The 115,343-nt window shown below is 43.0% G+C and carries 113 protein-coding genes, 1 other RNA gene, 3 pseudogenes and 1 riboswitch (2 of these 118 cut by a window edge); of the genes and pseudogenes, 68 read left to right on the plus strand and 49 right to left on the minus strand.

Features of this window, described 5'->3' with window-relative positions; all coding sequences use genetic code 11:
• Positions 1 to 194: the start of a murein DD-endopeptidase MepM gene (gene mepM, locus CVP04_RS04185; protein ID WP_100296267.1), read on the minus strand. It extends 1,429 nt beyond the left edge of the window; only the first 194 of its 1,623 coding nucleotides appear in the window; it begins with the start codon at positions 192 to 194; its stop codon lies off the left edge, out of view.
• Between the two features lie 194 nt (positions 195 to 388).
• Here mepM and znuC point away from each other — a divergent pair, with 194 nt between their 5' ends.
• Both znuC and znuB read left to right on the plus strand, forming a co-directional pair.
• Positions 389 to 1,207, plus strand: a complete 819-nt coding sequence (znuC, locus tag CVP04_RS04190) for a zinc ABC transporter ATP-binding protein ZnuC (protein WP_100296268.1) — start codon at positions 389 to 391, stop codon at positions 1,205 to 1,207.
• Entirely contained in the window at positions 1,200 to 1,982 is a 783-nt protein-coding gene (gene znuB, locus CVP04_RS04195; protein WP_100296269.1) for a zinc ABC transporter permease subunit ZnuB, read from the plus strand. Before znuC ends, znuB begins: the two co-directional genes overlap by 8 nt.
• A gap of 56 nt (positions 1,983 to 2,038) precedes the next feature.
• Here znuB and CVP04_RS04200 read toward each other — a convergent pair whose 3' ends face one another.
• Positions 2,039 to 3,337: an ammonium transporter gene (locus CVP04_RS04200; RefSeq protein WP_100296270.1), complete on the minus strand. Its 1,299-nt coding sequence runs from the start codon at positions 3,335 to 3,337 to the stop codon at positions 2,039 to 2,041.
• A gap of 26 nt (positions 3,338 to 3,363) precedes the next feature.
• On the minus strand, positions 3,364 to 3,702 hold the full coding sequence (glnK, locus tag CVP04_RS04205; protein ID WP_100296271.1) for a P-II family nitrogen regulator: 339 nt from the start codon (positions 3,700 to 3,702) through the stop codon (positions 3,364 to 3,366).
• A 211-nt stretch (positions 3,703 to 3,913) separates the two neighbouring features.
• Here glnK and asnC point away from each other — a divergent pair, with 211 nt between their 5' ends.
• Positions 3,914 to 4,366, plus strand: a complete 453-nt coding sequence (gene asnC / locus CVP04_RS04210) for a transcriptional regulator AsnC (RefSeq protein ID WP_100296272.1) — start codon at positions 3,914 to 3,916, stop codon at positions 4,364 to 4,366.
• 43 nt (positions 4,367 to 4,409) lie between these two features.
• Here the strand turns inward: asnC and CVP04_RS04215 are convergent, their stop codons facing one another.
• The 3 genes from CVP04_RS04215 to CVP04_RS04225 all read right to left on the minus strand — a co-directional run bounded on the left by CVP04_RS04215 (position 4,410) and on the right by CVP04_RS04225 (position 5,953).
• Positions 4,410 to 4,910 carry a GNAT family N-acetyltransferase gene (locus CVP04_RS04215; protein WP_100296273.1) on the minus strand — a complete coding sequence of 167 codons (501 nt, stop codon included), beginning with the start codon at positions 4,908 to 4,910 and terminating at the stop codon, positions 4,410 to 4,412.
• Entirely contained in the window at positions 4,897 to 5,193 is a 297-nt protein-coding gene (locus CVP04_RS04220; RefSeq protein WP_100296274.1) for an AbrB/MazE/SpoVT family DNA-binding domain-containing protein, read from the minus strand. The genes CVP04_RS04215 and CVP04_RS04220 overlap by 14 nt, the downstream gene beginning before the upstream one ends.
• A 100-nt stretch (positions 5,194 to 5,293) precedes the next feature.
• The gene (locus tag CVP04_RS04225; protein WP_100296275.1) at positions 5,294 to 5,953 is read right to left on the minus strand and encodes a HEPN domain-containing protein; all 660 of its coding nucleotides are present in this window, start codon (positions 5,951 to 5,953) and stop codon (positions 5,294 to 5,296) included.
• 182 nt (positions 5,954 to 6,135) lie between these two features.
• Here CVP04_RS04225 and CVP04_RS04230 point away from each other — a divergent pair, with 182 nt between their 5' ends.
• Both CVP04_RS04230 and CVP04_RS04235 read left to right on the plus strand, forming a co-directional pair.
• Entirely contained in the window at positions 6,136 to 6,405 is a 270-nt protein-coding gene (locus CVP04_RS04230) for a type II toxin-antitoxin system TacA family antitoxin (RefSeq protein ID WP_100296276.1), read from the plus strand.
• A 2-nt stretch (positions 6,406 to 6,407) separates the two neighbouring features.
• Positions 6,408 to 6,911 (plus strand): GNAT family N-acetyltransferase, encoded by a 504-nt coding sequence (locus tag CVP04_RS04235; protein WP_100296277.1) that lies wholly within the window; start codon positions 6,408 to 6,410, stop codon positions 6,909 to 6,911.
• A gap of 130 nt (positions 6,912 to 7,041) precedes the next feature.
• On the opposite strand, the gene CVP04_RS04240 is transcribed toward CVP04_RS04235, so the two are convergent.
• From CVP04_RS04240 to CVP04_RS04270, 7 genes are read right to left on the minus strand one after another with little or no spacing between them, the layout of a single operon-like run.
• A complete protein-coding gene (locus CVP04_RS04240) occupies positions 7,042 to 7,227 on the minus strand; it encodes a hypothetical protein (protein WP_100296278.1) in 186 nt (61 codons plus the stop codon).
• Between the two features lie 3 nt (positions 7,228 to 7,230).
• On the minus strand, positions 7,231 to 7,482 hold the full coding sequence (locus tag CVP04_RS04245) for a YkgJ family cysteine cluster protein (protein WP_100296279.1): 252 nt from the start codon (positions 7,480 to 7,482) through the stop codon (positions 7,231 to 7,233).
• Positions 7,475 to 8,974, minus strand: coding sequence for a GTPase (locus CVP04_RS04250; RefSeq protein ID WP_100296280.1), 1,500 nt, complete (start codon positions 8,972 to 8,974; stop codon positions 7,475 to 7,477). The genes CVP04_RS04245 and CVP04_RS04250 overlap by 8 nt, the downstream gene beginning before the upstream one ends.
• A gap of 9 nt (positions 8,975 to 8,983) precedes the next feature.
• The gene (locus CVP04_RS04255) at positions 8,984 to 10,705 is read right to left on the minus strand and encodes a GTPase (RefSeq protein WP_100296281.1); all 1,722 of its coding nucleotides are present in this window, start codon (positions 10,703 to 10,705) and stop codon (positions 8,984 to 8,986) included.
• Entirely contained in the window at positions 10,692 to 11,153 is a 462-nt protein-coding gene (locus tag CVP04_RS04260) for a hypothetical protein (protein WP_100296282.1), read from the minus strand. The genes CVP04_RS04255 and CVP04_RS04260 overlap by 14 nt, the downstream gene beginning before the upstream one ends.
• Before the next feature lie 20 nt (positions 11,154 to 11,173).
• A complete protein-coding gene (locus CVP04_RS04265; protein WP_100296283.1) occupies positions 11,174 to 12,082 on the minus strand; it encodes a GTPase in 909 nt (302 codons plus the stop codon).
• 28 nt (positions 12,083 to 12,110) lie between these two features.
• On the minus strand, positions 12,111 to 13,001 hold the full coding sequence (locus CVP04_RS04270; RefSeq protein WP_100296284.1) for a helix-turn-helix transcriptional regulator: 891 nt from the start codon (positions 12,999 to 13,001) through the stop codon (positions 12,111 to 12,113).
• Positions 13,002 to 13,237: 236 nt separating this feature from the next.
• Here CVP04_RS04270 and CVP04_RS04275 point away from each other — a divergent pair, with 236 nt between their 5' ends.
• Positions 13,238 to 13,582 (plus strand): helix-turn-helix domain-containing protein, encoded by a 345-nt coding sequence (locus CVP04_RS04275; protein WP_100296285.1) that lies wholly within the window; start codon positions 13,238 to 13,240, stop codon positions 13,580 to 13,582.
• Between the two features lie 42 nt (positions 13,583 to 13,624).
• Here CVP04_RS04275 and minC read toward each other — a convergent pair whose 3' ends face one another.
• Positions 13,625 to 14,296, minus strand: coding sequence for a septum site-determining protein MinC (minC, locus tag CVP04_RS04280; protein ID WP_100296286.1), 672 nt, complete (start codon positions 14,294 to 14,296; stop codon positions 13,625 to 13,627).
• 106 nt (positions 14,297 to 14,402) lie between these two features.
• On the opposite strand from minC, the gene CVP04_RS04285 reads away from it, so the two are divergent.
• The 19 genes and pseudogenes from CVP04_RS04285 (at position 14,403) to CVP04_RS04375 (ending at position 33,875) form a co-directional block, all read left to right on the plus strand.
• Positions 14,403 to 14,684, plus strand: a complete 282-nt coding sequence (locus tag CVP04_RS04285; RefSeq protein WP_100296287.1) for a YcgL domain-containing protein — start codon at positions 14,403 to 14,405, stop codon at positions 14,682 to 14,684.
• Positions 14,685 to 14,797: 113 nt separating this feature from the next.
• Positions 14,798 to 15,601, plus strand: coding sequence for an exodeoxyribonuclease III (gene xthA, locus CVP04_RS04290; protein WP_100296288.1), 804 nt, complete (start codon positions 14,798 to 14,800; stop codon positions 15,599 to 15,601).
• A 10-nt stretch (positions 15,602 to 15,611) separates the two neighbouring features.
• On the plus strand, positions 15,612 to 16,388 hold the full coding sequence (locus CVP04_RS04295) for a TIGR01619 family protein (RefSeq protein WP_100296289.1): 777 nt from the start codon (positions 15,612 to 15,614) through the stop codon (positions 16,386 to 16,388).
• A gap of 587 nt (positions 16,389 to 16,975) precedes the next feature.
• Complete coding sequence (gene purR, locus CVP04_RS04300) at positions 16,976 to 17,977, plus strand: HTH-type transcriptional repressor PurR (protein WP_100296290.1); 1,002 nt, start codon at positions 16,976 to 16,978, stop codon at positions 17,975 to 17,977.
• Positions 17,978 to 18,817: 840 nt separating this feature from the next.
• On the plus strand, positions 18,818 to 19,042 hold the full coding sequence (locus tag CVP04_RS04305) for a Flp family type IVb pilin (RefSeq protein ID WP_100296291.1): 225 nt from the start codon (positions 18,818 to 18,820) through the stop codon (positions 19,040 to 19,042).
• Positions 19,043 to 19,159: 117 nt separating this feature from the next.
• A complete protein-coding gene (locus tag CVP04_RS04310) occupies positions 19,160 to 19,597 on the plus strand; it encodes an A24 family peptidase (RefSeq protein ID WP_100296292.1) in 438 nt (145 codons plus the stop codon).
• 47 nt (positions 19,598 to 19,644) lie between these two features.
• Complete coding sequence (locus CVP04_RS04315; RefSeq protein WP_100296293.1) at positions 19,645 to 20,421, plus strand: CpaB family protein; 777 nt, start codon at positions 19,645 to 19,647, stop codon at positions 20,419 to 20,421.
• Between the two features lie 6 nt (positions 20,422 to 20,427).
• A complete protein-coding gene (locus CVP04_RS04320) occupies positions 20,428 to 21,831 on the plus strand; it encodes a type II and III secretion system protein family protein (RefSeq protein ID WP_100296294.1) in 1,404 nt (467 codons plus the stop codon).
• On the plus strand, positions 21,828 to 22,325 hold the full coding sequence (locus CVP04_RS04325; RefSeq protein WP_100296295.1) for a hypothetical protein: 498 nt from the start codon (positions 21,828 to 21,830) through the stop codon (positions 22,323 to 22,325). Before CVP04_RS04320 ends, CVP04_RS04325 begins: the two co-directional genes overlap by 4 nt.
• Positions 22,326 to 22,340: 15 nt before the next feature.
• The gene (locus tag CVP04_RS04330; RefSeq protein ID WP_100296296.1) at positions 22,341 to 23,450 is read left to right on the plus strand and encodes a CpaE/TadZ family protein; all 1,110 of its coding nucleotides are present in this window, start codon (positions 22,341 to 22,343) and stop codon (positions 23,448 to 23,450) included.
• Between the two features lie 11 nt (positions 23,451 to 23,461).
• Positions 23,462 to 24,739 (plus strand): TadA family conjugal transfer-associated ATPase, encoded by a 1,278-nt coding sequence (locus tag CVP04_RS04335; protein WP_100296297.1) that lies wholly within the window; start codon positions 23,462 to 23,464, stop codon positions 24,737 to 24,739.
• Positions 24,739 to 25,620: pseudogene (locus CVP04_RS04340) on the plus strand (type II secretion system F family protein). The gene CVP04_RS04335 and the pseudogene CVP04_RS04340 overlap by 1 nt, the downstream one beginning before the upstream one ends.
• The gene (locus CVP04_RS04345) at positions 25,620 to 26,477 is read left to right on the plus strand and encodes a type II secretion system F family protein (protein ID WP_100296298.1); all 858 of its coding nucleotides are present in this window, start codon (positions 25,620 to 25,622) and stop codon (positions 26,475 to 26,477) included. The pseudogene CVP04_RS04340 and the gene CVP04_RS04345 overlap by 1 nt, the downstream one beginning before the upstream one ends.
• A complete protein-coding gene (locus tag CVP04_RS04350) occupies positions 26,470 to 27,246 on the plus strand; it encodes a tetratricopeptide repeat protein (RefSeq protein WP_100296299.1) in 777 nt (258 codons plus the stop codon). Before CVP04_RS04345 ends, CVP04_RS04350 begins: the two co-directional genes overlap by 8 nt.
• Positions 27,247 to 27,263: 17 nt before the next feature.
• A complete protein-coding gene (locus tag CVP04_RS04355) occupies positions 27,264 to 27,803 on the plus strand; it encodes a TadE/TadG family type IV pilus assembly protein (RefSeq protein ID WP_133118472.1) in 540 nt (179 codons plus the stop codon).
• Positions 27,778 to 28,401 carry a tight adherence pilus pseudopilin TadF gene (gene tadF / locus CVP04_RS04360; RefSeq protein ID WP_100296301.1) on the plus strand — a complete coding sequence of 208 codons (624 nt, stop codon included), beginning with the start codon at positions 27,778 to 27,780 and terminating at the stop codon, positions 28,399 to 28,401. The genes CVP04_RS04355 and tadF overlap by 26 nt, the downstream gene beginning before the upstream one ends.
• Before the next feature lie 373 nt (positions 28,402 to 28,774).
• Entirely contained in the window at positions 28,775 to 30,541 is a 1,767-nt protein-coding gene (locus CVP04_RS04365) for a TadE/TadG family type IV pilus assembly protein (RefSeq protein ID WP_100296302.1), read from the plus strand.
• A 270-nt stretch (positions 30,542 to 30,811) separates the two neighbouring features.
• The gene (gene ppc, locus CVP04_RS04370; protein WP_100296303.1) at positions 30,812 to 33,451 is read left to right on the plus strand and encodes a phosphoenolpyruvate carboxylase; all 2,640 of its coding nucleotides are present in this window, start codon (positions 30,812 to 30,814) and stop codon (positions 33,449 to 33,451) included.
• 100 nt (positions 33,452 to 33,551) lie between these two features.
• On the plus strand, positions 33,552 to 33,875 hold the full coding sequence (locus CVP04_RS04375) for an HI1450 family dsDNA-mimic protein (RefSeq protein ID WP_100296304.1): 324 nt from the start codon (positions 33,552 to 33,554) through the stop codon (positions 33,873 to 33,875).
• Positions 33,876 to 34,189: 314 nt separating this feature from the next.
• On the opposite strand, the gene pgi is transcribed toward CVP04_RS04375, so the two are convergent.
• The 15 genes from pgi to CVP04_RS04450 form a co-directional block, all read right to left on the minus strand.
• Positions 34,190 to 35,836, minus strand: coding sequence for a glucose-6-phosphate isomerase (gene pgi / locus CVP04_RS04380; RefSeq protein ID WP_100296305.1), 1,647 nt, complete (start codon positions 35,834 to 35,836; stop codon positions 34,190 to 34,192).
• 127 nt (positions 35,837 to 35,963) lie between these two features.
• Positions 35,964 to 37,040, minus strand: a complete 1,077-nt coding sequence (gene alr / locus CVP04_RS04385; protein ID WP_165772772.1) for an alanine racemase — start codon at positions 37,038 to 37,040, stop codon at positions 35,964 to 35,966.
• An 11-nt stretch (positions 37,041 to 37,051) separates the two neighbouring features.
• Positions 37,052 to 38,464 (minus strand): replicative DNA helicase, encoded by a 1,413-nt coding sequence (locus tag CVP04_RS04390; RefSeq protein ID WP_100296306.1) that lies wholly within the window; start codon positions 38,462 to 38,464, stop codon positions 37,052 to 37,054.
• Between the two features lie 234 nt (positions 38,465 to 38,698).
• Positions 38,699 to 39,784, minus strand: a complete 1,086-nt coding sequence (gene aroG / locus CVP04_RS04395) for a 3-deoxy-7-phosphoheptulonate synthase AroG (protein ID WP_100296307.1) — start codon at positions 39,782 to 39,784, stop codon at positions 38,699 to 38,701.
• Between the two features lie 141 nt (positions 39,785 to 39,925).
• Positions 39,926 to 41,179 (minus strand): lipoprotein-releasing ABC transporter permease subunit LolE, encoded by a 1,254-nt coding sequence (lolE, locus tag CVP04_RS04400; protein WP_100296308.1) that lies wholly within the window; start codon positions 41,177 to 41,179, stop codon positions 39,926 to 39,928.
• The gene (gene lolD, locus CVP04_RS04405) at positions 41,180 to 41,866 is read right to left on the minus strand and encodes a lipoprotein-releasing ABC transporter ATP-binding protein LolD (RefSeq protein WP_100296309.1); all 687 of its coding nucleotides are present in this window, start codon (positions 41,864 to 41,866) and stop codon (positions 41,180 to 41,182) included. It lies immediately after the preceding gene.
• Between the two features lie 52 nt (positions 41,867 to 41,918).
• Positions 41,919 to 43,109 (minus strand): lipoprotein-releasing ABC transporter permease subunit, encoded by a 1,191-nt coding sequence (locus tag CVP04_RS04410; protein ID WP_100296310.1) that lies wholly within the window; start codon positions 43,107 to 43,109, stop codon positions 41,919 to 41,921.
• A 113-nt stretch (positions 43,110 to 43,222) separates the two neighbouring features.
• Positions 43,223 to 44,167 (minus strand): 2-hydroxyacid dehydrogenase, encoded by a 945-nt coding sequence (locus CVP04_RS04415; protein ID WP_207761614.1) that lies wholly within the window; start codon positions 44,165 to 44,167, stop codon positions 43,223 to 43,225.
• A 114-nt stretch (positions 44,168 to 44,281) separates the two neighbouring features.
• Entirely contained in the window at positions 44,282 to 45,136 is an 855-nt protein-coding gene (gene kdsA, locus CVP04_RS04420; RefSeq protein ID WP_100296312.1) for a 3-deoxy-8-phosphooctulonate synthase, read from the minus strand.
• Between the two features lie 13 nt (positions 45,137 to 45,149).
• Entirely contained in the window at positions 45,150 to 45,944 is a 795-nt protein-coding gene (locus tag CVP04_RS04425; protein WP_100296313.1) for a SirB1 family protein, read from the minus strand.
• Between the two features lie 3 nt (positions 45,945 to 45,947).
• Positions 45,948 to 46,898: a peptide chain release factor N(5)-glutamine methyltransferase gene (prmC, locus tag CVP04_RS04430; protein ID WP_279324763.1), complete on the minus strand. Its 951-nt coding sequence runs from the start codon at positions 46,896 to 46,898 to the stop codon at positions 45,948 to 45,950.
• Positions 46,899 to 46,986: 88 nt separating this feature from the next.
• On the minus strand, positions 46,987 to 48,069 hold the full coding sequence (gene prfA / locus CVP04_RS04435; protein WP_100296314.1) for a peptide chain release factor 1: 1,083 nt from the start codon (positions 48,067 to 48,069) through the stop codon (positions 46,987 to 46,989).
• A 152-nt stretch (positions 48,070 to 48,221) separates the two neighbouring features.
• Positions 48,222 to 48,683, minus strand: a complete 462-nt coding sequence (locus CVP04_RS04440; RefSeq protein WP_100296315.1) for an outer membrane lipoprotein — start codon at positions 48,681 to 48,683, stop codon at positions 48,222 to 48,224.
• 20 nt (positions 48,684 to 48,703) lie between these two features.
• Positions 48,704 to 49,024, minus strand: a complete 321-nt coding sequence (locus CVP04_RS04445; RefSeq protein WP_100296316.1) for a hypothetical protein — start codon at positions 49,022 to 49,024, stop codon at positions 48,704 to 48,706.
• 5 nt (positions 49,025 to 49,029) lie between these two features.
• A complete protein-coding gene (locus CVP04_RS04450) occupies positions 49,030 to 49,617 on the minus strand; it encodes a VOC family protein (RefSeq protein ID WP_100296317.1) in 588 nt (195 codons plus the stop codon).
• Between the two features lie 85 nt (positions 49,618 to 49,702).
• Between CVP04_RS04450 and argS the strand changes: the two genes are divergently transcribed.
• A complete protein-coding gene (gene argS, locus CVP04_RS04455; RefSeq protein ID WP_100296318.1) occupies positions 49,703 to 51,436 on the plus strand; it encodes an arginine--tRNA ligase in 1,734 nt (577 codons plus the stop codon).
• A gap of 183 nt (positions 51,437 to 51,619) precedes the next feature.
• Positions 51,620 to 52,468 carry a DUF3298 and DUF4163 domain-containing protein gene (locus CVP04_RS04460; protein WP_100296319.1) on the plus strand — a complete coding sequence of 283 codons (849 nt, stop codon included), beginning with the start codon at positions 51,620 to 51,622 and terminating at the stop codon, positions 52,466 to 52,468.
• 245 nt (positions 52,469 to 52,713) lie between these two features.
• Here the strand turns inward: CVP04_RS04460 and mdh are convergent, their stop codons facing one another.
• Positions 52,714 to 53,646: a malate dehydrogenase gene (gene mdh, locus CVP04_RS04465; RefSeq protein ID WP_100296320.1), complete on the minus strand. Its 933-nt coding sequence runs from the start codon at positions 53,644 to 53,646 to the stop codon at positions 52,714 to 52,716.
• 225 nt (positions 53,647 to 53,871) lie between these two features.
• Here mdh and argR point away from each other — a divergent pair, with 225 nt between their 5' ends.
• The 10 genes and pseudogenes from argR (at position 53,872) to CVP04_RS04515 (ending at position 63,146) form a co-directional block, all read left to right on the plus strand.
• Entirely contained in the window at positions 53,872 to 54,339 is a 468-nt protein-coding gene (gene argR / locus CVP04_RS04470) for a transcriptional regulator ArgR (protein ID WP_100296321.1), read from the plus strand.
• Positions 54,340 to 54,354: 15 nt separating this feature from the next.
• Positions 54,355 to 55,242, plus strand: a complete 888-nt coding sequence (locus CVP04_RS04475) for a TIGR01777 family oxidoreductase (protein ID WP_100296322.1) — start codon at positions 54,355 to 54,357, stop codon at positions 55,240 to 55,242.
• Positions 55,243 to 55,383: 141 nt separating this feature from the next.
• Positions 55,384 to 55,965: an electron transport complex subunit RsxA gene (gene rsxA, locus CVP04_RS04480; protein WP_100296323.1), complete on the plus strand. Its 582-nt coding sequence runs from the start codon at positions 55,384 to 55,386 to the stop codon at positions 55,963 to 55,965.
• Positions 55,966 to 55,967: 2 nt separating this feature from the next.
• The gene (rsxB, locus tag CVP04_RS04485) at positions 55,968 to 56,561 is read left to right on the plus strand and encodes an electron transport complex subunit RsxB (protein WP_100296324.1); all 594 of its coding nucleotides are present in this window, start codon (positions 55,968 to 55,970) and stop codon (positions 56,559 to 56,561) included.
• Positions 56,558 to 58,549, plus strand: a pseudogene (gene rsxC / locus CVP04_RS04490) (electron transport complex subunit RsxC); the annotation flags it as partial. The gene rsxB and the pseudogene rsxC, both read left to right, overlap by 4 nt.
• Before the next feature lie 117 nt (positions 58,550 to 58,666).
• A complete protein-coding gene (rsxD, locus tag CVP04_RS04495; protein ID WP_423738289.1) occupies positions 58,667 to 59,686 on the plus strand; it encodes an electron transport complex subunit RsxD in 1,020 nt (339 codons plus the stop codon).
• Positions 59,686 to 60,309, plus strand: a complete 624-nt coding sequence (gene rsxG, locus CVP04_RS04500; RefSeq protein WP_100296327.1) for an electron transport complex subunit RsxG — start codon at positions 59,686 to 59,688, stop codon at positions 60,307 to 60,309. Before rsxD ends, rsxG begins: the two co-directional genes overlap by 1 nt.
• A 12-nt stretch (positions 60,310 to 60,321) precedes the next feature.
• Positions 60,322 to 61,035 (plus strand): electron transport complex subunit E, encoded by a 714-nt coding sequence (locus CVP04_RS04505; protein WP_100296328.1) that lies wholly within the window; start codon positions 60,322 to 60,324, stop codon positions 61,033 to 61,035.
• Positions 61,032 to 61,667, plus strand: a complete 636-nt coding sequence (nth, locus tag CVP04_RS04510; protein WP_100296329.1) for an endonuclease III — start codon at positions 61,032 to 61,034, stop codon at positions 61,665 to 61,667. The genes CVP04_RS04505 and nth overlap by 4 nt, the downstream gene beginning before the upstream one ends.
• 114 nt (positions 61,668 to 61,781) lie before the next feature.
• Positions 61,782 to 63,146, plus strand: a complete 1,365-nt coding sequence (locus CVP04_RS04515) for a sodium-dependent transporter (RefSeq protein ID WP_100296330.1) — start codon at positions 61,782 to 61,784, stop codon at positions 63,144 to 63,146.
• Between the two features lie 68 nt (positions 63,147 to 63,214).
• On the opposite strand, the gene CVP04_RS04520 is transcribed toward CVP04_RS04515, so the two are convergent.
• Positions 63,215 to 65,146 (minus strand): ABC transporter ATP-binding protein, encoded by a 1,932-nt coding sequence (locus CVP04_RS04520; RefSeq protein ID WP_100296331.1) that lies wholly within the window; start codon positions 65,144 to 65,146, stop codon positions 63,215 to 63,217.
• 191 nt (positions 65,147 to 65,337) lie between these two features.
• Here CVP04_RS04520 and CVP04_RS04525 point away from each other — a divergent pair, with 191 nt between their 5' ends.
• From CVP04_RS04525 to cydC, 4 genes are all read left to right on the plus strand, one after another.
• A complete protein-coding gene (locus CVP04_RS04525; RefSeq protein ID WP_100296332.1) occupies positions 65,338 to 66,189 on the plus strand; it encodes a co-chaperone YbbN in 852 nt (283 codons plus the stop codon).
• A 77-nt stretch (positions 66,190 to 66,266) separates the two neighbouring features.
• Positions 66,267 to 67,220 carry a thioredoxin-disulfide reductase gene (trxB, locus tag CVP04_RS04530; protein WP_100296333.1) on the plus strand — a complete coding sequence of 318 codons (954 nt, stop codon included), beginning with the start codon at positions 66,267 to 66,269 and terminating at the stop codon, positions 67,218 to 67,220.
• Between the two features lie 103 nt (positions 67,221 to 67,323).
• Positions 67,324 to 69,087 (plus strand): heme ABC transporter permease/ATP-binding protein CydD, encoded by a 1,764-nt coding sequence (cydD, locus tag CVP04_RS04535; RefSeq protein WP_100296334.1) that lies wholly within the window; start codon positions 67,324 to 67,326, stop codon positions 69,085 to 69,087.
• Entirely contained in the window at positions 69,087 to 70,835 is a 1,749-nt protein-coding gene (gene cydC / locus CVP04_RS04540) for a heme ABC transporter ATP-binding protein/permease CydC (RefSeq protein ID WP_100296335.1), read from the plus strand. The genes cydD and cydC overlap by 1 nt, the downstream gene beginning before the upstream one ends.
• A 23-nt stretch (positions 70,836 to 70,858) precedes the next feature.
• Here the strand turns inward: cydC and ffs are convergent.
• Positions 70,859 to 70,957, minus strand: an RNA gene (gene ffs / locus CVP04_RS04545) — signal recognition particle sRNA small type.
• A 128-nt stretch (positions 70,958 to 71,085) separates the two neighbouring features.
• Between ffs and tesB the strand changes: the two genes are divergently transcribed.
• Both tesB and CVP04_RS04555 read left to right on the plus strand, forming a co-directional pair.
• Entirely contained in the window at positions 71,086 to 71,955 is an 870-nt protein-coding gene (gene tesB, locus CVP04_RS04550) for an acyl-CoA thioesterase II (protein WP_100296336.1), read from the plus strand.
• 8 nt (positions 71,956 to 71,963) lie between these two features.
• Positions 71,964 to 72,833, plus strand: a complete 870-nt coding sequence (locus CVP04_RS04555) for a ferritin-like domain-containing protein (RefSeq protein ID WP_100296337.1) — start codon at positions 71,964 to 71,966, stop codon at positions 72,831 to 72,833.
• Positions 72,834 to 72,880: 47 nt separating this feature from the next.
• On the opposite strand, the gene ycfP is transcribed toward CVP04_RS04555, so the two are convergent.
• The 3 genes from ycfP to nfsA all read right to left on the minus strand — a co-directional run bounded on the left by ycfP (position 72,881) and on the right by nfsA (position 75,208).
• On the minus strand, positions 72,881 to 73,420 hold the full coding sequence (ycfP, locus tag CVP04_RS04560) for an alpha/beta hydrolase YcfP (protein ID WP_100296338.1): 540 nt from the start codon (positions 73,418 to 73,420) through the stop codon (positions 72,881 to 72,883).
• A 123-nt stretch (positions 73,421 to 73,543) separates the two neighbouring features.
• Positions 73,544 to 74,467: an ATP-grasp domain-containing protein gene (locus CVP04_RS04565; protein ID WP_100296339.1), complete on the minus strand. Its 924-nt coding sequence runs from the start codon at positions 74,465 to 74,467 to the stop codon at positions 73,544 to 73,546.
• Between the two features lie 6 nt (positions 74,468 to 74,473).
• Positions 74,474 to 75,208, minus strand: a complete 735-nt coding sequence (gene nfsA / locus CVP04_RS04570) for an oxygen-insensitive NADPH nitroreductase (protein WP_100296340.1) — start codon at positions 75,206 to 75,208, stop codon at positions 74,474 to 74,476.
• A gap of 137 nt (positions 75,209 to 75,345) precedes the next feature.
• On the opposite strand from nfsA, the gene CVP04_RS04575 reads away from it, so the two are divergent.
• Both CVP04_RS04575 and argA read left to right on the plus strand, forming a co-directional pair.
• Positions 75,346 to 75,609 (plus strand): GrxA family glutaredoxin, encoded by a 264-nt coding sequence (locus CVP04_RS04575; RefSeq protein ID WP_100296341.1) that lies wholly within the window; start codon positions 75,346 to 75,348, stop codon positions 75,607 to 75,609.
• Positions 75,610 to 75,754: 145 nt separating this feature from the next.
• Positions 75,755 to 77,074, plus strand: coding sequence for an amino-acid N-acetyltransferase (gene argA / locus CVP04_RS04580; protein WP_100296342.1), 1,320 nt, complete (start codon positions 75,755 to 75,757; stop codon positions 77,072 to 77,074).
• Positions 77,075 to 77,171: 97 nt separating this feature from the next.
• Here argA and CVP04_RS04585 read toward each other — a convergent pair whose 3' ends face one another.
• A complete protein-coding gene (locus tag CVP04_RS04585; RefSeq protein ID WP_100296343.1) occupies positions 77,172 to 77,831 on the minus strand; it encodes an OmpW/AlkL family protein in 660 nt (219 codons plus the stop codon).
• Between the two features lie 293 nt (positions 77,832 to 78,124).
• Here CVP04_RS04585 and CVP04_RS04590 point away from each other — a divergent pair, with 293 nt between their 5' ends.
• From CVP04_RS04590 to CVP04_RS04620, 7 genes and pseudogenes are all read left to right on the plus strand, one after another.
• Entirely contained in the window at positions 78,125 to 78,895 is a 771-nt protein-coding gene (locus tag CVP04_RS04590) for a hypothetical protein (RefSeq protein WP_100296344.1), read from the plus strand.
• Between the two features lies 1 nt (position 78,896).
• Positions 78,897 to 79,433, plus strand: coding sequence for a septation protein A (locus CVP04_RS04595; protein WP_100296345.1), 537 nt, complete (start codon positions 78,897 to 78,899; stop codon positions 79,431 to 79,433).
• Between the two features lie 13 nt (positions 79,434 to 79,446).
• Positions 79,447 to 79,905 carry an acyl-CoA thioester hydrolase YciA gene (yciA, locus tag CVP04_RS04600; RefSeq protein ID WP_100296346.1) on the plus strand — a complete coding sequence of 153 codons (459 nt, stop codon included), beginning with the start codon at positions 79,447 to 79,449 and terminating at the stop codon, positions 79,903 to 79,905.
• A gap of 21 nt (positions 79,906 to 79,926) precedes the next feature.
• Entirely contained in the window at positions 79,927 to 80,223 is a 297-nt protein-coding gene (locus tag CVP04_RS04605) for a YciI family protein (RefSeq protein WP_100296347.1), read from the plus strand.
• Between the two features lie 111 nt (positions 80,224 to 80,334).
• Positions 80,335 to 82,941, plus strand: coding sequence for a bifunctional aconitate hydratase 2/2-methylisocitrate dehydratase (gene acnB / locus CVP04_RS04610; RefSeq protein WP_100296348.1), 2,607 nt, complete (start codon positions 80,335 to 80,337; stop codon positions 82,939 to 82,941).
• A 105-nt stretch (positions 82,942 to 83,046) separates the two neighbouring features.
• Positions 83,047 to 84,144, plus strand: coding sequence for a metallophosphoesterase (locus CVP04_RS04615; RefSeq protein ID WP_100296349.1), 1,098 nt, complete (start codon positions 83,047 to 83,049; stop codon positions 84,142 to 84,144).
• Positions 84,145 to 84,189: 45 nt separating this feature from the next.
• Positions 84,190 to 84,918: pseudogene (locus CVP04_RS04620) on the plus strand (extracellular solute-binding protein); the annotation flags it as partial.
• A gap of 45 nt (positions 84,919 to 84,963) precedes the next feature.
• Here the strand turns inward: CVP04_RS04620 and metC are convergent.
• Positions 84,964 to 86,154 carry a cystathionine beta-lyase gene (metC, locus tag CVP04_RS04625; RefSeq protein WP_100296351.1) on the minus strand — a complete coding sequence of 397 codons (1,191 nt, stop codon included), beginning with the start codon at positions 86,152 to 86,154 and terminating at the stop codon, positions 84,964 to 84,966.
• 167 nt (positions 86,155 to 86,321) lie between these two features.
• Between metC and CVP04_RS04630 the strand changes: the two genes are divergently transcribed.
• A complete protein-coding gene (locus CVP04_RS04630; protein ID WP_100296352.1) occupies positions 86,322 to 86,924 on the plus strand; it encodes a peroxiredoxin C in 603 nt (200 codons plus the stop codon).
• Positions 86,925 to 87,113: 189 nt separating this feature from the next.
• Here CVP04_RS04630 and bioB read toward each other — a convergent pair whose 3' ends face one another.
• The 6 genes from bioB to thiM are packed head-to-tail and all read right to left on the minus strand — an operon-like array spanning position 87,114 to position 93,006.
• Entirely contained in the window at positions 87,114 to 88,124 is a 1,011-nt protein-coding gene (bioB, locus tag CVP04_RS04635) for a biotin synthase BioB (protein ID WP_100296353.1), read from the minus strand.
• A gap of 38 nt (positions 88,125 to 88,162) precedes the next feature.
• Positions 88,163 to 88,816 (minus strand): thiamine ABC transporter ATP-binding protein, encoded by a 654-nt coding sequence (thiQ, locus tag CVP04_RS04640; RefSeq protein WP_100296354.1) that lies wholly within the window; start codon positions 88,814 to 88,816, stop codon positions 88,163 to 88,165.
• A complete protein-coding gene (gene thiP, locus CVP04_RS04645) occupies positions 88,803 to 90,398 on the minus strand; it encodes a thiamine/thiamine pyrophosphate ABC transporter permease ThiP (protein WP_100296355.1) in 1,596 nt (531 codons plus the stop codon). The genes thiQ and thiP overlap by 14 nt, the downstream gene beginning before the upstream one ends.
• Positions 90,398 to 91,396, minus strand: a complete 999-nt coding sequence (thiB, locus tag CVP04_RS04650) for a thiamine ABC transporter substrate binding subunit (RefSeq protein WP_100296356.1) — start codon at positions 91,394 to 91,396, stop codon at positions 90,398 to 90,400. The genes thiP and thiB overlap by 1 nt, the downstream gene beginning before the upstream one ends.
• A 10-nt stretch (positions 91,397 to 91,406) precedes the next feature.
• Entirely contained in the window at positions 91,407 to 92,213 is an 807-nt protein-coding gene (gene thiD, locus CVP04_RS04655) for a bifunctional hydroxymethylpyrimidine kinase/phosphomethylpyrimidine kinase (protein WP_100296357.1), read from the minus strand.
• Positions 92,206 to 93,006 carry a hydroxyethylthiazole kinase gene (thiM, locus tag CVP04_RS04660; protein ID WP_100296358.1) on the minus strand — a complete coding sequence of 267 codons (801 nt, stop codon included), beginning with the start codon at positions 93,004 to 93,006 and terminating at the stop codon, positions 92,206 to 92,208. Before thiM ends, thiD begins: the two co-directional genes overlap by 8 nt.
• 52 nt (positions 93,007 to 93,058) lie before the next feature.
• A riboswitch (TPP riboswitch) is annotated at positions 93,059 to 93,148 on the minus strand.
• Positions 93,149 to 93,275: 127 nt separating this feature from the next.
• Here thiM and glnE point away from each other — a divergent pair.
• Complete coding sequence (gene glnE, locus CVP04_RS04665) at positions 93,276 to 96,218, plus strand: bifunctional [glutamate--ammonia ligase]-adenylyl-L-tyrosine phosphorylase/[glutamate--ammonia-ligase] adenylyltransferase (protein WP_100296359.1); 2,943 nt, start codon at positions 93,276 to 93,278, stop codon at positions 96,216 to 96,218.
• 169 nt (positions 96,219 to 96,387) lie between these two features.
• On the opposite strand, the gene pepT is transcribed toward glnE, so the two are convergent.
• Positions 96,388 to 97,635 carry a peptidase T gene (gene pepT / locus CVP04_RS04670; RefSeq protein ID WP_207761613.1) on the minus strand — a complete coding sequence of 416 codons (1,248 nt, stop codon included), beginning with the start codon at positions 97,633 to 97,635 and terminating at the stop codon, positions 96,388 to 96,390.
• 281 nt (positions 97,636 to 97,916) lie between these two features.
• Here pepT and potA point away from each other — a divergent pair, with 281 nt between their 5' ends.
• The 5 genes from potA to CVP04_RS04695 all read left to right on the plus strand — a co-directional run bounded on the left by potA (position 97,917) and on the right by CVP04_RS04695 (position 103,165).
• Positions 97,917 to 99,035, plus strand: coding sequence for a spermidine/putrescine ABC transporter ATP-binding protein PotA (gene potA / locus CVP04_RS04675; RefSeq protein WP_100296361.1), 1,119 nt, complete (start codon positions 97,917 to 97,919; stop codon positions 99,033 to 99,035).
• Positions 99,019 to 99,879 carry a spermidine/putrescine ABC transporter permease PotB gene (gene potB / locus CVP04_RS04680; RefSeq protein WP_100296362.1) on the plus strand — a complete coding sequence of 287 codons (861 nt, stop codon included), beginning with the start codon at positions 99,019 to 99,021 and terminating at the stop codon, positions 99,877 to 99,879. The genes potA and potB overlap by 17 nt, the downstream gene beginning before the upstream one ends.
• Positions 99,879 to 100,649 (plus strand): spermidine/putrescine ABC transporter permease PotC, encoded by a 771-nt coding sequence (potC, locus tag CVP04_RS04685; protein ID WP_100296363.1) that lies wholly within the window; start codon positions 99,879 to 99,881, stop codon positions 100,647 to 100,649. Before potB ends, potC begins: the two co-directional genes overlap by 1 nt.
• 155 nt (positions 100,650 to 100,804) lie before the next feature.
• Positions 100,805 to 101,902 (plus strand): extracellular solute-binding protein, encoded by a 1,098-nt coding sequence (locus CVP04_RS04690; protein ID WP_100296364.1) that lies wholly within the window; start codon positions 100,805 to 100,807, stop codon positions 101,900 to 101,902.
• 216 nt (positions 101,903 to 102,118) lie between these two features.
• Complete coding sequence (locus tag CVP04_RS04695; RefSeq protein ID WP_100296365.1) at positions 102,119 to 103,165, plus strand: extracellular solute-binding protein; 1,047 nt, start codon at positions 102,119 to 102,121, stop codon at positions 103,163 to 103,165.
• 24 nt (positions 103,166 to 103,189) lie between these two features.
• On the opposite strand, the gene CVP04_RS04700 is transcribed toward CVP04_RS04695, so the two are convergent.
• Positions 103,190 to 103,783: a DNA glycosylase gene (locus tag CVP04_RS04700; RefSeq protein WP_100296366.1), complete on the minus strand. Its 594-nt coding sequence runs from the start codon at positions 103,781 to 103,783 to the stop codon at positions 103,190 to 103,192.
• A 435-nt stretch (positions 103,784 to 104,218) separates the two neighbouring features.
• Between CVP04_RS04700 and CVP04_RS04710 the strand changes: the two genes are divergently transcribed.
• The 6 genes from CVP04_RS04710 (at position 104,219) to CVP04_RS04735 (ending at position 109,380) form a co-directional block, all read left to right on the plus strand.
• A complete protein-coding gene (locus CVP04_RS04710; protein WP_100296368.1) occupies positions 104,219 to 105,187 on the plus strand; it encodes a helix-turn-helix transcriptional regulator in 969 nt (322 codons plus the stop codon).
• Between the two features lie 102 nt (positions 105,188 to 105,289).
• Complete coding sequence (locus CVP04_RS04715; protein WP_100296369.1) at positions 105,290 to 105,790, plus strand: opioid growth factor receptor-related protein; 501 nt, start codon at positions 105,290 to 105,292, stop codon at positions 105,788 to 105,790.
• Positions 105,791 to 105,816: 26 nt separating this feature from the next.
• Entirely contained in the window at positions 105,817 to 107,034 is a 1,218-nt protein-coding gene (locus CVP04_RS04720; protein ID WP_100296370.1) for a PD-(D/E)XK nuclease family protein, read from the plus strand.
• A 99-nt stretch (positions 107,035 to 107,133) separates the two neighbouring features.
• A complete protein-coding gene (gene cobB / locus CVP04_RS04725; RefSeq protein ID WP_100296371.1) occupies positions 107,134 to 107,853 on the plus strand; it encodes a Sir2 family NAD+-dependent deacetylase in 720 nt (239 codons plus the stop codon).
• A gap of 268 nt (positions 107,854 to 108,121) precedes the next feature.
• Positions 108,122 to 108,922, plus strand: a complete 801-nt coding sequence (locus CVP04_RS04730) for a hypothetical protein (protein WP_100296372.1) — start codon at positions 108,122 to 108,124, stop codon at positions 108,920 to 108,922.
• 101 nt (positions 108,923 to 109,023) lie between these two features.
• On the plus strand, positions 109,024 to 109,380 hold the full coding sequence (locus CVP04_RS04735) for an FtsZ/tubulin family protein (RefSeq protein WP_100296373.1): 357 nt from the start codon (positions 109,024 to 109,026) through the stop codon (positions 109,378 to 109,380).
• Here CVP04_RS04735 and CVP04_RS04740 read toward each other — a convergent pair.
• Positions 109,377 to 109,688 carry a helix-turn-helix domain-containing protein gene (locus tag CVP04_RS04740; RefSeq protein ID WP_100296374.1) on the minus strand — a complete coding sequence of 104 codons (312 nt, stop codon included), beginning with the start codon at positions 109,686 to 109,688 and terminating at the stop codon, positions 109,377 to 109,379. The two genes, CVP04_RS04735 and CVP04_RS04740, sit on opposite strands and share 4 nt — an antisense overlap.
• Complete coding sequence (locus tag CVP04_RS04745) at positions 109,678 to 110,055, minus strand: type II toxin-antitoxin system RelE/ParE family toxin (protein ID WP_100296375.1); 378 nt, start codon at positions 110,053 to 110,055, stop codon at positions 109,678 to 109,680. Before CVP04_RS04745 ends, CVP04_RS04740 begins: the two co-directional genes overlap by 11 nt.
• Positions 110,056 to 110,325: 270 nt before the next feature.
• On the opposite strand from CVP04_RS04745, the gene CVP04_RS04750 reads away from it, so the two are divergent.
• The 3 genes from CVP04_RS04750 to CVP04_RS04760 all read left to right on the plus strand — a co-directional run bounded on the left by CVP04_RS04750 (position 110,326) and on the right by CVP04_RS04760 (position 113,663).
• Positions 110,326 to 112,386 carry an ATP-binding protein gene (locus CVP04_RS04750; protein WP_100296376.1) on the plus strand — a complete coding sequence of 687 codons (2,061 nt, stop codon included), beginning with the start codon at positions 110,326 to 110,328 and terminating at the stop codon, positions 112,384 to 112,386.
• A 99-nt stretch (positions 112,387 to 112,485) separates the two neighbouring features.
• On the plus strand, positions 112,486 to 112,845 hold the full coding sequence (locus CVP04_RS04755) for a helix-turn-helix domain-containing protein (RefSeq protein ID WP_100296377.1): 360 nt from the start codon (positions 112,486 to 112,488) through the stop codon (positions 112,843 to 112,845).
• The gene (locus CVP04_RS04760; protein WP_243385096.1) at positions 112,830 to 113,663 is read left to right on the plus strand and encodes an IS3 family transposase; all 834 of its coding nucleotides are present in this window, start codon (positions 112,830 to 112,832) and stop codon (positions 113,661 to 113,663) included. Before CVP04_RS04755 ends, CVP04_RS04760 begins: the two co-directional genes overlap by 16 nt.
• Positions 113,664 to 113,740: 77 nt before the next feature.
• On the opposite strand, the gene CVP04_RS04765 is transcribed toward CVP04_RS04760, so the two are convergent.
• Both CVP04_RS04765 and pntB read right to left on the minus strand, forming a co-directional pair.
• Positions 113,741 to 115,030, minus strand: coding sequence for an ATP-binding protein (locus CVP04_RS04765; RefSeq protein WP_100296379.1), 1,290 nt, complete (start codon positions 115,028 to 115,030; stop codon positions 113,741 to 113,743).
• Between the two features lie 201 nt (positions 115,031 to 115,231).
• Positions 115,232 to 115,343, minus strand: partial view of a Re/Si-specific NAD(P)(+) transhydrogenase subunit beta gene (gene pntB / locus CVP04_RS04770; RefSeq protein WP_100296380.1) — the 3' portion only. Its footprint extends 1,349 nt past the window's final position; the window shows 112 of its 1,461 coding nt (coding positions 1,350-1,461); its start codon lies beyond the right edge, outside the window; it ends in the stop codon at positions 115,232 to 115,234.

The raw sequence follows: 115,343 nt of genomic DNA on the forward strand, positions 1-115,343 counted from the left end.
TTTTTTCCGGCTTCATTTAAGGATTGATATTGTGCGGCGCTGTCGGCGCTCATCGGCGAGGTATTTTCGGCGGATTCTTTTAAACTCAATAAGATACCGGTTAAAATGGACGCTAACGCCAAAAAGAAAATCAGCGCTTTAATCCGCGATTTTCTTCTACGTCGGTCTCTTGCCAATTTAACGTGTTGCGCCATTTATTGTGTTCTCTTACTGCCTAATACATTCTCTGCATTGTTCTATGACCAACGATAATTCAAAAAATTCCTCAAAAGATCGAAAAAAACCGCCGACCGAATAAATTATAAACATAATTACATTCCGAACTTGTTAAAGCGGAAAAAATAAGCTATGTTAAGCCAATTTTTTTCGCAGTCGAAACACATCCATAATGCAAATCCGTTCTATTAAAACGCCCTTGGTCGAATTAAAAAACATTACCGTCCGATTCGAACAAAAAAATGCGTTACAAAATATTAATTTAACCGTTTATCCCGATTCGATCATTACGATCGTCGGCCCGAACGGTGGCGGGAAATCGACCTTATTAAAGGTGTTATTAAAATTACTTACGCCCACAAAAGGCGAAGTGATTTATCATAAAAATCTCCGTATCGGTTATGTGCCGCAAAAAATTCATTTGGATCACAGTTTGCCGATTACGGTGGAGAAATTTTTATCGCTAAAAAAAGGTATTTCGGCAGAAGATATTACGCACGTTCTCACGCGTTTATCCGTGTTGCACCTGTTGAAAAACAGTATGCAAAAGCTTTCCGGCGGCGAAATGCAGCGGATTTTATTGGCGCGGGCGATTTTAAATAAACCGACATTATTGGTGTTGGACGAACCGACCCAAGGCGTGGATATAAACGGTCAGGTGGAACTATATCAACTAATTCATCAAACCCAAAAAGAACTGAACTGCGCTATTTTAATGGTGTCGCACGATTTGCATATCGTAATGGCGGATACGAATGAAGTGTTATGCGTAAATCAGCATATTTGCTGCGCCGGCACGCCGGAAAGCGTGTCCAACGATCCGACTTTTATCCACTTTTTCGGCGATCAACTGTCGAAAAATATTGCGTTTTATACGCATCATCACAATCACAAACACGATATTCACGGCGATGTATGTTGCAACCGATATTCCCATTCGCAGCAATGTACCCACCAAGTCAGCGCAGAGGACGCAACGAAAAATGTTTGATATTTTATTTCCGGCTTGGTTAAGCGGCATTTTACTTTCGCTCATCACCGCCCCGCTCGGCGCCTTTGTCGTGTGGCGCAAAATGGCTTATTTCGGCGACACGCTTTCTCACTCGGCGCTGCTCGGCGTCGCCTTGGGCATTTTCTTACAGGTTAATCCCTATGTTGCAATTTTAATTTTAACCTTGTTGCTCGCCGTGTTAATGGTTTGGTTGGAAAACAACACGCAGTTTTCCGTGGACACCCTACTCGGCATTATCGCACACAGTTGCCTTTCTCTCGGCGTCGTGACCGTGGGATTGCTACAAAACGTGCGCGTCGATTTAATGGCATATTTATTCGGCGATTTGCTTGCGATTAATTACACGGATCTTTATTTAATCGCAGCCGGCGTCGCCGTGGTAATGATCACTTTGTTGTATTTTTGGAAACCTCTACTTTCCACCACAATCAGCCCCGAGCTTGCCCAAGTAGAAGGCATTAATATTCAAAAAATGCGCTTTATTTTAATGATTTTAACCGCACTTACCATTGCCTTAAGTATGAAATTCGTCGGCGCCTTAATTATCACCTCGCTATTGATTATTCCCGCGGCAACTGCGCGACGTTTTGCCCGCACGCCGGAAGCAATGGCGTTTATCGCCGTGATCATCAGTATGCTATCGGTTTCTCTCGGCTTAACCCTCTCCGCCTTTTACGATACGGCGGCTGGCCCCTCCGTGGTGATTTGTTCCACCTTTTTATTTTTATTGTCTTTATTAAAGAAAGAAACCTAAAAACTTGCAAAAAATAACCGCACTTTTAAAAGTGCGGTCGAAAAATGTTGTGTTTTTTATTCTACGCGTTCGCCGTGTAATACCAAGTCCAAACCTTGACGTTCTTCGTCGTAATCCACGCGTAAACCGATGGTTTTATCGATAATTTTCAAGATGATAAAGCTACCGATACCGCTGAACGCAATGGTGATTAACACGCTTTCGATTTGAATCCAAAGGGTGGTATCCGTGCCGGAAATATCGGTTGAAACGAACACACCGGTTAATACTGCGCCGACAATGCCGCCGATCCCGTGGATCCCGAACGCATCGAGCGTATCATCATATTTAAACCAATATTTTAATTTTGTTGCGCCGACAAAACACACCGCACTGGTCACTACGCCGATAATTAACGCGCTTTGCACCGAAACGAAACCCGCCGCCGGCGTAATACCGACCAACCCTGCGACCGCACCGGAAGCCAGACCCAACGCGGAAGGTTTATGCTTGCACAAGACTTCGATTAATACCCAAGTTAAGGCTGCGGAAGTTGCTGCGATTTGTGTTGTCGCCAACGCCATCCCCGCTCTGCCGTCCGCCGCTAATGCGGAACCGGCGTTGAAGCCGAACCAACCGATCCACAACATTGCCGTACCGATGAGGGTTAACACCAAGTTGTGCGGCGTAATCACTTCACGTCCGTAACCGACGCGTTTGCCGATCATTAACGCAGCCACCAAGCCCGCCACACCGGCATTGATATGAATAACCGTACCGCCTGCGTAGTCTAATACGCCGTCACTGGCAAGCCAGCCGTCCATACCCCACACCCAGTGCGCCGTCGGCACATAAATAAACACCGACCATAATCCGACGAACCATAATAATGCGGAGAATTTCATCCGTTCGGCAAAAGCACCGGTAATAATCGCGCCGGCGATAATCGCGAACGCCATTTGGAAGATTACGAATACGCTTTCCGGAATCGTGCCGGCGCCCGGATAAACCGTTAATTCGCTACGCTCGGTAAAGACGTTCAAACCGCTGAGGAAGAAACGTTCCGTCCCGCCGAGAAAACCGTTATTCGGCGTAAAGGCAAGGCTATAACCGAAGCACATCCATAAAATCGCGATCAAACAACATACCGCAAAACTTTGCATCATTGTGGCAAGCACGTTCTTTTTACGCACCATTCCCGCATAAAATAACGCCAAACCGGGAATGGTCATAAATAACACTAAAATCGCCGATACGATTACCCACGTCGTATCGCCGCCTTGTAACACTGACATCGGTTGAACCCAATCCGCCAAATCTGCGAACGCCATCGGCGATAAACCGCCTAACAATCCGAGTAAAATTAACTTTTTCATAAATCACCTACACTAATCGATCAAATTTAAACCGCTTCGTCGTCCGTTTCGCCGGTACGAATTCGCACCACGCGTTCCAACGGTTTCACAAAGATTTTTCCGTCGCCGATATGCCCCGTTCTTGCCACGCGACAAATTGCGTCGATAACGTCATCCACGCGATCATCGCTTAACGCAATATCAATTTTGACTTTAGGCAGAAAATCCACCATATATTCCGCCCCGCGATACAACTCGGTGTGCCCTTTTTGTCTGCCGAAACCTTTTACTTCGGTAACGGTAATCCCTTGAATACCGATATCCGACAGCGCATCGCGCACATCATCCAGACGAAAAGGTTTAATAATTGCCGTGACTAATTTCATTACGAACTCCTCTTATTGCCCAACTCGATTTCTCCGATTATCGATTCGATAATCTTTTCCCGAAAATTGACTATCATCCGATGTCGAAATAACAATATCACTAAATATTTTCTAAGTAAATAGAAAATTTGTTTGATTTTTTATATTTTTTTAATATAAAATCAAAACATATTCTAAACAAAGGCAATTTTTATTAAATAAAGGATTGATTATGCAAAATATTGACGTCTTAGACCGACAAATTCTTGAAGTCCTGAGCAGCGATGTAAAAAAATCCTATGCGGAAATGGCGAAAATGTTTAACGTCAGTACGGGAACCATTCATATTCGCATTGAAAAACTACGCCAAGCCGGCGTTATTCAAGAAATGACGATTAAATTAGACGAGCGTAAATTAGGTTTCGACGTGTGCAGTTTTATCGGCATCACCTTAAAACGTGCCAAAGATTACGGCGGTGTAATTAAACAATTAGAAAGTATCGATGAAGTGATTGAAGCCTATTACACGACGGGAACTTACGGTATTTTCATTAAAGTGATGACCCACAGTATGGAAGAATTACACCAAGTGTTAACCCGAAAAATTCAAGCGATCGACGAAATCCAATCCACCGAAACCTTAGTCTCAATGCAAAATCCGATTCGTCGTAATATAAAAATATAAAAAAACATACCGCACTTAAGCAAAAGTGCGGTGGTTTTTCGGGTTATTTTAAAACCGCGTTTAATGACGAAAAAGGCAAAATTAACGCGCAAGGTTCATCAATTAACGGCACCCCGCCGAATAATCGATACCAATTTGCGCCGTCTTGATTTTTCGCTTCAATAAATAATCCTATTCCGCCGACCTGTGCCGAAACGGCAAAACAACGTTTCGCAGCTTTCAGTAATAATTGCCCGCCCAATCCTTTTCCTTGATATTTCTTATCCACCGCAAGACGAGCAAGGGTAAATAAAGGCAATGAATGTCCGCCAAAACGACGAGAAAATTCTATCGGAGCGGATTTCGGCGAAACCGAACCTAATGTAATAGTATAAAAACCGATAATACCATCGGTTTGATCATCAATCGCAACATAGGTCTTAGACGTATTTTTACTGTGCGACTGCCGCGCATAATGTCGCAAAAAATGGTTAAGATCATCATTTCCACAATCAAATGATGTTCGATTATGCCCTTTATTTAAAGGTTCTTCACGCCAATTCATTATCGTTTTCCCGCAAAGCTTGAGCGGCTTTTAATAAGCGTTCCGTCGGTTTAGGCGGATTATCTAATAAATCTAAAATTAATTGCCAATCTCTTGGTGTAAGAATTTTTTCTTCACCAAGCATCGTTTCTCTAATCGGCTCTAAAATCAGTTTGGAATTATCAGGCGAAGAAACAATTTGCAAACGATCTCCTTCGGCAAGATTAAATTTCGCCAAAATAGATTTTGGAAAACGTACTGCCATACTATTTCCCCATTTACTCAAAATTAAAGTTTCTAACATATAAACCTCGTATATCTTTTTGTAGATACATTATTATAGAAACTCATTTAGAAAATGCAAATAAAAAGACCGCACTTCGGCAAAAGTGCGGTATTTTTTCTTAATCTTTCACCACCGGATAAAACGGCTTGCCCCAGTCGATTTCGTTGTGGTTTTTCAGCATAATTTCCACCATCGCCGGTACAAGCAAAGCAAGAATATTGCACCCGTCGCGCAACTGCTCACGATTAACCGAGCTATCAAAGGTTGCACCGCCGTGTAAAATTTGATTACGCAACGTATATAAACGAGAAAACATCACCTCTAAAATCCATTCGGTTTTTTGCTTTTCCAACGCGGACAAACAACGCTCGCGATTGCGCATTTCCGCCAGTTTATAGGCTTTTTCCGAAATCTTGCCGTTATGAAAATCCCAAAAATCTTGGAACACGAATTGATTACCCAACAACAAACGGATTGATTGAGGAAACTGTTTCCAAATTAAATCATAGATCCGCTTATCTTCATCCAAAGCACAAATTCGTAATAAAAATTCATTAAATACCGCCCGATCTTTTACCTGATCCAACTCACGAGCATAAGCCGCATTAAACGCAATCCAAAGGGCGATAAATTTCGTATCTAAATCTTCCGCCTTTTCCGCTTTCTTTAACCAACTTAAAGTGCGGTGTATTCTTAAACAGAAATTCTCGGAAAAGCCTTCAATATCACGATGTTGTTTAAAGTAGGTTTGGAGAGATTGGGCGGTTAGGGTCGTCATAGTTTGTTCCGTAAAATAGTTTGCTCAATAGGTTTATTTTGTCAGATTCTTTCTTGAGATACAAGAAAGCCTAAAAGATATGTCGTTATAACGTGAAAAATAGACAAAACAAAGATCGCCTTGAAATTAACGGCAAATTGCCGTAAATTATGTAATAAATTACATATAAGAAGGAAATCCCAATGAGCGTAGCAAGATTAGAAACCCGACTAAAACCGGAAATTTACGAAATGGTTAAACAAGCCGCACAAATTACCGGCAGAACAATTACCGATTTTGTTGCCGCATCTTTATATGCGGAAGCCAAAAAAACCATTGAAGAATATTCGATGATTAAACTTTCCTTAGCCGATCAGGAACGTTTTTTACAAGCATTAAATCAACCTAACGAGCCGAATAAGGCGATGAAAAAAGCGGAAGAACGCCATAAGCTACTGATTAAGGCAAATTAATAATGCAATATCTTATTGATGAATTATCCGCTGAATTTAATAAAAAAAGCTTTAAAAGCACATCAGCGGAACTCACAAATTATTTTGCTCGCTTAGTTTCCCAAGACATCAAACGCAATCTTGCCAAATGTTATGTTCTCGCTACAGAAGACAAAAATGTTATTGGCTATTACACCTTATCTTCTTCCGCCATTCCAATTAATGTCCTACCGGCGAAAATTTATCAAAAATTACGCTATAACCTTTTTCCTGTCGCATTAATCGGCAGATTAGCCATTGATGAAAATCATCAAGGTAAAGGGTTAGGTTCCGTGTTACTTTTTGATGCCATAGAACGCGTGAAAAAGAATAGTTTAGGTACAGCAGCTATCGTTGTTACAGCCAAAGATGACAACGCGCAACAATTTTATGAGCATTTCGGCTTTCGAGCATTTGAAGAAAAAATAAACGGAAGAACAATGTTATTTTATCCGTTATCGACAGTATTTAATGTGTTAAATCAATAAAAAAACACCGCACTTCAATAAAAGTGCGGTGTATTCTTAAACAGAAATTCTCGGAAAATCTTCAATATCACAATGTTGTTTGAAAGAGATATTGGGTGATTAGAGATTTCTGTTGTGTCATCATTTTTCCTTACCAATTTTTAAGTTTTAATTGCAGTTGTTCTAATAATGAAAAATCAGATAATGCTTTCATCTGTGTTTTTTCACCGCACTTCGGACAAATTTTTACTGCCACAATGCAATCGGTTTTGTTAATAAAATCGGCTTTCCAATTACAGTTAGGACAAGTTTCGATAAGTTGTTTTGGAATTGGCATAATTTATAACCTATTACAAATTTGGATATTCATTTCAACAAAATCATCCCAAGAATACAAGTGAGCCAAATGGGCTTTGTAATAATCTTCAACACGGCAAACTAAAGGTCTTGTCTCATAAATCGAACAAAGTTTAGTTTCCATATCAAAATGTTTACAAACCCCATCCCCCCGATCAAGAAAAGCGGTTTGCTCACTGTTATTCACTCGTTGGCAACATTTGCCACAGGCAGTGCAAGGGAAGGTTTTATGCATACCACTTGATTCGTTCAATATTATGCTTACTTTGTTCTAAAGCAATATAATCATTACTTAATTTATTGTCCTCTGCTTGATAAGCCAAAATTTGTTTTTGTAATTCATCAAGTTTTGGATTAAACATCTCATCAATCGCTTTATCAGTTGCTGTAATTGCATTAGTTTGATAATCGTTGCAAATACGTTCAACTGCTTGATGCAGTTCTAACATATATTGGCGTTGCTGATCGTTTAATTCGTCTTGTTCTTTCGCAGAAGAATAAGCATCCCATATTGCAATTCCAGTCTGCAAAAGTATAGCCGCACGTCCTGCCCAACGCCCTAATGTTTTCTCCCATCTTCCTTTTAAAAGTGGAACTTTAAACGAACGTCCAATTTTTAATAGCTCTGTCAGATTATTTTTATCTGAAATGGCTTTTTTAAAAATATCGCCAGCCGTATCCCAAAGTGGACTATTTTCCATTTGTGGTTGTTCAATAGTGTATTTATTTGATAAAGCACTTAATTGAATTTGTAGTTTGTCTTCAATGGCTTTATTCATCGAATAAATAATACGTTCAATATCTGCTTCTAGTTGCCCACTATCATTGACAGTTCTGAATAACTCTAAAAGGGTTCTTTTATTGCTGACAACTTGGTTTCTTATTTCTTGTCCAACCTCTAATTTTAAAAAGTTTTTTTCTTGTTGAAGATTAGCTTTTTCTCGCTCTAACTGTTCAACTTCTTGGCGTTTGCCAGTGGATAGTTGCGCTTTTAAGGTTTGTAATTTAGGATCAAACCAATTTTCATAAAGATAGTGTTTAAATTGATTAAATTTTTCTTGCTCTGAACTTTGTTGAATAATCCAGTTTTTTAGTGATTCAATCAGAATATTGAAGCCAGATATTTCCAATAAAGGGGCTTTATCTTCTAAACGAGCTTTGAGGGATGTTTTTAAGTTAATAGCAATAATTTCTAGCTCTTGTAAATAAGATAACTCAAGGTTAGCCTCTTTTAATGTTTTAGCAAGAAGACTATTAATATGCTCTACAGCAATTTGGCGTTCTTCTTCATTGAGTTTATTATTAAATATAATAAAAACTTTTTTCTTACGCCCAATCAGATCGATTAATCGCTGATAAATATCTTTAGAGTCCATATCGCCATCACGAATGACAAAAAGAACAACTGCCGTTCTTTGCAGTTGCTCCATTGTGACATTTTCGTGAGCAATGGGGGCATTAACCCCCGGTGTATCAAGCAAAATAATATCATTCCATTGATAGCGATCAACGCTGTCTGTAGTTGGAATATCGCCTGTTTTCGCAATCTCCTCTCCCTGCAGTGCATTGATTAAAGTACTTTTCCCTGCATTATAAGCACCATATACCATCACTTGTAATTGTTCTTCCTGCATTCTTTTTTCTACTTCAGAAAGCAATTCAGGATTATTCACAATTTCTTTGGTCTGTTTAAGTTCATCTAAAATCTCAGAATAAGCTTGCTTCATTGTTATTCCTTATCTTTGATAATGAGTTAAAATACGATTTGCTTCTTCTTCAATATTTGAGCAAATTGTTTCTACAGGCTTAAGCTGACTACAGGTTTCTTTGATAGTTTTATCAACAAGGCTATCAACAATAGAACGAAGTTCTCGGCGAATACTTTTTTCTAATTTATCGGTGCTAAAACCGGTTCTTTCTTTAACTGTTTCAGTTTCAACGAGATAATCACCGCCTTTGCTACCTAAGATACCGCCTATAAGACCGCCAAGTGCACCGCCTGCAATCGTACCGATAGGTCCTAGAGCAGAACCGAAAAAAGCACCGCCTGCAGCACCGGCAGCTGCACCGCCAGAAGTGGCAATGCTTTTACCTACGGAGCCTTTTACTTGAGAATAAGTAACAAACTCTGCTTCAAAATCATCGATATGATCTGCTTGTAATGAAGCAGTGATTTCCTTGAATGTCGCACCTAATTTTGCGGTGCGTTTCGCCAATTCTTCAGTGAGTATTTTTTGCAAAATTTGGCTTATTTCGTCAATGATTGCAACTTTGTTAGCACTGTCTTTATGTCTGTTTACAATGGAAAAGATTTGGCTATCAATATCAAGATAAATGGTATTGGCAATCATCTTTTGATTTTCCGCTAAGCGTGCTGTGCTTGCAACAATTTCTTGTTTTAGCTCACGGATTAATGTCATTAAATCATTTTTTTGTTGATCTTTAAAAAATGCCACAACATTATCTTGAATAAAATTATCCAACTGAGCTTGAGCTTTTTTTCCTTTGTATTCGCAAGCTTGAGCGATTAACTCACCCAGTTGAGTAAATAATCTATTTAAACCGGAACGTTCAAGATTTTGATGCTGTTTATAGGTAAAGACAGAAATAGAAACAGGTTGTTTCATATCGTCTTCACTTATTTTTTCTCGCAAGCGATCATATACATTTTGCTCTTGTAATCTGCGATTTTCATCTGTTTTATCAACAAACTGTTCCACTAATGTATTTGTTTCATCATCCCAATCTTCCTCTTTATCATCACTGCGTGTAATAACTGGGAATAAAGGTTTACCTTTTACCAGTTGAGATTTTAATTCTTCAAGCTCTTGTACTTGCCCCGGTGAATCAGAGGAAGTTAACCATAATACAGCATCGGCACTGTCCAAAAAGGTTTGGGTTAAATGTCCATTTTCCTCTGTAACGGAATGTAAACCCGGCGAATCTAATAGTACAAAATGTTTACCTAGCTCAACGCCTTGCATTTGAGCAGTCGTTTCCGTCATACCTTCGGCAAATTTTTCCTCTGTAAAGGGTTGTTTTTCTCCTGCTTTATCTAGATAAAAGCGAGAAACGGTTTCATCTGGAAATAATCGTTGATAAGTTTCAACCACATTATTAATAAATGAGCTTTTACCTGCATTCACCTTACCAAATACCAGAAAAATAATTCTATCTTTATAAGATTCAGAAAGGGCTTTCATAGGCAAACTTTCGTTAATCTTGTGTTCCCATTTTTTAAATGCATCTTCTAGCGAAGTTTTGACCTCATTCATTTTGATCGCAAATAAACTTTCCTTGTTTAACTGATGATCTGCTTTTATTGTTTTGGAAAACACCTCTTGAATTGCTTGAATTTTCTCTTTCAGCAAATTTTCCTCCTCGTTTAACTGAATAAATGTCGCTTGTGTATTTTCCAAACTTTCAAAAAACTGTTGAAGTTGATTATTGCTCATCATCTAATCCTCTAATTAATTCAGAAATAGTGTCGTATTTCTCTTGTAACTCTTTTTGAGTTGGGTTGTTATTTTTCTTTTCCCAGTTTGCGAGTAATTTTGTTCGCACTTTACCAACTTGATTTGTCTCTAAATCAGCTTTCATACTATCAGTTAGCTTTAATTGATGATCTTTTACAAACATTTCGAGTTTTTGCACCGCATTTCGATAGCGCTTTTGCTCAGCTTCTCTTCGTCTTGCTTCTTCTCGTCTTGCTTCTTCTCGTCTTGCTTCTTCTCGTCTTGCTTCTTCACGGCGAGCTTCCTCACGTCTGCGTTCCGCATCTCGCTCAATTTCTCGCTCACGTTCTCTCGCATTTTCTCTTTCACGCTCATTATCATCGCTGATTGATTTTGCAACTGCTGCACCAACCGCTACAACGGCGGCACCGATTAACCAAGGTAATGCCATAATTTTTTCTCCGGTAATAATTAGTTAAATGCTTTTAAATGTTTGTTTAATTGCGTTAAAAACTCTTGACGATTAAAATTAAACTTCGCTTTTTCTTGTTGAATTTCTTCCTCAACTGTCAGCAAGATGTGGTTTAATTTCTCTTTCAGATCTACTTTTAAGTCCGCTCTTAATTGCGGTCTTTCTGAAATTAACTGATTCGCATATTCAACAAGATACTGTTTAAGTTCGTTAATCTGACTTAATTCAACGAATTTAGGCTGATTCTTTTCGGTAGCTTTCCAATAACGGTCAGCAGATACCGTAAACAAATCTAATGGCATTCCTTGAATTTGCTCTTGGATCTTATTAATCACTTCTTCTTGTTGCTGACTTTGTGAGAACTTATCTAATTTTGTTAGAACTAATACTTTTTTTACTGTCGGGGTATTTTTTACTACATCCTCTAAGTATTCTTTCTCTGCATTATCAAGTTCACCTGTTGATAAATTATGTACAAATAAAAGAATATCACTATAGATAAAAGCACCTTGATTTGCTTTTTTATCATCAGAACCAGAAGGATCTGCATTTAATCCGGGAGTATCCAACCAGATAATTTTGTTTTCTTCATCAGTATAGGTCTGATTTTCAGTGGTTTCTCGTTGATCAGAGGTTTTAAAAAAATCTTTTTGATTGATCAAAGCATTTAATAAAGAACTTTTGCCGTGGTTAAAATCCCCCACAGCAGCAATACAGATATCATCTGATTGGCATAATTGCTGATAGCGATCAAAATGAGTTTCCAGTTCAGGAATATAATTCTTAATGAACTGTTTTTTATCTTGTTCAAATGCTTTTAAAGATTCATCAAGTGATGACCCAATAACTGAACCTATAGGTCCAAAAACTGAACCTAGAAAAGCGCCTGTAGAAATAGGTAATGCCATATTTTTCTCCTAGTTTTATTATTTGAGGTTAATTTAAATTCGCCAAATATTGCTGCAACCTCTCCACCATTCTCGTCTGCATTTCCGCCGGGCTGATGATAGTTAAATGCGGGATCCAGTATTGCACGAGCGGGACGATGTCGAGTTCGTTGATGTTGGCGCAAGAGAGGATCAGTTCGCCGTTTTCGGTTTTGTGCACCAATTTTTGATTCGGTAATAAGTTACGGCGTAGGAAATAAGGTGCGGCGTAGGCGGAGACTTTCACCAGCACTTCGCCCACTTGATTGCCGTGGGATAAGCTGTCGTTGCTTTGGATTTCCTTGAGAAGTTTTTCGTTCGGTTGGAAACTTTCGCCGGTTAATGTCAGTTTGCTGATTTGGGTGAAACAAAAGGTTTTTTGTTTGTCGTGATCCGTGCCGATAACATACCAAACGCCGTTTTTGTTAGTGAGGCTGTATGGGGCGATTTGGTAGAATTTATTTTGTTGCGTGCTGTGTTTGTAATAGCTGAAACTGATTTGTTGATGTTCGCCGATGGCTTGTTGAATCAGGGAAAATTCTTTTTCTCTGCCGTCGATTTTTTCTAATTGCACGCCTTTAATTTGTACGCTTTGCAAAAGGCTTTCTTGATAAAAAGTGCGGTCATTTTCGGGAAATAAATCGGAAACGCCGACAAATCGTCCGAAACATTGAATATCTTCGTGGGTTAAAAAGCCGGATTTTTGGCGGTCTAGCTTGTAAAAACGCGAGCCTTCTTCTTCCCAATGTAAAAAGCTTAAACGTTCGTTAAAATCCCGTTGTACCGTTCTTAAGGAAACATCAAATTCACCGGCAAGCTCATTAATATCAAGGCGTAATCCTTGATTTAAGCGGTTTAAAATGGTGCTGATGCGTTTGGCTAATACTTCGCTTTTTTTCATTTTTTGATTTCCGTTAATTGATTTCCTATTACTTTAATCAGATTGTAAACGGATTACACGTCAGGTTATGTCGCGATAAAAAATTTTTTATAAAAATTGTCTTTCGGCAGATTTTATACAAGCGGCGACAAAAAAATCAGTTAAATTAGACTTTTACGGTCTAATATAAGAATAATTAGCCATTTATGGAAAAAAGTCAATGCTTATTATCTTTCTTTCAACGAAGGGGAAAAGCAATGACGGACAAAACGCAACAAATTATGCAAACCATCGGGCGGGCGATTGCGAAATATCGTCAAGCCAGCGGGTTGACCCAAGCGCAATTAGCGGAAATTTTGGATATGAGCAATGATGCGATTTCTCGAATGGAGCGCGGGAAAACCGTGCCGACGGTGTTGCGTTTGGTGGAATTGTCGGAGATTTTTCATTGTGATGTGGCGGATTTGTTGACGGATAGCAGTAATCGTACAATGGATCAAGCCAGAAGTTTGGAGCGTTTATTAGATCGGTTGGAAAGCCACGAGCGCGCGGAGTTTTTAGCCTTGGCGGAAAGATTGATCAAATGGAGAACCGACAATTAAACGCGCATATCGGCGCACCATTCCGTTTTATGGCAATCGCCTCTAATACTCACCTAAAATTCGAAAAGCTAATTTCTCTTTTTCGGCAAAAATTCGCACGGCGCGTTGCATAAATTCTTGCGGGATTTTATCGCGCGATAAAAATCGGCTGCTAACGGCGACAAATTCGGCATCCAAATGTTGCGCATAAATCGAGCCGGAATTGGCATTCACGCCCGCCATTGCGCGTCCGCGCAGTTTGCCGTAAATATGAATATTGCCCTCGGCGGCAACTTCCGCGCCCGCCTCCACATTGCCGTGAATAATCAAATCGCTGTTTTTGGCATAGATTACTTGATTGGCTTCGACGTTGCCTTCGACCACTTGGGTCGGCAAATAACGCGGTTCGGGCAAAATGTCGGAAAAATCACCGCTCTTTCCCAGCACAGGCAAGTCCGCCGCGAGGATCAATTCTTTCTGTAAATTATTTTGCCAATCGCTGACGCCGATGATGTGAATGTTAAATTCCGCCAATAAGGCTTTGAGCGCAGGTAAATTGATTTTTTCGAGCAACGGGTTGAATTGTAAAATGACGGCAATATTTTGAAAAAATGTAGGCGATTTTTTGGCTTTTTTAACTAAAGCGCGTTTGATCACGGTTAAGCTGGCGCTGTTTAATGTGAGGAAAACCGATGAAAATTGTCCGGTTCGAAGTTCAACAATATCTTGTGCCATAAGTGATTCCCGCATAAAAATAGAGTGGTTCGATCATAAAGAATTGCGGTAAAATCATCAAATACTTTTTACAAAAAACGAATAAAAACAAATAGGTGACAAAATTATGCTCTGTGCGATTTATAAAAGTCGGAAAAAAGACGGAATGTATCTTTATGTGGAAAAACGCGATAATTTCGACAAAGTGCCGCAAGCTTTGCGCGAGGCGTTCGGCACGCCGATTTTTGTGATGTTGTTTAATTTAAACGGCGAAAAACCGCTGATTCAGGCAAAAAATCAAGAAGTGGCGGCGCAAATTCAAACCCAAGGATTTTATTTACAAATGCCGAAACAGGAAGAAAATTTATTAGCGCAACACAAAAACGCACAAAAAAACAACCGCACTTGATCGGCAAATCAATCAAGGAAAAGTGCGGTGATTTTTTTCGCATTTTTGAAATAAACGGAATACGGGTATAATACCCGATAATTTTATTACGCTAACGGATTCGATAAATAAATATGAAAATAATGTCTTTTAACATCAATGGATTACGCGCTCGCCCGCATCAACTTGAGGCGATTATCGACACCTATCGTCCGGATATTTTGGGCTTGCAGGAAATTAAAGTGGCGGACGAGGATTTTCCTTACGGGTTGGTGGAACATTTGGGTTATCACGTTTATCATCACGGACAAAAAGGACATTACGGCGTGGCAATGTTGTTAAAGCAAGAACCCAAAACCGTGCGCAAAGGCTTTCCGACCGATGATCAAGATGCGCAAAAACGCATTATTATGACCGAATCGGAAACGCCGTTCGGTACCTTGACCGTCATTAACGGTTATTTTCCGCAAGGCGAAAGTCGCGATCACTCGACGAAATTTCCGGCGAAAGCGAAATTTTATGCGGATTTACAACATTATTTAGAGCACGACCATTCGCCGGACAATCCCATCGTGATTATGGGCGATATGAATATCAGTCCGAGCGATTTGGATATCGGCATCGGCGAAGAAAGCCGTAAACGCTGGTTGCGCACGGGTAAATGTTCTTTTTTACCGGAAGAACGCGAATGGTATCAACGCCTGTATGATTACGGTTTGGTGGATACGTTCCGTCACTTAAATCCGGCGGCGAACGATAAATTTTCGTGGTTCGATTATCGTTCGAAAGGGTTTGATGACAATCGCGGTTTGCGTATCGATCATATTTTAGCGAATCAAGCGCTCGCCGCGCGCTGCATTGACACCGGCATTGCGTTGGATATTCGCGCGATGGAAAAACCCTCCGATCACGCGCCGATTTGGGCGGAATTTAAATAAGGATGAGACGATGGATTTAGATCAACATTGGCAACATTATCGCTCGGTAATCAATGAAAAACCGGCGATTTTTGCGGTGAACTGGGCGTTGTGCGAAAAATATGACGAAGGTGTGACGCAAGACAAAATCGCCCAATTTTCTCTGCCTTATCGCGGCGAAGAAAACGGCTTTCCGTCGGAAAAAACCTATCAACGCATTACCAAAGATTTGGTGAAAATCACCGGATTATTAGCTACCCTGCCCGATTTGCTTTACGCCGGTTATATGGTTTCCGATAATCAGGTAAAATTGCATTTTTATTGCCAAGACAGCAGCGCGTTATTAGAGGTATTGCAGCAATTTCCGCAAGTCGAGCAGATTGATGTGCAAGAGGATCCTCATTGGGAAACTTATTTTGATTTTCTACTGCCTTCGCCGTTGGAAGTTAAAATTAACGCTACAGACGAATTATTAGAAATGTTGCAGCAAAACGGACGCAATCTGGCGGATATTTACGCGCTTGAACACAACTTTCATTTTAGTGATGAAGAATCAATGTACGGCTTTTTAGATTATATTCACTCGACGGATATTCCCGTCAGCGATCTAAAACACAGCGAAGAAGCGTTTCCGATTGATGAAGATGAAGAAATGTTTATCGTGAAACTAGAACAAGAAATCACCTTGGACACGCCGGACATTTTCACTTTCGTCGAACATTTCGAACAAGCGGCGAATCAATTCGAAGGCGAATATATCGGTTGGGAAACCCAAGAATTACAACCGGAAAAACGGCAGATTAATTAAGTATCAAAGCCGTTCGGACTGATGATAACCCTTAATTTGTTGGATTTACAATACGGACACAGCGCCTCCTAGGTTGATGAAAACCTATATAGTCATTTATCATCATTTTCCTTTCTTCCCTTGCGGGAGAAGGGATTGGTTGCACTTTGTCATCAGTTTGGGACGCCCTACGTTCGAATACGCAAATCCCTTTGCCAATAACCGAGCGCTTCCGTTCTTATATAATCGATACCGACCGTAAATCGCTATCGGATGAACATTAAAGAAAAAACGCTTTTACGATCCCTTTCGTAAAAGCGTTTTTGTTTTTATTCGGTTTAAAATCAAACATTAAAAAATTGATGATGCAAGGGTGATGATCACGCCTAAAGCTAAAACGACAACTAACATTGCATAGCCGAAAGTGCCCATACTACTCTCCTAAAATTGACTAAAAAGGTAAGGCATTCTATCAAGAGTTGCAACAAAAAGAAATAATTTTCATTTTTTCGGCAAAATATGTGACCTTCCGCAAATTTTTCGGTCTCGCGTATTAACCTCCGCCCGCCGAATCTTTATAATAGCCGGCAAATTTATTGGAGGACAATATGGCAACGATTAAAGATGTTGCGAAAATGGCGGGCGTTTCGACGACCACCGTCTCACACGTTATCAACAAAACCCGCTTTGTGGCGGAAGAAACGGAAAAATTGGTTTTACAAGCCATTCGCGAATTAAATTATTCGCCGAGTGCGGTGGCACGCAGCTTAAAAGTGAACACGACCAAATCCATCGGGATGATCGTCACCACCAGCGAAGCACCCTATTTCGCCGAAATTATTCACGCCGTGGAAGAACATTGTTATCGCCAAGGTTATTCGCTGTTTTTATGTAACACGCAAAATAATCCGGAAAAAATTAAAAACCACCTCGAAATGCTCGCCAAAAAACGCGTGGACGGCATTTTGGTGATGTGTTCCGAATATGCGCAAGATTCTTTAGATTTACTAGCGAATCTCACCGATCTGCCGATGGTGGTAATGGATTGGGGCCCGAATAACGAACACACCGATATTATTCAAGACAACAGTTTTGAAGGCGGCTATATCGCCACCAAACATTTAATCGAAAACGGCCACACGGATATCGGTATTATTGCCGGCGAATTGGTCAAAACCACGGCGAAAACCCGCTATGAAGGCTTTGTCAAAGCAATGCAAGAAGCGGGACTTTCCATTAATCCCGACTGGGTAATGGAAGGCTTTTTCGAGCCGGAGGACGGTTATGAATGTATGAACAAAATTCTCGCGCAAGAAAAACTGCCGACCGCCGTGTTCTGTTGTAACGACGTAATGGCGCTGGGCGCAATTTCGGCGATCGGCGAAAAAGGTTTGCGCGTGCCGGAGGATATTTCGATTATCGGCTATGATAATATTCACTCCTCCCGTTTCTACTCACCGCCGTTAACCACTGTGCACCAATCCAAATCCCGTTTGGGTGCGCAGGCGGTGAATTTATTATTCGAACGGATTAACGATAATTCGGGTTCGCATCATATTATCGAATTATATCCCGAATTAGTGATCCGCAAATCCGTGAAAAAACGTTAATCAATACCAATTTTCCATATCGGACGCACTCAGTGCGTCCCAGATTGCTGACAAACCTAATTTAAATTGTATTTTATTTGTAGGATGGGCTTTAGCCCCTCAAAAAAAGCCAATAGTTTCAATATGATGGGCTAAAGCCCATCCTACTTAAATATACTTTGTCAATAAAATAAAACGCACAGAACGCCTCTTTTTATATTTTCTTGCGTAAAAACCACCGCACTTTTATTCTTGATTCCTCTTAAAAAAATAAAGCATTACTTTCACATTAAACCAATAAAAATAAAAAACCACTCCGCAACTTATTATTAAAAAAAGCAAAACACCTTTTCACAATAAATATTTATAAAATTAAAATACAGTTTCAATAATTTATTTAAAATTAACCAAATTAAAAATCATAAATAAATTTAAAAATAAATAACCTGAATCGTTAAAGCACAATTAAAATTTATTTTCACTAAACCGTTAAAGCAATAAAAATATATTTCCAGACTTATAAAAATCTCAAAAATAAAAAACAATCACACCTTAAAAATTAAATTTTACTAAAACGAATCAGCTTTATTTTACTATTTAAAAAATTGTGACAAAGATCACAAATGCTTCAAATGAAGTTTATTTTTTAACAAAAACTATTAATTTTTATATGGAATAGTATTTACAAGATTGTTTTTTTATCTATAATGCGCCGCGACTTAGGGAAATAACTGATATTTACATAAGTCAAAAAATGATTACAGTAATTTACATTTTAAATTTAATTGTGTGTTTTGCTCCATATGATCAAATTTAGTAATTACTCTTTAATATTGTCAAACTCAACTATAGGAGATATTTATGCTTAACCAATTAACAACTAAAGCATATATTAATGTAAGTGAAACAATTCGTAATTTTATGCAAGATAGCAAAGGTGTAACTGCTATCGAATACGGTTTGATCGCCGTTGCCGTAGCAGTGTTTATTACCGCTGTATTCGGTAATGACGATGGTACATTCCTCTCTAAATTATCTGCAAAATTCGATACTTTAGTGGAGAGCATCTCACCAAAAGAAGAATAAAGACAATTAAATCTTGCATAAGATTAAGAATTAATATCCCCGGTGGTTCACTTCCCTTCCTTCATCCGAGCCACCGGTTTTTAAAATAAAATTTAAATAATACATTTTAAAACCATAATGATAAAAGAATATGCGACGATCACGGTTTATTGCTTAATCACATTGATTTTGTTAGGAATTTCTTATTCCGATATTAAATCCAGAATCATCAGCAATAAATGCATCGGAATATTATTTCCCTTGGTCATCGCGTTGGCTTGGCTTAATTATGAAACCGTTTTCGTATTGTCGGCCGTTGTTGCATTAGTAATATGCTTTTTATTATTCACATTGAAAGTAATGGGCGGGGGAGACGCCAAAATGATCAGCGTTCTGATGTTGGCGCTCCCCAATGAACAAATAATTTCTTTTGTTTTTTTCACCGCACTTTCCGGTTTGGTTGTCGTTATTATCGGTTTGATCTTTTTTAGAACCGCAATCCGAGAACAAGGTCTTCCTTACGGCGTTGCCATAAGCTGTGGATTTTTAATCAATTTATTACTAATTCATCTTTAATCACCTTAAGACTTGACTCGCCTGTCGGCGTATTACAAGGGTATAAAATGAATTATCGATTTTTATTTACAATCTCGTTTCTAATTTTAGCCGTCGGCTTAAGCGGCTTGTTCTTTATGATCCCCGATGATACTGCGGTGAAAACCGAGCAAACCGTCGAAGAACAACCGGTCGTCGTGGTGAAAAATACCACGATCACACTTGCCTCTTTGAAAAAAGATTTACCGAAAGGTGCGTTAGTGCAAGCGGAAGATTATATTTTGAGCGAAAAAGACGTGCCGGAAAATGATCCGCTCGTGGCAAACGATATTAAGTCGTTGTTGCAAGAACAGCATAATTTTTCCTTACAAGGTTTTTTGGTGAGCGAAAATTTGCAAGCCGGCTCTATGCTTTCCAAAGAAAGATTGGTTGCGCCGGATGATCCGCGTTTCTTGTTATTCAGCTTAGATCCGAAACAAGAAGTGGCGTATCGCCTCAATATCAAACCGAATAACAGTTATATTTTGGATACCTTGCAAATCGGTCAATCCGTTTCTTTATACAGCCAGCAAGACCATCCCTATAACGATCAGTTGGATACCCAAGATTTTGTGAAGTTGATCACTGACGTGCCGCTGTTAGGTCGCCGCGCTTACACTTGGGAAGAACAAGAAAAACACAAAGGTATTGCGGGCTATGTCACGCTGAAACTCAACACCGAGCAAGTGAAAACCCTTTACAGTTTACCAAAAGACGCCGTTGTGATGGTGCTCCCTGAAGACGGAAAATCCAAAAATTCCGCTAACCATAAAGGTTCGTTTATCAGAAAATTAAGAGGTCAATAATTTATTATGTTGATGAACAAAAAAATCTTATGCAAACGCCTGTTGAGCTGTTTTGCAGCCTTAATGCTCGCCTATTCTTCCGGCGCGTTCGCCAAACCGCTTTATTTGGAACAAGGCAAAAGCCAATATTTCGAATTGGATAAAAAAGTCGATACGATTTTTATTTCCTCGCCGAATATCGCCAATTATGAAGTGTTGGATGATTACAGCTTTATGGTTTACGCCAAACAAGAAGGCGTAACGGACGTGATGGCATTTGACGCCCAAGGCAATATTTTGTTGTCCGATACCTTAAACGTGAACGCGTTTATCAACAATATCACCGATACGAACAAGCAAATCAAAGCGCGTTTCCCGAACTCCAATTTGCAAGTGAAAAAAGTCGGTAAGGCTTATGTGATCGAAGGTAAAGCCGCCTCGGATCAAGAAAGTGAAGAAGTAAACCGCATTGTGGGCGAAGCCATCGGTGCGCCGTCAAAAGTGACCGAATACACGGTCAAACACGGTACTTCGGAAGAAAAAGCGCCGTTTTTGGATAAATATCAATATACCGGCGTGATCAATAATTCGAACGTTTCCGAAGCGACGCAAATTAATGTGAAATTAACCGTGGTGGAAGTTAACAAAAATCTTTCCGACGCTTTAGGTATTAACTGGAGCAATCCGGCGGGTAACTTATTAAATAACTTAACCGGCGGTTCCGCAGTGATTGGCGGCGGGTTCGACGCGTCCGGCGGTTCGATTTCGTTGATTAACGCCAATAACCTGAGATTATTCATTAATGCGATCAATAACACGAATAACGGTAAAGTGCTTGCCGAGCCGAATATTTCAATGTTATCCGGTGAAACCGCCGATATTCTCGTCGGTGGCGAAGTGCCTTATGTGCAAAAAGACAGCGACGGCGGTTCAACCGTGACTTATAAAGATTTCGGGGTGAAATTATTAGTGGGCGCCAAGGTGCAAAAAAATGATCGCGTACGTTTAGTCCTCGCGCAAGAAGTCAGCACCCTCGCCGGCAGCTACGCTTATGCGGACGTGGGTAATATTCCGTATTTCCACACGCGTCGCTCGAAATCCACCTTTGAAGTGGGCAACGGCGAGAGTTTCATCATCGGCGGATTACTCAGTTCCACCGATTTGGAAGGCGTGTCAAAAGTGCCGCTATTAGGCGATTTACCGATTTTAGGGGCGTTTTTCCGCAGCGTTTCCACTTCGCGCGATGTGAAAGAATTGGTGGTGGTCGCTACGGTGAATTTGGTTAAACCGATCAATTCAAAAGACATCGTTTATCCGACCTTCGAACAAACCGGCACAATGGAACGATTCTTTAATTTAACACCGTTTAAAAATGTCTATCACAAAACATTGACGTCGAATTTCTTACAAAACGGAGGGTTCATCCAATGATGCTTCTGTGCAAAAAAACTTTATGCTACACCCTATTATTGCTTGGCAGTTTATCGGCAAGCGCCGACTATGCGCTCGATCCGGATAACGTCGCCCAGCCGCAACGCGCCAAACAAACCCGCTATGAATTAATGAAGGATTTGTTTGTGCTGGAAGACTACAGCGACACCGCAATGGCGAATTTAGTGCGCTCGGTCAGCGCCAATGTAGGACGGGATCTCGACAAAAAAGTGGTGATTTTCTGGAACGGTCGTCTCAGCAAAGAAAGAGCGGTCTATTTACGCAAAGAATTGCTCCGCCGTCATATTCAAGCGGACAACGTTCTGTTACAAAAAGACAGCGTAGTGCGCCCGTTGTATCCGCTTTCCGTGGAAGTGCAACGCATTTCCGCCGACAAAATTAATTGCCCGCTAGAAATTGGGGAAAATGTCGCACCCGCTCAATACGATTATTGCGCTAGCAAAAGCAATTCGCGCATTCATTTAAAAAACTAACGGCACGGAGTCATTATGCTATTACTTGATAAAGAAAAACCCGCGATTCACAGCAGCAGAAAAGTTGCCGTTTTGTCCACTTCGACGGAAATTCAAGATAAAGTGTCGCAACGCTTGCGCGTGCAAGGTATGGAATATATCGAAATTTTAAATGCCGATTTATTTACTTCCAATATTGCGTTAAACGCGGAAGATATCGTCGGCATTATTATCGATATTCATAATGAAACCGATATTGTCCGAATTGCCGAATATATTAATACGATCGTTCCGCAAAACATATGGTGTTGTTTAATCGGCAATTCGGACTCCATCACAATGGCGGAAAAATTGTTAAAACGCGGTATTTTATATTTCCATACCGATACGCAATTAGATTTGATGATGGAAAAAATCACCGCCTCCGAAATGCATACGGAACACAACCGACACACCATTAAAATTTGCGTGTTGGGTTGTAAAGGCGGGATCGGCAGCAGTTTTATCAGCTCGCACATCGCCAATCAAATTATTACCCATAAAAAAATTCCCGTCTTATTAGCGCAAGGCCCGAACGGCTCGCAAGATTTGGATTTGTTATTTGATAAAAAATTGCAAGGCGATATCGTTAAATATGACGATTATCTGGATTTATTTAACGGGAAAGCCGAAAAATTAACCAGTGCGCAGACCGAAAAATACAATTTTATTATCTATGACCAACCTATTTTTAATATTAATAAGGATTATTTTCCGAATTTCTTTGAATACGGGAATAATTTTATTCTTGTCGTGGATCGTCATATCGGTTCTTTACGCGTGGCAAAACAATTTTTAGATCAATGCGAAAACAGTAATCAAATCATCCGCACTTTCGTATGTATTTCGGATCATAAGGCGAAAAACGATCAATTAATGTCGAAAGCCGATATCGAAACCTTATTAAATACGAAAGTGGATACGGTGATTCCGTTTATTCCTCATACGGTGAGTAAAAACGTACTCTGGGTTAAATTTAAGAAAATCCACAAAAACGCCTTTTTCTCCTTAGCGATGAAAATTATCGGTATTTTACCGAGAAATAACACATCGACGGACAACAAAGGGTTATTTTCGTCCTTATTACAAAAACTACTGAATAAATAAGAAAAACGATTATGTTAAACAAAGAACAACAAGTATTTTTCAGAAATGCAGTGTTAAGTAATCTGGATATCGAAAAACTCGAACAAATTCAAGAGGAACGCCAAACGCTTCTGAATGAATTAACCCAGATTGTCTATCGTGTCGGCACACAAAACGGGCAATATATCACCGCACTTGACGCCGGCGAGATGGCGGAAATCATCGCCGATGAAATCACCGGCTACGGCCCGTTACGCGAGCTAATGGAAGATGATACGGTGAATGATATTTTGGTTAACGGCCCAAATGATATTTGGGTCGAACATGCCGGTATTTTGGAAAAAACCGCCAAACAATTTATCAACAACGAACAATTAACCGATATCGCCAAACGTTTGGTGGCGCGCGTCGGACGTCGGATCGACGACGGCTCGCCGCTGGTGGACTCGCGTTTACCCGACGGCAGCCGTTTAAACGTGGTGGTTGCGCCGATTGCCTTGGACGGTACGTCCATTTCCATTCGTAAATTCAGCAAAAACAAAAAAACGCTGGAAGAATTGGTCAATTTCGGCTCGATGACCTTGGAAATGGCGAATTTTTTAATTATCGCCGCCCGCTCGCGCGTGAATATCATCGTTTCCGGCGGGACGGGTTCCGGTAAAACTACGCTGTTAAATGCGTTATCGAACTATATTTCCCACACCGAACGCGTGATCACCTTAGAAGATACCGCCGAGTTGCGTTTGGAGCAGCCGCACGTCGTTCGTTTGGAAACCCGTATCGCGGGTATCGAACACACCGGCGCGGTAACAATGCAAGATTTGGTGATCAACGCCCTGCGGATGCGTCCGGAACGGATTATCGTCGGGGAATGTCGTGGTGCGGAAGCTTTCCAAATGCTGCAAGCGATGAATACCGGTCACGACGGTTCAATGTCCACCCTACACGCCAACAGTCCGCGCGATGCCACATCGCGTTTGGAAAGTATGGTGATGATGTCGAATGCGTCGCTTCCGCTGGAAGCCATTCGACGCAATATTGCCTCGGCGATTAACATTATCGTGCAAGCCTCGCGCTTAAACGACGGTACGCGGAAAATTACCAATATTACCGAAATAATGGGAATGGAAAGCGGACAAATCGTGTTGCAAGATATTTTTACTTATCAACCGAGCCAATATCACGATAAAGAAGGAAAAATTATCGGCGAATTTATTTCGCACGGTTTGTTATCCAATTCCGTGGTGTACCAAAATGCGCAGATCTTTAATTTAAGCGACGAACTGCAACAAATATTCGGAGGAATATAATGTTTTTTTATTACACCGTCGTCGCCTTCGGTTGTTTTCTACTTTCTTATGTCGCTGTCAATTTTTTGCGGCTAAAAAAGAAAGTAAACCAAAATGATACATCAACCAGAACGATCGAAGAATTTATCAAAAAAATTAAATTTAAGACCGCACTTTGACGACATTATTTTACCGGCGGAAAAGAATGCAATTTATTAAGAAATATTTTAATCAGCGTGCTGGTGTTATTTTTTATGTTGTATATCAATTCCGCTTATTTAAAAGTTGATAAAAGACTCTTTTTAGCGATTTATTTAATCCTATTCGTGATATTTATCTGGAAATTAGGCGAATATCGCAATCGAAAAGAGTTTGAAGAATTATTTCCGGAAATCATTCAAATTCTTAATTCCGCCACCTCGTCCGGCGCCGGTTTATTACAAGCGTTGGAACGTTGCGGCAGAGACGTCGGCGGACAAATCGGTCGTGAATTTAAATCGATTCATAAACGCTTGTCCATCGGTGAAGATGTGAATGCGGTTTTTGAAGATAGTTATAACCGTTATCCTTATAAAGAATATTACTTCTTTATTACGATTATCCGCGTGAACTTATCCAAAGGCGGGCAAATGCGCGAAGTTGTTAATCGACTCGGACGTGCGATCGCCGATAACAAAAAAATGGAAAAGAAAAAACGTACGATGACTTCGGAAGCCAGAATGTCCGCGCTTATCGTTGCATCTTTTCCCATCGTATTTTTTATCTTTATGAAATTTATGATGCCGGAAAATTTTGATTTTATTATCAATGATCCGCAAGGAAGATTAATTCTTTATTACGTTATCGGCAGCGAAACCTTAGGTATGTCGATTATTTGGTGGTTAATGAGAAAGGTATCCTAATGTACAACGCAATATTTATTTTCTTATTATTAACCGTTTCCGGCTTTCTATTTTTCTTTACTGCGATAATCAGTAAAAATAAATTATCGCGAAATAAAGATATTCTTTCCGGCAAAGTGCCGAAAGAAAAGAAATCGCAGGATAACGAAAAAGAAAAAAATAAACAGCAGCTTGAGCTGGAATCTTTATTGGTTGGCAACAGCAAATATTTATCGTTTATTCATAAAATCGATAAAAATCTTAAATATAAAGTGGCGATCTCATTGGTTATTTTCTTGTTTTATTTCTTATTGTTCGCCGATAACAGTGCGAATAAAAAAGATATGGCAATGGTTTTCGGCGGAATTTTTGTCGCAATGATTATAATTCCGGGGATATTAACCAAAATGTTGCTGAAACGGAAAATCAAAAAAATTATGAGCGATTTGCCCGGTTTCGTCGATTTGGTGGCGATTTGCGTGCAAACGGGGATGACAATCAACGCGTCGTTATTGCGCGTCGCGGAAGATTTCAAAACGTTAAATCCCGATTTAAGCTACATAATGTTGCGTATTATCCGTAAAGCGGAAATCGTCGGATTATTGGCCGCACTTGATTCGTTACCCGCGTCCTTGCCGACAAGAGAAATCCGAATGTTTACCACTGTGTTGCAACAGAGCTTAAATTTCGGTTCGTCAATTTATTCTCATCTTTTGCAATTATCTTCCGATATGCGCGAAATGCAGTTATTAACGCTTGAAGAATATCTCGGTACGCTTTCGGCGAAAATGAGTGTTCCGTTAATTTTATTTATTATGTTCCCCATCGTCATTTTAATTGTGGTGCCGGGTTTTATGAGGGTCTTTCCAAATGTGTAATCGTTTTTTAAAAAATGTTTTAATTTTATCGTTAAGTTTAACCGTTGCCGCCTGTGCGGATTCCCTTTCTTCTTCATTGGTCGAAGACGATAATTTTTCTTCCAAAGAAAAATTATACGAATCCACACAAAATTACAGCGGATTAGTTACCTTATATCGCGAGCAATTAAAATCCTTCGAGGATGATGCCACGCGTTATAAATTAGCGCGCGCTTATTATAACAAAGGCGATTACGAAGCCTCGTTATATCAAGTAAAACCGCTGACCGACGTTACAAATTCTTATTATGAATCCGCTTCATTATTAGAAGTGCGCGATTTAATTCAATTAAAAAACTTTGACAATGCATTAATGAGTGTTAACAGCCTCATCGAACGTTTCCCGAAAAACGCCGAAGCGCATAATTTACGCGGCGTTATTTTCGCCCAACAAGGCAATATGCAGCGCGCACAGCAAGATATTGCCGCCGCCAGAGATTTATTTATCAACGATGTGATCGCGGTGAATAATTTGGCAATGTTGAAAATTATTCACGGTGATTATAAAAACGCCGTGCAATTATTATTGCCGCAATATTTAAAAGGCGTGAAGGAATCCCGTTTGGTGCATAACTTGGTTTTCGCCTTAGTGAAAAGCGGCGATACGGAATATGCGTTGGATATTATTAAAAAAGAGCGGTTAAATTCTTCGCCGAATGATCTGGTGGCGGCATTGAAAAAAAACCAAGGCGCTTTTGATAAACCGAATAAAAAAACGGCTAAACGATAATATCGAGTGATAGCACAATGAAAAAAATCAACGACTTTTTATCCTGTCGGCGAGGCGTTTCCAGCATTGAATTCGGATTGACCATAGGAATTTTCTTTATGGTCTTTCTGATGATTTTGGAACTTTGTCGCCTCTCGGTTTTTACCGCCTATTGGGATTTTTTAATCACCGACAGCGTGCGGTTGGTTAAAAATACTCAGGCGGCGAATGCCGATTATGCCGAATCTTTCAAGAAAATCTTGTTAGCGAGACATCAAGAACAAGGAAATCCGGTTTTAGCGCTTTTTGCGGTGAAAAATGAAAAAATCGACGTCGGCGTGGATTATGCCGAAAGCATTAAAGATTTGGTTAAGGAAAATTTCCGCAAACCGATCACCATCAACGATGTTGTACAAGCGCCGAACGGTGAACTTGGTGCAATCGCGCGCTATCGGTTGAGTTATCATTACAATTACCTAATGCCGCTACCGTGGCTTCCGACGGAATGGGCTAGCCGAATGTTTAATCGAGAAATTATTACGGTGCAGGAATATGAAAGAGACAAGTTCCAATTTTAATTTGTTACGGCGATTTATTCGTCATCAATACGGTGCAGTGACGATCGAATTTGTCTTTGCCATCCTTTTCTTAGGTGTCATTTTGGCATTTATGGGCGATTTGGTGGTATTGCGTTCAACCATAGGTAAATTGGATAACGTAAGCTATTCCTTAACGGGCTTATTACGCGAACGCCTCCAATTACACGAAAGAAGTCCCTATCTTTGGGTGACTCAAGACGATCTGCAAAACTTTGAAACGATCGCCGAGCGAATGATGTTCGGAGAGAATAAGCAACACCCGAAACTTTATGTGTTGGTGGAATCTTTGATCCTGAGTCCACTGAAAGAAAATGAGGAATATCCTATCAAAGATTATAGGGGGCTCGGCACAAAGGGAAGCAATACAAAATGTAACCCTTCTCATCAAACATTAGATCAAAACCCGGATTTCAAAATACTTTCGCCGCTTTCCGAAGCCGATGCGACAAAGAAAATTCCGTTGTATCAAGTCACGGTTTGCGTCGAACAACACAGCTGGTTTAAGACCTTAGTGCTTTCTAAAGAACAAACAGAAAAAGATATCTTGCGTTCTTCTTCCTTTGCAGTAGGTCGTTAATATGAAACCGTTTCAATATGTCTCGACGCACGGCGAAATTCACTCCCTTCTCCCCTTGTGGGAGAAGGACAGATTTTTGTTTCGTTCAGAAACAAAAATCAGGATGAGGGGGATTTTGCGAAGCAAAATAACATTTTGTAATGACGATAAATTATTACCCCTCATCCGCCCTGCGGGCACCTTCTCCCACAAGGGGAGAAGGAAAATGATGATAAATGGCTATAAAGGTTTGTCATCAGTCTAGGACGCACTGCGTGCGTCCGTATTGCAAATACAACAAATTAAACTTTGTCATTAATCCGAAAGAAGTAACACCTCTTTCAATTAACTATCCGCCGTAAACGGCGAGATTTTAATCATAAGGTAGATTTTGATGAAAAAACAATCTCGTTTTATCACCGATTTTTTCGGTGTAATACGTTCGTTTTATCGCAACGAGCAAGGCGTATATTCAATTATGATCGCCGTTTTGTCGTTTGTTATTCTTGCCCTTGTCGCCCTTGCCGTGGACGGTTCCGGTTTATATTTAGACAAAGCACGCTTTTCGCAAGGCATAGAACAAGCGGGTTTGGCGTTGATTGCAGAAAATAACGAATTTAGGGAAAGAGGTAGAAGCCACTTTGATGTGAAACGCCAAAATCCGACGCTGAAAACAAAGGAAGCTAAAGATATCCCTGAGGAGGAATTACGGGAAGCGCAACATAAGCGCAATCAAGAATTAATTGAAGGCATCGCCAGATATTACTACCATCCGGCTACCTATTTTAAAGATCCTAGCAACAAAAAAATTAATGACGAGTATCAATATAGTTGTAAACGTTTACTCAATTCGGAGGGCAAACTAACGCGCAACATTAGTTGTGAAATCAGCGGATCCTTCGAGCGACCTTCTTGGTTATATTTCGGTAAATCTTATGAAGCCAAATTAACCTTCGGCGAATATGTCAATATTCAATCGGATAAAATCTATTTACAAAAAAATATCAGTGACATCGTTCCTATTGATGTGGTATTGGTTACCGACTTTAGCGGTTCGATGCTGCACCAAATAGAGAAAAAGGTGAATGATAATAGAAAGAAAAATCAACAGGCACCTAAGGCCCCTAGCAAAATTGAAATATTACGAGAAGTGGTTCAAACTATTAGTAACGAAGCGCTTGGAGACGATGAAAATGAAAGTGTAAATAAAATCAACCCGTCAATACACAAGCAAAATCGTATTCGCTTTGTTGGTTTTGCCGCCGGAGCTAAACAATTTGATAAATACGATAAAAATCCTGATAAATGTTATTTACCTTATGCGTTTAAACCGATAAACCCCACTGTAGAACAACTCACTACTGAAGTTTTCGGAGGCAAGCTTCATTGGACTGACCCACTTAGTCAGGAGGATGCCGCACTGATAAAAGTGGGTATCGATGCAATTAACGTCGAAAATATTGATATTCCTGAAACTATCAAGCGCATTGAGGGCTTTAGCGGAACAAAACAGGCATATGATTTTACTATCAATCATCAATACTGGCACTGCATCACGGATCTACTTCATAGCAAGGTGATCGCGCCTAGTGCACTGCCAACTACTAGTAATTGGTATGGATACGGGAAAGCAAAACGTTTAACTCGAGACTTTGTGAGAATTACACCGGGAGGCAACACGCTTATCAGTTCGGGAGTAATAATCGGCGCCAATTTACTTATGGATGTTAATGGGGCAAACGAGGCTAAACCAAATGTTGCACAAATGAATACAAGGAGAGTATTGTTAATTCTTTCCGATGGTGTAGATGAATTCGGTCTGGGTTTTGCACTAAACAACAGCCTCCGTAACTTTTATCCTAAATCTGAATATGAAGATAAAAGCCCGGGAATTTCGGAAAAATTAGTTGAAGAAGGAATGTGCGACAAGATCATTGAAAAATTAAATGCATTACAAGATCCGCACTATGAGACAGAACCTCCGCGCATCGGTTTTATCGCCTTCGGTTATATCGGCAAGCACGAGGGCGCTTCCGAATATTGGAAAAAATGCGTCAAGGAGCATTATTATGTGGCAAATAATAAAGAGCAGCTGTTAGATGCGTTTAGACAAATTATCGGTTTAAGCGAAGAAGTCGGTCACGTTGTCGAGAAACAATAATTCTCTCTGCGATCTTTAACCTATCAGGCGATTTTCCCACAAATCGCCTGATTTATTTTCGGTTATCTTCCGGACTAGAATTAAATTTAACATTAAATTAACACCACTAAATAAAATCTAAAATTTTAATTATTTTTCTAAATAAAAATAATAAATTGCGTTTTTTTATTATTTTTTAATTTTTCGAATTAATTCTATTTGACCTTTCTTGCAAATTTTGGTTATATCTATAGCAACACACCCATTTTATTCTTTTCCAGCGAGGTTATTATGATTCAACAATACTCTACTCTGCGTAACAACATTAATATGTTGGGACATTTTTTAGGGGAAACTATCAGCGACGCGCAAGGTAGCGATATTCTTGATTTAATTGAAAATATTCGTGTTCTTTCACGCGATTCCCGCGCAGGCGACGAAAAAGCCCGCAGCCGATTATTAGATACCTTGGCAACTATTTCGAACGATAATATTATTCCCGTTGCCCGTGCGTTCAGTCATTTCTTGAACTTAACCAATATTGCGGAACAATATCAAACCATTTCCCGTCGCCACGTTGACCAAGTATCCTCCTCCCGTTCATTGGAAGCCTTGTTCGCCCGTTTGAAAGAACAAAACGTGCCGAAAGAAAAAGTGGTCGAAACCGTTGAAAAATTATTGGTGGAATTAGTCTTAACCGCACACCCGACGGAAGTCACCCGCCGTTCTTTAGGGCATAAACACGTTGAAATCAACCGTTGCTTAAACCGTTTGGAACACGATGATTTAACCGAAGCGGAAAGTACCAAATTAAAACGTCGTTTAATGCAACTTATCGCGTTAGCTTGGCACACCAATGAAATTCGCACACAACGCCCGACCCCGGTGGACGAAGCGAAAAGCGGTATGGCAGTGATTGAAAACAGTTTATGGAAAGCCGTGCCGGAATTTTGTCGTCAAATTAATTTCCATTTGGAAAAAAACTTCGGCGTGCAACATCCTGTCGGATTAGCGCCGGTGAAATTTTCATCTTGGATGGGCGGCGACCGTGACGGCAACCCATTTGTTACCGCGCAAACCACTCGTCAAGTGTTGGCGATGAACCGTTGGAAAGCAGCGGAATTATTTTTAGAAGATATTAAAGTATTAGCCGACGAGCTTTCCGTTATTCAGTGCACCGATGAATTCCGTGCAAAATACGGCGATCATTTGGAGCCTTACCGCGTCGTAATTAAAGACTTACGCAGCAAATTAGTGAAAACCGTGGCGTATTACGGCGAGTTGATCGAAGGCAAACCGCACACCGTCGGCGAAAGCGATATTCTCACCCGCGACGAACAACTTTGGGAACCGCTTTACGACTGTTACCAATCTTTACAACAATGCGGTATGCGCATTATCGCCAACGGTGCGTTATTAGACTGTTTACGTCGTGTTCGTTGTTTCGGTTTGTCCTTATCCCGCTTGGATATTCGTCAAGAAAGTACGCGCCACAGCGACGCGATCGCCGAAATCACTCGTTATATCGGTTTAGGCGATTATTCTCAATGGACGGAGGACGATAAACAAGCCTTCTTAATTCGTGAGTTAAGTTCACGCCGTCCGCTTGTGCCGCGCGATTGGACGCCTTCCGCAGAAACCAAAGAAGTGTTGGATACCTGCAAAGTAATTGCGGAGCAAGAAGAAGGCGTCATTTCCTGCTATATCATTTCAATGGCGCGCACCGCTTCGGACGTGTTGGCTGTGCATTTATTATTAAAAGAAGCCGGCGTGCCTTATCATTTACCGGTCGTGCCGTTGTTCGAAACTCTTGACGACTTAAATGCCTCCGAAGAAGTAATGACCCAATTATTCAATGTGGGCTGGTATCGCGGTGTGATCAACAACAAACAAATGGTGATGATCGGCTATTCCGACAGTGCGAAAGACGCCGGAATGATGGCGGCGTCTTGGGCGCAATATCGCGCGCAAGAACAATTAGTCAACTTGTGCGAAAAACTCGGTATCGAACTGACTTTATTCCACGGTCGCGGCGGTACAATCGGTCGCGGCGGCGCACCGGCGCACGCGGCATTATTATCTCAACCGCCGCGTTCATTGAAAAACGGTTTACGCGTTACCGAACAAGGCGAAATGATCCGTTTCAAACTCGGTTTACCGGCAGTGGCGGTCGGCAGTTTGGATCTTTACGCCAGCGCTATTTTAGAAGCGAACCTACTTCCACCGCCGGAACCGAAAGATTCTTGGCGTGAAGTGATGAACGAATTATCCGATTCTTCTTGCGAAATTTATCGCGGCGTAGTGCGCGGCGACAAAGATTTCGTGCCATATTTCCGTTCCGCAACGCCTGAACAAGAATTATCCAAATTACCGTTGGGTTCACGTCCGGCAAAACGCAATCCGAACGGCGGCGTCGAAAGTTTACGCGCGATTCCTTGGATCTTCGCGTGGATGCAAAACCGCTTAATGCTACCGGCTTGGTTAGGCGCGGGCGCATCCGTTCGCCAAGCCATTGAAAATGGCAGAGGCGAAACTATCGAAGAAATGTGTAAACAATGGCCGTTTTTCTCTACGCGTATCGGAATGTTAGAAATGGTGTTCAGTAAAACCGATACTTGGTTATCCGAACATTACGATCAACATTTGGTGAAAAAAGAATTATGGTATCTCGGTCAATCCTTGCGCGAACAGCTGCAAGAAGACATTAAAACCATTTTGTCTTTATCCCACGAAGATCAATTAATGTCCGATTTACCTTGGGTTGCCGAATCCATTGCCTTGCGCAACGTTTATACTGACCCGCTCAACTTGTTGCAAGTGGAATTACTCCGCCGCTTACGCGAAAATCCGGAAAATCCGAATCCGGATGTCGAACAAGCGCTGATGATCACCATCACAGGTATCGCAGCAGGTATGCGTAATACGGGCTAGGTTGACAACAAACCATTCGCGCAAAAGTGCGGTCAAAAATGACCGCACTTTTTTCTTTTGTGTTATGATAACCCGACTTTTATTTAGCGAGAATTGATAAATGACTGATATTTATACAAAATTGGATCCCGATGCGGCGATTGATATTGCCTATGATATTTTTTTGGAAATGGCGGGCGAGAATTTAGATCCTGCGGATATTTTATTATTTAATCTGCAATTTGAAGAACGCGGCGCGGTGGAATTCGTTGAAACCGCCGACGATTGGGAACAAGAAATCGGCGTGTTGATTGATCCCGACGAATATGCCGAAGTTTGGATCGGTTTAGTTAACGAACAAGATGAAATGGACGATATTTTCGCCAAATTCCTGATTTCACATCGTGAAGAAGATCGCGAATATCATATTGTGTGGAAAAAATAATTTTTTTCCCTCAGACTTGCCTGACAGCGACCTAGGGTCGCAATCGGTCAATTATAAGTCGGTGGCTTTGCCAACTTTAAAAAGCAGTGGTAAAGCCGTTTTAAATTAATCACAAATCTTAATTTATTGTAATTTATAATACGGACGCACGCAGTGCGTCCCTACGGAAAGAGAATAAAAAAGTTCTTACTTTTCAATAAATTAAAATCCGATGTAGGGACGCACTGCGTGCGTCCGAATATACACGCCTCTTTGTCAACAAACCAAAAGGGCGTATCGCTACGCCCTTTCTGTAATATTTAATTCCGCTATGCTTATCGCCACGCTTTGAATTGATTGATCAATCCGTTTGTGGAGCTGTCGTGTGCGGAGACTTTTTCGTTATCAGCTAATTCCGGCAAAATGCGGTTTGCCAGTTGTTTACCTAATTCTACGCCCCATTGGTCGAAGCTGTAGATATTGAAAATAACGCCTTGCACAAAGATTTTATGTTCGTACATCGCAATTAACGCACCTAAACTGAACGGTGTGATTTTGCGTAATAAAATCGAGTTGGTCGGTCTGTTGCCGGTGAACACTTTAAACGGCACGATGTCTTTTACGTCATCTAAGGATTTACCCGCTTTCACGAATTCCGCTTCCACTTCTTCTTTGGTTTTGCCGAATGCAAGCGCTTCGGTTTGGGCGAAGAAGTTGGATAATAATTTGCTGTGATGATCGCTTAACGGATTGTGGCTTTGCGCCGGTGCGATAAAGTCACAAGGAATCAGAGTTTTACCTTGGTGAATTAATTGATAAAACGCGTGTTGTCCGTTTGTACCCGGTTCGCCCCAAATAATCGGGCCGGTTTGATAGTTCACCACTTTACCGTCGCGACCGACATATTTACCGTTCGATTCCATATTGCCTTGTTGGAAATAAGCGGCAAAGCGATGTAAATATTGATCGTAAGGCAAGATCGCCTCGGTTTGTGCGCCGAGGAAATTCGTGTTCCATAAACCGATTAAGGCAAGCGTCGCCGGAATATTTTGTTCGATCGGCGCGTTGCGGAAGTGTTTATCCATTTCGTGTGCACCGCTTAATAGCGCTTCGAAATTTTCAAAGCCGATAGAAAGGGCGATAGACAAACCGATCGCAGACCATAACGAATAACGTCCGCCGACCCAATCCCAGAATTCAAACATATTTTCGGTATCGATACCGAATTTTGCAACGTCTTTCGCATTGGTGGATAACGCGGCGAAATGTTTCGCGATATGCGCTTCGTCTTTTGCCGCCGCTAAGAACCATTCGCGCGCGGAAAGCGCGTTGGTCATTGTTTCTTGGGTGGTGAAAGTTTTTGACGCGACTAAAACCAATGTAGTTTCAGGATTAACTTTTTTCAAAGTTTCCGCAATATGCGTACCGTCCACGTTAGAGACAAAATGCATCGTTAAATGATTTTTATACGGACGCAATGCTTCGGTCACCATATAAGGCCCCAAATCCGATCCGCCGATACCGATATTAATCACATCGGTAATGGCTTTGCCGGTATAACCTTTCCATTCGCCGGAAATCACGCGATCACAGAAAACTTTCATTTTTGCCAATACGGCGTTCACTTCCGGCATTACGTCTTTGCCGTCCACCAATACCGGCGTATTGGAACGATTACGAAGTGCGGTATGTAATACGGCACGATCTTCCGTGCGGTTGATTTTTTCGCCGTTGAACATTGCTTCGGTAGCTTGGCTTAAAGCACATTCTTGCGCTAAGCGGCGAAGCAAACTCAAGGTTTCTTGATTGATATTATTTTTTGAAAAATCCACCAAAATTTCATCGTTAAACGTCAATGAATAAGCGTCAAAACGATCATTTTCTTGGGCGAAAAGCTGTTGCACCGTGGTTTGACCGAAAGTCGCTTTATGTTGTTCCAAGGCTTTCCAAGCGCTTGTTGTGGTCGGATTGATATTTTGCATTCTCGTTTCCTTCTTAATTTAAATAATATGAAATAGTATAGCCTAATCGCACGGCGTTGCCACTCCTCTATTTTCACTCGAACGGAGGAGGACAAACAAGGAGGAGCCGCCGCGTAATATTCGCCGTTTAATCGATATATTCCGTCAAGACGCGCGGTGTAAGTTTGGTGATTAATTCATAACTTAACACGCCGCCGATTTGTGCGATTTCTTCAATCGGCAATTCTTTGCCCCATAAAATAACTTCGTCGCCCACTTGATCTTGACTGTCGGCGCCTAAATCCACCGTCAGCATATCCATTGACACTTTACCCACAATCGGCACGCGGCGTCCGTTAACATAAACCGGCGTACCGCTCGGCATATCGCGCGGATAACCGTCGCCGTAACCGATGGCGATCACACCGATTTTCGTGTCTTTTTCACTGACCCAACGACCGCCGTATCCCACCGGTTCGCCTTTTTTGTGATCGCGCACCGCAATCAATGATGAGGTTAACGTCATCACCGGAATTAAGCCGTATTCTTTGCTCGGCGTATTGTTCGGCGAAATGCCGTACATAATAATGCCCGGTCGAATCCAATCTAAATGCGATTCCTGCCAGAACAAAATACCGCCGGACGCTGCAATGCTGCGTTCGCCTTGTTTATCTTGCGTTACGCGTAAAAAATCCGCTAATTGTTTTTCCGTATAACCGCAATCCAATTCGTCCGCGCGGCTGAAATGGCTGACGAAACCGATGTTTTTATCTACATTCGGGCAATCTTGCAACAAGCGATAAAATTCGTCCGTTTGTTCCAAGGATACGCCCAAACGGTGCATTCCCGTATCCACTTTCACCCACACTTTAATTTGATTCGGCACTTCCGCCCGCTGAAGTGCGGTTAATTGTTCGCGATTATGCACGATGGTTTGGATATTATTCACCGCAATGATCGGCAAATCTTTTTCGGAGAAAAAACCTTCCAACAGCAAGATCGGTTTGGTGATACCGTTGGATCGTAAACTAAGCGCTTCTTCCAAACGCGCCACACCGAAACAATCCACCATTTGCTCAATCGCGGAGGACACAAACACTACGCCGTGTCCGTATGCATTCGCTTTGACGATTGCGATAATTTTACTGTTCGGCGCTTTGCGCTTAATTTCTCGAATATTGTGTTTCAAAGCAACGGAGCTGATTTTTGCCGTTGCCGGTTTCATATGCATCATAATTAATACTCATCAATATATTCCGGTTGTTCTTTCAAATTGTCAAAGCGCGAGAAATGTCCTTGGAATTTCAACCGCACTTTTCCAATCGGGCCGTTACGTTGTTTACCGATAATAATTTCCGCAATGCCTTTGTCTTCGGAATTTTCGTTGTAAACTTCGTCACGATAAATAAACATAATCAAGTCCGCATCCTGCTCGATGGAGCCGGATTCACGCAAATCCGAGTTCACAGGTCGTCTGTCCGTGCGGTTTTCCAATGTACGATTTAACTGAGAAAGGGCGATCACCGGCACTTCCAATTCTTTCGCCAAGGCTTTTAAAGAACGGGAAATTTCCGCGATTTCCAAGGTACGATTATCGGCGCCCGGCACGCGCATAAGTTGCAAGTAGTCCACCATTATCAGGCTCAAGCCTTGATTTTCACGGTGCACTCGGCGCGCGCGCGAACGTAACTCCGTCGGTGTTAAGCCGGAAGCGTCATCAATAAATAAATTCGGTTTTTGTTTAAACATTCCGAGGGTGCTGCCGATTTGCGCCCAATCTCGTTCGTCCAAACCTTGTCCGGTTCGAATTTTGGTTTGATCCACGCGGGAAAGCGAAGCGATAGTACGCATCATCAGTTGTTCGGCGGGCATTTCCAAACTGAACACCAACACGGGTTTGTCGCTGGCTAACGCAGCGTTTTCGCATAAGTTCATTGCGAAAGTAGTTTTACCCATCGACGGACGCGCGGCAACGATAATTAAATCGGATTGTTGTAAACCGGCGGTTTTTTTGTCCAAATCAATAAATCCGGTAGTTACGCCGGTGACGCCGTTATGATTTTTGTTCTCGGTCAGCTGTTCGATTTTATCGATGGTTAATTCCAGAATATCAACAATGTTTTGCGGCCCTTCGCCGGAAGAGGTGCGTTTTTCGGCAATCGCAAAGACTTCCTTTTCCGCCTCGTCAAGAATTTGTTTGACATCCTGCCCTTTGGTCGCATAACTCATTGAGGCGATACGGTTTCCCGCCGCGATCAACTCGCGCAAAATCGCCTTTTCCCGCACGATGTCCGCATAAGCGATAATATTCGCCGCGCTCGGCGTGTTATTGGACAATTCCGCCAAATAGGCAAACCCGCCCACTTCATCGGCGACTTCACGCTTTTTCAGCGCGTCATCCAAGGTAAGTAAATCGATCGGTTGGTTTTGACGAATTAAATTCGTCATTTCTTGGAAAATCAAACGGTGTTCGAAGGTGTAAAAATCTTCGGCGATAATCCGCTCGGCAACGGCATCCCAATGGCTGTTACTCAACAAAATCCCACCCAAAACGGATTGTTCCGCTTCAATAGAATGCGGCGCGACGTTCATTTGCTCGATTGCTTTCTCTTTTGTTCGCTGAGGTTTTGAGGTGTTTTGTTGTGCCATAACGTTCGATTTATTTTCAATAAAAAGGGTGTTCTATGATATAACAAATCGACGGGAGATTTAAGAAAAGAATAAAAAAAGCCGCGGATTTTTCCCGCGTTTAATCTCAAAAACGAGGATAAAAAAGTGCGGGTGCTTTTCACGACACCCGCAATAAATCTCGCTTAGGCAATAGCCGCAAAAATGTTGAAAAAAATCACCGCACTTTTGCGTTAATGCCGCTGTGTAATCGGCTTAGCCCTTAATTTGGCGACGCGCTTTCACGGCATCGGATAATTCTTGTAGCACGCGTTCGGAATCGTCCCAACCGATACAAGCGTCCGTTACGCTTTGACCGTACACCAATTCTTTGTCGTCAACCAAATCTTGGCGACCTTCCACCAAATGGCTTTCCACCATTACGCCGAAAATATGCTCGGAACCGCCGGCGACTTGGCGGCAAACTTCTTGGCAAACATCCAGTTGTTTTTTGAATTGTTTCGAACTGTTGGCGTGGCTGAAATCCACCATAACGTGCGGAATTCGACCGCTCTTTTCAATGTCCGCGCATACGGTTTTCACATCTTCTTCGCTGTAATTCGGGCCTTTATCGCCGCCGCGTAAAATAATGTGGCAATCGTTATTTCCTTTGGTCGAAACAATCGCCGAATGACCGAATTTCGTTACCGATAAGAAATAATGCGGTGCTTCCGCCGCGCCGATAGCGTCCAATGCGATACGCACGCCGCCGTTGGTTGCATTTTTAAAGCCCACCGCACAAGATAAACCGGACGCAAGTTCACGGTGTACTTGCGATTCCGTAGTTCTCGCGCCGATGGCGCCCCAGCTCATAAAATCGGCGATATATTGCGGCGTGATCATATCTAAAAATTCACCGGCGGTTGGCACTTCAAGATCGTTAATGTCCGACAATAATTTACGCGCGATACGCAAACCGTCGTTTAACGCGTAGCTGTGATCCAAATACGGATCGTTAATCAAGCCTTTCCAGCCTACGGTCGTGCGCGGTTTTTCAAAATAAACGCGCATAATGATTTCTAAGGTGTCTTTGTATTTTTCGCGCATTGCTTTAATGCGGTGCGCATATTCCAATGCGGATTTCGGATCGTGAATGGAACAAGGCCCGATAATCACCAATAAGCGATCATCCTCGCGATGAATAATATTATGCGCGTATTTTCTGGCTTGTTTAACGGTTCTCACCGCAATTTCGCTCGCCGGATATTTTTCCAATAAGGCTATCGGCGGTAAAACTTGTTCCACTTTGGCTATGCGTGTGTCATCGTTTGCAATACGAATGTTATTTTTGTTTTTGGTCATACTTCACTCTCTCTAAATACTAAAAAGGATACGTCGAATCGGGCTCGACGAAAGATTAAAATTGTCATTAATACATTGGTGTTCAATGTAACACGACTTTATGTACTAGTAAACTAGTTTGATAATATATTTATTATTTCGTTAATGCCCGCTCAAAACTTGAGCAGGTTGCAATTTCGCCGCTCGGCTTGCTGGATATAAACTGGCGATTAAGCTTAACACCAACGCCGCCGCCAGCACCAACCCCACATCTTGCCAATGTAATTCGCTGGGTAAAAAATCCACAAAATAAACACCGTCCGATAATAATTTCCGACCGATAAGGGATTCGATACTCCGAATGATAGCGGTGAGATTCAATGCGGATACTATACCCAAAATAATGCCGATTAAGCAACCTTTCATTCCCGCCTGTAAGCCGTACCAAATAAAAATGCGCTTGATAAAGCGGTTGTTGGCGCCCAAGGTGCGCATAATCGCAATATCGCCCTGTTTATCTTTCACCGCCATAATCAAGGTGGAAACAATATTAAAACACGCCACGCCGATCACCAGCACCATTGCGATATACATCACCATTCGAATCAGTTGAATATCACGGTACATATAACCGAATTTCGCAATCCAATTTTGCACATACAGCATTTGCGGATAGGTTTGCAACATCGGATATTGCATTGCTTGCACGCCAAAAGGATCGGCGACTTTCAACTCAACGCCGGTCACTTGTTCTGCGTGATAGCCTAATAAGGATTGCGCCTGTGCCAACGGCATTAAGGCGTAACTATGATCCAACTGCCCGTCTAAGCGCAAAATACCGCTGATTTGAATACGGTGGCGTTCCGGTTGGGATAAATTAGTTTGCCCGTCGGAATGAGAAATCAACAGCGTGACCCAATCCCCTTCCGCCACGGCTAAATCACGAGCAATCCCCGATCCGAGCACTAAACCGCCTTCTTGGGCAAATTTTTGCCAACCGTCGCCGAGAACAAACTTGCCTAAGCTGCTCACTTGATCTTGCGCGGCTTGTTCCACGCCTTTCACTTGCACCACTTTAAGTTTTGCACCGTTTTCCACCAAAGCGGTGAAACTGACGAAGGGCGATACGCCGATAATTTGCGGATCTTGCTTTAAAAGTGCGGTCAATTTTTGCCGATTTTCAATCACGCCGCTTTCACCTTGTCCTTGATAGGCGGACACTTCGCTGTGCGGCACTACGGCTAAAATGCGATTATTGAGTTCCCGTTCGAATCCGTTCATCGCGCTTAAACCGATAATCAACACCGCGACGCCTAACGCGATACCGATGCCGGAAAAGGCGGAAATCAAGGAAACCAAACGATTTTTTTGCTTGCTGCGTTGATAACGCCAACTGATAAAAAACGGCGTGTTCATTTAATCTTCTCCGCGCAATACGCCGTCTTGCATCACCAATCGACGAGACAATTTTTCCGCGAGATTTAAATCGTGCGTCACCAATAAAAAGGCGGTTTTTTGTTCTTCATTCAGCTGTCGAATCAATTCGAAAATGCTTTCGGTGGTATTGCGATCAAGGTTTCCCGTCGGTTCGTCCGCCAGCACCAAAGCCGGCTCGTTCACCAAGGCTCTGGCAATAGCGACTCGTTGCCGCTCGCCGCCGGACAAAGCAGAAGGGCGATGCGAAATACGATGTGACAAGCCCACCGCCGCCAACATTTTTTCCGCACGATCTTGCGCTTCGGCTTTATTATGGCGCCCGATTAACATCGGCATCATCACGTTTTCCAAAGCGGTAAAATCCGCCATTAAATGGTGGAATTGATACACAAAACCCAAATAACGATTGCGCAATCGCGCCAATTCGTCGGCGCCGGCTTTTTGTAAAGATTGTCCTTTAATAAACACTTCGCCTTGCGTCGGTTGATCCAATCCGCCCAAGGTGTGCAACAAGGTACTTTTTCCCGAACCGGAACTACCCACGATCGCGACCAATTCGCCGGTATTCATTGAGAAATTCACGTTTTTCAACACTTGCGTGCGAATCGAGCCTTCTTGATAATCTTTGCTGACATTCTGACAAGTTAATAAAATTTCTGTATTCATATTTTAGGTTTATTCCGTAACACGATAAAATTTTCGCAAAAACCACCGCACTTTATTCATATCTTAAGGCTTCCGCCGGTTCAATTTTTGCCGCTCGATAAGCAGGATAAATTGTTGATAATAAAGATAATAACAATGAAAATCCGATCACCGAAGCAATTTGCATTATGTTAATATCCGTCGGTAGAAAAATCCCTTGCGGATTCAAAACGCCGATGATTTCGTTCAAATTCAGGGTAATCAATACGCCTGCCGACGCGCCGATCAAGGTGCCGACTACACCGACCAAAAAGCCTTGTAAAATAAAAATACGACGGACTTGAGATTTGGTCAGTCCTTGAGTTTGTAAAATCGCGATTTCGCCTTGTTTATCCACCACCATTAAACTCAACGAAGTAATAATGTTGGATACGGCGACAATAATAATCAGACTGATTAACAAACCCATCATATTTTTTTCCATTCTCACCGCTTGGAAAAACTCGCCTTTTTGCGTGCGCCAATCATCGATTGTCCATTTTTCCGCGCTAAAAAATGTCGGTAAATCAGTAATTTGAAACGGATCGGTTAAAAATAAACGATAACCCTGCGCTTGTTCCGGACGAATACGCATTAAGCGCCCGATGTCGGATAAATTGGCAAATGCTTCGTAGCCCGACACTTCCGTGCCGGAAAAATAAATATCGCTCACGGTGAATAAGCGCTGCACGGGTACGCGCCCGAAAGGTGTGTATTGGCTGTTTTCAGTGATCATTAAACGCACTTTATCGCCGATTTGCAGCTGTAATTTTAGTGCTAATTGCGAACCGATAATTAACTTAAACTCGCCGCTCGGCAAAATTTGCGAAAATTTTGCGGGATCAAATTCTTGCAATAATAGATCATCGGAAAAATCACGAATGCCGATCACTTGTCCGGCGCTGACGCCGTTCGGCGTTTGAAAAATCACGCCGGTGATATTCACGGGAACGGCTTTTTGCACGAAATCGGGCAACGAGGGAAGCGGATCGCTCAAGGAAACCGCACCGCTCGTCGGCATAATCACGGAATGCGGAATGGCGGAAAGCACTTGTTGTTTTTGATGTTTTTCCAACCCGTTCATTACCGATAAAACAATAATCAGCGCCGTGACACCGAGCACAATCCCGATACTTGCCAAATTGGTCACTAAACGCCCGAAACGGTCGGTATTTTTTGCTCGCCAATAACGTAAAGCGATAAACAAGGAAATTGGAAGATTCATCGTCGTTCTTTTATTTGATTAAAATGGCGGCGTAAAAATACCGCCGCGATAATAAATTTCCCCTGTAAAACAGGGGAAAGTGTTGATTAAATGTTCAGGATTATAACCTGATTCTATTTTCCTGTCGCCACAAAGTCTTCAATATTTTGTTTCACTTTGTTGACTAAAGTGGTCACTGCGCTGTCCGACGCCCACGCAATGTGCGGCGTGATAATCAAATTCGGTAAGCGCGCGGCGGCTTGAATTAACGGATTATCTTTTTCCGGCGGTTCTTTCACTAATACGTCTAAGGCGGCAGCGGCAATGGTGCGATTTTCCAAGGCTTCGACCAAGGCTTGCTCGTCCACTAACGGCCCGCGTCCGGTGTTAATTAAATACGCCGTCGGTTTCATTAATTTTAATGTTTCCGCGTTAATTAAATTTTGCGTATTTTCCGTCAACGGACAATGCAAAGTGACGATATCCGCTTCTTTAAGCACTTGTTCAAAAGGCAAATAACCTTCACGAATATGTTGCGCGCCTTTGCGTTCGGCATAAATCACTTGCATTCCCAGCGCGGATGCCAAACGACCGATTTCCGTGCCTAAATTACCTTTGCCGATCACGCCCAACACGGAACCGCGCACGTCGGTAATCGGATAATCGAAATAACAAAATTGTTTACAATCCGCCCATTTTTGCGCGAGTTGATCTTTATACCAGCACATTAAGCTATGTTTTAAAGCAAAAATTAAGCCTAAAACGTGCTCCGGCACCGTAACCGATGAATAACCGGTAACGTTTTTCACCGCAATACCCAATTCTTTCGCCGCAACCAAATCGATATTATTCGTGCCGGTCGCCGTTAACGCAATTAATTTTAGCTTCGGTAATTGTTGCATTACTTCGCGGCTGAAAATCACCTTGCTGGTAATCACGATATCCGCGTCTTTGGCGCGTTCTACCGTTTGCGCCGCCGAGGTGTGCTCGTATTCAATCCATTGATGCGCAAAACTCGGACGCGGAATCAGTATATGTTTCGGTACAGCGGTACTGTCTAGAAAAACAATATTCATTATCTGATCTCCTTTATCAAACGGTTGGTTAAAGTCATCACGATTTGACTATACAACAGACAATAAACTTTAACAATCCGTTTACAAAATTTCTGCGAAAATCACCGCACTTTTCATCTAATTTGCGGTATCAATTTCCTCGAAGGATTTGACTAAATCGTCAATCGCTTTCATTTGCGCTACAAAAGCTTCCAACTTAGATAAAGGTAATGCCGAAGGCCCGTCGCATTTGGCATTATTCGGATCCGGATGGGCTTCTAAGAAGAGTCCAGCTAATCCGAGCGCCATTCCCGAACGCGCCAATTCGGTGACTTGATCACGACGACCGCCCGACGCCGCGCCGAACGGATCGCGACATTGCAAGGAATGGGTGACGTCAAAAATCACCGGACAACCTTTGGACACTTTTTTCATCACGCCGAAACCGAGCATATCGACGATTAAATTGTCATAACCGAAATTAGTGCCGCGATCGCACAAAATAACCTTATCATTACCACATTCCGCGATTTTTTCCACAATATTGCCCATTTGTCCGGGACTTAAAAATTGCGGTTTTTTCACGTTAATCACCGCGCCGGTGCGCGCCATTGCTTCCACCAAATCCGTTTGACGAGCTAAAAAAGCCGGCAGCTGGATAATATCCACCACATCGACAACCGGCTGACATTGATAAATTTCGTGCACGTCGGTAATAATTTTTACCCCGAAGGTATCTTTTAATTCTTGGAAAATTTTTAATCCCGCGTCCATTCCCGGCCCGCGATAAGAATGAATCGACGAGCGGTTGGCTTTGTCGAAAGAAGCTTTAAATACATAAGGCACGCCTAATTTTTGCGTCACTTCCACATATTTTTCACACACTTTCATCGCCATATCGCGACTTTCCAGCACGTTCATTCCGCCGAATAACACAAAAGGTTTGTTATTGGCAATTTCAATGTTATCTAAACGAACAATTTTATTTTGCATAATGCATTCCTTATTAATGAACAGGTTCCGATTCCGATTTTAAATTTTCCAGCTGCGGTAATAATAAAAGTGCGGTGGGATCGTCCGGACATTTTTCCAAGAAAAGTTCGAAATCCTCAATCGCCGCATTAATGCAGCCCATTTGGGTCAATACGATGGCGCGATCACGAATTTCATAAGGATCGTCGGGACGCATTGACAATAACGCCGAGATGTAATTATAGGCTTCATAATTACGATAAGCTTGCAGCAACGAGTGTTTTGCCAGTTGTTGAAAACGTATATTGAGGTCTTCCACATCCGCAATCGCCAAACTTTCCGCCGACAATTCTGCACCGAAACCGAGTGCGCCTTCATATAGCTTTTGTAACTGTTCCTGCGAGATATATTTGCCGTTCCAAGGATCAATAAACGCGGTTTCGCCGTCCACATCCGCCCGCAGAATTAGCTGACTCGGAAAATTCACCGGATAAATCGGTAAGTCCAAACTCTCGGCTAAATACAGCAAAATCGCGCCTAATGTCACCGGCATTCCTTTTCGTTGGCTTAATACTTGCTCTAAATAGAAATTTTCTAATTCGTAATATTGATTGGAGTCGCAATGAAATCCCCATTCGCCGTACATCAACTGTAACAAAGCGTGAATTTTTTGCTTCGTTTCCCAATTCGGATCAATGGCTTTCCGTGCTTTGCGCACCAAGCCGCCGATAAGTCCACGGATACGCGGTTCGCTTTCACCTTCATCCTCACCGGTAATCAGGTAAAATCGGTTAATTTCTTCATAAAGCGCTTTGCGAGGATATTTCATTTTCTATTTCAATCTTCCTAATGTAATGCGTTCATTGTCACCGTAATCTTTCAGGGTTTCAACCCCTTGCCATAAATTCTGCGCGAAAAAAGACCGCACTTTTTCGCCCTGTTGCCAACCGTGTTCCAGCAATAAATATCCTTGCGGTTTGAGATAATTCGGCGCTTGTTCGATAATATGGCGCAAATCGCCGAAGCCATTTTCCGCCGCTACCAATGCCGTCAGCGGTTCAAAACGCACGTCACCTTGGGTTAAATGCTCGTCTTGTGCGTCAATATAAGGCGGGTTGGTGACGATCATATCAAAGGATTCGTGAATGTTGTCGAACCAATCGCTTTGCACGAATTCCACGTTATGAATATGATTGCGCCGTGCGTTCGATCTTGCCAATTCAACGGCATCCGGCAAGAAATCCGCGCCCCAAATGCGCAATATGACGCCGAATTTTTCCGCCCAATCCGTTAATTCTGCGCTTAACGCCAAGGCAATGGCGCCGGTTCCCGTGCCGAGATCCAAGATGGAAAAACTTTGTCGGTTAAAGTGCAGTGAATTTATTTTATTTTTTACTAATTCAACCGCTTTTTCTACCAATATTTCCGTATCCGGACGCGGAATTAACGTTGTCGGCGCAACCGCTAAATTCAACGACCAAAAATCCCGTTCGCCGAGAATATAAGCCATAGGTTCGCCTTTTGCGCGGCGGGATAATAATTGTGACAAACGACGCATTTCTTCTTGTGTCAATAAGGTTTCCGGAAATGCCATTATGTACGCCTGACGACGTTGTGTGACGGTCGAAAGCAACAGATAAACGTCCGTTTTCGCATCCAGATAGGGATTATCGCGCGCATTGCTTTGTAAAGATTCGGCAGCAAATTTCAGCCATTCTTCGTAAGTTTGTGCCTCAAACGTCTGCGTTTCGAATTTTTCTTGTGTCGTTATTTCGTCCGTCACGAAAAAGCCCTCTGTTATTTGCGAAAGAATTTATGTGCGTTAAGACAAAAAGTGCGGTGAAAAATACCGCACTTTTATCCGATCGGCGTTAATTTTGTTCCGATAACGCCGCCAACTGATCCGCTTGATATTCGGTAATAATCGGTTGAATCAATTCGTCGATTTTTCCGTTCATCACTTCATCCAAACGATACACGGTTAAATTGATACGGTGATCCGTCACCCGTCCTTGCGGATAGTTATAGGTGCGAATTTTATCCGAACGATCGCCGGAGCCTAATAAGTTACGGCGTGTATCCGCTTGCTCGGCGGCTTGTTTTTCCTGTTCCGCCTGAACGATTCGTGACGCAAGCACCGACATCGCTTTGGCTTTATTTTTATGTTGCGAACGCTCGTCCTGACATTCCACCACAATGCCGGTCGGAATATGGGTAATGCGCACGGCGGAATCCGTGGTATTAACGTGCTGACCGCCCGCGCCTGAAGAACGATAAGTATCGATACGCAAATCCGCCGGATTGATTTCCGGTAATTCGCTTTCCGGCAATTCCGGCATTACGGCGACGGTGCAAGCGGAAGTGTGAATACGCCCTTGGGATTCGGTTTTCGGTACACGTTGCACGCGATGACCGCCGGATTCGAATTTTAATTGTCCGTACACGCCTTCGCCGTTAACTTTCACGATAATTTCTTTATATCCGCCCTGCTCGCTTTCGTTAGCACTAAGCACTTCGATACGCCAGCGTTTGCTTTCCGCATAACGGCTGTACATACGGAATAAGTCGCCGGCAAAAATACCCGCTTCGTCGCCGCCCGTGCCGGCGCGAATTTCCAAATAGGCGTTATATTCGTCGTTCGGATCTTTCGGTAATAACAAAATTTGCAGTTGTTGTTCCGCCGTTTCCATTTCCGCTTTCGATTCTTCGATTTCCAATTCCGCCATTTCTTTCATATCCGGATCGTCGAGCAATAATTCGGCGTCTTCGATATTTTTTTGCAGCTGATTCCAGCGGGCGAAACATTTCACCACATCTTCCAGTTGAGCGTATTCTTTGGAATAAGCACGGAATTTATCTTGATCACTGATAACCGACGGATCACCGAGCAAAGCTTCCAGCTCCTCGTGGCGTTCTTTCAAACTATCTAACTTATTGATAATAGAGGCTTTCATTCATTAACCTTATAGTAAGACATAACTAAAAATCGGGCTATTCTAGCACGGTTTGACCCGAAATTTGTAGCCTAGGGCAAAAATTTCCCGTAAGAAAAAACAAAGGCCTTCGGACAATCCGAAAGCCTTTGATTCGGTAAAAAGTTTAGCTTTTACAGCGCGGAGACGTTTAATGTAGAACCGCCGACAATGCGCACGCGCGCACCCGGTACTAAACTCGCATCGTATTTTTGTACGACAACGATTTCTTTGCCGTCATCTTTTTTGATCACAAGCTCTAAAGAATCCACTTGGCTGGCTTTTTCTTCGATTTTGCTACCGATCACCGCACCGGCAATCGCGCCTACGGTTGTCGCAATCGCTTGACCTGTGCCGCCGCCGATACCGGAACCGGCGATACCGCCCAATACGCCGCCGCCGACCGTACCGATGACGCCTTGATTATCCGCTTGGATTTTCACCGGACGGCTGGACACGATGGTACCGTAGCTGATTGAGCGCGCTTCTTTCGCTTGATCGCCGGAATAGACGTTACCGCTATAAATATCTTGATTCGCACAACCGACCAAGCCTAAGCTTAATAAGATTGCTACTGCTAAACCCGTTTTTTTCATAAAACTATCCTAAATAAAAATTAATGTTTACCCGTTCTGGATAACCAAGATGCAGATTTGGATCTGGAGATGTTTGTGATGCTCACACCATTGTCATCTTTGGATACCAAAACACAAGAACCAACCACTAAATTGGAATCATACGGATGAACCAATTCAACGGTTTCTACTTTACCGTCCGGACGATCGCAATCGTTTTGACGCACGGTTAATTTTAAATTGTTACCTTCATAAGCACTGAAAAGCACTTCGCCTTTGTAAGTGTTTTCGTCTGTGTTCGATGAACACGCAGTTAGTCCTAGGCCTAATAAAACGGTTAATGCTAAAGCTGCTTTTTTCATTGGCGTTAAACCTCAATTATTTTTTTAATGTTATATGGGTGAACCTTAATGCAAGTATGATTTCGTCTTTCGTCGCAAAAACTGACGGCAATCGAAGGATTCGGAAGTCTTTCACCTTCTACTTTCGGTTCGCTGATTTTGACATTCAAATCGGTTAATCGGTTCCATAAAAATAACGAATTAATGCGTTCAACCCATTCATTTGTCGATTCTTTATACAAAAAAGGCATTACAAGCTCAATATGTTCCCAAGAATCGTACAAATATTTCTTATTTTTAGGAAACGGTAACTCGACAATATCGACCGTTTGTCCGGCAAAAATCAACGGTTCATTTAGTTTTATCAAATAAATGTTTCGTCCGTTGACGATATTATCGCTCAAAATTGTACCGCACTTTAGCAAAGCTGTCAGCCGATCTTCGGCATCTTTACGCTGATTTACTCTTATTGCCAAATGATCGATTTCATACTCGCTTAATCGAATCCGCATTTGCGCCGCAAGTTCGTCGATTTTCCGTTCAAATTCAATAAATTCCTGCAAACCCGTCGGATTTGTAGCAAATAAGGGATGGTGTACATTAAAAGTTGTCATTTTTTCTTATATCGTCTTTTCTGAATAGCGAAAGAACGGTATCATAACGGATTATTTTCACAATTCAACATCAGGTATTAAACAAGTGAATATTCAATCCATTTTAGCCGATAAAATTAAGCAAGCAATGATTAAAGCGGGCGCAGAGGAACATTGCGACGCTTTGGTACGTCAATCGGGCAAAGTGCAATTCGGCGATTATCAAGCCAACGGAATTATGGCGGCGGCAAAAAAATTAGGCGTTAACCCGCGCGACTTCGCCGCAAAAGTATTGGAACAGGCGGAACTTAGCGATATTGCGGAAAAAACCGAAATCGCCGGTCCGGGCTTTATTAATATTTTTCTCGATCGACATTGGTTAGCCGATAATCTGCAAAATGCCTTAAAGGATTCTAAATTAGGCATAAGTGCGGTGGAAAAACAAACCGTTGTGGCGGATTATTCTTCGCCGAACGTGGCAAAAGAAATGCACGTCGGGCATTTACGTTCCACCATTATCGGTGATGCCGTCGTGCGTACTTTGGAATTTTTAGGTCATCGAGTCATCCGCGCTAACCACGTCGGCGACTGGGGCACGCAATTCGGAATGTTGATCGCTTATTTGGAAAAAATGGAAAACGAACACGCCTCCGAAATGGAATTAAGCGATTTGGAAGCTTTCTATCGCGCGGCGAAAGAACATTATGACAGCGATGAAGCCTTTGCGGAAAAAGCGCGCGGTTATGTGGTGAAATTGCAAAGCGGCGACGAATATTGCCGCGCAATGTGGAAAAAATTAGTCAATATCACAATGCAGCAAAATCAACATAATTATGATCGCCTCAATGTCACTTTAACGGAAAAAGACGTAATGGGCGAAAGTCTTTACAATCCGATGTTGCCGAGCATTGTCGCCGACTTGAAAGCGCAAGGCTTAGCCGTGGAGGACGAAGGCGCCTTGGTGGTGTATTTGGACGAATTTAAAAATAAAAACGGCGATCCGATGGGTGTTATCGTACAGAAAAAGGACGGCGGTTTCCTTTACACCACAACGGATATTGCCGCGGCAAAATATCGTTATGAAACCTTAAAAGCGGATCGCGCCTTGGTGTTCTCCGACACGCGCCAAAGCCAACATATGCAACAAGCTTGGTTGATCACGCGTAAAGCGGGCTATGTGCCGGACAGTTTCCAACTCGAACACAAAAACTTCGGGATGATGTTGGGCAAAGACGGTAAACCGTTCAAAACGCGTACCGGCGGCACGGTGAAATTGGCGGATTTATTGGACGAAGCCATTGAACGCGCGGACAAATTAATTGCCGAAAAAAGCACCGCACTTTCCACCGAAGAAAAAGCCGCCGTTGTGGAAGCGGTGGGAATCGGTTCGGTGAAATACGCGGATTTATCCAAAAATCGCACTACGGATTATGTGTTCGATTGGGATAATATGTTGAGTTTCGAAGGCAATACCGCGCCTTATATGCAATATGCTTACACACGCATCCGTTCGATTTTTAACAAAGCGCAAATTGATGAAGCGACACTTGCTGCGGCAAATATTCAATTAAGCGATGAAAAAGAACGCTTGCTCGCTATCAAACTATTACAATTTGAAGAAGCCGTCCAAATCGTCGCCAAAGAAGGCACACCGCATATTCTTTGTGCTTATTTATATGAATTGGCAGGGATTTTCTCCGGTTTTTACGAACATTGCCCGATTCTGAACAACGACGATGAACAAGTTAAACTCAGCCGATTAAAACTGGCGTTACTCACCGAGAAAACCTTAAAACAGGGCTTGGATTTGCTGGGCATTAAAACGGTCGAAAAAATGTAATCACAAAATAAAAAAGGGCGTTTCGTTCTTTTTTATTCAGGCTAAAAAGGTCAACTTATGTTTCAACACGCAGGGTCTCACAAGAGCGAGGCCCTGTGTGTTGCTCTGAAGGGGAAGATTACGCCTCTTCCAATTAAATTATCCGCCATAAATAGCGGGTTTCAACCATAAGGTAGATATTTGATGAAAAAAACACTTTCCCTCGTCTTACTCGGCAGCGCTTTTTTATTGTCTGCTTGTAACGAAAAAGAAACAGCCGGTCTTAAATTTTCCCAACCGAAAGAAAGTGCGGTGCAATCTCAGCAAGGATCCACTTTTCCCGCCTTAATGCCGAAAAGAACGGTGTTGTTTGATCAATCCAAGCAACTCAAATTCACTCCGGATAAAAAAGACGAATACGCCATCACCCAAGCCACGGTCGAAACCTTTGCAGATTTGCAAGAAACCGGTTTCGATTGGTTGGATAAACTGTTGTTGCAAGAAACTTACAGCTATTTATTATCGGAAAATACGCCGAAATCGGATAATCCGAGCAAAGAAGATATTGTCAATCTCTTGCAAGAAAGTCATCAAAGCGATATTCAAGAATTGAAAAACGAACCGGGATTGGGAATGGCATTCCGTATCCAATCGGATTATATCGGACAGCGCAAAAATATCGTCACTTTTTCCAACGAGCTTTCCACCTATTCGGGCGGTGCGCACGGAATGCATTACACCTTATATATCAATATCGATACGGATAAAAAAGCCGTGTTGAGACTTGAGGATATTCTTCCGAAAGACAAACAAGAAAAAGCGGCAGAACTGCTTTGGCGTTACTACGAATATGAAATAATGGCACAACAGCAACCTTTCACGCCCAAAACGGATTTTTATATTTCCAAACAATTTTATTTCAATCAAAACGGCATCAACTTCGTTTACCCGCCTTATGCGCTAAATGCCTATGCTTACGGCAATGTCACCTTAGTTTTACCTTGGTATGAAGCGGAAGATATTATAAATCCGACATATCAATGGGAAGATTAGAGTTTTCGACAAATTTTGAGAATAAAAAAAAGTGCCTCAATGAGGCACTACTCGGAAAGCAAAATATGTCGGCTACTTATCGCAGCACTTGTTTTTGATGTGCGTAGAATACGGAATTCACCCCGATTAAGCAAACGGATATTTTTAAATTTGTGACATAACTCACGGTTTTATTTAACTATTTTTTCAAGACAAAAAAAACACCGCGTGCAATACGCGGTGTTTTTCGTAATTCGAATTTTTAATTAGCCGACGAATTTTTCACCTAATTCAATGTCCGCACGCAAGGTCGGTAGCATATCTTCCAAAGCTTTTTGTTCGAATGCGCTTAACGGGCCGATCGGCAGAATTTCTTCCACACCTTCTTTGCCTAAACGAACCGGTTGAGCAAAGAAACGTGCATACTTACCGTCGCCTTCCACATAAGTGCATTCGACCACGGTTTCACCGCTTAATCCTTTAACTAAAGAACGGGCGAAACGTGCCGCTGCTTGCGCCATTGAAAGGGTTGCGGATCCGCCGCCAGCTTTAGCTTCCACCACTTCCGTACCGGCATTTTGAATGCGTTTGGTTAACGGCGCGATTTCTTCCTCTTTCCATTCCGCGTAAGGTACTTGTGATAATAAAGGCAAAATCGTCACGCCGGAGTGACCGCCGATTACCGGTACGGTGGTGCGGGAAACGTTTAGATTTTTCAATTCGGCAACGAAAGTTTCGGAGCGAAGCACATCTAATGTCGTCACACCGAATAATTTACGTTTGTCATACACGCCCGCTTTTTTCAATACTTCCGCCGCAATCGCCACGGTAGTATTCACCGGATTGGTAATAATACCCACGCAAGCTTTCGGACAAGTCGCCGCCACTTTTTCAATTAAGTTACGCACGATACCGGCGTTAATGTTAAATAAATCGGAACGATCCATTCCCGGTTTACGCGCTACACCGGCGGAAATTAACACGATGTCGGCACCTTGCAACGCTGGTGTCGGATCTTCGCCGCTGAATCCTTGCACTTTCACCGCCGTCGGAATATGACTGACATCTGCCGCCACACCCGGTGTTACCGGTGCAATATCATATAAAGACAACTCGGAACCCGCAGGTAATTGCAATTTCAATAATAATGCCAAGGCTTGACCGATACCGCCCGCTGCGCCTAAAACTGCTACTTTCATTTAAAACTCCTTATTTTAATGTAAACCGTAAATATTACTCTGCGAATTTTAAGAAATTCCTTGTTTAAATTCAAACACAGAAAAGTAATTGTGCGATCTAACTCAAATTTTCAAAAAAATTATTTTCCGTTCATAGAAAAAGACTGCATAATACATAAAAATTTATTTACTTATTTTGACTTTTTATGCAAAACTTATGCAAAAGTAAAAATCGGACGACAACGAATGACAAACGAAAAAACAGACAACCTCACCAATGCTTTTAAAGAATTATTGGCGCAAGAACGTTTCGGTTCGCAAAGCGAAATCGTCAGTGCGCTACAACAATTAGGTTTCAATAATATTAACCAATCGAAAGTATCGCGAATGTTGACGAAATTCGGCGCGGTGCGCACGCGCAATACGCGAATGGAAATGGTATATTGCCTGCCGAACGAATTAAGCGTACCGAACACCAGCAGTCCGCTGAAAAATTTGGTGTTGGATATCGATCACAATGATTCTCTCATCGTGATCAAAACCAGTCCCGGTGCAGCGCAACTGATTGCTCGTTTGCTAGATTCTATCGGAAAATCCGAGGGTATTTTAGGCACCATCGCCGGTGACGACACGATTTTCATCACGCCGACATTAGGCACCGGCGTGCATGAATTAATCGATAATATTCAACGACTTTTTGAAAATTCGCTTTAACCGACGGGAGGGAAAATGCGTATCTTGCTTACCGGCGCGACCGGTTTTATCGGCAGCGCATTAATTCCTCTTTTATTGCGCGCCGGTCACCAAATTACCGCGCTCACCCGTTCGCCGAATACGGCGCAAACGCGTTTTCCCGCCGTTAAGTTTATTTCCTCCTTAAAGGATTACACCAATCTCGACGAATTCGATGCGGTAATCAACTTAGCCGGCGAACCGATTTTCGATCATCGTTGGACGGCAAAACAGAAAGCACGCCTTATTCACAGCCGCGTGGATTTAACTCAAAAACTGACCGCACTTATTAATAACGGACAGCGACCGCCGCACACCTTTATTTCCGGTTCGGCAACCGGTTATTATGCGGATCAAGGATCGCAAAGCATAACGGAACACTCACCCGCCGGCGTTTCGTTCGCCGCCGAACTCTGCCGCCAATGGGAACAAGCTACGCAACAAGCGAATTGCCGCGTTTGCATTTTACGCACCGCAATGGTTTTCGATCCGTCGGGCGGCGCACTCAAACGCATTTTACCGCTGTATCGCCGCGGTCTCGGCGGAAAACTCGGCAGCGGCAAACAATATTGGGCGTGGATCAGTTTAACGGATATGCTCAACGCGATTCTTTTTTTATTAACTTCGCCGCAATGCAGCGGTGCGTTTAACCTTTGCGCGCCGAATCCGATCACAAACGCCGATTTTAACCGTTTACTGGGCACGGCGCTTAATCGAGCGCACTTTATGCACGCGCCCGCTTTTCTGCTACATATTTTACTCGGCGAACGTGCTCGCCTTCTGACGGACAGCCAAAAAATTCTGCCGCTTCGCTTACAACAGGCGGGATTTTGTTTTCGTCATTCGACCTTTTCGGATCTGCTCCCTTTACTGCTAAAAAGCTGATTTTCGCTTTTTTCACCGACCAAAGTGCGGTCGAATTTTATGAATTTTCCCTGATTAATTATAAATGGTTAGCAAGTTTGTATTGTTCTCAACCTCAGAAATGAGGATAATAGACGGCTTATATCAATCAATGAAAACACTATGACGGATTATCTCTTACTCATTATCGGCACGGCGCTTATTAATAACTTTGTGCTGGTAAAATTCTTAGGACTTTGCCCGTTTATGGGCGTGTCGAAAAAAATTGAAACGGCGGTAGGAATGGGCTTGGCAACAATGTTCGTTTTAACTGTCGCCTCTTTGTGTTCTTATTTAGTTGATCGCTATTTGCTCACTCCGCTTAACGGCGGCTTTTTGCGCACCCTTGTATTTATTTTAGTGATCGCCGTCGTGGTGCAATTCACCGAAATGGTGATTCACAAAACCAGCCCGACGCTTTATCGCTTACTCGGTATTTTTCTTCCGTTGATCACCACAAACTGCGCGGTGCTGGGTGTGGCATTACTGAATATTAATCTTGCGCACAATTTAACCGAATCGGTGATTTACGGCTTTGGCGCGTCGCTCGGTTTCGCGTTAGTGTTAGTCTTATTCGCCGCATTGCGCGAACGCTTGGCTGCCGCCGATGTACCTGCGCCGTTCCAAGGGGCGTCAATCGCATTAATTACCGCGGGATTAATGTCCCTTGCCTTTATGGGATTCACTGGTTTAGTGAGAGTGTAACAATGACAACGCTTTATTACATTCTGATTGCTATCGCCTTGCTCGCCCTGATTTTCGGCGTCGTGTTGGGCATTGCGTCGGTCAAACTTAAAGTCGAGGCGGATCCTATCGTCGAGAAAATCGACGCCTTGTTGCCGCAAAGCCAATGCGGACAATGCGGTTATCCCGGTTGCAAACCTTATGCCGAAGCCATTGCAAACGGCGATGTGATTACCAAATGCGTTCCCGGCGGGCAACCTTTGGTGGTTAAAATTGCGGATTTACTCGGCGTTGACGTGCCGGCAACGGATTTTACCGAAGATCCGACGCCGAAAGTCGCTTTTATCGACGAAAATATGTGTATCGGCTGCACAAAATGTATTCAAGCTTGTCCGGTGGATGCCATTATCGGCACAAACCGCGCAATGCACACGATTATTCCGGATCTTTGTACCGGTTGCGAGCTTTGCGTCGCACCTTGCCCGACGGACTGTATTTCAATGATAAAAACACAAAAAACCATTGATAATTGGGATTGGAAATTCGATCCGAAACTCGTCATTCCGGTGGTGGATACTACGTCGGCGCAGAAAAAAATCATTGTGGGGGAAAAATGACGGATGTTTTAACCCGTTTCAATTCAGGCAAACTTTGGGATTTCGACGGCGGCATTCACCCGCCGGAAATGAAATCTCAATCCAATCAAACGCCGATAAGCGATATACCCTTAGCGCATAAATTTTATGTGCCGGTGAAACAACACGCCGGTTCCGCAGGCAATTTATTGGTTAAAGTCGGCGATAAAGTGTTAAAAGGTCAAGCGCTCACATCCGGCGAAGGATTGCGCACGCTGCCCGTCCACGCGCCCACTTCCGGCACCGTAATCGACATTGCACCTTATGTCGCTGCGCACCCTTCCGGATTGACGGAATTAACCGTCACCATTCAAGCGGACGGCGCGGATCAATGGCGCGAACAATTTCCCATTGAAGATTTTCTCACCCAAACGCCGGAACAGCTGATCGAAAAAATTTATCTTGCCGGTGTCGCCGGACTTGGCGGCGCGGTTTTCCCGACCGCAGCAAAAATTCACTCGGCGGAAAAAGCGGTAAAATTATTAATTATCAACGGCGCGGAATGCGAGCCTTACATAACTTGCGACGACCGATTAATGCGCGATTATCCGCAAGAAATTATCGAGGGAATTCGCATTTTGCGCTATATTTTGCGTCCGGAAAAAGTGGTTATCGCCGTTGAGGACAATAAACCGGAAGCCGTACAAGCGCTACGCGATGCGTTGCAAGGGGCGAATGATATTGAAATTCGCGTCATTCCGACCAAATATCCTTCCGGTGCGGCGAAACAATTAATTCAAGTTTTGACCGGCTTGGAAGTGCCGAGCGGACAACGTTCTTCGTCAATCGGCGTGTTAATGCACAACGTCGGCACGGCGTTCGCCATTAAAAGAGCGGTCATAAATGACGAACCTTTAATCGAACGCGTCGTCACCCTCACCGGCGATAAAATTCCGCACAAAGGCAATCGCTGGGTCAGATTAGGTACACCGATCGCACATTTATTGCAACAGGCGAATTATCAATATGACGCGCGTTTTCCGGTTTTTATGGGCGGTCCGATGATGGGCTTTATCTTGCCGGATCTAAACGCACCGGTCACCAAAGTCACCAACTGCTTATTGGCGCCGGATCATTTCGAATATTCACCGCCGGCGAAAGAACAAGCTTGTATTCGTTGTTCCGCCTGTTCGGACGCTTGTCCGGTGCATCTAATGCCGCAACAACTTTATTGGTTCGCCCGCAGCGAGGATCACGAAAAATCGGAGCAATATTCCCTTAAAGATTGCATCGAATGCGGCTTATGCGCTTATGTTTGTCCGAGCCACATTCCGCTTATCCAATATTTCCGCCAAGAAAAAGCGAAAATTTGGGACATTCAAGAAAAAGCGCGCAAAGCCGAAGAAGCGAAAATCCGCTTTGAAGCTCGACAAGCGCGATTAGAAAAAGAAGAACAAGCGCGTAAAGCCAGATCGCAACAAGCGGCGGAACAGCGTCGGGAAGAATTGGCGAAACCAAAAGGTGTCGATCCCGTTAAAGCGGCGCTCGCTCGCTTAAAAGCGAAAAATAATGAAAACGCGGATACCCCGAAAATTCGGGAAATTAAAACCATCGTCGGCGAAAAAGGCGAAATTCTACCGGATAATACCGACATCACCGCCCAACGCAAAGCGCGTAGATTAGCACGGCAACAAGCGGAAACGGCAGATAATGCGCAAAGTGCGGTACAAAATCCGACGGAAAATAATCCACAGAAAACGGACGAAAATTCTACCGCACTTGATGATAAAAAAGCCGCTATCGCCGCCGCACTTGCACGCGCTAAAGCAAAAAAAGCGGCACAACAAATGGCGCCAGCGGAAAACCCTGCGCCGAGCGCAACGGAAACCAATTCGCTCGCACAATCCGTAGAAACGCCGAGCGCACCGCCAACGGAAAGCGATCCGAAAAAAGCTGCGATTGCCGCCGCTATTGCACGCGCCAAAGCGAAAAAAGCGGCACAGCAAGCGGAAACGGCGAAAACCCTAGAATAAATTTACGTCGCAAGCCGAATGTTTTTTCTGCAAGCGAATAATATTAAGAGATGTTAAATGTTTAAAATGATCAGTTCTCCTCATACGCATTCGGGCAAGCTTACCGCTCGCATTATGCTATGGGTGATTATCGCAATGATTCCCGCAATTATTGCGCAAATTTATTATTTTGGTTTCGGCGTGCTGATTCAAGCGGCGCTTGCCGTCGGTTTGGCGCTGACCTTGGAATTTATCGTCACCCTATTACGCCATAAGCCGAAATTATTTTATATTGCGGATTTTAGCGTAATTTTGACCGCACTTATTCTCGCGGTTGCCATTCCGCCTTATGCGCCTTATTGGGTAATTTTGATCGGAACCTTTTGCGCCGTGATTTTCGCCAAGCACGTTTACGGCGGACTAGGACAAAATTTATTCAATCCGGCAATGGTCGGCTATGTGATTTTGTTGATTTCATTCCCGTTACAAATGACCACTTGGCTACCGCCGGTTCAGTTGCTTAACGAGCCGCCGACATTTGCCGACGCTTATGCGTTAATTTTCACCGGCTTCAGCACCGATGGATTTAGTTTACACCAACTTACCGCCGCCATTGACGGCATTACTCAAGCCACGCCGTTAGATGCGGTAAAAACCGGCATAAAAAGTGGCGCGGCATTAAGCGATATTGCACATTCGCCGATTTTCGGTTCGTTACTGCCGTTCGGCGCCATTGCCGAGGGTCAAGGCTGGGCGCAGGTCAACGCGTTCTTTTTACTCGGTGGGTTGTTCTTAATTTGGAAAAAAATCATCCATTGGCAAATTCCCGTGGCTTTTTTAGCGGTGATATTTTTGTTCGGTTTTGTGCAAAATCTGTTGGCTTTCGCACCGAATCCACTGTGGCATTGGTTTAGCGGCGCAACGATGTTCGGCGCATTTTTCATTGCGACGGATCCCGTCACTGCCTCCATTACACCGAAAGGGAAGTTAATCTTCGGTGCTTTAGTCGGTATTTTGGTTTGCTTGATTCGCTTTTACGGCGGTTATCCCGACGGCGTCGCCTTTGCCGTATTACTCGGTAATATTTGCGTGCCGCTAATCGATTATTACACCCGCCCGCGCGTAAGCGGTCATTTCAAAAAAGGAGGGAAATAATGCAATCGGCAAAAATTTCCGCTCGTTACGGCTTATTGCTTTCCATTATTGCGCTGATTTGCACCGCACTTTCCGCCGGCGTGTATTTTCTAACAAAAGATAAAATCGACAGCGCCGTGGCAAAACAACAAATCGCCTTGTTATCTCAAGTGATTCCGCCGCAATATTATGACAACGATCTACTATCCTCCTGTCGCGCGCCGAATTCGGCGGCGTTGCAAGCCGTGCGTATCGGCAAAATTTGTACGGCGAAAAAAGGAAATCAAATTACTGCCTACGCCTACGAAACCGTTGCACCGGACGGCTATTCGGGCAATATTCGTTTGTTAGTCGGTATGACGCCGCAAAAGGAAATTTTAGGCGTGCGCGTGATCGAACACAAAGAAACTCCCGGCTTGGGCGATAAAATCGAAACCCGCGTTTCCGATTGGATTTTGAGTTTCACGCAACAAAAAATCACTTCGGATAACTTACAAGATTGGGCGGTAAAAAAAGACGGCGGGAAATTCGATCAATTTTCCGGCGCAACCATTACGCCGCGTGCGGTGGTCAATCAAGTGAAACGTTCCGCTTTGATCTTAGCGGAAAATCTTGCCCAACTTGAAGCGGAAAATCATCAGTAAAACGGAATTATTATGAGAGAAAATCACGCGGAAATTGACCGCACTTTACCCGAACATCAATCCTCTGCCCCCCTTGAAACGGCGGAAAAACCTTCGGTTTGGGCAAATTTATTAAAACAAGGTTTTTGGCACAATAACCCGACTTTAGTGCAATTATTAGGGCTTTGTCCGTTGCTTGCGGTGTCCAATACGGCGACGAATGCACTGGGTTTGGGCTTGGCGACAATTATCGTATTGATGAGTACCAATACGGTGGTTTCGCTGTTCCGCAAACAAATTCCGCACGAAATCCGAATTCCGATTTATGTGATGATTATCGCCACCACCGTCACCCTAGTGCAACTGATTATGAACGCTTACACCTATACGTTGTATCAATCGCTAGGTATTTTTATTCCGCTTATCGTGACGAATTGTATCGTTATCGGGCGAGCCGAAGCCTTCGCTTCGAAAAATGACGTTCTACTGTCTTTATTCGACGGTTTCGCAATGGGCTTGGGAATGACTTTCAGTTTGTTTGTGCTGGGCGCGATTCGCGAAATCGTCGGCACGGGAAAACTGTTTATCGGCATTGAAAACTTATTGGGAAATTGGGCGAACGGCTTACACCTTGAACTCTTTCATATGGACAATAATTTCTTACTCGCCATTTTACCGCCGGGTGCATTCTTAGGTTTAGGCATTATTTTGGCAGTAAAAAACCTCATTGATCAGCGAAAAAAATGAATAAACAGAAACGCATTGAAATTTTAACTCGGCTGCGCGATAACAATCCGACGCCGACCACCGAACTCCGCTATAATTCACCTTTCGAGCTATTGATCGCCGTGATTTTATCGGCGCAAGCTACGGATAAAGGCGTCAACAAAGCGACGGACAAACTGTTTCCCGTCGCCAATACGCCGCAGGCCATTTTGGATCTCGGTTTGGATAAACTGAAAGACTATATCAAAACCATCGGCTTATATAACAGCAAAGCGGAAAATATTATGAAAACCTGCCGCGATTTGGTGGAAAAACATCAAGGCGAAGTACCGGAAAGTCGCGAAGCGCTGGAAGCCTTGGCAGGCGTCGGCAGAAAAACCGCAAATGTAGTATTAAATACCGCCTTCGGGCACCCGACCATTGCCGTGGATACGCATATTTTTCGCGTTGCCAACCGCACCGGTTTCGCGCCGGGCAAAGACGTGCTGAAAGTGGAAGAAAAATTACTCAAAGTCGTCCCCGATGAATTTAAAGTGAATGTGCACCATTGGCTGATTTTGCACGGACGCTATACCTGTATCGCAAGAAAACCGCGCTGCGGCTCTTGCATTATCGAAGATCTTTGCGAATATAAAGAAAAAACGGATAATTAACTGTAAAACTATTTATTTGCCTTATTATTTGAAATTTTCTGCGTTAAAGCCAAGAAAGTTTGAAAAAAATATGCTATAAATAGCCATTCATTACAAACGGACATTCAATAAACTATGACGAAAAAAACAGAAAGACAAACTTGGTCGAGTCGATTAACTTATGTACTTACCGTTGCGGGTGCAACCGTCGGTTTCGGCGCCACTTGGCGTTTTCCTTATTTGGTCGGTGAAAACGGCGGTGGCGCGTATGTATTACTCTTTTGTCTCGCAATGATCCTTATCGGTATCCCGATGATCTTGGTTGAAAACGTAATCGGACGCCGTTTAAGAGTCAATTCCATTGACGCCTTCGGTGATAAATTGCAAGGTAAAAATATCTCGAAATACTGGAAAATCTTAGGTTATATGGGATTACTCGGTGCTTTCGGGATTATGGCATATTATATGGTGCTGGGCGGCTGGGTGATCAGCTATATCATCAATTTGATCACCGGCAATTTAGATATTTCCCAAACCATCACCAAAGATGTGGCAAAAGATTTCTATGATCTGCATATTACCAACAGTCCGTTAGAAATCACCCTTTACACATTCCTGTTTGTTGCCGTCAACTATATTATTCTTGCCAAAGGCATCATCGGCGGTATCGAACGTTCGGTAAAATATTTAATGCCGTTGTTATTTATTTTCTTAATCGGTATGGTCATTCGAAACGTAACCTTGCCCGGCGCGGCGGAAGGGATTATTTACTATCTCAAACCGGATTTTTCTAAAATCACCCCGCAATTATTTATTATGGTGTTGGGACAAGTATTCTTCGCATTAAGTTTAGGTTTCGGTGTTTTGATCACCCTTTCCAGCTATCTCAGCAAAGAAGAAAACTTAATTCAAACCGCCGTTATCACCGGTTTCACCAACACGATTATCGCCGTACTTGCCGGCTTTATGATCTTCCCTTCCCTATTCAGTTTCGGTATCGAACCGAACGCCGGCCCGACATTGGTGTTCCAAAGTTTGCCGATTGTATTTTCACATTTATGGGCGGGACGATTCTTTGCGATTATTTTCTTTGGCTTGCTATTAATCGCGGCATTAACGACTTCAATTACTATTTATGAAGTTATTATCACCGCACTTCAAGAAAAACTCAGAATGCGCCGCGGCAAAGCGATCATTTTAACCTTAGGCGGTATTTTCTTGTTCGGAAACATTCCGTCTATTTTAAGCGACAATGTGCTAAAAGACGTTACATTCTTCGGAAAAAGCATTTTCGATGCCTTCGATTATGTCAGTGGCAATATTTTATTCTTATTAACCGCATTAGGTTGTGCCGTTTTCGTCGGATTCGTATTAAAAGATGATGCGAAAAAAGAATTGTCCGCCACACCGGATTCCACCTTTTCGACAATTTGGTTCAATTATGTCAAATTTGTCGTTCCGCTGATTATTTTGGTGATTTTCGTTAGTAACTTATTTTAAGACAAACAAAAAAACTAAGAATCATTTCGGTTCTTAGGTTTTTTAAGCTTTTCTCCGTTAAATTCGGATTACTTCATCGCGTTTTTCTTTTCTTCCAGTTCTTCCCAACGCATAAAGGCGTCCTCAAGGGCTTGTTCCGTATCGGCTAATTGTTGCAATATTGCCGAAGTGTAATCGCGAGAACCTTGGAAAAATTCCGGCGAACCGATTTCCTCTTGAAGTGCGGTAATTTTTTGCTCTAAATCTTCCAATAACTGCGGTAACTGTTCCAATTCCCGCTGTTCTTTATAAGATAATTTAACCGCTTTTTTAACCGTCGGCGCCGAAATCGGTTTAATTTCCACCGCACTTTCTTTTTTAGCACTTGGTGTTTTCGCCGCATTTTCTGCTTTTACGGCAAAATAATTGGTTTGTTGCTGTTTCGCATCGTGGAATCCGCCGACATATTTATTCAACACGCCGTCGCCTTCAAACATATAACATTCCGTCGCCGTGTTATCAATAAACTGACGATCGTGGCTGACAATCAATAACGTGCCTTGATAATCCGTTAAGATTTCTTCCAATAATTCCAGCGTTTCGACATCCAAGTCATTGGTCGGTTCGTCCAAAATCAATAAATTATTCGGTTTCAGCAATAATTTTGCCAACAACAAACGGTTGCGTTCACCGCCGGATAAAGCTTTCACCGGCGTCATTGCACGTTTAGGCGGAAATAAAAAATCCTGCAAATAGCCCAAAACGTGACGTTTTACCCCGTTTACCTCAATGTCTTGTTTCCCGTCGGCAACATTATCCATTACGCTTTTTTCCGGATCCAAATCCGCCCGATATTGATCGAAATAGGCAATATCCAACTTAGTTCCGCAACGTACACTGCCCGATGTCGGCTGAATTTCACCGAGCAATAACTTAATAAAGGTCGTTTTTCCGCAACCGTTCGGCCCGACTAAAGCAATTTTATCGCCGCGTAAAATAGTCGTGGAAAAATTATCGAGCAATTTTTTGCCTTCGATTTCATAACTCACATTTTCCAGTTCAAACACAATTTTGCCCGAACGACTGGAATGATCGATTTGCAATTTTGCCGTGCCCAGTACATCTCGCCGTTGACGACGTTCTTCACGCAGCGCTTTTAACGCCCGAACACGCCCTTCATTACGCGTGCGGCGCGCCTTAATGCCTTGACGAATCCAAATTTCTTCTTGTGCCAATTTCTTATCGAATAATTCGTTTTGTAAGGCTTCTACGCGTAAATTTTCTTCTTTCGTGGTTAAATACACATCGTAATCACCCGGATAAGAAACCAACTTACCACGATCTAAATCCACGATTCGCGTCGCCATTTTGCGAATAAATGAACGGTCGTGGGAAATAAACACAATACTGCCTGCAAAGCCTGACAAAAATTCTTCCAACCACTCGATCGCATCCACATCCAAATGGTTTGTCGGTTCATCCAATAACAACACATCCGGATCACACACCAACGCCCGCGCCAACGCCGCCTTACGCAACCAGCCGCCGGACAATTCGGACAACAACGTATCCGCATTTAAGGCTAATTTTGCCAACACTTCCTTAATTTTGCTTTCAAAACGCCAACCGTCCGCGTGATCAAGTTGCGCTTGAACGCGAGCCAGGCGATTAAGTTGGGTCTCACTGTAATCTTGTTCCAATGCAAGGGAAATATGATGATATTCTTTCAACAATTCCGCCAAATGCCCGACGCCTTCCGCAACGTAATCAAACACATTTCCCTGCGCATTACGCGGCGGATCTTGCTCCAAGCGCGACACGACCAAATCCCGCTCGAACTGCAAACGCCCGTCATCCATCTGCGTTTCACCGGCTAAGATCTTCATTAACGTCGATTTACCCGCACCATTCCGCCCGACCAAGCAAACCCGCTCACCCGCTTCAATATGCAATTCCGCATAATCCAGCAAAGGATGATCACTAAAAGAAAGATACCCGTTCGTTAAACTAATTAATGCCACAACACATTCCTGATTCAAATAAAATTACACGAAATTTTAACAGTTTTAGGGGGAGTTTTGTAGCCATTCAAAAGAGTCGGCGCAATCTTTAATCGGCTTTCTGGCTAATTTCACATTACCCAAGGAAACATTTTCCAAACCCACCGCACTTTGTTACAATTCTGCGTAACTTATGTTAATCAGGATTCGATATGACGAGCTATATTATTGAAATTAATGAACAAAATCTTACGGAGATTCTTCAACAGTCTCAGACTGTGCCTTTAGTATTGGCGTTTTATGCGCCAAGTCATCAAACGTCGGTGGATTTCACCGCACTTTTATCGCGTTATGCCGAGAAATATCAAGGTCAGTTTGTTTTAGGGAAGGTTAATTGCGAAACCGAGCAAATGATTGCGGCGCAGTTTCGGATTCAAGCCTTGCCGACGACTTATTTATTCAAACAAGGACAGGCGTTGGATGCGTTTCAAGGTGCGCTTGAGGAGGATTTGTTGCAACAGCGTTTAAGCGTAATTTTGCCGAAAGAGGAAGAAATCAAATTTAATTTGGCGTTGGATTTCTTACAAGCGGAAGATTACAACTCGGCGCTGCCGTTGCTGAAAGAGGCGTGGGAGCTATCGGATAAGAAAAACAGCGATATTGCCTTGCTTTATGCGGAAACCTATATTGCGATTAAACGTGTCGAGCCGGCGCAAGAAATTTTAAATCAAATTCCGTTGCAAGACCGTGACGGCCGTTGGCAAGGTTTGCAAGCGCAAATCGAGCTGTTAATCAAAGCGGCGGATACGCCGGAAATTCAACAGTTGCAAGCGGATTTCGCGAAAAATCCGACGGCGGAAATCGCGTTAAAACTTGCCGTTCAATTACATCAAGCCAATCGAAACGAAGATGCGTTAAATTTACTGTTCGATATTCTGAAAAAAGATCTCGGCGCCGAAAACGGTGAAGTAAAACAACAATTTCTTGCTATTTTGAGCGCTATCGGTGCGACGGATCCGATTACTAATAAATATCGCCGATTGCTGTATTCGCTTCTCTATTAATAGATTTAATTACGAAACGATCTATAATAAGGCTATGTGAAGAAACATTTTTATAACATCTTAACCAAGGATTCTTTATGTCTGAGATTAAACACAGTCAATTATTGATTTTAGGTTCTGGCCCTGCCGGTTATACCGCCGCGATTTATGCCGCTCGTGCCAATTTGAAACCGGTTTTGGTCACCGGTTTGCAACAAGGCGGTCAATTAACCACCACAACGGAAATTGAAAACTGGCCGGGCGATTTCGGCGATACCACCGGGCCGGAATTAATGCAACGGATGCTGCAACACGCGGAAAAATTCGAGACGGAAATCGTTTTTGATCATATTAATCGCGTCGATTTATCTTCTCGTCCGTTCAAACTTTACGGCGATGTACAAACTTTCAGTTGTGATGCGCTAATTATCGCCACCGGCGCCTCCGCGCGTTATTTGGGCTTGCCTTCAGAAGAAGCTTATAAAGGTCGCGGCGTTTCGGCTTGTGCCACTTGCGACGGTTTTTTCTATCGTAACAAACCGGTTGCCGTGGTCGGCGGTGGCAATACGGCGGTGGAAGAAGCCTTATATTTGGCGAATATTGCTTCGGAAGTGCATTTGATTCACCGTCGCGACAGTTTCCGCGCAGAAAAAATCCTAATCGATCGCTTAAACAAAAAAGTGGAAGAAGGCAAAATTATTCTGCATACCAACCGCACTTTGGACGAAGTGTTGGGTGATGATATGGGCGTAACCGGCGTGCGCTTGAAAGATACTCAATCCGAACAAACGGAAGATTTAAAATTAGACGGCGCATTTATTGCCATCGGTCACGCGCCGAATACGGAAATTTTCGCCGATCAACTTGAATTGAGAAACGGTTATATCGTGGTGAAATCCGGCTTGGAAGGCAATGCGACGGCAACTTCCGTGGAAGGCGTGTTTGCCGCCGGCGATGTAATGGATCACAACTATCGCCAAGCGATCACTTCTGCCGGAACTGGTTGTATGGCGGCGTTGGATGCAGAACGTTTTCTTGATGTACAAGCCTAAACGTCTCATCTGAAAACTACGATAAAATATACCGCACTTTAATCGCGCGGTATATTTTATTAACGCCCGATTTTCCGTTATCACTCAAATAAAGAACGCATTTATGGATAAAGCTCGCCAAAAATATCTACAACAATGGTTGCGAACTCAACAAAAACCGATCAAAAAATTACTCGGTTTGAATATTTTACTTGCCGGCATTTCCTCTTTGATTTTAGTGGCGCAAACTTATTTACTCGCCACGCTATTGCACGAATTGATTATCGTCGGCACCGCGCGTGAGGAACTGCTCCCTCATTTTATCGGCTTGATTGTCGGCTTTGCGTTGCGCGCATTCATCCTTTGGGCGCGTGAGAAAATCGGCTTTAAGTGCGGTCAAAATTTACGTCAAATTATACGCCGACAAATTTTCGATAAAATTCATCAAGTGGGCCCTGCGGTCATCAACCGCAAACCGGCAGGCGCGTGGGCAACCATAATGCTGGAACAAGTGGAAAATTTGCATAATTTTTATGCCCGTTATTTGCCGCAACAAGCGCTTTCCGTTATCGTGCCCGTCGTGATTTTAATCGCCGTTTTCCCGATTAACTGGGCGGCGGGATTAATCTTAATGCTCACCGCGCCGTTGGTGCCGATTTTTATGATTTTAGTCGGTATCGCCGCGGCGGACAGCAGCCAAAAAAATATGGCTACCCTTGCCCGTTTAAGCGGACAATTTCTCGATCGATTGCGCGGATTGGAAACCTTACGTTTATTTAATCGCGCGCAAGAACAAACCGAACACATCGAAGACAGCACGGAAGAATTCCGCGAAACCACAATGGACGTGTTAAAAATAGCGTTTTTATCTTCCGCCGTATTGGAATTTTTCACCTCCGTTTCCATTGCCTTAATGGCGGTTTATTTCGGTTTCAGCTATTTAGGTGAAATTAATTTCGGCGCCTACAGCACGCCGATTACGCTCTTTGCCGGTTTCTTTTGTTTAACCTTAGCGCCGGAATTTTATCAACCGCTACGCGATCTCGGCACCTATTATCACGATCGTGCGGCGGGTATCGGCGCGGCGGATGTCATTGTGGAGTTTCTCGAACAACCTTCTTTCAATACTCAACAAGCGCAAGCACGATTGCCGGACAATCAAAGTGCGGTGGAAATTCGCGCGGAAAATTTAGTGATTTTATCACCGCAAGGACAAGCCTTGACCCGACCGCTGAATTTTTATCTTCCGTCCAATGCGCACATCGCTTTAGTCGGGCAAAGCGGCGCGGGCAAAACCTCGTTAATTAATGTGCTGCTCGGTTTCTTATCATATCAAGGCAGTTTAACCATTAACGGTATCGAACTGAATACGTTGGATCGCATTCAATGGCGCAAGAACATCGCTTGGGTCGGGCAAAATCCGTTACTTTTACAAGGTTCGATTCGCGAAAATTTATTATTAGGCGACATTCAAGCGAGTGAACAGGAAATCACCCAAGCGCTAGCTCAAGCGCAAGCGACGGAATTTACCGATAAACTCGGCTTAGACAGCGAAATTAAAGAAGGCGGCATCGGGCTTTCGGTGGGACAAGCACAACGTCTTGCCGTGGCGCGCGCCTTATTACGCAAAGGTCGATTGTTACTGTTGGACGAACCGACGGCAAGCCTTGACGCACAGTCGGAAAACTTAGTGCTGCAAGCCTTACGACAAATCAGTCGCCGACAAACGACACTGATGATCACGCACCGAATCGAAGATTTGAAGCAATGCGATCTGATTTTGGTGATGCGCCAAGGCGAAATTGTGCAACAAGGTCATTTCGAACAATTACAACATCAAGGTTTCTTCGCCGAATTATTGGCTCAACGTAAACAGGATATTAATTAATGCGTGTCTTATTCCCTTTTTTACGCTTATTCAAACAAGCAAAATTCGTGCTGTTTTTAGGGCTGGTATTAATGATAACCGGACTCGCCGCCAGTATCGGGTTGCTTACGGTCTCCGGCTGGTTTCTTGCAGCAACGGCAATCGCCGGTGTCGGTTCGTTATTTAACTTCTTCTATCCTTCCGCCAGTGTGCGCGGATTAGCTATCGGTCGCACCGTCGCCCGTTATTTTGAGAAAATCGTCACGCACGACGCCACTTTCCGCGTATTAGCCAAATTACGCGTCGCCGTGTTCAGCAAAATCATCCCGCTCAGTCCGGCGGTGCTTAACCGTTATCGCAACAGCGATTTACTCAATCGCTTAGTTGCCGACGTTGATACCTTAGACAGCCTATATTTGCGCTTAATCGCACCTTTTATCAGCGCGATTTGCGTGATTTTATTTCTGACGATCGGCTTAAGTTTATTTAATCGTTATCTTGCGTTGTTTATCGGCGCAACACTGCTCTGCTTGCTTTTGATCGTGCCAAGCTTATTTTATTATTTAGGTACCACATTCGGCGAGCGCCTGACACAATCGCGCGCCGCATATCGCACACAATTCGTAGAGTTTATTCAAGCGCAAGCGGAATTATTACTCTTTGACGCAGAACGTCCGTTGAAACAACAATTAACCCGAACGGAACAACAATGGCAGGCTTATCAGCAACGGGAAACCAATTTAGCCGGATTATCCACCGCACTTTTGTTATTCGCCAACGGATTGATCGTCGCAATTACGCTCTGGTTTGCCGCCACCGCAGATTTCGCACAACCGGACTATAAAGCCGCATTCGTCGCTTTATTTGCTTTCGCCGCCCTTGCTGCTTTTGAAATTTTAATGCCCTTGGGCGCGGCATTTTTGCACATCGGGCAAGTCGTCGCGTCTGCACAGCGGGTGAGCGAATTAATGAATCAAGCGCCCTTAGTCCATTTTGACGGAACAAAAACACTTGAAAAAAACACCGCACTTGGCAACACCGCACTAGACATTGAAATCCGTGATCTTGAATTTTGTTATCCGGAACGACAAGAGGCGGCATTAAACCGCTTAACCCTCGACATCAAAGCCGGCAAAAAAATCGCCGTGCTCGGCAAAACCGGCAGCGGAAAATCGACCTTATTGCAACTATTGGTGCGTAATTACGATCCACAACAAGGGCAAATTTTATTCGCCGGCGAACCGATTCAAGCTTATTCGGAACAAAGTTTGAGACAAGCCGTTTGCTTTTTAACTCAACGCGTTCACGTTTTCAGCGATACCTTACGCAATAATTTGCAAATCGCTGCTGCACAAGAAATTTGCGATGAACGAATGATCGAAATTTTACGACAAGTCGGTTTAAGCAATTTGCTCGAACAAGAACAAGGCTTGGATTTATGGCTCGGCGACGGCGGGCGTCCGCTTTCCGGCGGCGAACAGCGCCGTTTGGGATTAGCGCGCGTGTTACTGAATAACGCGCCGATTCTTTTACTCGACGAACCGACGGAAGGCTTGGATCGTGAAACCGAACGGCAAATTCTACGCCTTATTTTGGCGCACAGCGAAAATAAAACATTGGTGATGGTAACCCACCGTCTGACCGCGATCGAACAATTCGATCAACTTTGTATTATTGATAACAGCCGTTTAATCGAACAAGGCACTTATGCCGAATTGATCGCGAAAGAAAACGGGTTCTTTAAACAATTAGCGGCGAGAATCGAATAACAGGAAAGAAAAGTCGGGCGGAAACCTCCCCGGCTTGATCTCGGCACACGGCAATTCCGACTTTGGCTGCTTTCTTCCGAACCTGACCGGGTAAACCGGACGCCATTGCGAGGAACCGAGGAGGTTTCCATTGAATTAACTGGAACAGTTAAGGCGTACATTATGCAATAAGGCGGCAGTGATTGCAAATCTTTCCCTTTTCGCCGGTATTAAGCGATTAAAGAATAGACTAATAAAAGAAGGAAACACAATGTCGGACGTATTAAATAAACTCATTCGATTATTACAACTTGAACAAATCGACGATTTTTTATTCCGCGGCGAAAGCCAAGATCTCGGCTTACGCCAAGTTTTTGGCGGTCAAGTGGTGGCTCAAGCACTTTCCGCCGCCATTCAAACGGCGCCGACAGATCGTCTTCTACATTCCTGTCACGCTTATTTTTTATCGCCGGGTGACAGCCAGCACCCGATTATTTATGATGTCGAAACCTTGCGCGAAGGGCGTAATTTTACCGCATTACGCGTTAAAGCCATTCAACATAACGAGCCCATTTGCCACATTACCGCATCTTTTCAAACGGAAGAAACGGGCTTTGATCATCAAAGTCAAATGCCGGAAAATATCGGCGCGCCGCAAGATTTCACCGAAGAAACCGTGGTGTTGCAAAAATTGGCGCAATATATTCCGGAAAATATCCGCGATAAATTTACCGCGGAGCGTCCTTTTGATATTCGCACCAAATACATCAACAATCCTTTTAAAGGGCTTTCCTTGCCGCCGGTGCAATATGCTTGGGTGAGAAGTAACGGCGAAGTGCCGCAAAATGCTAAAATTCAACAATGTTTATTGGCGTATTTTTCCGATTTTCATCCGTTATTGACCGCACTTCATCCGCACGAAACCGGATTTTTACAATCCGGAATGAAAGTCGCCACTATTGATCATTCCATTTGGTTTCATCGCCCGTTTGATTTAAACGATTGGTTGCTTTATGCAATCGAAAGTAATAATGCCTACGGCGCCCGAGGACTTGCACGCGGGCAAATTTTCGACCGACAAGGCAGACTAATCGCCACGACGCAACAAGAAGGCTTAATCCGTTATACTCAACCGAAATAGAGAAAAAAATGACCGCACTTTACACACCACAATATTTATGGGATCTGGTCATTGAGGCGTTAAAAGAAACCGATCCCGCCGAAAAATGCCGTTTAGTCAATAGCTTATATGATGATATCTTGCCGCATATTCAATTCAATGAAACGGAAGATTTTCCGCAAGTTGTACCGACACAAGATATCGCGGGCATTCCGCCGAAACCGCATTTAGTCGCGCCGAAAGACGTGCCGAAACGTTCTTTTGCCAGCGAAGAAGGCTACGCCGCCACCTTGCACGCCATTGCGCACATTGAATTTAATGCCATTAATCTCGGCTTGGATGCCGCTTGGCGTTTCGGGCGCGCCGCGCAGCAAGAATTGGGCGAAGGTGCCGTTTTCGTACGAGATTGGCTACGCGTTGCCAGAGAAGAAAGCACGCATTTTACCTTGATCAATCAACATCTTATCACTTTGGGTTATCAATACGGTGATTTTGAAGGTCACGCCGGTTTATGGGAAATGGCGCAAGCCACCGCACACGATATTTGGGAACGAATGGCGTTAGTGCCGCGCGTATTAGAAGCCAGAGGATTAGACGCCACACCGGTTTTACAAGAAAAAATCGCACAACGCAAAGATTTTGCCGCCGTCCGCATTTTAGACATCGTACTGCGCGATGAAATCGGCCACGTTTCCATCGGCAATCATTGGTATCACGCCCTATCCAAACAAAGAGGACTTGATGCAATGGAATGTTTCGGCGAATTATTACGCAAATATCGTATTGTAATTTTCCGCGGCGCCATCAACACCAACGCCCGCCTCCAAGCCGGCTTCACGCAATATGAACTGGATTGGATCGCCCAAATCGAACAAACTATTAAATCTTATTTGAAATAAGATGTGCTCAAGTAAAAAAACAGGCATTTCGCCTGTTTTTTTACTTCTTACTCAACCTTAAAAACTTTTAAACGCTGTAAATGATGGGCGATTTTTTTGAATTTATGGGTTTCATTTTCGTCCCAGACGACATCATAGAACGGTGAAAGCGTTTCCGCGCTGCGGTTGGAATCCAGCACTTCATCTTGCGTGGATAAAAAGACCAAACAATTTCCTTTATTTTTTAAGCGGAAATTTTCTACGCATTTTGTGGCAATATCTTCATATTCTTCCGGTCGGTCGATTTTGCCGGTCATATTTTCATAAGGGAATAAATTCGGGTTAAAAATCGCTTGTTTGATGCCGCATAGAAAACCGATTCGTTCCGCCCAATAGCCGCCTAAACCGACACCGCAAATTAACGGGGTTTCGTCTTTGCTTTCTGAAACCAATTTGTGCACTTCATTTAATAAAAATTGCATATCGTGGCGAGGATGTAACGTGCTGTAGTTGACAAAGCGCACATCGTCGTCAATGAATTTCAGCTGCATAATTTTTTCGTAATTGCCCGGACTGCTGGAGTCAAAACCGTGTAAATAAATAATCATTGACCGCTCCTTACTTCTTTTGATGTTGATTGCGACGGGTCTTTAACCGCCCGTCTTTTTAATGTAGTCTATTAAAACAAAAAATTTACGATTTTTCCACCGCACTTTTACATTTTCGGACGTTTATTTTTCCATCGCATTTTGTTGCAAAAGTCGCACTTTTTTCTCTAAAAATGCGATCATTTGAAGTGCGATATCAATGCCGCTGGTTTTTTCGATCATTTCCAATCCCGGGCTGGCGTTCACTTCCAACACCAATAATCCTCTTGCGGAACGAATTAAATCAACACCAGCGACGTCCAATCCCAAAATGCGCGTCGCTTGTAGGGCGATCATTTTTTCTTCGTCGCTTAATTGCACTTTTTCCGCCGTACCGCCACGATGAAAATTTGCGCGAAATTCGCCATTTTGCCCGCTGCGTCGCATTGTCGCCACCACGCGATCGCCAATCACAAAGCAGCGAAAATCACTGCCCTGCGCTTCTGCGATAAAATCTTGCAATAACACCGGCACGTCGGTATGGGTTAAGGTCTCCAAAATACTGACCGCACTTTGGGCTTTTTCCGCTAAAATCACTCCGATACCTTGCGATCCGTTCAGCGTTTTCAAAATGGTCGGTGAGGTTACATAATTCATCACACGAGCCGCCTGAAATTCATTGCCGGGCAATAAGGAATCCGGCACGGCAATGCCTTGTTGCGCTAATAATTGCAAACTCAGCCATTTATCGCGCGCCTGAAAAAATGCCGTTTCATCGTTTAAACAAGGCACGTTTTGCGCTGCGAAATGACGCAACACCGCACAGCCCATTTTCGTGCTAGCGGAGCCGAAACGCGGAATAACGGCGTCATAATCCGGCAACAAATAAGGCTCGGCGTCCGCATTTGCCTGATAATACAAGCGAAAGTGCGGTGCGTTTTGCGACAGTTTTAATAAACAGCGATTCGGATCCAAAATATCGATTTGATGTCCGCTGCTTTCCGCCGCTTCTTTCAAACGTTGGCAACTATATAATCGCGGCTCTCGGCATAGCATCAACAGTTTCATAGCGACCTACTTTTTCGCAAAACCTTGTTTATGTAAATAATCTAACACCTGCGGGCGCACCGGGCGAGCTAAACTTTTAATCACATTACGCGACCAATCCATATCAATACCGCTACGTTCGCGATAATAATCGGCGACTTCCGCATTATATTGCGCCAAAATTGATTCATCCAACGGACGATATTCATTCTCAAAAAATAGACTGTCTTGCGGCAATCTCGGTTTTAACGGCGGATCTTGATCCGGATAGCCTAGACATAATCCCAGCATCGGCAAAGTATGTTGCGGCAATTTCAGTAGTTCGCCCGCTTCCGCCATTGCATTGCGTAACGAACCGATAAACACGCCGCCCAGTCCTAAACTTTCTGCGCCCAACAGCACGTTTTGAGCCATAATACCGGTATCCACCGCGCCGATTTGTAACACTTCGATATAATCCAGCTGTGCTTGCGGGCAAATTTGTTTATGTTTTTGAAAATCCACACAAAATACCCAAAATTCCGGCGCACTTTTGACATATTCTTGATTAGAACAATACGTCATTAATTGCTCACGCAGCTGCGGATCCGTCACGCGAATAATGGATACGCACTGCAAATGGTTCGATGTGGACGCAAAACGCGCCGCGTCAACCAATTTATGAATAATATCGACGTCAATCGGTTCAGGCTTAAAGCGACGAATGGAGCGATGAGATAAAATACAATCTAAAGTTTCAGATGTGGATACAGGATTTGTCATAGTCGTTTTCCGTGAAATGCAATGAGTGAATTTTAATACATTATACCAATCGCAACAATGTCGAAAAACGCTTTATGCTTTTTTATTTAATCGGGTAAAATGGACGGGAATGAATAACCAACAAAAGGAAACTTATTATGTTTGTCGTGATTTTCGGTCGTCCCGGCTGCCCTTATTGCGTGCGTGCTAAAAACTTAGCGGAAAAATTAAAAACCACCCTCGAAGATTTTGATTATCGTTATGTAGATATTATCGCCGAGGGGATCAGCAAAGCGGATTTATCCGCTTCCGTCGGTAAACCGGTGGAAACCGTGCCGCAAATTTTCATTGATGAAAAACCAATCGGCGGTTGCACGGATTTCGAAGCGCTAATGAAAGCACAATTCAACGTGGTTGCTTAATCACGTTTCTCACAAAGTGCGGTGAAAATTCACCGCACTTTCGGTTTTACCCTGCCTCTTTTTTCAACGCATAAAAATTTACTTGCATATTTTTTTAAATGAATATAAATTCATATAAAATGAATAATTATATAAAGAGAGTAATATGCGCAGCACAGAATTAGTCCAGTGGTTCAGACAATCGACGCCTTACGTCAATATGCACCGTGGCAAAACTTTTGTCATTATGCTTGACGGCGATACCATTGCTTGCCCGAATTTTATCAATATTATCAGTGACATAAGCCTACTTCACAGTTTAGGGATTAAACTGGTGATCGTTTTCGGCGCTCGCTTTCAAATTAACGATTTGTTACAAGAACATCAACTTGAAACCCATTATCATAAAAATATTCGTATCACCGATCCGCGCACGCTTGAGTTAGTGAAACAGGCGGTGGGAAAATTAAATTACGACATCACTTCCCGTCTTTCTTTACGTTTGCCGCATTCGCCGGTGATTAACGTCGTTAGTAGTAATTTTATCCTCGCCCAACCTATCGGCGTGGACGACGGTGTGGATTATATGTTGAGCGGCAAAATTCGTCGTATTGATACGGATAACATTAAGCAACAGCTGGAACGGGATTCTATTGTGTTACTTGGCCCGATTGCGCCTTCCGTCACCGGCGAAACCTTCAATTTGCCTTTTGAGGAAGTGGCGACGCAAGTGGCGATTAAACTGAAAGCGGAAAAATTGATCGGTTTTTCGCCGACACAAGGGATCTTGAATGAAAGACAAGAAACCATTTCCGATTTACTGCCGCAAGATGCCGCAATGCATTTGCAAGAATTAATCGAGAAAGATCAATATCATAGCTCGCAAGCACGTTTTTTACAGGCAGCAATCGACGTTTGTCGTGCCGGCGTTAAACGATCGCATTTATTAAGTTATGTGGAGGACGGTTCTTTATTACAAGAACTCTTTACCCGTGACGGGGTTGGAACGCAGCTTTCGATGGAAAGTTCCGAAGAAATTCGTATCGCTACCGTTGCGGATATCCCGGGCTTATTGGAATTGATTCATCCGTTGGAACAGCAAGGTATTTTAGTCAAACGTTCGCGCGAACAGCTGGAAATGGAAATCGCCAATTACACCATTATCGATCGCGACGGCGTGATCATTGCTTGTGCGGCGCTCAATCGCTATCCGGCGGAAAATATGGCGGAAATGGCGTGCGTGGCGGTGCATCCGGATTATCGCAATTCGTCGCGTGGCGATATTTTATTGGAAGCTATCCAAAAACGTGCGCGCGAAGCCCATATCGCGAAATTATTCGTGTTGACCACGCGCACCGTCCATTGGTTCCAAGAACGCGGTTTCCGCCTTGCCGACGTGGCAGATTTGCCGCAATACAAGCGTGAGAATTATAATTATCAACGTCGTTCCAAAATCTTGATTCAAGATTTGGATGCCGAGATCTAATTTGCTCCATTGCTCGGTGAACGATTTCGCCGAGCGATAAAAAAGCATAAAAAAGGCTTATCCGAAGATAAGCCTTTCTTTTCTTTCCTTATCGGAATTAGAAGCGATAACCTAAACCGGCAAAGAAGATAACCGGATCAAGTTTGATTTTCACTTCGTGATCGCCGCCCAAGGCGCTGAATTTTGCAGTTGTTTTAATATGGGTGTACCACATTGCGGTATTCAAATATAAATTATCGGTTAATTTAATATCAATACCCGCATTCAATACCGGACCGAACGAGTGTTTTTTCACTTGTAAATCGGTGATACCCGCTTGTTCACCGGTGGAAGTTAATTTACCGCTGAAGAAACGCGTATAGTTCAAACCCGCGCCCACATAAGGACGAGAGCCGGAATCTTTATCTAAGAAATAATATTGTAAATAAAGGCTTGGCGGTAAATGTTTCACTTTCGCCACTTCGCCTAAATTCGCGTTAAGTGCGGGAATATTTGCCGTAATTTTGTGAGAGAACGGTGTTGCACCTAATAACTCAACCCCTAAGTTGTCCGTTAACATATAGGTGGCGGTTAAACCTAATTGCGCATTATTATTTACATCCAAACCGATTTCCGTCGCGGTTTTGGTTGTAGAATGCGAATTAGCGATAACTAAAATCGGACCGCCGCGCGCAATGAAACTTCCCGCTTCGTGTGCGCTTGCCGCGCCTGCTACTAATGCCGCCGCCATACCTAATGCTAATGCAGTTTTTTTCATAATCAATTCCTCTATATTAATTTTTAGATTTAATGAGACAGGCGTTCTCAATACCCTCATAAAAGTTGTGTCTTTCAGACGGAAAGAAATATACCACTTTATGATTAGCGTTTTCGTGAGCCAGATCAAATTTTTAAAAATTTGTTAATCATTTTTTCAAAAAAATTTCAGATTTTTCATTTAATTAACAAAGGGATAATTTGATCTAGCGCAAAAATGAGGTTTTTTATGCATTTTATAACAAACATTGTATAATGAGACATTACATTTTATTCACAATTCGGATGGAAAAAATGCCCATTAATTTCACTCAAATCTTTCAAGACAGCCTGAATTTTATGCGTAATCAACGAACGATTACGGCGCAATTTATCGCAATTTTCTTCGCGGTTTCTTTGGCAATTAATTTCTTAGTGACAAAACAAATTTCTCCGCAAATAGAGACCGCACTTAATCAAGCGACGGATCCCGCCGCTGCGGAATTATTGGCAAATGTTGCAGTCAGTGACGACATTGCCGTATTAGGCTTCGCCCAACTGTTCCTCACGTTCTTTATTTCCGCGTGGGGCATTTTAACCTTTCATCAATTAAGCGAACGCCGCACGCCGGCATTAGGCGATACTTTATTGCGTACTTTCAAACGCTTACCCGGTTTGATTTTTCTTAACTTGATTACCGTTTTCCCAATGATTATCGGCGTGATCGAAATTTTTGTTGCAATGTTTAACAAAACCTCGCCGTCCATTTTTTCTTTATTCGCCATTACACTGGGAATTTTCGTGTTTATTCGGTTAAATTTAACCACGGTGCATTATTTGGTACGTCCGGTCGGCGTTTCGGAAACCATCAAAACCGTATGGCTGAGCGGATTTAAGCGAACCGCCGTACTCTTTATTTATACGCTATTAATTTATTTCGCCTTGCCGTTACTGGTGAGAAATTTAGCGGCGTTCGGCGGCAATATGCCGTTTGATGTGTTAATTGCTTTAATCAGTGCGGTGATCAATATTTTTTCCTTGATATTTACTTATCGTTTTTATTCGTTATTTATTCAAAAGGCATAATATGAAGCAACTTTTAGAATTTATCCCGTTGATTTTATTTTTTGCGGTGTATAAATTAGTCGGTATCCGCGAAGCGGCGTTAACATTGATTATCGCCACGGTAATTCAACTAATCGTGTTAAAACTCAAATACGGCAAAATTGAAAAACAACAACTGATTATGGGCGTTGCCGTCGTCTTTTTCGGCACGCTGACCGCCTATTTCAACGAACTGGAATTTTTGAAATGGAAAGTCACCGTGGTGTACGCCGTTTTCGCCTTAGCCTTATTAATCAGCCAATTCGGTTTCAAAAAACCGCTAATCAAGCAATTATTAGGCAAAGAAATCCAATTACCGCACGCGGTATGGGAAAAACTCAATCTCGCTTGGGTCGGCTTTTTTCTCTTATGTATGTTGGTTAACATAATTATCAGTCGTTATTTTTCCGATGACATTTGGGTTGATTTTAAAACCTTCGGCATTCTGGGAATGACGCTTGTCGCCACCCTACTCAGCGGCGTATATATTTATCGTTACCTTCCGAAAACGGACGAATGATTAAGGAAAAACTATGTCGGATTTTATTGAAACGAATACCGGTCGCCAATCAAAAGGCAGTTTATTGTTAAGAACCTTGGCAATGCCCTCCGATACCAACGCCAACGGTGATATTTTCGGCGGTTGGATTATGTCGCAAATGGATATGGGCGGTGCGATTTTAGCCAAAGAAATCGCGCACGGACGCGTCGTGACCGTCGCAGTGGACAGTATGACCTTTATCCGCCCGATTGCCGTCGGCGATGTGGTGTGCTGCTACGGACAATGCGTCAAAGTCGGTCGTTCTTCCGTTCAAATTAAAATCGAAGTCTGGGCGAAAAAAGTGGCGAGCGAACCGATCGGAGAGCGTTATTGCGTCACCGAAGCGATTTTCACTTTCGTCGCTGTCGATAAGGCAGGTAAATCCCGCACTATTCCGCGCGAAAATAATCCCGAATTAGACCGCGCTTTATCTCAATTAACTTGTCAGTAATCCCCAAATAAAGGAGCTAGTATGTATTACGTTATTTTTGCCCAAGACAAACCGAACACCTTAGCGCAACGTTTAGCCGTGCGCGAACAACATCTCGCGCGTTTAAAACAATTACAACAAGAAGATCGTTTATTAACCGCCGGCCCGAATCCGGCAATCGACGATGAAAATCCGGGCGAAGCCGGTTTTACCGGTTCAACGGTTATCGCTAAATTCGACAGTTTAGAGGCGGCAAAACAATGGGCAAGCGCCGATCCTTACGTTGAAGCCGGCGTTTACGGCGAAGTTATCATTAAGCCTTTTAAGAAAGTATTTTAAACGCAAGCCGGTTTTCGACTTCCCGTTTCCGAAGCGAATTTGTTCGTGCAACGGATAAATTCGTTTTTCGATACGAATCCCTAACAATAAAAGCAAACACGAGGAAACACAATGTCAAACTTTCTACAAACCTATCACCAACATATCGACGAACGTGCCGCGCAAGGCGTAGTGCCGCAACCGTTAAATGCGGAGCAAGTCGTTCAGCTGATTGAATTATTGAAAAATCCGCCTGCGGAACTGGCGGATTATTTGCTGGATTTATTTGAAAATCGTATTCCCGCCGGTGTGGATGAAGCGGCTTATGTGAAAGCGGGATTTTTAGCCGCGATTTGCAAAAACGAAGCGGCGTCGCCGTTGATTTCCGCGCAAAGAGCGGTGGAATTATTGGGCACAATGCAAGGCGGTTATAATATCGAGCCGTTATTGACCGCACTTGACGACGAAAAATTGGCGCCTTATGCGGTGAAAGCGCTGTCTTACACGCTATTAATGTTCGACAATTTTCACGATGTGGCGCAGCGTGCGAAGCAAGGTAATGCTTACGCGCAACAAGTTTTGCAATCTTGGGCAAACGCCGATTGGTATTTATCCCGTCCGAAATTAGCGGATAAATTAACCGTTACCGTTTTTAAAGTCAGCGGCGAAACCAATACCGACGATTTATCGCCGGCGCAAGATGCGTGGTCGCGTCCGGATATTCCGCTGCACGCTTTGGCAATGTTGAAAAATGCGCGCGACGGGATCGAGCCGGACGACGCCGGCAATATCGGCCCGATTAAACAATTAGAGGCATTAAAACAAAAAGGCTATCCGTTGGCTTATGTCGGTGATGTGGTCGGCACGGGTTCCTCACGCAAATCAGCGACCAACTCCGTGCTTTGGTTTATGGGCGAGGATATTCCGCATATTCCGAACAAACGTGCCGGCGGCGTGGTGCTGGGCGGCAAAATCGCACCGATTTTCTTTAATACTTTGGAAGACGCCGGCGCCTTGCCGATTGAAGTGGATGTCAGCGCATTAAATATGGGCGATGTGATTGATATTTATCCTTATCAAGGCAAAATTTGTCGCCACGACAGTGACGAAGTGCTAGCGGAATTCAGCTTAAAAACCAATGTGTTATTGGACGAAGTGCGCGCCGGCGGACGAATTCCGTTGATTATCGGTCGCGGTTTAACGCACAAAGCGCGCTGCGAATTGGGTTTGCCGGAAACGGATATTTTCGCCAAACCGCAAAGTGCGGTGGAAAATTCACGCGGTTTTACCTTGGCGCAAAAAATGGTCGGACGCGCTTGCGGCGTTGAAGGTATTCGTCCGGGACAATATTGCGAACCGCGTATGACTTCCGTCGGTTCACAAGATACCACCGGCCCGATGACGCGCGACGAATTAAAAGATCTCGCCTGCTTAGGCTTTTCCGCCGATTTGGTGATGCAATCGTTCTGCCATACGGCGGCTTATCCGAAACCGGTCGATGTGGTGACGCACCACACGCTTCCCGATTTTATTATGAATCGCGGCGGTGTTTCTCTCAGACCGGGCGACGGCGTAATTCACTCTTGGCTCAACCGGATGTTATTGCCGGATACCGTCGGTACCGGCGGCGATTCGCACACTCGTTTCCCAATCGGGATTTCTTTCCCTGCGGGTTCCGGCTTGGTGGCATTTGCAGCGGCAACCGGCGTAATGCCGTTGGATATGCCGGAATCCGTATTAGTGCGGTTTAAAGGCGAAATGCAAGCGGGCATTACCTTGCGCGATTTGGTGCACGCCATTCCGTATTATGCGATTCAACAAGGCTTGCTCACGGTGGAGAAAAAAGGCAAGAAAAATATTTTCTCCGGTCGCATTTTAGAAATCGAAGGCTTGGAACATTTGAAAGTGGAGCAAGCGTTCGAATTATCCGACGCCTCGGCGGAACGTTCCGCGGCGGCTTGTACGATCAAATTGGACAAAGCGCCAATTATCGAATATCTGCAATCCAATATTGTACTGCTTAAATGGATGATTGCCGAAGGTTACGGCGACGCGCGTACCCTTGAACGCCGTATTCAGGGAATGGAAAAATGGTTGGACGATCCGCAGTTGTTGGAAGCAGATCAAGACGCGGAATATGCGGCGATTATTGAAATCGACTTGAACGAAATCAAAGAGCCGATTTTATGCGCGCCGAACGATCCGGACGACGCTCGCCTACTTTCCGAAGTACAAGGCGATAAAATCGATGAAGTATTTATCGGATCTTGTATGACCAATATCGGACATTTCCGTGCGGCAGGTAAATTATTGGCGAAATTCAAAGAAATGATCCCGACCCGTTTATGGCTGGCGCCACCGACCAAAATGGATGCGGCGTTATTAACGGAAGAAGGCTATTACAGCATTTACGGCAAAAGCGGTGCGCGTATCGAAATGCCGGGTTGCTCCCTTTGTATGGGCAACCAAGCGCGCGTAGCAAGCAATTCCACCGTGGTGTCCACCTCTACTCGTAACTTCCCGAACCGTTTAGGACAAGGCGCGAATGTGTATCTTGCCTCCGCAGAACTTGCCGCCGTATCGGCATTGCTCGGTAAATTGCCGACGCCGGAAGAATATTTATCTTATGCCGCCGGTTTACAACAAGATAAAGACGATACCTATCGCTATATGAACTTTGATCAAATCAATAGTTATCAGCAAAAAGCCCGTGAAGTTATCTTCCAAACAGCGGTCTAAACGGAGTGAAATACACGCCTAAACATTGACAAACTCGAAAGTGCGGTTAAAATCACCGCACTTTTTCTTTTATATTTAACCGGATTTATCTCATCAAGGAGAACAATGGAATTACGCCATTACATCACCTTTACCGTCGCGGTGATTGCATTACAGCTTTTTCTCTATTGCTTTAACCGCACCCTATATTGGCTACTGAGCGGAAAAATTAGCCACAAAGTACGCCGAGTGATCGCAATCTTCACCTACTTTTCCGCCAACGCGATTATTTTCTTAACGATCTTGCGCATTCAACCGATGTTTCGTTTAAGCGCGTTGATTCTCGTAATTTTGCTGTTCGCCGCGTTAATCAGTGCCGTTTTCGCCGTTATTTTCCGCTTGTTAAAAAGCCGAATTTCCATCGAAAAATTAAACCGCACTTTGCGCATTGCTTATCCTGTCGCGCTTTGTGCTTTATTGGGTTTGAGCGTATATAACGCTTATACGCCCAAGGTTATTCATCATCAAATCACCCTAGACAAACCGCTGGCGCCGTTGCGTATCGGCGTGGCGAGCGATTTGCATTTGGGACGATTTTTCGGCAACGCCGAATTGGATCGTTTGGCGGAAATAATGCACGCGGAGCACGTCGATGTGATTTTGCTGCCGGGCGATATTATGGATGATAACGTCGATGAATATTTAGCGCAAAAAATGCAACCGCACTTAGCGAAACTGCGCGCACCGCTTGGCGTTTACGCCACTTTGGGCAATCACGATTTTTTCGGTTATCAACGTGAAATTACGCAAGAAATCCGCAAAGCGGGCATTCGGGTGTTATCCGATGAATCCGCCGTGATTGCGGATCGTTTCGTCTTAATCGGACGTAACGACGATTTATTCGCCCAACGTCCGACAACGGCGCAGCTCCTCAAGCAAGTGAACACGGCGCTGCCGATTTTCTTGTTGGATCATCGCCCGACGGAAATTCTTGAACACGCGAACTTGCCTATCGATATCCAAGTGTCGGGACACACGCACAAAGGACAAATTTTTCCGGCGAATTTAATTACCCGAATGTTATATCGTCTGGATTACGGCTATGAAAAAATCAACCGCAGCCATTTTTTTGTCACCTCCGGTTACGGATTCTGGGGCATCCCGCTACGTTTAGGCTCGCAATCCGAAGTTGTCATCATTGATGTAAAAGGAACTCAGCAATGAAAATTAAACCGATTTTAACCGCACTTTCTCTTGCCGCGCCCTTATTATTCGGCGCCGAAGCAAGCGGAAACGATGCCACAATTTAAACCGCTATTGGATAAAAAAGGCGAATTTACCTCGATTGTTTATATGCTGGTGTTGGGTTTCGGCGTCAATACGGAAAAATTCAAACAATTAGGCATTGATACCTATCCGAAATGTTGGCGCGATTTATTGGATCCGCGTTTGCAAGGACAAATTCAACTTGCCGATCCGCAACTTTCCGGCACGACTTACACCGTAATTGCTACCTTGATCGAGATCTGGGGTGAAGAGCAAACCTTTGAATTTTTAAAACAACTGGATATGAATGTGTCGCAATATGTGAAAAGCGCCCAAGTCACCTCCAATTTAGCCCGCGGCGAAAGCGCACTGAGCGTCGGCTTCGTACACAGTTATGTGACGGAACGGGAAAACGGCGCGCCAGTGGAATTTATTTTGCCTTGCGAAGGCGATAGCTATTCTTTAGGCGGATTAAGCATTATTAAAGGCGCGCGCAATCTCGACAACGCAAAATTATTCGTCGATTGGGCGTTAAGCAAAGAGGCGCAAGAATTGCCTTGGCGCGAAACCGGCGTATATCAAATTCCGACCAATATCAACGCGGAAGCCTCACCGAAATCCGCCGATCCGAAAAAGTTAAATCTAATTCATATTGATTTCGAACATTTCGGCTCCGCGGCGGAAGGGAAACGTTTGACCGATAAATGGGTACAAGAAGTGAAGTTAAAATAATATCTAAAAACAAGGCGCGAAAGATTATTTTCGCGCCTGATTTTTCTATTTCAGCCGTTCGAAACCGGCTTTCAAATCGGCAATCAGTTCATCCGCATTTTCAAAACCGATATGCAAACGAATTAACGTCCCCGTCAATTTGCGTTCGATTGCCGGACGAATGCGCGCAATATCTTCCGGTTGGTTGTATAAAATTAAAGATTCAAAACCGCCCCACGAATACGCCATACTGAATAATTCAAAGTGATCCATAAAATTTTCCAACTGTTGTTGGGTTAATTTTTGCGTCAATTCGAAGGAAAATAACCCGCTGGAACCGGTAAAATCGCGCTTAAAGTTCGAATGTCCCGGACAGCTCGGCAATGCCGGATGATAAACCGCTTTCACTTCAGGTTGTTGCACCAACCATTGCGCCACTTTGATCGAGCTTTCTTCGTGCTGTTTCAAACGCACGCCGAGACTGCGAATACTGCGCGCCGTGCTGTAGGCGGTATCCGCGTCCACCATTTGTCCCATTAAATAAGAATGTTCGCGCAACTGATCCCAGCAACGCGCGTTACACACCGCCGTGCCGATCATTAAATCCGAATGACCGACTAAATATTTCGTTCCCGCTTGAATGGAAATATCAATGCCGTGTTCCAAAGCTTTAAACAAAAGACCGCCGCCCCAAGTATTGTCGATCATAATCACTACGTCCGGATTAACGGCGCGCACGGCGCGAACGATCGCCGGAATATCCGGCACTTCCATCGTTAAAGAACTCGGCGCTTCCAAAAACACCACTTTGGTTTCCGGTTGCATTAATTCGGCGATTTTCTCACCGCACATAGGATCATAATAAGTGGTACTGACGCCCATTTTACGCAAAATCACATTACAAAAATCCTGCGTCGGCTCATAAGCCGCACCGGTCATCAAAATATGATCGCCCTGCGCCACAAAAGATAAAATGCTGTTTGTCACCGCCGCCGCGCCGCAAGGATAAAGATAGCAACCGGCACCGCCTTCCAGCTCGCACATTAATTCTTGCAAAGCAAAATGGGTTAATGTGCCGCGACGTCCGTAAAAAAGCCCGCCTTTGGCGCGATTAATCGTCGCCTGCTTTTTATCCGCCAAGGTATCGAAAACCAAAGAAGATGCGCGTTGAATCACCGGATTGACGCTCCCTTGCGTCACCCGTTTACTGCGTCCCGAATGCACCAATTTGGTGGCTAACGAATGTTTTTCCGACATATTTTCGCTCCGTAATATTTCGTTAAAATTTAAGATTAAAATAATCAATTCGATAGATAAAAACAACTATTAAAGTGCGGTTGATTTTTCTAGAATATTTTTGTCAGTTCCGCTTGTATTAGGATTAGCGGAATATATCCATCAATTTTCAATAGGAGATTTTTACTATGGTATTAGTTACCCGTCAAGCACCGGATTTTACCGCATCAGCAGTTTTAGGCAACGGCGAAATCGTTGAAAACTTCAACTTAAAACAACACATTGCCGGTAAAGCGGCGGTAGTTTTCTTCTATCCGTTAGATTTTACATTCGTTTGTCCGTCCGAATTAATCGCTTTCGATCACCGTTATAAAGAATTCCAAGCACGCGGCGTGGAAGTTGTCGGTGTGTCTATCGACTCACAATATACGCACAACGCGTGGCGTAACACCCCGACCGACAACGGCGGTATCGGTCAAGTACAATACGCATTAGTTGCCGACGTAAAACACGAAATCGCACAAGCTTACGGTATCGAACATCCGGCGGCAGGCGTAGCGTTACGCGCATCCTTCTTAATCGATAAAGACGGCGTAGTTCGTCACCAAGTGGTTAACGATTTACCGCTAGGCCGTAATATCGACGAAATGTTGCGTATGGTCGATGCGTTACAATTCCACGAAGAACACGGCGAAGTTTGTCCGGCACAATGGGTGAAAGGTAAAGAAGGGATGAAAGACAACCCTGAAGGCGTGGCGAAATATTTGAAACAAAACGCTGATAAACTCTAAGCGTCTTATCTATTCTGTAATTTTATTTAGGGCTTATCAAAACCTTGTCGGAAACGGCAAGGTTTTTTCTTTTTGTCCGACAATCGGTTACACATCGTTGCGTGGTTCCACTACTCAGATTGATAACAAATCCTAACTTGTCATCAATTCAAAAGGCGGCAAAATACCGCCTTTTGTATTATTAACCCGTTACTCGCCGAGCGGATATTTATTTTCTTGGGTTTCGGGGACTAAATCCAATTTTTCCATTAACACCTGATCGCCGTCCTCCTCCGGATTGGCGGTCACGAGCAATTTATCGCCGTAGAAAATCGAATTTGCGCCCGCCATAAAGCACATCGCTTGCATTTCTTCCGACATTCCTTGACGACCCGCCGAAAGGCGCACATAGCTTTTTGGCATCACGATTCGCGCGACCGCGACCGTGCGGACAAATTCCGTCCAATCCAAATCCGGCGCGTCGGCAAGCGGTGTGCCTTCCACTTTCACCAACTGATTAATCGGTACGGATTCCGGTTGCGGATCCAAATTCGCCAAACTTGCGATTAATCCCGCTCGTTCTTTGCGTGTTTCGTTAATGCCGATAATACCGCCGCAGCATACTTTTAATCCGGCTTTGCGCACTTTGCCCAGCGTATTAATACGGTCGTCAAATTGGCGCGTGCCGATAATTTTTTCGTAATGTTCCGGCGAGGTATCCAAATTATGATTGTAATAATCTAATCCCGCGTCTTTCAAATCTTCCGCCATTCCGTCTTGCAATAAACCGAAAGTACCGCAGGTTTCCAAACCTAATTCTTTTACCGCTTTAATAATTTCGGTAATTTTTTCTATATCTTTCGGTTTCGGCCCGCGCCACGCCGCGCCCATACAAAAACGTCCCGCGCCGCGCGCTTTGGCGATTTTTGCTTTTTCCACGATTTCATTTACATCGATAAGTTGTTGATTTTGTACGCCGGTTTGATAGCGTGCCGATTGCGGGCAATAACCGCAATCTTCCGGACAGCCGCCGGTTTTAATCGACATTAAGGTAGAAAGCTGAATCGCTTGCGGATTAAAATGCTCGCGGTGAACTTGCGCCGCACGAAAAATTAAATCTAAAAAAGGCGTTTCAAACAATGCTTCGATTTTACACACCGACCAATATTCTAAAGTCGGATGCGGTGTAATGGAGGGAATTTGAATAGTTGTTGTAGTCATAACCTGTCCTTGTTGCTAAAGTGCGGTCTATTTTATGCTTAAATATTTTTTAAATACAAGATATTCTCACTGATCTTACCATTTTCAATTCGAATCAGGCGATCAATGCGACCTTGTAATTCTTGCGGTTGATGCGTCACGATAATCAGCGTCAGTTTTTTGCGTCGGCACAGTTCATCAATTAAATTCAACATTTCCGCTCGCAATGCGGGATCTAGCGCAGAAAAAGGCTCGTCCAATAATAAAATCGGTTTATCACGCAACAAACAACGGGCGATCGCCACGCGCTGTTTTTGCCCGCCGGATAATTCGTTCGGTAAACGCGTTAAATATTCCGCTAAGCCCACAGCTTCCGCCGCTTGCCGAATTGCGGCTTTTTCCGTTTCATTCAATCTCAAACTCGGTTTTAAGCCCAAGGCGATATTGTCGCCGACGCTTAAATGCGGAAATAAATTATTTTCTTGAAACAAAATGGACACCGGACGTTGATGCGGTTCGGAATGCGTATGATCTTCGCCGTTTAACCGAATGTGCCCGCGATTCGCCGTTTCAAAGCCGGCAATCAGGTTCAATAAAGTGCTTTTTCCCGCACCGCTTGCGCCGATAATAGCGACTTTTTCCTGTGCACGAATATGCAAATCGAATGTCATCGGCATTGCCGAGTAATCAAAAAAAACGTTAAGTTCGATCATTGTGACGATTATCCACCCAGATAAAAAGCAACGTACAAACCGACAATAAAATCAACGCCGTGACCGCGGCATCCGCCGTGCGATATGTGCCGAGCTGTTGATATAACAAATGCGGTAATGAAGTAAAATCCTGATTGCCGAACAGCGCAATCGCGGTAAAATCGCCGAGCGATAAAGCACACGCCAAAGCAAAGGCGTATTGCAGCAGTTCGCGCAAAGAATGGCGCTCGATCAAACGCCAGCGCGCCCAGCCGGTAATGCCCAGCGACTGACAAAGTTTCTCATAATATTGCATATTATTATTCATCGGCACCACCAACACGCGCAACACAAAAGGCATTGCCGCCAAGGCGTTGCACAGCACCACGATAATAAATAAATGCAAGCGATTAAATTCGATAGATTGTAAAACAATAAACAACCCGATTGCCAATACCAAGGTCGGAATTGCCAAAATGATCATTCCCGCGCTTATCACCCCGTTTGCTGCGTTCGGAAAACCTTGCCATTGCAGGCGACGCGAAAAACTTAACAGCGCCAACGCCGCGCATAAAGCGACGAAAGCGGAAGCCGGCGCGATGGTCAGCGAATAACCCAAGGCGCGCCAAAGTTGCGGATTTTGCCACGCAGTCAGAATATTTTCCGATGAAAAAGCATTTACGATAATGCCGCACAAGGGCGTTATTAAAAATAGCAAAGTTGCGGAAAGATAAAAAACTTGCCAAATTTTCACCGCACCTGATTGCTTATCCCGCCACAAATTTTTGCCGTTTAATTGAGTGTTCGGCGTTTTACTTAAAGCACTCATCACGCTGAATAACAGCAAGCAAAAAACAAATTGCAGCACCGCCAATAATGCTGCTTTCGGCAGATCGAATTCAAACACCACCGCTTGATAAATTGCCACTTCCAAGGTGGTATATTGCGGCCCGCCGCCTAAGGTCAACACAATGGTGAAACCGGTGAAACACAGCATAAAAATCAGCGCGAAAACCGGTAATAATTGAGCGCGAATATAAGGCAATTCAATCAAACGAATAAATCGCCAACCGCGAATATTCAGCTGCGCGGCGAGTTGCCGCTGTTGATTGGGAATACTTTGCAAACATTGCAAAAACATTTTTGCCGCCAAGGGAATATTGAAAAACAAATGGGCGGTTAAAATGCCGGTTAAACCGTAAAAATTATTTTGTCCTTCGATGCCTAAAAGTGCGGTCAATTTTGTCGTCCAACCGGAATTGCCGTAAACGGAAATCAGCCCGAACACCGCCACCAACGCGGGCAATACAAAGGTGAGAGAAAGCAATTTCAGGATTTTCCGTTTGCACGGAAAGGCTTGATAAAAAAATGCGCGGGCAAATAAAAAACCGAATATCACCGACAACAACGCGGAAAGTAGCGCTTGTTCGATACTGAATCCGATTACCCGATGAATATAACGATCTTGCCAAAACGCCGAGAGATCATATTCGCCGCCGACGGAAAACACCGCGTTCAGCGCGATAAAATAAAACAGCGCAATCAAGGCGATAACGCTGCTTCCCGCAAGGTAATATTTCGGGCGAAAGAGAACATTCGCCATTATTTCGTTAAACCGTTTTGCCAAACGGCGATCCAAGATTTCAGATCTTGCGCGCTGATTTTTGTCGTATCCACCACCGATTTTTGCGCTTGTTTGGCTTTCAAGGCGTCAAAGTGCGGTTCGATTTCGGCGGAAATTACCGGCAACATCACATTGCCTAAGGCGATCTCTTTTTGCGCTTGCGGTTCAAGCAAAAATTGCATAAACGGAGCGGCACAAGCATTATCCCGCTGAGCTAATTTCGCGGCGGTTTCGATTTGCAACACCGCGGGTTCGGAAAATTCCGCCGCGGCATAATTGGCTTTTTGTTCGTTGAGCAAATGATACAGCGGTGAAGTATTATAACTGAGCACCAAATCCGCCTCGCCTTTCAAAAAAGCGCCGTAAGTTTCCGACCAACCTTTGCCGACGGTTACGGTGTGTTTCGCCAAGGTTTGCCACGCTTGCGTAACTTGCTCGGCGGGATAGATCGCATTCAACCAAATCACCAATCCGCGCCCGACGCTGCTGGTGCGCGGATCTTGATAAATCACGCGCAAATCCTGCCGTTCTACCAATTCTTTTAAAGAGCTCGGCGGATTAGGCAATTTGTCTTTGTCGTAAATAAAAGCATATTGCCCGAAATCATAAGGCACGAAAATCGGATCCACCCAGCCGTTCGGCACGGCAAGCTGCGTTAAATCCAGCGAATGTTCGGCGAACAACCCGCTGCGACGCGCTTCTTCCAGCATTGAATTATCCAGCCCGATGACAACATCTGCGTTGGTTTTCTTTCCTTCCAAACGCAGGCGATTAAACAGGGTTCCCGCGCTATCGAAAGGCACATAGTTCACCTCACATTGCGGGTGATTTGCTTCGAATTGCGCTTTAATTTTCGGCCCTGCGCCCCACTCCGCGCTAAAGCTGTCATAAGTATAAACATTCAGCGTTTGCGCCGAAAGCGCGGCAGAAAAGCCGAAAAGTGCGGTGAAAAATAGGCTCGATTTTAACTTCGACATAATGATTTCCTTATATTGTTTGATACGCCCAATGATTGGTCGGTCCGTGTCCGTGTCCGATATTTAGCGGATTGGCGATTGCCGCGCTGATAAAAGCTTTCGCCGTTTTCACCGCACTTTCGATACTCTCGCCTTTGGCAAGCTCCGCCGTTAAGCAAGCGGAAAAGGTGCAACCCGTGCCGTGGGTGTGCGGCGTGGCATAGCGCGGACTTTCCAGCACGAATTGTCCCGTCGGCGTAAACACCCAGTCGCGACAAATTTCGCTTTGCGAATCCTCACGATGCCCGCCTTTAATCACCACGTTTTTCACCCCAAGTTCTTGCAATGCTCGCGCGGCACGTTCCGCCGTAGCCGAATCTACCACCTCAATGCCCGTCAAAGCCTGTGTTTCCGGCAAATTCGGTGTTAATACATCGGCTAAAGGCAACAAATGAGTTTTCATTGCGCTAATGGCGTTTTGTTGTAATAAAGGCGCGCCGCCTTTGGCGATCATTACGGGATCTAAAACCAATCGCCCGAATTGACCGCGCTTTATCGCCGCACTCACGCATTCGATAATTTCCGCCGTGCCGAGCATCCCGATTTTAAACGCCGAAATGTTGAAATCTTCTTCAATCGCTTTCAGCTGCGCTTCAATGGTGGCGAGCGGAATACAATGAATATCGAACACGCCCAAGGTATTTTGTGCCGTGACCGCAGTGATCACGCTAGTGCCGAAAACACGCCGCATTTGGAAGGTTTTCAAATCCGCCTGAATACCCGCGCCGCCGCCGCTGTCCGAACCGGCTATGGTTAATGCTTGTACATAATTACTCATCGCTTACCCTCGCTTTTTCTTCCGCTTGTTGTGCCGTCATCGCCGCCAGTTGATCCAAAAGTGCGGTGCTAAATGTGCCGGTTTGTGTCGGCAATAAAGTTTCCGCTGCCGTTTCACCTGCCGCCGCATAAAAGGTGCAAGCCTCGACACAAGCGGCAAAATAATCGCGTTTATCCGCTACACCGAGAAATGCCGCACACACCGCGCCGAGCAAGCAACCGGAGCCGGTAATGCGCGGAAACAGCGGCGTGCCGTTATGCACACCGACAAGTCGCGCGCCGTCGCTAATCCAATCCGTTTCGCCGCTTAATGCCACAATACAGCCGTATTTTTGCGCGACGAATTTCGCTGCTTCACGCATATCCGCCGCGCCGCTTCCCGCATCTACGCCTTTCGCCTGCCAATCCCTTTCTGCCAACGCCGCAATTTCGCCCGCATTACCGCGAATTAAAGCGAATCGCACTTCGCTTAACAAACGATTGACCACATTTTTGCGATAACTCGTCGCGCCGACGCCCACCGGATCCAACACGACGGGAATACCCGCTTGGTTGGCGCGCTTGCCCGCCGCCAGCATTGCCTCCGCATCCGTGCCGTTTAAGGTGCCGATATTTAATAATAAAGCTTGGGAAAAGGCGGGAATTTCGTCCATTTCCGCCACATTCGCCGACATCAACGGCGACGCGCCCAACGCCAATAAGCCGTTTGCGGTGTAATTCGCCACGACGATATTGGTGATGCAATGCACCAGCGGATTAGTTTCTCGAATAAGATTTAAGTATTTGAATTGCATAGTATTTCCTTTTAATGAAAAAGAATGACCAGCAATATTGACGGAATAAAGGGAAATCGGATTATTAGTTTCCTACGTCAGTATTAACTGTATCAGGTTCACGGGTATCATCTCAGCTGCTATAGCACCCCGACTAATGAGCCTTAAGTCTATAATATTTTATCCGAGCCGTACAAGAATTTTATCGACATCACGCACGAAATCTTATCGCCAAGCCGTGCCGTTTCCCTTACAATCAAAACATTAGGATCTGTTTATAAGGATTTTTTATGTTGCAAACACGCCAACCTTCCGCCGAATTATTGCGCACCTTCGCCGAAAGCTTATTGCGGCATTTTCCCGAGCAATACGACGAAACTCTTTATGCTCGACTTGAACAAGACGCACAACAGCCGCAAAGCGCCGTTAATCGTTTGGCATATGCGGCGGCAATGTCGGATTTCTGCGCAGAAGTATTGCAAAAACAACCGCACTTTTTACAACAATGTTTGCAACAAATTCCGCAATTAAGCGATTGTGGCGATTACGACGAAAGATTACGCCTCGCGTTGCAAGACGCGTGCGACGAAACGGAGTTGTACCGAATTCTGCGTCGTTTCCGGAATCGCGAAATGGCGAAATTAAGCATTTGCCAAAGTTTAAATCTCGGCACGGTGGAAGAAATTTTTATCCGCCTTTCGCAATTAGCCGAAAGCTTGATCATCGCCGCGCGCGATTGGTTATACGCCCAAGCCTGCGCGGAAATGGGCACGCCGACGGACAGCCAAGGTAATCCGCAGCAGCTGTATATTCTAGGAATGGGCAAATTAGGCGGATTCGAACTGAACTTTTCCTCGGACATCGATTTGATTTTCACTTATCCCGCCAACGGCGAAACCGTGGGCGCGCGCCGTTCCATTGACAACAACAAATTCTTTACCCGTTTAGGGCAGCGCCTCATCAATGCGTTGGATCAATACACGCCCGACGGTTTTGTTTACCGCACGGATATGCGTTTGCGCCCTTTCGGCGACAGCGGCGCCTTGGCGCTCAGTTTCAATGCGATGGAACAATATTATCAAGAACAAGGGCGCGATTGGGAACGTTATGCGATGATCAAAGGGCGCATTTTAGGCGCCGATCCGCACGATCCGAATATTCGCACCTTGCAACAACTACTGCGACCTTTTGTGTATCGCCGCTACATTGATTTCAGCGTGATTCAATCCTTACGCGAAATGAAACATAAAATCGAGCGCGAAGTGCGCCGCCGCGGTTTAACCGACAATATCAAACTCGGTGCCGGCGGTATTCGCGAAATCGAATTTATCGTGCAAGTATTTCAACTGATTCGCGGCGGGCGAGAAATCAGTTTGCAACGCCACGAATTACTCAAATTGCTGCCCGAACTGGCAAAACTCGGCTTGATTTCTCCGCAACAAACGGAAGAATTGCGCCTCGCCTATTTGTTTTTACGTCGAGTAGAAAACGTATTGCAGGCGATTAAAGATCAACAAACCCAACTGCTGCCGACCAATGAACAAGATCGCCGGCGTTTAGTCGAAGCCACCGCCTGTTTTACTCAATGGGATGCGCAAGGAAATCCTGTCGAAATTCGCTATCCGATTGAAGATTGGGCGAGTTTTTATCAGGTCTTGACCGAACACCAACAAAAAGTGCGGTCGGTTTTTCATTATTTAATCGGTGAGGAAGAAGAAAAAGAAGAAAACACGGAAGACAATGCTTGGCGCGATTTTTTAGATGAAGATCTAAACGAAGACGACATCGCGCAGCTATTGCAAGAAAACGGCGTCGCCGAGCAAGATCACGAAGAAATAATCGAAAAATTGGCGCAATTTCGTCACGATCTATCGCACCGCTCCGTCGGCAGCCGCGGGCGGATTGTGTTGGCGCAATTAATGCCGATGTTGCTTAATCAAATTTTTGCGCATCAGGCATATCGAACGCTGTTGCCGCGTATTCTTGATATTATCGAGAAGATTCTCACCCGCACCACCTATTTGGAATTATTGGTAGAAAATCCACAAGCGCTCACGCAACTTATCGAATTATGTTCGCAATCAAAAATGATCGCCGAACAAGTGGCGCGCTACCCGATTTTATTGGACGAATTATTGGATCGCAACGCGTTGCTCAATCCGATCCATTTCAGCCGATATTCCGACGAATTGCAGCAATATTTGCTTCGTTTGCCGCAAGATGACGAAGAACAGTTTATCAACGGTTTGCGCCAATTTAAGCAATCTACTCTGCTACACATTGCCGCCGCCGATATTTTGGGTGCTTTGCCGGTGATGAAAGTCAGCGATCATTTAACCTTTTTAGCGGAAGCCATTATCGAAGCAGTGGTGAATTTGGCGTGGCAACAAGTCAGTGTGCGATTCGGCGTACCGGAATTCTTGGAGGAAAATCAAAAAGGCTTTTTGGTTATCGGCTACGGCAAATTAGGCGGCATCGAATTGGGTTATAAATCCGATTTGGATCTGGTTTTTTTATACGATAATTCGCGCAGCGGGCAAACGGTGGGCGGTAAAAAAGTGATTGATAGCAATCAGTTTTATCTTCGTTTGGCGCAAAAGATCATCAGTATTTTCAGTATGAATACCAGCGCGGGGATTCTTTACGACGTGGATATGCGCCTTCGCCCGTCCGGTGATGCCGGATTGCTCGGCTGTTCTTTATCTGCGTTTGAAAATTATCAGCTCAACGAAGCTTGGACGTGGGAAAAACAAGCCTTGGTACGCACTCGTGCGGTTTACGGCGAAACCACGTTACGCGCACAGTTCGACACCATCCGCCGCAACGTGCTCGCCGCGCCGCGCGATATGGAAAAACTCAAACAAGACGTGCGCGAAATGCGCGAAAAAATGTATCAACATTTATCCGCCCGCCGCGAAAACGAATTTAATATTAAAACCGACGCCGGCGGAATTACGGATATCGAATTCATCGCGCAATACCTTGTGTTGGCGAACGCACCGCAACATCCGGATTTAACTCGCTGGTCGGATAATGTGCGAATTTTCGAGATTATGGCGGAAAGTGCGGTCATTTCCGCACAAGTTTCCGAACAACTGAAAAAATGTTATGTGGATTTACGCAACCGTATTCATCATTTGAATTTATTGGGTCAGCCTTCCGTGATAAGCGACAAGGAATTCATCGAAGAACGCCGTTTTATCCAACAAATCTGGCGGGAATTATTTGATTGACCTTTCGGGTTGTTTTGCAAAAAAATCGCCGATTTTTTTCGTCGAGCAGTTTGTTGACAAAGAGGTTTGTATATTCGGACGCACGCAGTGCGTCCGTATTGAAAATACAACAAATTAAGGTTTGTCACCAGTCTTAATCACCGATTTCTCGGCAATTTTTTCTCGGAAATTAACTGATTTTAATCGCTAATTCGGCGATTTTCGCGATCACTTTGACGCTATCCATCATTCCTTCCAAGGTAATAAATTCGTGTTTGCTGTGGAAATTATAACCGCCGGTAAACAAATTCGGGCAGGCTATGCCTTTTTCCGCTAATTTTGCGCCGTCCGTGCCGCCGCGAATCGGTTTATGTAAGGGTTCGATACCGCACTTTTTCATCGCGGTGTCGGCAAGGTGCACCGCCGCCGGCACTTTTCGGATGGTGTCGTACATATTGTAATAATTATCTTGCATTACGATTTCCGCTTTTCGACGCAAGCGTTTTTTCCGATTAAAATCAACAACTAACATTGATAAAAAGGCTTTACGTTGTTCGAAATTAACGCGGTCGAAATCACGAATCAGATAATGTAATTCCACTTTTTCCACATCGCCGACGAAACTTTCCAAATGGAAAAAACCTTGTCTGCCGTCGGTTTTTTCCGGCACTTCTTGCGCCGGAAAGCCTTGTTGAAATTCGCACGCCAAGGTTAAGGCGTTGACCATAATATTTTTTGCCGTGCCGGTATGCATATTGCGTCCGTAAATGGTCACCACGGCTTTGGCAGCGTTAAAGTTTTCGTATTCCAATTCGCCGACTTCGCCGCCGTCCACCGTGTAAGCCCAATGACATTGAAATTTTTCCGTCGGGAAGAAATCCATTCCCAAGCCAATTTCTTCGTCGGGTGTGAAAGCAACGCGAATATTACAATGCGGAATGTTGTTCTCCTTTAGATAGCAAAGTGCGGTCATTATTTCTGCGATTCCGGCTTTATTATCCGCGCCGAGCAAGGTGTTGCCGTCCGGCACGATCAGGGTTTTGCCCACCAATTTTTGCAAAAAATGATAATAAACCGGACTGATAAATTCATCGCCCAAACCCAGCGCAATATCACCGCCGCGATAATTTTCGATCACTTCGGGACGAACGTGTTTGCCGCTGCATTGCGGTGAAGTGTCCAAATGGGCGACAAAGCCGATGGTCGGCATTTTCGGGCTAACGTTGGAAGGTAAAAACGCCGTAACCACGGCATTTTTGCTGATTTCGATGTCTTGTAATCCTAAGGCGAAAAGCTCTTGTTGCAAGTGTTTCGCCAATTTTAATTGACCGGCGGAACTCGGAGAGACTTTTGCGCCGATTTTCGATTGCGTATCGAAACTGACGTAATGTAAAAAACGCTCTAACAATCCGTTTTTATACTGTGCGATTTTGTCCATAATAATCTCTTTTTTACAATAGAAACAAATGATTGCCCATTCTAGCCGTTCATTCGGCGCGCGATATTGATATATGACAAAGTTCTATAAAGTTTTATCTTTCATAACTAAAAGAAAAAATAGGATTTTTTTAGCCAAAAGCGCATTAATTACTTTTAATTATAGGGTAATCGCTATATCATTAGCATTTATTTTATTGGGCGCTTACATAGGTTGTAAGTATTTTTGTTTCTACTCAATACCGATTTTCCGTCGGTTCGTTAGGGAGAAAACCAAAGCTAGTGGAAAATTCAGTTCAAACCAAGCCGATTATTGAGCTTCGTTCTCTTACTAAGTCTTATGATAGTAAAACTATCATCAATAACTTTAATTTAACAATTAACAACGGTGAATTTTTAACTATTTTAGGGCCTTCGGGTTGCGGTAAAACAACGGTTTTACGTTTAATTGCCGGACTTGAAGAATTGAATGAAGGAACTATCATTCTGGACGGCGAAGATATTACTGATGTGCCAGCCGAACGTCGTTTCGTCAATACCGTATTCCAAAGTTACGCACTTTTTCCGCATATGACGATTTTTGAAAACGTCGCTTTCGGTTTACGGATGCAAAAAGTGCCTAATGATGAAATCAAACCGCGCGTAATGGAAGCATTGCGTATGGTTCGTTTGGAAGAAATGGCGGAACGCAAACCGACCCAGCTTTCCGGCGGTCAACAACAACGTATCGCCATTGCCCGCGCCGTGGTGAATAAGCCGAAAGTTTTATTATTGGACGAATCCCTTTCCGCGCTCGATTATAAATTGCGTAAAGAAATGCAAAACGAGCTGAAAGCATTGCAACGTCAATTAGGTATTACTTTCGTTTTCGTTACCCACGACCAAGAAGAAGCGCTCACGATGTCCGATCGTATTATCGTAATGAACAAAGGTAATATCGAGCAAGACGGTTCGCCGCGCGAGATTTATGAAGATCCGAAAAATCTTTTCGTCGCACGTTTTATCGGCGAAATTAACGTATTTGATGCGACAGTGATCGAACGTATTACGGAAAAAACCGTGAAGGCGAACGTGGAAGGTCGTATTTGCGAAATTTATACGGATTTACCGGTAAGTGCGGGTCAAAATTTGAAAGTTTTATTGCGTCCGGAAGATATCGTTATTGAAGAATTGGACGAGAACGAACATTCCAAAGCCATTATCGGGCACGTTTCCGACCGCACTTATAAAGGAATGACTTTAGAATCCAATATTATTTTGGATCATAATCAAATGAAAGTGTTGGTTAGCGAATTCTTTAACGAGGATGATCCGCATATCGATCACTCCGTCGGTCAAAAAGTGGCGCTTACTTGGCACGAAGGCTGGGAGGTCGTACTAGACGATGAAGATAGCAAGTAATAAATTCCAAAATATTGCTGTCGCCATTATCTTCGCGTGGTTGATTTTCTTTGTGTTGGCACCGAATATTTTGGTGCTGACTGTGAGTTTTTTAACCCGTGACGGCAGCGATTTCTACGCCCTTCCGTTTACCTTGGAAAACTACGGGCGTTTATTCGAGCCGCTTTATGCGCAAGTGGTGTGGAACTCGCTTTATATGTCGGGTATCGCCACGATCATTTGTTTGATTATCGGCTACCCTTTTGCTTTTATGATTGCGAAAATTTCACCGAAATATCGCCCGCTTTTGCTCTTTTTAGTGGTGTTGCCGTTCTGGACGAACTCATTAATTCGCATTTATGGAATGAAAATTTTCCTCGGCGTAAAAGGCATTTTAAACAACACGTTATTAAGCCTCGGCTTGATTAGCGAGCCGATTCGTATTTTGAATACCGAAGTCGCGGTAATTATCGGCTTGGTGTATTTGTTGTTGCCGTTTATGATTTTACCGTTATACGCTGCTATCGAGAAATTGGATTTACGCTTATTGGAAGCGGCGAAAGATTTAGGTGCCAACGGTTTCCAACGTTTCGTCAAAGTCATCATTCCGTTGACGATGCCGGGCATTATCGCCGGTTGTTTGTTGGTATTATTGCCGGCAATGGGTATGTTCTATGTGGCGGATTTACTCGGCGGGGCGAAAGTCTTGTTAGTCGGTAACGTGATTAAGAGCGAATTCTTAATTTCGCGCAACTGGCCTTTCGGTTCGGCAATCAGTATCGGTTTAACCATTTTAATGGCGTTGCTCATCTTTGTTTACTATAAAGCGAGCAAATTAATGAATAAGAAAATGGAGTTGGAATAATGAGTCGTTTACTACGCAATATTTTTATGTTTGTGGTGTACGCTTATTTGTATATCCCAATCATCATTTTAGTCACCAATTCCTTTAACGAAGATCGCTACGGCTTAAACTGGAAAGGATTCAGTTGGAACTGGTACGAACGTTTATTTAACAACGATACCTTAATCCAAGCGGCGGTGCATTCCGTAACAATCGCATTCTTTGCCGCCACGTTGGCAACAATCGTCGGCAGCTTAACCGCGATTGCGCTTTATCGCTATCGTTTCCGCGGAAAACAAGCGGTAAGCGGAATGTTGTTTATCGTAATGATGTCGCCGGATATCGTAATGGCGGTATCTTTATTGGCGTTATTTATGATCGTCGGCATTTCTTTAGGTTTCTGGTCGTTGTTACTGGCGCACGTTACTTTCTGTTTGCCTTATGTGGTCGTGACCGTTTTCTCACGCTTAAAAGGTTTCGACGCCAAAATGTTGGAAGCGGCGAAAGATCTTGGTGCGGGCGAAGTCACGATTTTGCGTAAAATCATTCTTCCGCTTGCGTTGCCAGCCGTGGTTTCCGGTTGGTTATTGAGTTTCACCATTTCATTAGACGATGTGGTGGTTTCTTCTTTTGTCAGCGGCGTAAGCTATGAAATTTTACCGCTTAAGATCTTCTCTTTGGTAAAAACCGGCGTCACGCCTGAAGTAAATGCCCTTGCGACGATAATGATCATCTTCTCGCTTTCATTGGTTATTCTCAGCCAAATCGTGGCGCGAAAAGATAAGCATTAATACAAATATCGTTTCACAAATTGATCAAGATCACATAAAATACGCCTTGCCCAGCAAGGCGTTTTTTGATTATACCGATAACCTATCAGTCATAATCCGCATATGCCGCCCGAAAGTGCGGTGAATTTTTCACTCTTAACAGGAGAATGATAGAAATGAAAAAATTTGCAGGTCTTTTCACAGCAGGAATGATCGCAGTTGCCCTTACGGCTTGTAACGACAAAGAAACCAAAACAACCGAAACTAAAGCACCGGAAGCAGCTGTGCCTGCGCCGGCAAACGATACCGTTTATCTTTACACTTGGACGGAATATGTACCGGACGGTTTATTAGACGAATTTACCAAAGAAACCGGAATTAAAGTCATTGTTTCAAGCTTGGAATCCAACGAAACAATGTACGCGAAAATCAAAACGCAAGGTGCTGCAGGCGGTTATGATGTTATCGCACCATCAAACTACTTTGTTTCGAAAATGGCTCGTGAAGGTATGCTAATGCCGCTAGACCACAGCAAATTACCTGTTATCAGCGAATTAAATCCGGACTGGTTGGATAAACCTTACGATAAAGGTAACAAATACTCTTTGCCTCAATTATTGGGCGCACCGGGTATCGCATTTAATACCAACGATTACAAAGGTACCGATTTCACTGCTTGGGGCGATTTATGGAAACCTGAGTTCGCCGGTAAAGTTCAATTACTTGACGATGCGCGCGAAGTATTTAACATTGCGTTGTTAAAATTAGGTCAAGATCCGAATACTCAAGATCCGAAAATTATCGAGCAAGCTTATGAAGAATTGTTGAAATTACGTCCGAACGTACTTTCTTTCAATTCCGACAATCCGGCAAACTCTTTTATTTCCGGTGAAGTCAGCGTCGGTCAATTATGGAACGGCTCCGTGCGTATCGCGAAAAAAGAACAAGCGCCTTTAGATATGGTGTTCCCGAAAGAAGGCCCGGTTCTTTGGGTTGATACCTTGGCGATTCCTGCGACCTCCAAAAATCCGGACGGCGCGCATAAATTGATCAACTATATGTTAGGTGCAAAAACTGCGGCGAAATTAACCGAAGAAATCGGTTATCCGACTTCTAACGTAGAAGCGTTAAAATTATTGCCTGCGGAAATCACACAAGATCCGGCAATTTATCCGACCAGTGAAATTCTACAAAACAGCTACTGGCAAGATGATGTGGGTGATGCCGTTCAGTATTACGAAGAATTTTATCAAAAATTAAAAGCGGCAAAATAAGCCCGAAATAAAAGCCTCCTCGGAGGCTTTTTAATGTCTGAAAACTCCCCGAAAAATCACCGCACTTTTTGCGTAGAAACGAATGTTCCGACACGGTATTTTGCTTATTTACATTCCGATTCATTGGTCTTACAATGCCCTGTCCGTATCCATTCGGCGCTCACCTATCGGTTATAAAACCGATACCTTTTCGTTTATTCTCAAGGAGCGATTGAGATGAAAAAAACCACCTGCGCAATCACCGTCGGCTTATTCGGTTTAAGCCTATTACAAACCGCTTATGCCGAAGAATCTACGGTTTATTTATATACGTGGAGCGAATACGTTCCCGATGGATTATTGGACGATTTCACCAAGCAAACCGGCATTAAAGTGATCGTATCCAGCTTGGAATCCAATGAAACTATGTATGCCAAGTTAAAAACTTTAGGTGCCGACGGCGGCTATGATGTGATCGCGCCGACCAGCTACTATGTGGCGAAAATGGCACGAGAAGGAATGTTAAAAGAGTTGGATCACAGTAAATTACCGGTCATTAGCGAATTGGATCCGAATATGCTTGATCGCCCTTTTGACAAAGGTAACAAATATTCGTTACCGCAACTTTTCGGCGCGACCGGAATCGCTTATAACACGGAAACCCAAGATCCGACACATTTTCAATCTTGGGCGGATTTGTGGAAACCGGAATTTGCCGGCAAATTACAAATGTTAGATGACCCGCGCGAATTATTTAATATCGCCTTGCTGAAAATGGGTCAAGATCCGAATACACAAGATCCGCAAGTGTTACAACAGGCTTATGACGAATTACTTAAACTTCGCCCGAATATTCTTGCGTTTAATTCGGATAACCCGTCCAATGCGTTTATTTCCGGTGAAACGGATATAGGGCTTCTGTGGAACGGTTCCGTTCGCATCGCCAAAAACGAAGGGGCGAAAATCGATATGGTTTATCCGAAAGAAGGCACGCCGCTTTGGATCGACAATCTGGCAATTCCAGTCACCGCCAAAAATACCGAAGCTGCACATAAGCTTATCAACTATTTACTCAGCGCGGACGTTGCGGAAAAATTAACGCTCAGTATCGGCTACCCGACTTCCAATATGGAAGCCTTAAAGCGTTTACCGAAAAGTTTAACCGAAGATAGAGCGGTCTTTTTCAGCCAAGATCTGATCGATCGCAGCCCGTGGCAACTGGATGTCGGTGAAGCCGTCGATTTATATGAAAAATATTATCAACAACTCAAAGCCTCGCAATAATTAACAGGCACGAACATCGCGCCTTTATTTTTCAATCAATCCTGCAAGACGAAAAAAAGTGCGGTAAGATTCCGCTTTTTTTGCAAAACTAAGCGGGTAGGCGCGTGAAGTGGAAGGCAAACGGTATAAATTTAACTGACGATTCGGATAAGGATAGGCAATAAATTCATTGGTTTTCGGTGCTTTAACTTTTTCCGGCAATAAATCCAACAAAATCTCCGTTGCTTTGCCGCCCGTAGTAAATAACCAACGACATTGAGGCACTTGCGGCAATACCTCCGCCAAATTTACCGCCTCAACAATCGTTAAAAATTTATCCGCCGCATTATCCTGCTCACGAATGGCTTTTCTTACCGTCGGACACAACGCGATACCTTTTTCATATAAAAACGCCTTGATTCGTTCGGGATCAAAACGTTTCTCGCCTTTCATCTGAAAATATTCCGCATCGTCAAAAAAGACAGCGCCATAAATCCGCCACATATCATTTTGAAAATTCGGATAATGAAATTGCATACAGCGTTTTTCTTCTTTCGGCGGGAAACTGCCCATCATCATAACCGTCGCATTCGGCGGTAAAATCGCCGGAAACGGGTGAGATTCGATTTCTTTTTGCATAATTTTCTCAGTTAATTAATAAAAATACTTGCGATATTAAAGACTGTGACAAAAAATTTCAATAAGCTTGAAATAAAAGATGTTTTCTATTTCCGTTTCTGCTCCGCAAATTATTGGAATTCGTTTTATGATTCTCTTTAAATCAAAATCAAGGAGCAAGAAATAACAAATAATCTTCCTAAAATCGTCATCCTCACCGGCACCGGTATTTCCGCCGAATTCGGTATTCACGATTACAACCTATCACGGTGAAATTTATTGCGTCATTAATGATAAAAGTGCGGTGGAATTTACCGAAATTATTGATAAATGGAAAATATTTTATTCTTCTGATTTTATTATTTAGCCGACATAAAACCGACAATTTGCGTCGTAAAATAACTTTATGATACAGTTTACCCTGTTGATTTCTTCACTATTTAACAGGGTAAAATTATGCCGAAAAGACCGGAAAATATCGAAACCACCTTTTATCATTTAGATATTCTGCGCCGAATTCCTAAAGGAAAAGGTCGCTACATCACTGCTAAAGCACTACACGAACAGTTGGAAGAATTGGGTTATCAAAAGGATATTCGCACGATGCAACGCACGCTTAAATCCTTGTGCGAACATTTTGATATTGAAAAAGACGATCGCAGCCGCGAACACGCATATCGTTGGAAAGAATATTCTAAAGGTTTGGATATTCCCAACTTAACCGCCCAAGAATCCTTGCTGTTAATGCTTGCCGAACAACATTTAAAAAATTTATTGCCGGCAAATATTATGAAGTCTCTAAAACCTTTTTTTGATGAAGCTCGCTATCAAAAACAGTTCGGCAAAGAAAGTCCGGAATATAAATGGTTAGATAAAGTCTGCAGCGTACCGACTAGCCAGCCTTTACTGCCGGCAAAAATTTCACCGACAATTTTTGACGCCGTTAGCACCGCACTTTTCCAAAATAAACTGCTCCATATCGAATATCAAAATCAACAAGGCAATAAAAAGAAAGCGACCGTAATGCCTCTTGCCCTCGCCCAACAAGGCGGAACCATTTATCTTATCGCCCGTTATGAAGGCTTTGATAATCAACGTCTACTCGCCCTACATCGTCTAAAAAAACCCGAAGTTTCCACGTTTAACTTCGAACGTCCGAAAGATTTTAGCCTGAGCAAATATTTAGACGACGGTTATCTGGGTTTTAGCTGTACAGGGCAAAAAGTTCGACTCACATTTTCCATAGCCCACTCCGCCGGCTTTCACTTAACCGAAACACCGCTTTCTAAAGATCAAATTATCTTAGAAGAAACCCCCGATTATTACCGAATTCAAGCCACTGTCGCCGATAGTGATATGCTAGAATGGTGGATTAGAAAATTCGGTGAAGATATTTGGGATATTGAGAAAGTAGTTATTGATTAAAGTACGCGCTAATTTAGCCAAAATTCGTATAAAAATTAATACGACATAACTTGTCGCTTTAAGGATTATTATCGACTTAACCTCAACCGATTAGGAGAAAAAATGGCGCACCCGATTATTGAATTCTATCTTGAACAACGCAAAACACCGGAAGGTTTTGATTTAAATGATCTATTAAACTTACCCTCGGCTATTATCGGCGATGGATATTTTTATATTCCTTGGCTTTTTCCGGTGGATACGCTTTCAAAATGGAATAAAAAATTACCGCACTTTACCGCAGAAGAATTAGATTTTTTTAAAAATAACGCTGAAATTCAAATTAAATTCTTATTGGCAGTAGAAAAGATCCTATTTTATTTTGGTATTTATCTCAAAGATAATACTTGGATAGTTAAAGATGATATTCAATCTCGTCCATATTGGTTACGCAATATCGGTCACGAAAGTAAGAAAATCAGCAGAATTATTCGCAGTTTACATTATTGCGGCCAACCTGAATTAGCCAAAAACTTACAACAATTAGCGATAAAATTAGGAGAAGAAAAAGGTATTATTCAGGAAAATACTTTAGAAATTTGGGCAAACTTATTAAATGATTAACAATACTTTCAAATAGGTAAAATCAAATGCAAAATCCACAAATTATTTCAAACTTAAGAAAACTTGCCAAAATTATCGAAAGTTATTGTATAGAACGAGATAAAAATCAATTACGAGATGCTGGCTATTTTAATCCGTTACATTTCCTTAAAACTGATGAAAACGGGCTTTCGACGATTTTGGCTTTTTTACTTGATCCTAAAGAAAAGCACGGACAGCAAGATCTATTTCTTAACAGCTTTTTAAAATCTATTAAGAAGCCGGAATTTCTTGCTTACGACAAGATAATTGTTCGCACAGAAATGCCGACATTTGAAGATCTACGACGACACGATATTTTTATCGAAGGTTGGATTAAAGATAAGCGGCAATGGATTGTTTCTATTGAAAATAAATTGCGTTGGGCAAGCGATCAGCCGGCGCAAATGAAAGATTATGCGAAAGATCTGGAAAAATATAATGTACCATTTTGTTTACTTTATTTAAGCGTTTTTGGTGATATGCCCGGTGAAAACTCCATTACTAAAGAAGAATGGAAATATTTAGGTGAGCAAGCCAAACTATTATCAGCACAACATTTAATCGAATGGTTGGACAAAACACCTATTGTTGCACCAAGAATTATGCAATTTAGTGAAGATATTAAAAACTTTTTAAGAGAGGATATTATGGGAATTGATCAAAATAGCAATAAATTATTAGAACAAATTATTTTAGAAAAAGATCTATTAGGTGCATCAATAAGTATTATTGAGCAACAAGATCTTATTTATGAGAAATTAATAACTAAACTAGAAAATCAACTCAATGAGTTGTTTGAAAAAAATTTTCCTAAATTAAAAGAGAAAAAATGGAGAGTTTATTCTAATCGTTCATATAAAAAGAATTATTTTGGCTTTTTCTATGATACTTATGAAAATAAACCAGATAAAACGACTTGGGGAGTCGGAATTGAATTTGGTGAGCCGTTCTTTAAAAAAAGTTATTTTGGTGTTTGGGCTCATAAAAAACGAATTGAATCTAAAAATTACGAACTATTATCAGAAAAGTTTAATCCGCAAGAAACCGGCTTTAAACAAGAAGCAAATTGGCTTAAATGGAAATATTGCGATCACAATTTACGAAATTGGAATGCAGAAACTTGGCAAGGTGTCTTAGACGGAACACTCGCCAAACAAATCTTCGAATTATTAGAACCTTTTGCTCAAATTGCCGAAGATAATATTGAGCAATTAAATTTCTAATACTGCTCTGCTCTCGGTTGAGAGCAGAGTTTTTCTATATTCCCGACTTATAATCTCAAGCTAAAACCTGTTATAAGAAATTAACAAAGAGGACAAATAATGAGAAATAAATTACCTAAAATCGTTGTACTCACAGGCGCCGGTATTTCTGCCGAATCCGGTATTCAAACTTTCCGTGCCTCTGACGGCTTATGGGAAAATCACCGAATTGATGATGTCGCCACGCCCGAAGGCTTTATGCGCAATCCAGAGTTGGTACAACAGTTCTACAACGAACGCCGCCGTAAATTGTTTGACCCAACAATTCAACCCAATGCGGCGCATATCGCCCTTGCCAAATTAGAAGATAAATTGGGCGAAAATTTTCTATTAGTGACGCAAAATGTGGATAACTTGCACGAACGTGCCGGATCGAAAAATATTATCCATATGCACGGTGAATTACTTAAAGCCCGCTGTGTGTGGTCAAACAAAGTCTATGATTGGGAAAAAGACATCACCAACGCCGACCGCTGCACCTGCTGCGAACAGCCGAGAAAGCTCCGCCCGCATATTGTCTGGTTTGGCGAAATGCCATTAGAAATAGAACGTATTTACCAAGCATTGAGCGAGTGTGATTATTTTATTTCCATCGGTACATCAGGCAACGTTTATCCAGCAGCAAATTTTGTACAAGAAGCTGATAAATGGGGAGCGGAAACTATGGAATTAAACCTTGAAAAGAGCTTAAAGGCTTCATCATTTAAATCGGCTCGTTATGGTAAAGCGACGGAGATTGTGCCGAAGTTTGTGGAGGCGCTGTTGAAAGAGATTGGCTAATAAAGATGGTATAAGATCTGATGGCGCACGTTTAGAAACGTGCGCCATCAGGAAGGTAGAGAACATTCCCATCTAAAATAGTGCGTGAATTTGAACTTTTGGTAGAAGTGGCAAAAAGTCGGATTTTGGAAAAGGAGCAAGATGTACCTCAATCGGTATAAAATTCAATTTCTGAATTTTTATGCAATAAAATTTATCATATAAATTCTTTATACTTCTTTCTAATAAAATTTCACATTAACCTTATTTACAAATATAGGAGTAAATTATGCCAAATAACACTAAAACAATTTCTGATCTTTATAATGCTGAACCAAATGCAAAATTATATGATGATCTACAAAACCTTTTCAGGGAATGGAAAGATACATTGAAAGAATCTTCTGAAAAAGAATTTGTGGAAGATGGATTTTATTCGTTTTATACAGTGCAAAAGAAAAAAATTCTTTTTATCGGACGTGAAGCCTTAGATATGGAAGGATCTTATACAGAAGAAATGCTGAAACGTTATCGAGAAGGTGCTTATTCACCTAAAAACCAAGACAAAAAATCAGTAAGTTCTTCAGCTTTCCATCGCCGTATTATTAAATTGGCAAAAGCGTTTCAAATAGCAGAAGGAACAAAAGAATTTCCTGAATGGGATAGTTTAGATTCTAATAAATTAGCTCAAGAAATTGGAACAGAAGCAGATAAACTTAGCTTTGCATTTATGAATTTATCTAAATATTCAAATGATAGCGGGCACTATTCTGCGGATTGGGCATTAATCAATAGCTTTATTGAAGGTTCGAATACGAAAGATAAAAATTTCTTTGAAGAACAAATTAAATTGTTAGATCCAGATATTATTGTTATTGCAAATTTTGCCCCTGAAACATTAGGAAAAGCGGAAATTATTGCAAAAGTGCCTAATGATTCCGTTCATTTATATAAAATTGAGATAAATGGAAAAGAAATTCCGCTCTTTAATACTTACCATTTTTCGGCAGTTATTAGTGAAGAAGATAAATTTTATAATGCAATAAAAGAGCTTTATTTAGCTTATTTAGAAAAAAACAGATTTATGTAAAGTCGCACTGCGTGCGACCTCGGACACACGCAGTGTGTCCCTACATTTTTTCTTCAATTAATGCCATAAACAAACTTATTTACCTAACTCAGAGGAAAACTATGTTAGACAAAATCTTATCCTTATTCGGAAAGCAAAACACCAAAATTAAATCTACAACGCAACCTGCCGGTACTCAAATCACTACGACAACACAAGAAATTGCGCAGCCTAAAGTAGCTATTTCTGCAACATCTAATATTATTTTTATTGGTGTTGGCGGTGCCGGAGCCAATATTTTGCAAGAAATTTCAACCGCACTTCCTCAATATCAACATATTCTTATCAATACAGATAAAGCCGCATTAGAAAAATCCTCTCTTAAGGGATTATATATCGGCGATCAAGAGAACGGTGCGGAAGAAGAGCCTAATATTGCGGTGCAAGCATTTACATCTAGCCTGCAACTTGTGAATTAAGCAATCGCATCAATACCTTTATGTTGAACTAAAGTAAGTAATTTTAGCGCTGCGCCACTCGGTTTTTTTATGCCTCGTTCCCAGTCGGAAACAAGATTACTACTAACATTTAAATAATGAGCAAAGACAGTTTGAGAGACATTTTCTTTTTCACGAATAGCTCGAATTTGATCACTTAACAATGGTTCAACAGGCGTTAAGCAAGACTTATCAAAATGTTGCATACGCTTTTTCGGTATCAACCCTAATTGGTTTAAATCACTTGCAATAGAATGTACTGCTTCAAAAGCAGGGCTTTTATATTTCATTATTAGTTACCTCAATAAATATTTTGTTATCAATAGCTATTTGGAGCTGTTCTTGAGTTAACGTGAAAATATCATCTGCTAAGGCTTTAAACGCTAAAAGCTCATCGGATGAAATATTTGCTTGGTCTTTTTTATCATAGCCGTGAACAAAAATACTCAATGTTGCAAACTTATATATGATAATACTCCGATATCCTTTTGATTTTCCCCGACTTTGTTTAGGAATACGTTGTTTAATAACGCCAGCTCCCAAATTTGCATCAATTAGACCATTTTCAATGTCTTCAATCGTTTTTTTCAAAATTTCATCAGAGATTTGAGATTTCCGAGCAAATTTATCAAAAAATTTTGATTTTAAAATTCTCACATTTTCCTCATCTTTAGTGTGATATTACGGCGAGTATTCGCCTTAGTCAAGATGCAATGAATATAACTTATGTAACCCTATTGCCAAACAACCACTTCTATTTTCGCGATAAAGATCGCAAATTTAAAAATTTTCCACCTTGAAATATCAAAACTAATCCTCATATTTCTTACGTCCGACTTATACCATAAAACCAAAACCTGTTTACGACATAACTTGTCGTATTGCCAAATAAAATTACTGATGTGAGATCAGAAGAAGGAATGTTTTATGTGTACCGAATATCAATTAAATCCGCCGACGGTTTCTCTTTATGCCGAGCAAATGATGCTTAAAATGTTGTTTGAGCATAATTTATTCCAATCCTTTATCCGCAATAACAACTGGCGTGACGATGATGTCGCTAACGCGCTGGGTTTACCGATGGAATTAGAAAATAATGACAATTTAAAACCCATTGCCAGATCTTTATTAACCGAGCGTTTCCAAACGATCAAAAGTGCGGTGGAAATTCCGGAGAAATTGCAAATTGCTTATGAAAATATTGATAAATTAACCGCATTTCTTGACCTCAATAATGTTGAAGAAACTTTTTTTCGCTTTTTGGTGCATTTTCATTGCGAAAGAGAGATAAATGCCCTAGCCCGCTTTTTTTCAAGAATGGATTTACCGCGTATTGCGACTATTTTGGCGGAACTTTTAGAAGTTAAAAAATCGGAAATGATGCGGGTGTTTTCTAAAAACAGGAAATTAACTTGCTATGGTTTACTCGGGCGAGGTTATTCGCCTAATGATGTTGATGACTATATTCAATGGGGCGAAACCTTAGATTTTGATGAATTTATTAGCCAACCTTTAACCAAAGTGATGTTACTCAGTCGTTGCACCACGACGGCAAAATCGCCAACCTTGAGTCTATCTCATTTCGATCATATTCAGGATATGCGCGAAATGGCGTTAAATTATTTGCGTAAAACCACCGGCAACGGTAAACAAGGCGTGAATATCTTGCTTTATGGACAGCCGGGAACCGGCAAAACGGAATTTGCAACATTGCTGGGACAAGCATTAAATTTAGAAACCTATTTGATGGCGCATATGGATAAAGAGGGCGATGTACTTTCCGGTAAAACTCGTTTGGAGAATTGTCAGCTGGCGCAAAAATTATTGGCCGGCGGGAAAAACTTGATTATTTTTGACGAAGTGGAAGATGTGTTCGGCGGTAGTTTATTGGAGCGCTCCGTTGCGCAAGAACACAAAGCTTGGGTAAATCAATTTTTGGAAAATAACGATGTGCCGATGATTTGGATCTCTAACGATGTGAATTGTATGGATAACGCCTATTTGCGCCGTTATGATTTGGTAATTGAAATGCCGGATTTACCTTTGAAAAACAAGGAAAATTTGATTAAATCACTTGCCGGCGACAAGCTATCCGAGGCTTATGTTCAGCATCTGGCGCAAGTTAAAGGGTTAACGCCGGCAATCGTTCATCGAGGTTTGAATGTTGTGACGGAAATTCTGCCGGAACATTCCGAACAGGATTTTGCCGAACAAGTGATTAAAGTCTTTAACCAAACTTTAACGGCGCAAGGATACCAAAAAATCGCACCGCTTTCCGACAATAAACAGGCAGATTATTCCTTGGATTATGTTTCTTGCAAAAGCAATATTTACAAAATCAGCGAAGGCTTAAAACGCACAAAACGCGGCAGAATTTGTTGCTACGGCGTACCGGGAACGGGCAAAACCGCTTGGGCGAAATGGTTAGCGCAAGAATTGGAAATGAAACCTTTGGTGGTGCAAGGCTCGGATTTATTGGATATGTATGTCGGCGGTACGGAACAAAATATCGCTAATGCCTTTGCGCAAGCGAAAGAAAATAATCAATTATTAATTTTAGATGAAGTGGACAGCTTTTTATTCACCCGACAAGGCGCTCAACGCAGTTGGGAACGAAGCCAAGTGAATGAAATGCTTACACAAATTGAAAAGTTTGACGGGTTAATGGTGGTTTCCACCAATTTATTAGACGAATTGGATCCGGCATCGTTGCGCCGATTCGATTTGAAATTGCAATTTGATTATCTTACTGAAAGCCAACGCTTAGCCCTTGCCAAAGCGCAATGTGAAAAATTAGGTTTCGCGCTCAACGCACCGACTCAAGCAAAAATCGCCCGACTTTATCATTTAACGCCCGGCGATTTCGCCACCGTCGCCCGCCGTCACCGCTTCGCCGAATTTGACAATGCTGAAGAATGGGCTGACGCATTGGAAGAAGAATGTTTGTTGAAAAAAGCGGAAAACAAACGGACGATTGGATTTGTATAAAATTTAGAAAAAACCACCGCACTTTAAAAGCCATATCACAAAGTGATCTGCACCCCAAAAGTTGGACAAATTAACCAACAGATTAAGGTGCAGATTTTTATGGGTAAACATTATTCATTCGAGTTTAAATTAAATATCGTTAAACAGGTCTTGAATGACCAACTCGGTGTACGAGAAGCAGCGCAACAGTATCATATACCAAACCATTCTGTCATCGTCGACTGGTTGCAAAGATTTAAAAAACAGGGTAAAACAGGGCTTATTCGCCAACCCAACAAGAGAACCCCACGACAAATGAAAAAATATGACGGTGCAGAAAAAATCAAAGACCCGACTGATATTAAAGCGCTTTTAAAACGCATCGAATATCTTGAAGCGGAGAATGATGTGCTAAAAAAGCTCAAGGAGTTGGACAAGGAAAAAGCCAAGCGGAAAAAAGACAAATCGTCAACGCATTGAAAGATAAACATAAATTGCCCTTATTATTACAAATTCTCTGCTTATCCCGTTCAACTTATTACTATAAAACAACGGCAAAAGATAAAACCGTCATTCGGCAACAGATACGGCGTATTTATGAGGCTAATGACAGACGTGACGGGTATCGTATATTGCGCGTAAAACTGCGTGAACGAGGAATTTTCTTAAGCAGTAAAACGGTGCTGTCACATATGCAGGCATTGGGTATTCAATCTAGTGTAAAAGCCAAACGTCGGCGAAAATGGGGAAAAACAAGTCATATTGCACCTAATTTATTGGAACGTGATTTTACGGCGAACAAACTGAAACAAAAATTAGTGACTGACGTCACTGAATTCCGAGTGGGCAATGAAAAGTTGTATTTATCCCCGATGATGGATTTGGCGAATCGGGAAATTATTGCCTATGAAATAGGTAAGCGTCCATCTTTTGCGCTTGTGAGCAAGATGTTGAAGAAGACATTAAAACAGTTAAAGCCGGATGATTTGCCGATAATTCACAGTGCTCAAGGCGTGCTTTACGGGCTTACGCGTTGGCGAGAGCTGTTGATTAGAGAAGATGGTTCGCCTTATGCGATGCAAAGTATGAGTCGCCGCGGAAATTGTTATGATAATGCGGTCATCGAAAGTTTTTTCAGTGTATTAAAATCAGAATGTTTTTACACTAAACAGTTTGCTAATATTGCCGAACTGGAACAAACACTTCATAATTACATTCGTTATTACAATGAAGAACGAATAAAATTAAGCTTAAAAAATTTGAGCCCTGCAAATTACAGAGCTCAATATTTAAGTTAAATTATCTGTCCAAGTTTTGGGGAGCAGATCAAAGTGCGGTGTTTTTTTTGAAAATAATGGTGCATTAAACTTTATTTTTACAGATTTTGTACGCCATATAAAGGCACATTCACCAGCCAATCCTGCTCTCGATAATCCGCCATAGAAAAACGGCGTGCCTTTTGCGGTTCAAATTGTTCTACATAAACTTTCAAGCTTTTAGACTTCAAATTTTCTTCCGCTTTTACCTCGATCGGAACGACATATTGCCCTTGCTGTAGAACAAAATCCACTTCTGCCGTGCCTTTTTCCGTCGCCCAATAAAACAGCGGATTTTCTTGATTGGCAATGAGTTGTTGCAAAACATATTGCTCGGTTAATGCCCCTTTAAATTCGGTAAATAAGCGATTTCCTTCTAAAAAAACGGATTCGTCGAGATAACTTTGCGCCGAAAGCAATCCCACATCTAAACCGAATAGCTTAAACGCACCGTCTTGATAGGCATTCAACGGCAAATGCGATTTTTTAATGCGCGGTACAATTTGTACTAACCCGCTGTCTTTAAGCCATTGCAAGGCAATTTCATAATCTTTGGAACGCGCACCTTTTTGTAAATTTGCATACACAAATTTTTTATTTTCTTTTGCTAATTGAGCGGGAATCGCATTCCATAATGCGCGTACTTTTTGCACGGTATGATTATCGGGAATATGCTTGGAAAAATCTTGTTCGTATGCCATTAAAAGGTGATTTTGCACTTCCCGAACCGCTAAGAGATTTTGTGTTTCCACAAAAATCTTTACCGCTTCCGGCATACCGCCGACAAAATAATATTGACGCAACAATTCGATATAACGGGATTTCATCGCAGTGATGAGTTGCCAATCTTGTAATTTCAACAAATCCAATAAATTCGAATTTCCCGTCGCCAATAAAAATTCCCCGAAACTCATCGGATACATCGGCAAAAAATCCACTTTCCCTACAGGAAATGAAACCTGTCGATGCAAAGAAACGCCGAGCAAAGATCCTGCACTGACAATGCAAAAGTGCGGTGCATTTTCGTAAAAATATTTGAGTGAAGATAACGCCTGCGGTACTTCTTGAATTTCATCAAAAATTAACAAGGTATTTTCCACTTGAATATCCACACCGCTTTCGATTTTCAGTCCCAAAATCAAACGTTCAATATTATAATCGCCGGAAAACAGTGTTTTCATTCTCGGATTATTGTCAAAATTGATATAAGCCGTTTGTTCAAAACATTGTTCGCCAAAATGTTTCATCGCCCAAGTTTTACCGACTTGTCTAGCTCCTTGAATAATCAAAGGCTTACGATTGAGTTTATTTTTCCATTGAATTAATTTATCTAGAATAAAACGCTGCATATCTAATCCTGCTTTGCTTTTTACGTTATTCTAAACAACCCAATACACTTTTTCAAAGGAAAAAATGTAAATCAACCACACTTTTTCAAAGGAAAAATGTAACCAAACCACATTTTTTCAAAGGAAAATAAAAATCAGCAAAAAAATACCGCACTTCTCTTAAAGTGCGGTATAAATTTTAATTATTTTTTGTGTTGAAAATTAAAGTGCTTTTAAAATGTCATCCACTCTTTCTTTCGCGTCACCGAATAGCATTTGGGTGTTTTCTTTGAAGAATAGCGGATTTTGAACGCCGGCGTAACCGACCGCCATT

Origin of the sequence: Caviibacterium pharyngocola (genome assembly GCF_002795405.1) — a bacterium.
Taxonomy (GTDB): Bacteria; Pseudomonadota; Gammaproteobacteria; order Enterobacterales; family Pasteurellaceae; genus Caviibacterium; species Caviibacterium pharyngocola.

What these genes read in the sequence shown, in the direction of transcription:
- argA (WP_100296342.1), top strand. Translation starts at nt 75,755, where the DNA reads ATGCGCAGCACAGAATTAGTCCAGTGGTTCAGACAATCGACGCCTTAC.
- CVP04_RS04720 (WP_100296370.1), top strand. Translation starts at nt 105,817, where the DNA reads ATGCAAAATCCACAAATTATTTCAAACTTAAGAAAACTTGCCAAAATT.
- acnB (WP_100296348.1), top strand. Translation starts at nt 80,335, where the DNA reads ATGTCAAACTTTCTACAAACCTATCACCAACATATCGACGAACGTGCC.
- CVP04_RS04525 (WP_100296332.1), top strand. Translation starts at nt 65,338, where the DNA reads ATGACGAGCTATATTATTGAAATTAATGAACAAAATCTTACGGAGATT.
- CVP04_RS04460 (WP_100296319.1), top strand. Translation starts at nt 51,620, where the DNA reads ATGAAAAAAACACTTTCCCTCGTCTTACTCGGCAGCGCTTTTTTATTG.
- rsxA (WP_100296323.1), top strand. Translation starts at nt 55,384, where the DNA reads ATGACGGATTATCTCTTACTCATTATCGGCACGGCGCTTATTAATAAC.
- mdh (WP_100296320.1), bottom strand. Translation starts at nt 53,646, where the DNA reads ATGAAAGTAGCAGTTTTAGGCGCAGCGGGCGGTATCGGTCAAGCCTTG.
- CVP04_RS04240 (WP_100296278.1), bottom strand. Translation starts at nt 7,227, where the DNA reads ATGCCAATTCCAAAACAACTTATCGAAACTTGTCCTAACTGTAATTGG.
- xthA (WP_100296288.1), top strand. Translation starts at nt 14,798, where the DNA reads ATGAAAATAATGTCTTTTAACATCAATGGATTACGCGCTCGCCCGCAT.
- CVP04_RS04555 (WP_100296337.1), top strand. Translation starts at nt 71,964, where the DNA reads ATGACCGCACTTTACACACCACAATATTTATGGGATCTGGTCATTGAG.
- CVP04_RS04425 (WP_100296313.1), bottom strand. Translation starts at nt 45,944, where the DNA reads ATGAAATATCCTCGCAAAGCGCTTTATGAAGAAATTAACCGATTTTAC.
- CVP04_RS04255 (WP_100296281.1), bottom strand. Translation starts at nt 10,705, where the DNA reads ATGATGAGCAATAATCAACTTCAACAGTTTTTTGAAAGTTTGGAAAAT.
- CVP04_RS04630 (WP_100296352.1), top strand. Translation starts at nt 86,322, where the DNA reads ATGGTATTAGTTACCCGTCAAGCACCGGATTTTACCGCATCAGCAGTT.
- CVP04_RS04740 (WP_100296374.1), bottom strand. Translation starts at nt 109,688, where the DNA reads ATGAAATATAAAAGCCCTGCTTTTGAAGCAGTACATTCTATTGCAAGT.
- CVP04_RS04310 (WP_100296292.1), top strand. Translation starts at nt 19,160, where the DNA reads ATGATAAAAGAATATGCGACGATCACGGTTTATTGCTTAATCACATTG.
- CVP04_RS04375 (WP_100296304.1), top strand. Translation starts at nt 33,552, where the DNA reads ATGACTGATATTTATACAAAATTGGATCCCGATGCGGCGATTGATATT.
- glnE (WP_100296359.1), top strand. Translation starts at nt 93,276, where the DNA reads ATGTTGCAAACACGCCAACCTTCCGCCGAATTATTGCGCACCTTCGCC.
- CVP04_RS04710 (WP_100296368.1), top strand. Translation starts at nt 104,219, where the DNA reads ATGCCGAAAAGACCGGAAAATATCGAAACCACCTTTTATCATTTAGAT.
- CVP04_RS04350 (WP_100296299.1), top strand. Translation starts at nt 26,470, where the DNA reads ATGTGTAATCGTTTTTTAAAAAATGTTTTAATTTTATCGTTAAGTTTA.
- CVP04_RS04215 (WP_100296273.1), bottom strand. Translation starts at nt 4,910, where the DNA reads ATGAATTGGCGTGAAGAACCTTTAAATAAAGGGCATAATCGAACATCA.
- argR (WP_100296321.1), top strand. Translation starts at nt 53,872, where the DNA reads ATGACAAACGAAAAAACAGACAACCTCACCAATGCTTTTAAAGAATTA.
- thiQ (WP_100296354.1), bottom strand. Translation starts at nt 88,816, where the DNA reads ATGATCGAACTTAACGTTTTTTTTGATTACTCGGCAATGCCGATGACA.
- CVP04_RS04590 (WP_100296344.1), top strand. Translation starts at nt 78,125, where the DNA reads ATGCCCATTAATTTCACTCAAATCTTTCAAGACAGCCTGAATTTTATG.
- CVP04_RS04730 (WP_100296372.1), top strand. Translation starts at nt 108,122, where the DNA reads ATGCCAAATAACACTAAAACAATTTCTGATCTTTATAATGCTGAACCA.
- CVP04_RS04305 (WP_100296291.1), top strand. Translation starts at nt 18,818, where the DNA reads ATGCTTAACCAATTAACAACTAAAGCATATATTAATGTAAGTGAAACA.
- CVP04_RS04715 (WP_100296369.1), top strand. Translation starts at nt 105,290, where the DNA reads ATGGCGCACCCGATTATTGAATTCTATCTTGAACAACGCAAAACACCG.
- CVP04_RS04315 (WP_100296293.1), top strand. Translation starts at nt 19,645, where the DNA reads ATGAATTATCGATTTTTATTTACAATCTCGTTTCTAATTTTAGCCGTC.
- CVP04_RS04260 (WP_100296282.1), bottom strand. Translation starts at nt 11,153, where the DNA reads ATGGCATTACCTTGGTTAATCGGTGCCGCCGTTGTAGCGGTTGGTGCA.
- rsxD (WP_423738289.1), top strand. Translation starts at nt 58,667, where the DNA reads ATGCTATGGGTGATTATCGCAATGATTCCCGCAATTATTGCGCAAATT.
- alr (WP_165772772.1), bottom strand. Translation starts at nt 37,040, where the DNA reads ATGAAACCGGCAACGGCAAAAATCAGCTCCGTTGCTTTGAAACACAAT.
- CVP04_RS04700 (WP_100296366.1), bottom strand. Translation starts at nt 103,783, where the DNA reads ATGCAAAAAGAAATCGAATCTCACCCGTTTCCGGCGATTTTACCGCCG.
- potB (WP_100296362.1), top strand. Translation starts at nt 99,019, where the DNA reads ATGAAGATAGCAAGTAATAAATTCCAAAATATTGCTGTCGCCATTATC.
- CVP04_RS04440 (WP_100296315.1), bottom strand. Translation starts at nt 48,683, where the DNA reads ATGAAAAAAACGGGTTTAGCAGTAGCAATCTTATTAAGCTTAGGCTTG.
- CVP04_RS04285 (WP_100296287.1), top strand. Translation starts at nt 14,403, where the DNA reads ATGCTCTGTGCGATTTATAAAAGTCGGAAAAAAGACGGAATGTATCTT.
- CVP04_RS04695 (WP_100296365.1), top strand. Translation starts at nt 102,119, where the DNA reads ATGAAAAAAACCACCTGCGCAATCACCGTCGGCTTATTCGGTTTAAGC.
- minC (WP_100296286.1), bottom strand. Translation starts at nt 14,296, where the DNA reads ATGGCACAAGATATTGTTGAACTTCGAACCGGACAATTTTCATCGGTT.
- cydC (WP_100296335.1), top strand. Translation starts at nt 69,087, where the DNA reads ATGCGTGTCTTATTCCCTTTTTTACGCTTATTCAAACAAGCAAAATTC.
- trxB (WP_100296333.1), top strand. Translation starts at nt 66,267, where the DNA reads ATGTCTGAGATTAAACACAGTCAATTATTGATTTTAGGTTCTGGCCCT.
- CVP04_RS04750 (WP_100296376.1), top strand. Translation starts at nt 110,326, where the DNA reads ATGTGTACCGAATATCAATTAAATCCGCCGACGGTTTCTCTTTATGCC.
- CVP04_RS04475 (WP_100296322.1), top strand. Translation starts at nt 54,355, where the DNA reads ATGCGTATCTTGCTTACCGGCGCGACCGGTTTTATCGGCAGCGCATTA.
- thiP (WP_100296355.1), bottom strand. Translation starts at nt 90,398, where the DNA reads ATGGCGAATGTTCTCTTTCGCCCGAAATATTACCTTGCGGGAAGCAGC.
- CVP04_RS04320 (WP_100296294.1), top strand. Translation starts at nt 20,428, where the DNA reads ATGTTGATGAACAAAAAAATCTTATGCAAACGCCTGTTGAGCTGTTTT.
- CVP04_RS04765 (WP_100296379.1), bottom strand. Translation starts at nt 115,030, where the DNA reads ATGCAGCGTTTTATTCTAGATAAATTAATTCAATGGAAAAATAAACTC.
- nfsA (WP_100296340.1), bottom strand. Translation starts at nt 75,208, where the DNA reads ATGACAAATCCTGTATCCACATCTGAAACTTTAGATTGTATTTTATCT.
- pepT (WP_207761613.1), bottom strand. Translation starts at nt 97,635, where the DNA reads ATGGACAAAATCGCACAGTATAAAAACGGATTGTTAGAGCGTTTTTTA.
- yciA (WP_100296346.1), top strand. Translation starts at nt 79,447, where the DNA reads ATGTCGGATTTTATTGAAACGAATACCGGTCGCCAATCAAAAGGCAGT.
- CVP04_RS04270 (WP_100296284.1), bottom strand. Translation starts at nt 13,001, where the DNA reads ATGAAAAAAAGCGAAGTATTAGCCAAACGCATCAGCACCATTTTAAAC.
- metC (WP_100296351.1), bottom strand. Translation starts at nt 86,154, where the DNA reads ATGTCGGAAAAACATTCGTTAGCCACCAAATTGGTGCATTCGGGACGC.
- CVP04_RS04230 (WP_100296276.1), top strand. Translation starts at nt 6,136, where the DNA reads ATGAGCGTAGCAAGATTAGAAACCCGACTAAAACCGGAAATTTACGAA.
- CVP04_RS04690 (WP_100296364.1), top strand. Translation starts at nt 100,805, where the DNA reads ATGAAAAAATTTGCAGGTCTTTTCACAGCAGGAATGATCGCAGTTGCC.
- CVP04_RS04390 (WP_100296306.1), bottom strand. Translation starts at nt 38,464, where the DNA reads ATGGCACAACAAAACACCTCAAAACCTCAGCGAACAAAAGAGAAAGCA.
- ycfP (WP_100296338.1), bottom strand. Translation starts at nt 73,420, where the DNA reads ATGATTATTTATTTACACGGTTTTGACTCCAGCAGTCCGGGCAATTAC.
- CVP04_RS04355 (WP_133118472.1), top strand. Translation starts at nt 27,264, where the DNA reads ATGAAAAAAATCAACGACTTTTTATCCTGTCGGCGAGGCGTTTCCAGC.
- lolD (WP_100296309.1), bottom strand. Translation starts at nt 41,866, where the DNA reads ATGAATACAGAAATTTTATTAACTTGTCAGAATGTCAGCAAAGATTAT.
- nth (WP_100296329.1), top strand. Translation starts at nt 61,032, where the DNA reads ATGAATAAACAGAAACGCATTGAAATTTTAACTCGGCTGCGCGATAAC.
- CVP04_RS04605 (WP_100296347.1), top strand. Translation starts at nt 79,927, where the DNA reads ATGTATTACGTTATTTTTGCCCAAGACAAACCGAACACCTTAGCGCAA.
- kdsA (WP_100296312.1), bottom strand. Translation starts at nt 45,136, where the DNA reads ATGCAAAATAAAATTGTTCGTTTAGATAACATTGAAATTGCCAATAAC.
- CVP04_RS04325 (WP_100296295.1), top strand. Translation starts at nt 21,828, where the DNA reads ATGATGCTTCTGTGCAAAAAAACTTTATGCTACACCCTATTATTGCTT.
- CVP04_RS04595 (WP_100296345.1), top strand. Translation starts at nt 78,897, where the DNA reads ATGAAGCAACTTTTAGAATTTATCCCGTTGATTTTATTTTTTGCGGTG.
- tesB (WP_100296336.1), top strand. Translation starts at nt 71,086, where the DNA reads ATGTCGGACGTATTAAATAAACTCATTCGATTATTACAACTTGAACAA.
- bioB (WP_100296353.1), bottom strand. Translation starts at nt 88,124, where the DNA reads ATGACTACAACAACTATTCAAATTCCCTCCATTACACCGCATCCGACT.
- CVP04_RS04200 (WP_100296270.1), bottom strand. Translation starts at nt 3,337, where the DNA reads ATGAAAAAGTTAATTTTACTCGGATTGTTAGGCGGTTTATCGCCGATG.
- CVP04_RS04250 (WP_100296280.1), bottom strand. Translation starts at nt 8,974, where the DNA reads ATGAAGCAAGCTTATTCTGAGATTTTAGATGAACTTAAACAGACCAAA.
- CVP04_RS04225 (WP_100296275.1), bottom strand. Translation starts at nt 5,953, where the DNA reads ATGACGACCCTAACCGCCCAATCTCTCCAAACCTACTTTAAACAACAT.
- znuB (WP_100296269.1), top strand. Translation starts at nt 1,200, where the DNA reads ATGTTTGATATTTTATTTCCGGCTTGGTTAAGCGGCATTTTACTTTCG.
- asnC (WP_100296272.1), top strand. Translation starts at nt 3,914, where the DNA reads ATGCAAAATATTGACGTCTTAGACCGACAAATTCTTGAAGTCCTGAGC.
- CVP04_RS04735 (WP_100296373.1), top strand. Translation starts at nt 109,024, where the DNA reads ATGTTAGACAAAATCTTATCCTTATTCGGAAAGCAAAACACCAAAATT.
- CVP04_RS04450 (WP_100296317.1), bottom strand. Translation starts at nt 49,617, where the DNA reads ATGACAACTTTTAATGTACACCATCCCTTATTTGCTACAAATCCGACG.
- znuC (WP_100296268.1), top strand. Translation starts at nt 389, where the DNA reads ATGCAAATCCGTTCTATTAAAACGCCCTTGGTCGAATTAAAAAACATT.
- potC (WP_100296363.1), top strand. Translation starts at nt 99,879, where the DNA reads ATGAGTCGTTTACTACGCAATATTTTTATGTTTGTGGTGTACGCTTAT.
- ppc (WP_100296303.1), top strand. Translation starts at nt 30,812, where the DNA reads ATGATTCAACAATACTCTACTCTGCGTAACAACATTAATATGTTGGGA.
- CVP04_RS04445 (WP_100296316.1), bottom strand. Translation starts at nt 49,024, where the DNA reads ATGAAAAAAGCAGCTTTAGCATTAACCGTTTTATTAGGCCTAGGACTA.
- cobB (WP_100296371.1), top strand. Translation starts at nt 107,134, where the DNA reads ATGAGAAATAAATTACCTAAAATCGTTGTACTCACAGGCGCCGGTATT.
- cydD (WP_100296334.1), top strand. Translation starts at nt 67,324, where the DNA reads ATGGATAAAGCTCGCCAAAAATATCTACAACAATGGTTGCGAACTCAA.
- thiD (WP_100296357.1), bottom strand. Translation starts at nt 92,213, where the DNA reads ATGAGTAATTATGTACAAGCATTAACCATAGCCGGTTCGGACAGCGGC.
- CVP04_RS04585 (WP_100296343.1), bottom strand. Translation starts at nt 77,831, where the DNA reads ATGAAAAAAACTGCATTAGCATTAGGTATGGCGGCGGCATTAGTAGCA.
- CVP04_RS04235 (WP_100296277.1), top strand. Translation starts at nt 6,408, where the DNA reads ATGCAATATCTTATTGATGAATTATCCGCTGAATTTAATAAAAAAAGC.
- lolE (WP_100296308.1), bottom strand. Translation starts at nt 41,179, where the DNA reads ATGAACACGCCGTTTTTTATCAGTTGGCGTTATCAACGCAGCAAGCAA.
- CVP04_RS04505 (WP_100296328.1), top strand. Translation starts at nt 60,322, where the DNA reads ATGAGAGAAAATCACGCGGAAATTGACCGCACTTTACCCGAACATCAA.
- thiM (WP_100296358.1), bottom strand. Translation starts at nt 93,006, where the DNA reads ATGCAATTCAAATACTTAAATCTTATTCGAGAAACTAATCCGCTGGTG.
- CVP04_RS04615 (WP_100296349.1), top strand. Translation starts at nt 83,047, where the DNA reads ATGGAATTACGCCATTACATCACCTTTACCGTCGCGGTGATTGCATTA.
- CVP04_RS04575 (WP_100296341.1), top strand. Translation starts at nt 75,346, where the DNA reads ATGTTTGTCGTGATTTTCGGTCGTCCCGGCTGCCCTTATTGCGTGCGT.
- CVP04_RS04330 (WP_100296296.1), top strand. Translation starts at nt 22,341, where the DNA reads ATGCTATTACTTGATAAAGAAAAACCCGCGATTCACAGCAGCAGAAAA.
- rsxG (WP_100296327.1), top strand. Translation starts at nt 59,686, where the DNA reads ATGCAATCGGCAAAAATTTCCGCTCGTTACGGCTTATTGCTTTCCATT.
- glnK (WP_100296271.1), bottom strand. Translation starts at nt 3,702, where the DNA reads ATGAAATTAGTCACGGCAATTATTAAACCTTTTCGTCTGGATGATGTG.
- CVP04_RS04335 (WP_100296297.1), top strand. Translation starts at nt 23,462, where the DNA reads ATGTTAAACAAAGAACAACAAGTATTTTTCAGAAATGCAGTGTTAAGT.
- CVP04_RS04265 (WP_100296283.1), bottom strand. Translation starts at nt 12,082, where the DNA reads ATGGCATTACCTATTTCTACAGGCGCTTTTCTAGGTTCAGTTTTTGGA.
- CVP04_RS04755 (WP_100296377.1), top strand. Translation starts at nt 112,486, where the DNA reads ATGGGTAAACATTATTCATTCGAGTTTAAATTAAATATCGTTAAACAG.
- prfA (WP_100296314.1), bottom strand. Translation starts at nt 48,069, where the DNA reads ATGAAAGCCTCTATTATCAATAAGTTAGATAGTTTGAAAGAACGCCAC.
- purR (WP_100296290.1), top strand. Translation starts at nt 16,976, where the DNA reads ATGGCAACGATTAAAGATGTTGCGAAAATGGCGGGCGTTTCGACGACC.
- tadF (WP_100296301.1), top strand. Translation starts at nt 27,778, where the DNA reads ATGAAAGAGACAAGTTCCAATTTTAATTTGTTACGGCGATTTATTCGT.
- CVP04_RS04565 (WP_100296339.1), bottom strand. Translation starts at nt 74,467, where the DNA reads ATGAAACTGTTGATGCTATGCCGAGAGCCGCGATTATATAGTTGCCAA.
- CVP04_RS04410 (WP_100296310.1), bottom strand. Translation starts at nt 43,109, where the DNA reads ATGAATCTTCCAATTTCCTTGTTTATCGCTTTACGTTATTGGCGAGCA.
- CVP04_RS04220 (WP_100296274.1), bottom strand. Translation starts at nt 5,193, where the DNA reads ATGTTAGAAACTTTAATTTTGAGTAAATGGGGAAATAGTATGGCAGTA.
- CVP04_RS04275 (WP_100296285.1), top strand. Translation starts at nt 13,238, where the DNA reads ATGACGGACAAAACGCAACAAATTATGCAAACCATCGGGCGGGCGATT.
- pgi (WP_100296305.1), bottom strand. Translation starts at nt 35,836, where the DNA reads ATGCAAAATATCAATCCGACCACAACAAGCGCTTGGAAAGCCTTGGAA.
- rsxB (WP_100296324.1), top strand. Translation starts at nt 55,968, where the DNA reads ATGACAACGCTTTATTACATTCTGATTGCTATCGCCTTGCTCGCCCTG.
- CVP04_RS04245 (WP_100296279.1), bottom strand. Translation starts at nt 7,482, where the DNA reads ATGCATAAAACCTTCCCTTGCACTGCCTGTGGCAAATGTTGCCAACGA.
- aroG (WP_100296307.1), bottom strand. Translation starts at nt 39,784, where the DNA reads ATGACCAAAAACAAAAATAACATTCGTATTGCAAACGATGACACACGC.
- CVP04_RS04365 (WP_100296302.1), top strand. Translation starts at nt 28,775, where the DNA reads ATGAAAAAACAATCTCGTTTTATCACCGATTTTTTCGGTGTAATACGT.
- CVP04_RS04295 (WP_100296289.1), top strand. Translation starts at nt 15,612, where the DNA reads ATGGATTTAGATCAACATTGGCAACATTATCGCTCGGTAATCAATGAA.
- CVP04_RS04345 (WP_100296298.1), top strand. Translation starts at nt 25,620, where the DNA reads ATGTACAACGCAATATTTATTTTCTTATTATTAACCGTTTCCGGCTTT.
- CVP04_RS04515 (WP_100296330.1), top strand. Translation starts at nt 61,782, where the DNA reads ATGACGAAAAAAACAGAAAGACAAACTTGGTCGAGTCGATTAACTTAT.
- thiB (WP_100296356.1), bottom strand. Translation starts at nt 91,396, where the DNA reads ATGTCGAAGTTAAAATCGAGCCTATTTTTCACCGCACTTTTCGGCTTT.